Genomic DNA, 113,174 nt, shown 5'->3' on the forward strand with positions numbered 1-113,174 from the left:
GCTGCTGGGGGCGGTGGTCGACCTCACGATCGACGTGCACCAGCCGATCCGCACCGCCGCCGAAGTGCTCGAGAGTGGTACCGAGGCCGTCACCAGGGCCGGATCGATCAGTGCGATCGACCAGGCGCGCGAGAGCGGCGACGTGCTCGTCGACGTGCAGGGTCTGTCGAAGGTGTTCACGCTCGGCTCAGGGCGACGGGTCACGGCGGTCGACGACGTGTCGTTCCAGATCCGCCGCGGCGAGACCGTCGGGCTGGTGGGCGAGTCCGGGTCGGGCAAGTCGACCGTCTCGAAGGCCGTGCTCGCGCTCGGAGGGATCGACGCGGGAGCGGTGGTCTTCGACGGACATCGCCCGCACGAGATGCGCGGCGAGGAGCTGCGGCAGCTGCGGCGGCGGATGCAGATGGTGTTCCAGGACCCGTTCTCGGCGCTGAACCGGCGACAGACCGTGGCGCAGATCATCGAGGCGCCGCTGCTCGCGCACGGCATCGGCACCCGCGCCACGCGCGCCGAGAAGGTGCGTGAGGCGATGCACCGGGTGCGGTTGGACGAGGAGTTCACGCACCGGCTGCCCCGCTCGATGTCGGGTGGCCAGTGTCAACGCGTGTCGATCGCGCGCTCGCTCGTGCTCGAGCCGGAGTTCCTGGTGCTCGACGAGTCGGTCTCGGCCCTCGACGTCTCCATCCAGGCGCAGGTGCTCAATCTGCTGCGCGAGCTGCAGGCGGAGCTGGGGCTGACATACCTCTTCATCAGCCATGACCTGGCGGTCATCCGGTACATGTCGTCGACGGTCGCAGTGATGCAGCAGGGCCGGATCGTCGAGATCGGTGCCCGCGACGCCCTGTTCGCGAACCCGCAGCACGAGTACACGCGCGGATTGATGGCCGCGATCCCGGTCGCCGACCCTGTGCGGGAGCGTCGCCGGCGCGCCGAGGCGGCGGCGCTGTGGCAGGCCCAGGGTGTGGGCACGGGCGTGATCCCGGCTGTCGCGGGAAGGGAGGCATGATGACATCCACCGCGATCGGGGACCGCATCCGCATCCCCCGCACCCGTGCGCGCATCGGCATCGCCCGCCGCGACATCACCCCACCCGTCGGCATCCGTGCGAAGAACTGGGGTCCCGCCGACTGGGAGCGCTCCGAGGGGGCGCATCGCCCGTTCGAGCTGACCGCGCTCGCACTGATCTCGTCGGATGACCGCCCGCGCGTGCTGCTCGCGGTCGACGGCACCTGGTGGCGTCGCGTGGCCGACGAGCAGGCGGTGCGCGGGGCGATCCTCGCCGGCCTCGGGCTCGAGCCCGATCAGCTGATGCTCTCGCTCTCGCACACCCACGCCGGGGCTGTGCTGTGCGCGGCTGACGCGCACCTGCCGGGCGGAGAGCTCATCCCCGGTTACCTCGAGGCGCTCGCCGCCGCCGGCATCGCGGCCGGTCGCGAGGCCCTCGATACCGCGCGCCCCGGTCTGATCGAGTGGACCCACGGGCGCTGCACTCTGGCGGCCGACCGAGAGCTCGACGTCGACGGCCGTGCGCTCGTCGGCTACAACCCCTCAGGCGCGGCGGATGACACCGTGACGATCGGCCGCATCAGCCTCGACGGTGTCGTGCGCGCCACGCTCGTGAACTACGCCTGCCACCCCACGACTCTCGCCTGGCAGAACCGTGAGGTCTCGCCTGACTATGTCGGCGCGATGCGCGAGATCGTCGAGTCGGCGACCGGGGCACTGTGCCTGTTCGTGCAGGGAGCCTCGGGCGAGCTCGCGCCGCGCGAGCAGTACACCGGGGATGTCGGGGTCGTGGACCGCCACGGACGCTCGCTCGGGCATGCGGTGCTCGCGGCCCTCGACGCGCTGCCGACGCCCGGTGAGGAGCTGACGCTCGAGGGTGTCGTGGAGTCGGGTGCTCCGCTGGCGATCTGGACCGGGCAGCCGGTCGACGGGGGTGAGCATGCCGCAGCGTCGCTGTCAGACGTGGAGCTGCCGCTGCGCGCCCTGCCCACGATCGACGAGCTCGCCGAGGAGTGGAAGGACATCGATCCCCGCTCACGTGAAGAGCGGCTGGGGCGCGCCCGCAACCTGCGCGACGGGTACATCGACGGTCCGACGGTGCCGCATCCGGTCTGGGCCTGGCGGCTCGGCGATGCGATCATCCTCGGGCATCCGGGCGAGGCGTACTCGACGCTGCAGACGACGCTGCGCGCACGCTTCCCCGAGACCCCGATCGTCGTGATGAACCTCACGAACGGGCCGGGCTTCGTGTATCTGCCGACCCGGGATGCCTATGACCGTGGGGCGTATCAGGCCTGGCAGACGCCCCTCGCGCCCGGCGCGCTGGAGTTGCTGGTGGAGCACGCCACTGCGGTGGTCACGGATCTGCTGGCCTGACCTCGTGAACGACGGGGCGAATCCCCAGCGCACCCGCTAGTCTTGCTATAGCAAATCTCGACCACCCTGAGGAGAGCCATGAACGCCCCCGTCGCCATCATCACCGGAGGCTCCGCCGGCATCGGCTGGGAGGTCGGCCAGCGCCTCGCCGCCGACGGCTACCTCGTGGTCGCCGCCGACCGGGTGCCAGGCCTCACGGCGGGCGACAACCCGGCCGGCATCCTGTGGCGCGCGCTCGACGTGACCGATCACGCCGGCGTCGACCGGGTGTTCGGCGAGATCGAGGCGGAGCTCGGACCGATCGAGGTGCTCGTCAACAACGCAGGCATCCAGCGGCACCGCGGCATCGAGGACCTGAGCTGGGACGAATGGTCGGCCGTGGTCGACGTGAACCTGCACGGAGTGTTCTCGGCCCTGCAGGCGGCAGGGCGACGGATGCTGGAACGCGGCGAAGGCCGCATCGTGAACATCTCGTCGATCTCGGCGCGAGGCTCAGCGGGCCGCGCCCCCTACTCCACGACCAAGGCAGCCGTGATCGGTCTGACCTCGACCGCCGGGGCCGAGTGGGCATCGCGCGGAGTCAGGGTCAACGCCGTCGCCCCCGGATACATCGACACCGGCGTGTTCCGCCAGGGCGTCGAGCAGGGCACGCTGAGCCTCGACACGATCCTGTCGCGCATCCCGGCGAAGCGCCTGGGCGATGCGAGCGAGATCGCCGCGGCCGTCAGCTTCCTGGTATCCGACCAGTCCCGCTACATGAACGGCCAGACGCTCTATGTCGACGGCGGCTTCATGGTCGACTACGGCATCCCGCTGGCGAAGAAGCCCGAATGACCGAGATCGCCCGCATCCAGACGGCCACGGCCGTACTCCCGCTGCCCGCTCCGCTGCAGCTCGGGGCCATGACGGTCGCCCGTCGCGAGTACAGCGCGGTGCAGGCATCCGACGGCGACGGCACGACCGGGGTCGCGTACTGCCTCTCACGCGAAGCGCCGATGGCCGAGATCGTCGACCGCCTCGTCGCCACGCATGCGCTCGGTGCGGATGCCGACGACCCGGCCGCGACCTGGGAGCGGATGCTGCGCGGCAGCGCGATCGTCGGACGCGTCGGTCTGGTGCGCCGGGCGATCGGCCTGGTCGACATCGCCCTGTGGGACATCGCTGCCCGTCGCGCGGGCGTGCCCCTGTGGAAGCTGCTCGGCACGGGCGATGCGCCGCGGGACTCGATGCTCGTTGCGGCCTACCCTTCGCCCAGCCGCACTCCGCGCGAGGTCGCGGACGAGGTGCTCGCGCAGGCGGACGGCTGGTCGCAGGTGAAGATCTCGCGCGCGGCGGACCCGGCGTACATGCGCGAGCTGATCGGCCTGCTGAACTCCGAGCTTCCGGCAGACACGGGGCTCGTGGTCGATGTCGGTTTCGGATGGCCGGATGCCGACACCGCGCTCGCCGAGATCGCGCAGTGGGGCGACCCGCAGCTGGCATGGCTCGAGGATCCGCTGCTCCCCGAGGACGCGGCGGGTTGCGCGCGCATCCGTCGGGAGTCCGGGCTCGCCATCTCGGTCGGCGACGAGGTCACCGACCCCGCCGTACTGCGCGCCCTCGTCGAGCACGAGGCCGTCGATGTGCTGCGCCTCGACGTCGTGGCGATCGGAGGGGTCACCCCGGCGCGTGAGCTGATCGCCTGGGCGACCGACCGCGGCGTCCCGGTGTCGGGCCACGTCTATCCTGAGGTCACCGCGCACCTCGGCATCGGCGTCGAGACCTTCGCGCGGGGCGTGAACCCCTACGATCCGGCCCCGTCGTTCATCGTCGGTGGTCCGTCGTTCGATGGTCGCGTGCGACCGACGGATGCCGTGGGCCTCGGTTTCACGCTCGACCCCGCCGTCTTCGATTTCGAGAGGGACTGAGATGACAGAGTCCGCACGCAGCGTCGTCGTGACCGGCAGCGGCAAGGGCATCGGCCGCGCCGTCGCCGAGCGCCTGACCGCCGACGGCTGGATCGTCATCGGACTCGAGCGCTCGCCCGGCTCCGGAACCGTCGAAGACGGCATCGTGGCCGAGGTCGTGCTCGGCGACTCGGCCGATCGTGAGTCGCACGAGCGGGCCGCTGCGGCAGCGCAGGCCCGTGCGCCGCTCGCCGGCTGGGTCAACAACGCCGGCATCACCAAGCGCACCCCGTTGCACGAGCTCGACGAAGACCGCGTACGCGAGATCGTCGGCATCAACGGCTTCGGCTACCTCTGGGGATGCTCGGCCGCTGTGACGGCGTTCATCGACCAGGGCATTGCCGGGGCGATCGTGAACATCGGCTCGATCCACGGCCGCTCCAGCTCGATCGACCACGCCGCCTACGAGTTCACCAAGGGCGGCATCGACGCACTCGCCCGCAGCCTCGCCGTGACGTACGGCGGGCTCGGCATCCGCGCCAACACGGTCGCGCCGGGCGGGGTGCGCACCCCGCACCTGGAGGCGCAGATCGCCGCCTCCGCCGACCCGGTGGCCGCGGAGCGCGCGCTCGCCGAAGGGCCGCCGATGGGACGCATCGCCCGTGCCGAAGAGGTCGCCGCGGTCACCGCGTTCCTCCTCTCCGACGAAGCGCCGTATCTGACCGGCCAGTCGATCGCGGTCGACGGCGCGTGGACGGCATCATTCGGCGACGTCGCGGTCGATCCGGCGCTGCGGGCGCGGTTCGAGCGGGGCTGATCGGGCTCGCGCGTTCTGAAGGAGAAAACTCCGGATGAAGGCCGTTCTGCCCTGTGGGCTCCTTCATTCCGTGAGATCTCTTGCATTCCAGGAGGTCCTCTTCAGGGAGGTCATCGCTGGGTGGGAGGGTGGTGCACGAGCGCCCGAGTTCACCGCAGGTACGCGTCCACGAGCAGCGCACCACGGATGACGCGGAGCTCGTCGATGATGCGGGCGATGCTCTTCGCGCCCACGGACGACACTGTCAGGTCATGCGGACCCAGCGGTTCGAGCTTCCCGGTGCGGATCCGGATGACCTCCCACCCCGCGGCGCGCAGGGCGCGATCCTTGCGCAGATCCGTGTCCTGCCGCTTCCCGACGTGCTCGAGGCCGTGTCGGCCGATGGTGTCGTACTCGAGCGCGACTCGCAGCTCCGGGAACACGATGTCGGGCCAGACCTCCGTGTGTCGGAAGAACGGTCGCGAGACCTTGACGGCGTTCACGGCCGCGTCGAACTCGATCGCCGCCCCGAGCCCTGCACGCAGGCGGCCCTCTGCCGCGGAAGCGGGGCGCGGGGCGCACTCGCTCACGAACGCGGTGCCGGTCGGCAGGTGGGGGGTCTTCGCGCAGAGTGCCGGCGCCGGGCGACGGGGTGTGCGCGGAAGGGGCCGTGGTTCCCCGAGCACCACCGGTTGCGGACGGGCGAGCGCGGAGCATTCGGGGCACCAGGCGGAGCGGCGCCGCACCTGCGCCGGACGCTCGCGCTGCTCCGTCGGGGTGGCGGCGAAGCGGTGCCCAGCCGTGCACTCCCAGCAGAGGAGCACGTCGGCGGCGAGAGGGACCTGCGACAGGACGATGCCGTGGTTCAACTCCGGATGGTACTGCCGTACCAGCTCCGGATACGCCGCCCACCCGGCGCGGTAGGTGCCCACGTCATACGGAACCGCGCGACCGCGGGAGAACTGCCGTCGCGCCCACCACTGCTCCACCGGTTCCGGCACGCGCCGACCCTACCTGCCGTCACGGACACCGGTTCTCGACCGTCGACGCCGGTCGGGTGTCCCCGGTCCGTGCGACGATCCGCGTGTCGACGGGAGAACGGGATGCGTGGGGAAGCGACGGTGCTGCACGCCGACCTCGATGCGTTCTACGCCTCGGTCGAGCAGCGCGATGCGCCGGAGTTGCGCGGCCGCCCCGTCATCGTGGGTGGCGGGGTCGTGCTGGCGGCGAGCTACGAGGCGAAGGCGCGCGGGGTGCGCACGGCGATGGGCGGTCGGCAGGCGCGGGAGCTCTGCCCTGATGTCGTCGTCGTGCCGCCGCGCATGGACGCGTACTCGGCCGCCAGCAAAGACGTCTTCGCGATCTTCCGCGACACCACCCCGCTCGTGGAGGGGCTGTCGATCGACGAGGCGTTCCTCGAGGTCGGGGGTCTCCGACGGATCGCCGGGTCTCCCGAGCAGATCGCCGCACGGCTGCGCGAGCGCGTCCGGACCGAGGTGGGGCTCGCCATCTCGGTGGGAGTCGCGCGCACCAAGTTCCTCGCCAAGGTCGCTAGCGCCGTGAGCAAACCCGACGGCCTGTTGGTCGTGGAACCGACGCGCGAAGAGGAGTTCCTGCTCCCGCTTCCGGTGGAACGGCTGTGGGGTGTGGGGGCGGTGACGGCCGAGAAGCTGCACCGCTACGGCATCCGCACGGTCGGCGAGCTGGCCGAGCTGGAGGCCGCGACCGCCGAGCGGATGCTGGGCAAGGCGACGGGGGCCCACGTGCACGCGCTCGCGCGACTGCGGGATCCGCGGCCGGTCGACACCACCCGGCGACGCGGATCGATCGGGTCCCAGCGTGCCCTCGGCATCCGTCCCCGCTCCGCCGAGGAGCTCGACCTCATCCTCACGCAGATCGTCGACCGGCTGGCCAGGCGTCTCCGCGACGGCGACCGCGTCTGCCGTACCGTCGTGCTGCGGCTCCGTTTCGGTGACTACACGAAGGCCACCCGCTCTCGGTCGCTCCGGGCGCCGACCGACCGCACCGCCGTGCTGCTCACCGTGGCTCGCGCCCTGCTCGCCGCCGGGCAGACCGAGATCACGGCTCGCGGCATCACCCTGGTCGGCATCTCGCTGTCGCACCTCGACCGTGTCGAGAACGTGCAGCCCGAACTGCCGATCGACTGGGGCGACGACGCGCGCCTCGACACCGTGCTCGACACTCTGCGCGACCGCTACGGTGCGGCGTCCGTCTCGCGGGCGGCGCAGCTGGGCCGCGACGAGGGGTGGTCGTCGCCGACTCTGCCCGAGCACGAGTGACGCGCCTCGGTCGTGCCCGCCGAGCGTTTCGTGCCCGCTGAGCGTTTCGTGCCCGCTGAGGGGTCAAGACACGCCGCGGGACGGGGCGGCGGCGCGGCGTGTCTTGACCCCTCAGAGTGAGGGGCGCGAGGGGCGCGAGGGGCGCGAGGGGCGCGAGGGGCGCGAGCAGCGTGAGGGGCGCGGCGGACAGGCGGGTACGCGCGGCAAGGCGCGAGCCGCCGCGCCTCAGGCCTTGAGCATCGAGGCGCGCGCGATCAGGCCGTCGACCACGTCGAAGGTCGCGATGGTCTCGGTCGCGACGCCCGCGTTGATGACCTGCTCCTGTGCGACGACCCACCGGCTGCCGAACAGCACGCTCGTCTCGATCACGCACGAGAGTTCCGGGTTCTGCAGTCGTGGCTCGTAGAACTCCCGGATCGCCGCGGCCCCCACCACGGGCTCGGGGGCGACGCCGGTGATCACGGCATCCGCCGCATAGGTCGCGACGAACGCGTCGAGGTCGTGCGCGTTGAACGCATCGAGCTGCGCCTGCACGGTATCCAGGGCAGAACGGTCGAGAGCACTGTCAGTCAATGCGCACACCTCCGTTGACGTCGTAGGTCGCTCCGGTGATGAAACCTGCACGCGGTGAGGCCAGCGAGGCGATGATCCAGGCGACGTCTTCCGGCTGCCCGAACGCACCGAGCGGGATCGACGCGCTGAGCGTCTCGCGCTTCTCGCCCTGCAGCTGGTCGGTGATCGCGCTTGCGACGGGGCCGGGGGTCACGGCATTGACGCGGATGCCCTCGCTCGCGAGGTGTCGGGCGAAGCTCCGGGTGATCGCGAGCAGCGCGCCCTTGCTGGCCGCGTAGTGGATGCCGGTCTGCAGCGCTCCGACCTGACCGGCGATCGAGGCGATGTTCACCACGGACCGGTCGCCGTCTGCGGCGCGCAGCAGGGGCAGTGCCGCGCGCGTGAGGAAGAACGTGCCGCGGGCGTTCGTCTCGAGCACGAAGTCCCACTCCTCGAGGTCGATGTCCTCGTAGGGGGTGTACGGGCAGACGCCGCCGTTGTTGATGAGCACGTGCAGCGAACCCCAGGTCGCGGTGACCTCGTCGATCAGCGCGGCGGTCGACTCCGGTTCGCGCAGGTCGAGGCGTGAGACGTGTACCTCGGCGGCGCCGGCGGCCCGGCACTCCTCGGCGACGCGGGCGGCCTCGGCCTCGCGCCCGGCGTAGGTGATCCAGAGGGCGGCGCCCTCGCGGGCGAGTTCGAGGGCGGCGGCCGTTCCGATTCCGGAGCTGGCTCCCGTGAGCAGTACGCGACGAGCAGTCATGAGTAGATGCTATAGCAAATTGACGTGCAATGAGAAAGGGCGCCGATTAGGGTGGATGCCGTGAGTCCTGAGTCAGACAGACGCTAGATCGCGGGTTCGAGTCGCACGCCGTGCGCTCCCCGCATCTCGTCGACCCTTCTCGCTCGTCGCGCATCCCCCGGGTGCGTCGACGTCGTCCGTCTGGATGTCTCATGCCTCTTCTCATCTATGTCCTCGCCCTGGCGATCTTCGCCCAGGGCGCCAGCGAGTTCATGCTCGCCGGCCTGCTACTTCCGATCTCCGAGGAGTTCGGAGTCTCGCCGGGGAGCGCGGCCGCCGCGACCAGCGCCTTCGCGATCGGGATGGTGATCGGCGCCCCGGCGATGGCGCTGCTCGGTTCCCGCTGGCATCCTCGGTGCACACTCATCGCCTTCCTGCTGGTGTTCGTGCTCGCGCACATCGTCGGAGCGCTCGCCGCATCGTTCGCGATGCTGCTGGTCACTCGCGTCATGGCTGCCATCGCCTATGCCGGGTTCCTCGCCGTGTCGCTCTCGACGGTGCGCACGCTCGTGCCGCCGCAGGCGACGACCCGCGCCGTCGCCACCCTGCTCGCCGGCACCACCCTCGCCACGATCGTGGGAGTGCCGGCGGGGACCGCCCTCGCCGATGCCCTGGGGTGGCGCGCGACGTTCTGGGGTGTGGTGCTGCTCTGTGGTCCTGCGCTCGTCGCGCTGCTTCTCGACCGCTCGCCTCTGCGTGCCGGAGGGGTGGCACGCATCGAGCTGCGTGCCGAGCTCAGCGCGCTCGCCCGCAGGCGGGTGCTCGGGGCGATCGGGGTCGCTGTGGTGATCAATGCCGGCACGTTCGGGGTCTTCACGTTCCTCGGGTTGATCGGAGAATCCGCGGGCATCGCGGCCGCGCTCGTGCCGCTGCTTCTGGCCGCGTTCGGGGTCGGTGCTTTCCTCGGTGTCGCGGCGACGGGGCGCTGGGCCGCGACGCGTGAGCGGGTGTGGATCGTGGGTGGATCGCTCGCGCTGCTCCTCGCCTGGACGGCGCTGTGGATGCTGGTCGAATCGGCGGCTGCCGTGTTCGCCCTCTCGCTGGTCTGTGGGGCGCTGTCGTTCGCCGTCGGTTCCGCGGTGATCGGTCGTATCGTGCGCGAGGCTGCGGGAGCGCCGGTGTTGGGTGGAGCTTCTGCGACGGTCGCCCTGAATCTCGGCGCCTTCGTCGGCCCCTTGCTCGCAGGCGCCGCGCACGGGTCTGTCGGGTCGGCGGGCGTGCTCGCCGTCGCTGCGGTGCTCACGATCGTCGGCCTGGGTGCAAGCGTGTGGGCGTTGCCGTCCACACGAGACGGCGGCGGGCGGATGCGCGTCTGAATGCCCGGGTGGCCATGAAGTGCTAGATGCTATAGCATTCTGACTCATGGCCACCCCATTCATCCTCATCACGGACTGCGACCTCCCCGGTGACGCCGCCGAGCAGACGCTCCGCGCGGCGGGATTCCGCGCGGAACGCGCACCGGACACCTCCTTCGAGACCCTCGCGGCGCTCGGCGCCGAGGCTGAGGGGCTGATCGTGCAGTGGCACCGGATCGACGGCGAGCTGATGGATCGGATGCCGAACCTGAAGATGATCAGCCGTCTCGGCATCGGCTACGACATGGTCGACGTCGCGGCGGCGAGCGCGCGCGGCATCCCCGTCGCCAACACGCCCAGCTACTGCACCGAAGAGGTCGCCGCCCACACGATCGCGATGATCATGGCGCAGGCGCGCGGCCTTCCCGCCTACGACGGGGCGGTCCGCGCGGGGGAATGGAAGCCGGTCGCGGCTCGCCCGCTGGCCGTGCGTCCCTCGCGCACCACGGTCTCGGTGCTCGGCTTCGGGCGCATCGGCTCGTTGGTGGCCCGAGGCTGCCGTGCGCTCGGGTTCCGCGTGCTCGTGGCCGACCCGTACGCCCCGGCCGAGGCCGTCCGCGCGGCGGACTGCGAGTACGTCACGATCGAGCAGGCCATCGCGGCCGCGGACCTGCTGACGCTGCACGTCCCGCTCACCGATGCGACGAGGCACCTGATCGACGAGACCAGCATCGCGACGATGAAGCCCGGCGCCGTGATCGTGAACACGTGCCGCGGGCCACTGATCGACGAGGCCGCCCTCGTGAAGGCGCTGCGCAGCGGACACATCGGTGCGGCTGCTCTCGATGTCTACGAGGCCGAGCCCCTCGCCGCGAGCGCGGCGCTGCGCGATGCCCCGAACGTGCTGCTCTCCCCGCATGCGGCCTGGTACTCGCCGGAAGCGCTGGAGGATCTGCCCGTGCACGCCGCCGAGAACATCATCCGCTTCCGTGACGGCGAGTCCGTGCCGATCGTGAACCCGACCTACGCCGCCGCGCACTGACCGAAGGACGCCTCATGGAACTCATGCGACTGGGAGCCGTCGGAAACGAGCACCCGTTCGTCCGCGACGAGACGGGAACCGTCTACGACCTCGCGCCGATCACCCTCGACATCGACGGGGCGTTCCTGGCCGCTGACGGCATCGCCCGGGTGCGCGACGCGCTCGAGCGCGGGGCGCTGCCGTCCGCCGACGTCGACGGCCTGCGCATCGGCCCCCCGGTGGCACGTCCGACCGCCGTCATCTGCATCGGCCAGAACTACGCCGCCCACGCTGCAGAGTCGGGGTCGGAGCCGCCGGAGCATCCGGTGATCTTCTTCAAGCATCCGAACACCGTCGTCGGCGCGAACGACGTGGTGCTGCTCCCGCCCGGCGCCGAGAAGGTGGACTGGGAGGTCGAGCTCGCGATCGTGATCGGCAAGACCGCCCGGTACCTGTCGTCGCCGGAGGCCGCCGATGAGGTGATCGCCGGGTACACGATCTCGAACGACGTGTCGGAGCGTGCATATCAGCTCGAAGTGTCGGGCGGACAGTGGTCGAAGGGCAAGTGCTCCGAGACGTTCAACCCGCTCGGACCGGTGCTGGTTCCGGCGGACGGGGTCGATCCGCAGGCACTCCGGTTGCGATCGTTCGTGAACGGCGAGCCGCGGCAGGACTCCTCGACCGCCGACATGATCTTCCCGGTGCGGCAGATCGTCTACGAGCTCAGCCAGTATCTGGTGCTGGAGCCGGGCGACGTGATCAACACCGGAACGCCGCAGGGCGTCGCGCTGTCCGGACGCTTCCCGTATCTGCAGGACGGCGACGAGATGACGATCGAGATCGATGGTCTCGGGCGTCAGCACCAGCGCACCGAGCGGGTGCGGCTGGGCTGAACGCGATCGGCGCTGGCGGCGGCCTGTGCCCGGGGCACGGTTCCTTCGCTGGGTGTACCGTGCCTCGGGCAGAGGCCGCCGTCGCGTTCCTGGTCTCGAGTGACGGGCGTCAGCCGGCGAAGGGTGTGACCGGGATGCCGTGCACCCCAGGTCGCACCGAGAACACCGAGCCGGCCGGGGTGCCGTGGTCGGCCGGCAACCCCTGTGCGGATGTCGTGATGTAGATCGTGCCCAGGTCGTCGTCGCCGAACGTGCACGCGCTCACCTGTGGCACGGGCAGCTCGACGGTCGCGACGTGCACGCCGGCGGAGTCGTAGCCGTGCACGGCGCTGCCGCCCCAGAGCGCGACCCAGACGCTGCCGTCTGCGGCCACGGCGAGGCCGTCCGGCAGCCCCTGCTCCTCGGGGATCCGTGCGAACACGCGTCGACCCCGTAGTTCGCCCTCGGCCACGTCGAACACGTCGATGCGGTGCGAGAGGGTGTCGACATAGTACGCGCGCTGCCCGTCGGGAGAGTAGCCGACCCCGTTCGAGATGGTCGTGCGGGGCAGCACGGTCGTCACGGTGAGATCGGCGTCGATGCGCACCACGATTCCGGCATCCGGCGTCGCGTCGTACGCCATGGAGCCGGCGAGCAGGCGGCCGCGCGGATCGCAGCAACCGTCATTCATGCGTACGCGCGGGTCGTCGAGCAGGGGTGCCGCCGCGCGGAACTCGCCGTCGACCGCATCGGCGAGATGCAGTGTCCGCGCACCGACCGCCACCACGCCGCCGTTCGCGCGGGGGCGGGCGAAGGCCAGGTACTCGTCGTCGACGTGCTGTCGGGTCACTCCGTCGGCGCGCAGCGTCAGCAGATCGCCGGCATCTCCGTCGACCCAGCGCAGTCCACCCCAGCCGGTCGACCACACGGGGGCTTCGGCATGGTGCGCGACCGGGCCGGTGACGTTCTCCGGACTCATGCGCGACTCCGTGCGACGTAGACGGTGTTCGACGACATCCCGCCGGTGACGGCGTTCTCGAAGTCGACGACGTGCGCGGTGGCGTCATCGAACACGGCGTCCATCTCGACCATGAACTCCTGGTCGGGCGGATCGTCCGACCACAGCGCGAAGACCCCGCCGGTGGCGAGGTGGCGGTCGAGGGCGCGCAAACCCGCGGCGTCGTACAGGTCGGCGTGCGTCGCATCCAGTTGATGACGCGGCGAGTGGTCCACGTCGAGCAGGATGGCCGAGTATCCGTGGTGCCCTTCGGCGGGCGCGGAGCGCACCAGGGCGAAGAAGTCGTCCTCGACCAGGCTCGTGCGCGGGTCGTCGACGAGCTCCGCCGAGACGGGCAGCAGCTTGCGCTCATGCCAGCCGATCACCGCGCCGAGTCGGTCGACGACCGTCAGCGACGCCACCCGGTCGTCGCGCAGTGCGGCGACCGCGGTGTAGCCGAGCCCGAGGCCGCCGACCAGCACCGACAGGTGATCCCCGGAGACCGCGGCGAGCCCGAGGTTCGAAAGCTCCTCCTCGGCCACCGTGAACAGGCTCGACATCAGGTACTCGTCGCCGAGCTTGACCTCGTAGATCTCCTGCCCCACGGCCGGTTCCGTGCGCCGGCGCAGTGTGAGGTCGCCGATCGGGGTCGTCTGCCAGTCCAGTTCTTCGAACCGAGTGATCACTGCGGCATGCCTCCATCGTTCGCCCTCGGGGGCGGCGGCGCGGGAAGATCCCGCGGCTGTCATCGACCTGAGTGTCAGGCCTGTTCGTCGCGAAAGCCCTCCGTGGTGCGGGGGGCCTGTTCGTTGCGGAGGGGGAGCGGGATCCGCTCGGGCTCCGGCGCGCTGGATACGGGGTCAGCGGATGCCGGCGGCGTCGGCGGAGCGGTCGGGGCTGCGATCTCGCGGGCGACCTGTTTCTCGAGCACCGTGACGGCGTCGTCGCTCAGCAGGATCAGGCCGTCGAGCTCTTCCCGTACGCGCTTGTAGGCGACGTTGCGCTCGGACTGGGTGGCGGACTCGTCGATCGCGACCTTCAGCAGCTGCTGCGCGCGTTCGAGGCGCTTGCGCTCCGGTTCGGTGAAGGTCGAATCCCGCAGGCGACGAGCATCCTTCTCGGCGATCTCGAACGCCACCGCGTAGTCGCCGACGGCCTGCAGGTACTCGCCGACCTGCTGCTCGCTGACCTTGGCATCCGCGGATGCCGGGCGCAGCGCATCCGCCTTCTTCTTGGCGCGCAGGAATGCGGCGGTCAGTGGCTGGCGGCCGTCGCTCATGGCGGGGAACGCGATCAGCTTGGCGACGTCGAGCTCGTAGTCGAGCCAGTGCGCGGTGATCTCGTCATGCTCGGCGAACAGGCGCACGAGCAGATCGTTCGAGGGGACCGATGCCGTGGTGTCGACGAACGACGGGCCGCGGCGCTTCCCCTGCTGGGTGAGCGCGCGCGCCTCGATCTCGGCGGCCTTGAGCTGCGCCTTGATGCGCAGGGTCTCAAGGCGGCGCTCATGGCGGCGGCGTGCGCCGCGCTCCCACGCCTTCGCCGCACCGCCGGCCATCCCCATGATTGGGAAGATGAGCCACCAGTAGTTCCACCATTCCATGATGTGCTCAGCCTACTGCGGCGGTAGTCGGTCCCGAGGGGTGGTGCGACGGCATCCAGTCGGAGTTCTGCCGAACCTCGGATGCCTGATGCGGATGCTCTCCGAGATCTCGCAGATCTCCGAGGAGGGTCGACCGCATCGAGCGGCGGATCCCCCTTCCCAAATCACTGGTCATTGATATAGTCAACGCAATTGACTTGCACGTTGTTTCCGAGAGTTGGACGATGATGACCACATCCCGCACATCGATGACGGTGGACTGCGACGGCATCGAGATCGCGGCGGATGTCCGTGGGACGGGCTCCGCCGTGCTGCTGCTGCACGGATACCCCGAGACGAAGGCCATGTGGGGTGAGGTCGCCGAATCGCTCGCGGTCGACCACACCGTGATCACGGCGGACCTGCGCGGCTACGGTGACTCGGCGAAGCCGCGCGGTGAGCACTACGCCAAGCGCGAGATGGCCCACGACCAGGTGGTGCTGATGCGAGCCCTCGGGTTCGACCGGTTCGCCGTCATCGGACACGACCGTGGCGGTCGGGTGGGCCACCGGATGGCGCTGGACCATCCGGATGCCGTGACCGCCCTTGCCGTGCTCGACATCGTGCCGACCCTCCATATGTTCGAGAACGTCGATCGGGCGATGGCCACCTCGTACTTCCACTGGTTCTTCCTGGCGCGGACCGACGGGATGCCGGAGGCACTGATCACCGCCGACCGCGAGACCTGGCTGCGCAGCCGCTTCACCGGGCGCCGCCATGACGGTGATCGGCTGCCCGACGCGTATGACGAGTACCTGCGCTGCTTCGACGTCGACACGGTGCATGCCTCGGGTGCCGACTACCGCGCCGCCGCGACCGTCGACGTCGAGCACGACCGGGCAGACCGCTCCGCCGGCCGCACGATCGCGTGCCCGACGCTCGCGCTCTGGGGGGCGCACAGCTACGTCGGCCGCCACTTCGACGTGCTCGAGTCCTGGCGGCCGTACGCCCCGTCGGTGACCGGTCGCGCCATCGATGCCGACCACTATCTGGCCGAGGAGGCGCCGGACGCCACGGCCGCCGCGCTGCGGGAGTTCCTGGGTGCGACGGCGGTGGCCGCATGAGCGCGCGCGAGCAGGCGGTCGAGCGCCTCGACCGGCTGGTCTCGATCGAGACCCCGACCGGCGACGTCGAGGGGCTCGCAGCCGCGCAGCGACTCGTGTGCTCCTGGCTCGACCCGGTGCTGGGCGCGCAGGGTGTGCGCGAGACCGTCGACGGCGTCACCCACCTGCTGTGGGCGGGCGGCGAGACCCCCTCGGTGCTGCTGCTCGGTCACCTCGACACCGTGTTTCCGAAGGGCACGATCCAGGACCGGCCGTTCCGCCTCGACGGCGACCACGCGACCGGACCCGGTGTCTTCGACATGAAGGCCGGCATCGTGATCATGGCCGCGGCGCTCGCCAAGGTGGCGCGCCCCGGTGAGGTCGCCGTGCTGCTCACGAGCGACGAGGAGGTCGGGTCGCTGACCTCGCGCGCCCTCATCGAACGTGAGGCAACCCGTGCCGGCACCGTGCTGGTGCTGGAGCCGAGCCTCGACGGGGCACTGAAGATCGCGCGCCGCGGCGGCAGCATCTACCGCCTCGAGCTCACGGGGCGTGCGGCGCACGCCGGACTCGAACCGTGGAAGGGGCGCAGCGCGCTCACCGAGCTGGCCCACCACGTGCTCGCACTCCCCGCGCTCGCGGACGACGAACGTGGCACGACCGTGAGTCCGACCGTCGCGCGTGCAGGCACGGTGACGAACGTCATCCCCGAGCACGCCGAGGTGCGCGTCGATGTGCGCGCCTGGACTCTCGACGAGCTGGAACGGGTGGATGCCGAGATGCAGATGCTCACGGCGCACACCGAGGGTGTGAGCGTGGAGGTCATCGGCGGCATCAACCGTCCGCCCATGGAGGCCAGCTCCTCGGCGGAACTGCTGACCTGCGCGCGGCTCGTGTCGGAGCGACTCGGTCACCCCCGGGTGGAGGCGGTCTCGGCCGGTGGCGCCTCGGACGGCAACTTCACCGCCGCGGTCGGTGCGCGCACGCTCGACGGCCTGGGCCCCCGCGGCGCCGGTGCGCATGCCGACCTCGAGTGGGTGTCGGTGGACTCCCTGGTCGAGCGCATCGACCTGCTGGCCGGGATGCTCGACGAGCTCGCGCGCACGCGCTGAGCCCGCAGGACGGAGCACGGAGCCTGCGCGTCAGGCCCCGGGTGCGTGCCGCTCGATGCTCTCCAGCAGCAGGTCGAGGGCGGCCTCCCACGCGCGGGGGTCGCGCACGCCGGGGAGGCTCTCGCCCGCCCAGGCGATCGCGGGGAACTCTGCGGGGTCGAGCCGCCGGTAGTCCATCTGCCAGGTGAGTTCGTCGGCATCCTGCACGTCGGCGGGAAGCGCCGTGAGTGCGGCCTGGATGCTGGACGCCGAGCGGATGAGCTGGCCGAGCGCGCGGGCGTACAGCGCCGCCTGCGCGGGGTCGTAGCCGCCCCGGCGCAGCGCGCCGATGGAGAACTCCATCGATGAGAAGTCGGTCGGGCGGCGCAGCGCCATCTGCAGTGCGAACTCGGGGTAGCGCATGTAGTGGTCGTGGATCAGGTGCGCCTGCGTGCGCAGATCGGCGAGCCAGTCGTCGGTCGCCACCATGCCGCCGCTGTACGAGCGGGCACGGAGGGTGTCGATCAGGGCGAGCAGCAGTTCGTCCTTGTCTCGGAAGTGCCGGTAGATCGACGTCGGGTGGGCGCCGAGCTCTTCGCCGATCGACTGGAAGGTGAGGCGGTCGAGACCGTCCCGCCCGACGACACGGTCGGCGGCGGCGACGATGATGTCACGGCTGAGTGAGTCGCGTGCGCGCCGGGGGCGTGCGGTGCCTTTCGCGGATGCCGGTGCCTTCGACGATTCCGTGGCCTTCCGAGTCGCCATCGAGATACTCCGTTCGCTGTCGTCACCGGGTGTCGGCCACGCAGACATCACGGTACCCCACGGTCGTCACGCGTGCTGTCAGTCTCGTAGGCAATGCCGCATCCGCTCTCCCCGTGGATGTCAGCGCACCGGCGCAGGTGACGAAGGTGAGGGAGCCGTTGACCCCTAAAGGGGGACAACGCGTTTTCCGGCACCCCGGTGCCCTATATTTGCGATATATCAGAGGGTGGTCGTTCCGGGGAGGGAACATGATCGATCCGCGCAGCGATGCGGAGTTGCTGAGCGCGCTTCGGGCAGGCGATCGAGGGAGCTACGAGGCTCTGTGGCGCCGTCATGCGGATGCAGCGCGCCGCTACGCCTATCGACTCTTCCCCGCGCGTGCCGATGACCTCGTCTCGGAATCTTTTCTGGCGATCTATCAGCAGGTCACCACGACTGACAAGGGTCCGCAGTTCGCCTTCCGGTCCTACCTGAAGACGGTGATCCGCAATACAGCGATCGCGTGGAGGAAAGACGCGGAGCGGGTTCTGACCAGCGATGATGTCGATCAGGTCGAACTGCGCGACGGGCTCAGCGCCTTGGAGCAGCAGGCGAGTTCGGCGGATGTGCTCGCCGCCTTCCAGGCCCTTCCCGAACGGTGGCAGCGCGTGCTGTGGCTGGCGGAGGTCGATGAAGCAGACCGACCGGAGATCGCCAAGGAGCTCGGGATCAAACCCAACGCGGTGTCGGCTCTGCAACGTCGTGCGCGCACGGGGCTGAAGTTCCAGTGGTTGAGTCGACAGATCCCCGTCTCTCTGCGAGATGACACGACGCATGTGGCGCGCCTGATCCCTCAGTACCTGACCGAGCCGAACAACGCCGCCGTGGAGCGGGAAGTGGCAGACCACCTCTCGGACTGCGCGGAATGCAGCAATCTGCTGCAGTCGATGCGGGGTGGTGCGGCACGGCTGCAGGGCAGGACCCTCGCCGTGCTGCTGGGGGCCGCGGGACTCGGGACGCCGGCGGTCGCCTCATTGTCGTCCGGCACGGTCGCCGCCGCTGCGTTCGCCGGATTCTCCGGGTGGCTCCTCGCCGGGACCCTGGGGGCTGCCACGGTCGGTGGGATCATCGTGGCGGCGCTGATCGCCGGGCCGGTGCCCCTGTCGGCTGACACGGAGGCGCTGCCGGTGAGCACGGACGTCGTCGGCTCTCCGGCATCCGACCCCGATCCTGAGCGCACCACCGGCTCTGATCTGGTCGTCTCGCCTCCGGTCTCCCCTCCGGAGGAGCCGGTCATCGGACGGCGGGTCTTCGATCCGACCGTCCCCTCGGCGGGCCTCTCCGATGATCCCGATCAGTACTTCCCCACGGCTCCGAACCGCCCACAGCCGGCTGGCCCCGATACGCCAGGACCCGGCACGAACCCGGAGTCTCCGATGTCGCCGGGGGTCAGCACTCCCACGAACTCGTCTGGTTATCTCTCCCCTGTCATCGCGGGGCGCACGGAGCCGGGGCAGAGCGTCGTCGTCGCGGTCGACTCCGCGCGGTACACGCCGACGGTCGCGGACGACGGCAGCTGGAGCTTCGACACCCGCGCGCTGCAGCCGAACGCAGGAACCTACGCCTACGAGGTGTGGGCATATGACGCGACTTCGCAGTCGGCCGTCACCTCCGGCACCTTCACCGTGCTTCCGATCCAGGTGCAGGGCCTCGAGCAGCTCACCGGGTTCGAGGACATGCTGGTCGACGAGGCGCAGACCACCGGTGTGGTCATCGCGGTCACGGGGCCACCGAACGGCCGGGTGTTCATCACATCGATGGAGGGGCATTCCGCGACCATCGCCCTGGATCAGAACGGGTACACGCGCAAACGGCTCCTGATGGATGCGGCGGGCTGGTACCACTTCACCATGCGGGCACTCGACAGCGAGGGGTACTGGGGGCCGGGGTATGAGAAGGCCGTGGACGTGTACGACCCCGACGTCATCTTCGATCCCTGGGGTGGCGGTCCCGACAGCATGACGTTCGAGCTCGTCGACCCCTGATCCCGCGCGTCACGATTGCGGGGCGCCGCACTCCTTCTCGGTGGGATCGTGGAGTCCTCCCCGGCTCCACGATCTCGGCACTCATCCGGTGATCACGCGCGGTTCGTCGTGCGGCGATGGTTCCGCGTATCCGTCGGCCCAGGCGATCTGCGCCAGTTGGAGCTTCGAGCGGGCGGGGCGACCTGCCGATGTGAACTTGTCGCGCACACGATTCAGGTACTTCCGTGCCGTGTCATGGCGGATGCCCATGGCCTCGGCCGCTTGGCTGATGGTCATACCGTTCGCGTAGAGCGCGAGCACCCGCGCCTCCTGCGCGCTCAGACGGGTTCCCGCCGAGGCCGGGATGATGACGGCGTGCGCGGGGGGCGTCATGATCGTGCCTCCGGTCAAGACGATGGCGGCGGCGGCGACGAAGTCGTCTTCCGAGTCGGCGGTGGACACGAATCCCTCGGCGCCGGCGGCCGCGACACGACGGGCAGTCGTTCGCGTACCCGGTGACGTGAGAGCGAGAACGCGGATGCCGGCCTCGCGCAGAGCCGTGAGGGCGGACAGATCATTCGACGCGAGCGGATCGAAGGGGAGCGAGAGCACGAGCAGATGAGGCCATCGTGTTCTCTCGGTGTGACGCAGCCACGCCATGAACTCGCGGAGGGTGTGGCAGACCCCGACGACCTCCAGGCCAGAGATCCCCGACAGCAGCTGTTCGATGCGGGAGCGCTGCAGGACGAGCTCGTCGACGACCACGGCGCGACGTGCGCCGGCAGGCTCGTTCAGCATCGTGCAGCCCCGGAGGGCGGGGAAACCGTCTTCGCGTCGGCTGTCGTCGTGCGCCGATCAAGATCCATCACACAGAGAAGGTGTGCGTTCGTCGCAAAAAGTGACGCCGAGTTTGACCTCCTTTCGGGGACTGTCTCCCACGACGCCGGCGCCGCCGACATGTCGGGCCCCGCCCCTCCACAGAGAGGCGAGGCCCGACACGACTCATCAGTCGGCGTCGACGGTCTTCCGTCGCGCACGTCCGGCGAGCAGGATCATCGCGCCCACGGCGAGCATCACGCCAGCCGCGCCGACGGCGATGACGGGAAGGTCGCCGCCGGTCGTGGCCAGCTGTCCCTTCGGGCCCGGGGTCGCCGTCGGGGTCGTCGGCGTCACGGGCGCCTTCTCGATGGTGACGGTCTGGGCGGCGTCGTCGATGTCTTCGTGGACGGCGAGGGGTTCGCCGGTGGTGTCGGTTCCTTCGTGGAGGCGTTCGAAGGCGACGAGGGTGCCGCCGGCGTATCCGACCGGGACGGTGAAGGTGACGTCGACTGAGCCGTTGGCGGTTTCGGGGGTGAAGGTGGTGGATCCGGTGATGCCGGTGGCGGTGCCGTCGGCCTTGTCGTGGAGTTCGCCGGTGAGGGTGTACTGGGTGCCGGGGACCAGGTTCTGGTAGGCGACGGTGTCGATGACGGTGCCGCCGTTCCAGGGCAGGATCCGGTCGCCGTCGGCGGAGTCGACCAGCGACGTGCCGATCACGGGCGCCGGTACGGCTGTGGTGGTCCACTCGACGGTGGCCGCATCGGTCGTGGTCGCCGTGCTCGGCGCGACCAGGATGATCGTCTGCGCGTGGTCATCCGCCGTGGGCGTCGGGGAGTTGGTCGTCGGTACGGAGACGATCTTTCCCGTTGCGCTCGATCCCTCCGCTGCGACGGACACGGTCGCCGAGCCTGCGGCGGTCGTGCCGCGCAGGTCGAGGTACAGCGCCTGGCCGTCGACGACGGCGCTCGCGTCGATCGCGTCGCCGTCAGCATCCACCAACGACACCGTGGGATCGACCGTCACGCTGACGGTGGGCCGGTTGGTGTCCACGACGAACGGACCGACCAGAGAATCGGCGGTCTGCGGTGCGCTGGGGGCGTCGATGCTGGCAGTGACTGCGAAATCGGCCGGGGTCATCCCCGTGCTCGCGTTCGCACCGTTCACCAGGTGCCAGTAGGCGGCTTCCGAATCCGGAGTCTCCCACGCCCACGCCGCGTCGAAGTTGAGGTCGGTGTAGCGCCAGATCGCGTACTGGGTGGCCTCGATCGCGTCATTGCGGGAGATGCCGGGGGCACCCGCCGCAGCGCCGAACTCCTCGAGGGTCAGTGCAGGGTAGCTGTGGGCCAGCACCCAGAGCACCTTCCCTTGGATCACGGGATCGGTGAAGTAGTTGGCGCCGAGGTACTCATCGGCGGTGCCGACGGTACCCTCGACCCGCTCTCGGGCGGAGATGTCGTGTTCCACGCAATAGGCCCAGAAGTTGGGATCCCCGACGGCGGGGGTCTCCGACCAGATCGGGTACAGATGCGTTCCCGCGAGGCCCACTCCGTCGCCGATGTAGACCGAATCCCCGGCCTCGACCGCTGCTGAGGCTGCACCCGGGGCGATCAACGCGCCCAGCACGAGCGCGCTCGCACCCGCCCATCCTCCGAGCCGGCTCAGATACTTGTTCTGCTGCTTCACTGTGCACTCCCTGCGTTCACGCCCTGAGACCCTCCCGAGGAGGGTCGATCCGGGGCCATTCTCGATTGACGGACGCCGGAGACAGGGGGAGTGTTTCCGCGATCCTCTCTGAAGGAGTGCAGGGTCGACGAAAGGTGACGCCGAGCGGCTGCAACCGTGAAGATCGTCCAGGAGTCTTTCGACCGATGTCCGGTACCCGCCGGCTGAAGCGGCGGGTACCGGAGAACGCCGTGCCGTGTTCGGCTGGATCAGCGCAGCTTGACGTCGATCGTCTCGGTGAAGGGGTCGATGTCGATGTTGGTCGTGATCGAGTAGCCCGATCCCGACGGACCCGTGGGGCGGAACTGGATGCGGATGTTGGTGATGTCGCTTCCGGTGATCACGGCCGTGATCGATCCGTCCGGGTTGGTGGTGGTCACGATTCCGGTGGCGTTGACGACCTGCAGCGTCACGCCGGGTTCCGGAACGATCAGGACGCTGGTGCCGGAGGGCAGGAGAGCGAGGTTGCCGTCCGCGTCGCTGCCCTCCACCGTGAAGTTGGTGACGTTTCCGCTCACGACGCTGACCGTCGCACCGGTCGCCCAGAAGGTCGCGGCGGGCGTCGGGGTGGATGCTGCCGCGAGCGGGATGGCGACTGCCGCCGCGACGACGGGCACGGACCAGGCTGCGCCCTTGACGACGGTTCGACGTGAGACGCCAATGACTGGGTGGTTCTCCTGCATGTTCTTCTTCCGATCTGACTGAGTTGACCGCTTCGTGAGCGGCGGGTACAACGTTGCGACGACAAGGAGTCACGATGACGGTCAGAGTGACGCCGTGGCCGCGCACGACTTCGGAACGTGGGCCCCACGGCACCCTAGCCAGTGTTATAGTCAACGGCATTGGCGACGACGAGGAGAGAGCAAGGATGCTGTACACCCCGGAAGAATCCACGACCGAGACGCTCGATGAGCGGTTCGCGGCTCCGTACCTCCTGACCGTGCGCCCCGCCGCCGGCGCGGATGACCTCGCGCTCGTGGTCGAGAACCATCCCGCTGGCGCTCGCGGCCGGATCTGGCGTGCCCCGGATGCTCCGGGCGAACTGCTGCCGTTCGACGTGAGCATGGGCGCGATCGTCACGCCGGACGGGCGCTGGGTCGTCGACCTCGACGATGGCGGCGGGTCCGAGGTGGGCACGCTCGTGGCCATCTCGCTCGACGGATCAGAGCGCGTCGAGCTGACGCCGGGCCGTGAGCCCTACGTGCTGCGGGGGATCGACATCTCATTCGACGGGTCCGCACTCGTGGCCACGGTCGTCGACGAGGAGGGGTTCCACGTGCTCGTGATCCCCGCCGCGCCCTGGGGCGAGTCGAAGGTCGTCTACTCGAACCCGGTGGAGGCGTGGTTCGGCCGCAGTGCGCCCGACGCCTCGCTGGTGTCGATCGACACGACCGACCACAACCCCGGCATCCGGCGTCCGCTGATCACGGTGGTGGATGCCGCGAACGGCGACATCGTCGCGACCCTCGACGATCTCCCCGACGGTCCGGTCCGCGCCGTGCGCTTCTCGTCGGTCACCGGTGACGACCGGCTGCTCCTCAACACCGAGCGCAGCGGCTTCTCCCGACCGGCCATCTGGCACGTGCGCACCGGGGAGCGGGTGGACTTCGACCTGCCCGATCTGGCCGGAGAGGTCATCGCCCTCGACTGGCACGCGCCGACCGGCCGCATCCTCGCCCTGCATGTCGACGGCGGTATCCATTCGCTGATCGAGCTCGATGAGGCCGACGGTTCCGTGCGCACCGTGCTCGAAGGGGGCAGCTTCGCCGAGCCCGACGTCGCGAACCTGCATCCGTTCTACTGGACCTCGTACTACGCACCCTCCGGCGTCGTCCGTGCGCTGCGATCGAGCTGGGATGTACCGCTCTACGTCACGGAGGTCGCCGCCGACGGCACCGAGACCATGCTGATCGAGCCGGCGCGGGTGCCGGCAGGGCAGCCGCTGCGCTCGACCCTCGTCGCCAGCGCCGACGGAACCCTGGTGCAGCTGTGGTCGGGGCGCCCGGCCGGTCGTGAGCCCCTCGGCACGATCCTCGAGATCCACGGCGGGCCGATGCTCGTGACGGTCGACCACTACAACCCCTCCGCCCAGGCCTGGCTCGATGCCGGCTTCGCGTACGCCTCGCTCAACTACCGGGGCTCCGTGACGTTCGGTCGCGCATTCCGTGAGGGGTTCTGGAACGTCGGCGGCGACCGCGAGATCGAGGATGTCGCGGCCGCGATCGCATGGCTGCGCGAACAGGGTCTCGCCGACCCGGCATCCACCTTCATCACGGGTGCCTCGTACGGCGGGCACATGACCCTCTTGAGCGTCGGGCGTCTGCCGGAGCTCTTCGCCGGCGGGTTCGCGCACGTCGCGGTCGCCGACTGGTCGGTGACGATCGAGGCCATGAACCCCGCGGTGCGCACGGTCTGGAGCTCGTGGGTTCCGCCGGAGCTGGTCACGCGCTTCTCCGCCATCTCGTACCTCGACGATGTGACGGCATCCGTCTGGGTCAACCAGGGGTCGATAGACACCCGTACGCCCGTCATCGGCGTGCAGGGATATGTGGACCGTCTGCGCGCCAGGGGTGGCGATGCGGTGCTCGAGATCTTCGAGGGGGGACATGAGCCGACGGGGCTCGAAGGTGCCGTCCGCGACCAGCGTCGCATGCAGGAACTCGCGCTCCGTACGCTCGCCGGAGAGCGGTGGGACAGTGCAGGTCTCGCCTCTAGTCACGAACATTGACTAAAGTGCTTGCTATCTTTTCCGGTCAGCCCTAGAGTCAGACCACTACCCGCACCACAGCACCTCCTGCACTGTCCCTTCGTCGCACGCTCACTGGAGATCCGTCCATGTCGAAATCACTGCATCGCACTGTCGTACCCTCTTCCCGCCGCGCCCTCATCGCGGCGCTCACCGTCACCGCCCTGATCGGGTCGCTGGCCGCCTGCACCTCCTCGTCCACGACCCCCGAGCCCAGCGAGGTCGCCATCGTCGACGGCGGCGAGATCGTGATCGGCGCGGAGCAGGAGCCTGACTGCGCCGACTGGATCGCCACGTGCGGCGGTTCGATCTGGGGCACCTGGATCATGCAGATCCCGACCCTCCCCGGTGTCTTCCAGACTCGACAGGTCGACGACGAGTGGGTGCCCGTGCCCTCCGACCTCGTCACCGGTGAGCCGGAGGTCGTGGTCGCCGACGACGGTACCCAGACCATCACCTACGCGATCAACCCCGAGGCGGTCTGGTCCGACGGGGAACCGATCACCTCGGCCGACTTCGAGTACACCGCGCTGCAGATCCGCGACGGCGACGACATCTTCGACAAGACCGGGTATGACCGTATCTCCGCGATCGACGCCAGTGACCCCGCGACCGTGACGGTCACGCTGGACTCGCCTTACGCCGGATGGCGCACGCTGTTCAGCGTCTACGGCGTCATGCCCGCGCACCTGCTCGAAGGCCAGGACCGCGCGGCCATCATGGCCGACGGCTACGACTTCAGCGGCGGTCCGTGGAAGATCGAGAAGTGGACGCGCGGCACCTCGGTCACGCTCGTCCCCAACGAGAACTACTGGGGCGACAAGCCGCACCTCGACAAGGTCACCTTCCTGTTCCTGCCCGACACCACGGCGGCGTTCCAGGCGCTCAAGAGCGGCCAGGTCAGCGTGCTGTATCCGTCTCCTCAGCTCGACGCCCTCACTCAGATCGACGCCGGCCTCCCCGGCATCCAGTCGCAGGTCGACGCCCGCAGCGGCAACCTCGAGGCGATCTGGTTGAACAATGCCGCAGCCCCCTTCGACTCGGTCGCGGTGCGTCAGGCGCTCGCCTACTCGATCGACCGCGACGCCATCGTGAAGCGCCTCTTCGGCAGCCTCGGCATCGACAAGGCGCAGCAGAGCTTCAACTCCCCGATGGTCGCCCCGTTCGCCTCGGACGACTTCTCGCAGTACGCGCTCGACCTCGACAAGGTCGACGAGCTGATGGAGGGCGACGGTTGGAAGAAGAACTCGGATGACGTGTGGGCGAAGGGCGGCGAGACGGCGACGTTCTCGATCAAGACGCTGGCCGGCAACAAGCGCCGCGACCTCACGGTGCAGGTGCTGCAGTCGCAGCTGGCGGATGCCGGCTTCGAGATGACGATCGACCAGGTCACTCCGGCCGACCTGTTCGGCACCATCGCTCCGCAGGGCGACTTCCAGGCGGGCATCTGGGCGCTCGTCGACACGTTCCCGGACCCCACTCTCAGCTCGACGTTCTCGTCGGTCAACATCCCGAGCGAGGCGAACGGCTACTCCGGCATCAACTTCTACCGCACCGACATCCCGGGCCTCGACGACCTGCTCGGTCAGGTCGACAGCGAGATCGACACGGATGCCCGCATCCAGGTCTCGCACGAGGCCGACGCGCTGATCGCCGAGAACGTGCCCTCGCTCCCGCTCGACACCGTGCCGAACGTGCTGCTGTGGAGCGACAAGGTCGGCGGCCCGGAGATCAACCCCGTCGACGGTCCGTTCTGGAACCTCGCCGAGTGGGGTCTGGCCGGCTGAGGCCGACCGGGAACGACAGCCAGGACTGAGACGGGGCGACGACGTGATCACCTTCATCACCCGAAGAGTGCTGTATTCGGTGCCGGTGATCCTCGTCGCCTCGTTCATCCTGTTCTGGGCGGTGCGGTCGACCTTCGATCCGCTCGCGAAGCTCCGGCAGGCGCACGACCCCGCGGTCATCGCGCGGGAGATCGAACGGCTCGGGCTCGACCGCTCCATCCCCGAGCAGTACTTCCTCTGGCTCCGTTCGCTGGTCCTCGGCGACTGGGGGCTGAGCACGCGCACCGGCACCCCCGTACTGCCGCTGATCGGCGAGGCGCTGTGGCCGACGCTGCAGCTCGCGTTCTGGGGGCTGCTGGTCGCCGTGCTGATCGCGGGTGGCGTGAGCGTCTACTCGGCGGTGCGCCAGTACTCCTGGGGTGACAACCTGCTCACCGGCGCCTCGTACCTCGGCATCGCGATGCCGGCGTTCTGGTTCGGACTCATCCTGATCCAGACCTTCGCCGTGTGGCCGAAGGAGCAGTTCGGGCTCAGCGAACCGCCGCTGTTCTTCATCGGACTGCAGTCGCCGGGGCAGACCGGGGTGCTCGACTACATCCGTCATCTGATCCTGCCGGTGGCCGCGCTCATGATCGCGCTGGTCGCCTCGTGGAGCCGGTTCGGTCGCGCGGCGATGCTCGACGCGCTGTCGAGCGACTATGTGCGCACCGCGCGCGCGAAGGGGGTGCCGCGACGGCAGGTCATCTGGCGCCACGCGGTGCGCAACTCGCTCGCCCCGTTCGTCACGGTCGTGGCACTCGACGCCGCAATCCTGATCGGCGGTCTCGTGGTGACCGAGCAGATCTTCGCGATCCCCGGCATGGGGCGGCTGTTCCTGCAGTCCCTGGTCGCCGGCGACGTCTACGTGCTGTTGCCCTGGATGATCGTGGTCGCGGTGGCCGTCGTGATCTGCAACCTGATCGCCGACATCGCCTACGCGGTGCTCGACCCGAGAGTGAGGCTGTCATGAGTGGAGCAGGCATCGCCGGGCCCGAGGAGCTGCTCGCCGAGCAGGATCCGCAGAAGGCGCCCACCCGGCAGCTGTTGAAGGGGTTCCTGCATCATCGGCTCGCGGTGACGAGCCTGATCGTGCTCGTCATCCTGCTGATCGCGTGCTTCGGTGCGGCGTGGATCGCGCCCTACCCGCAGGGGCAGCAGGACCTGCTCACGGGCCCGACCCCGCCCTCGGGGGCGCACTGGCTCGGCACCGATGAGTTGGGCCGCGACTACCTGAGCGAGATCCTGTTCTCCGGACAGATCTCCCTCGCGATCGGCCTCGCGGTGGCACTGCTCGCCACCGTCGTCGGCACCGCGCTCGGTGCGATCGCCGGTTACGTGGGCGGTTGGATCGGCGAGCTGATCATGCGCATCACCGACCTGTTCCTCATCGTCCCCGCGATCGCGCTGCTGGCGGTGATCCTGCAGGGGCTCGGCCCCTCGCCGACTACGATCGTGCTGGCACTGACCGCGCTGGGGTGGACGTACATCGCCCGCGTCGTGCGCGCCCAGGTGCTGTCGCTGCGCGAGAAGGACTTCATTGACGCGGCACGCGGCATCGGCGCCTCGGGCCTGCGCATCCTGGTGTCGCACCTGCTGCCGAACCTCGCGGGTGTCATCGTCGTCGCGATGAGCCTCGCCGTGGCATCCTCGATCATCGCCGAGTCGACGCTCAGCTTCCTCGGCTTCGGGGTGCAGCCCCCGCAGACCAGCTGGGGCTCGATGCTCAGCCAGGCGGCCGGCTACGTGGGCACCCCGCAGGTCTACCTGCTCTACTTCCCCGGCCTGTTCATCCTCGTCACGGTGCTGTGCGTCAACTTCATCGGCGACGGATTGCGCGATGCGCTCGACCCCCAGGGGAAGAACCTGTGAATGCCGCGGAGAGTGTGGATGGCGGCGGCGTGCTCCTCGAGGTCGAGGACCTGTCGATCAGCTTCCCGACCGACGCGGGCCTGGCCAGAGCGGTCGAGGGCGTGTCGTTCGTGCTGCGCGAGGGCGAGACGGTCGGGATCGTCGGCGAGTCCGGCTCGGGAAAGTCCATGACCGCCATGGCGATCATGGGGCTGCTGCCGAAGAAGGCCGTTGTCACCGGGTCCATCCGGTTCCGCGGCACGGAGCTCGTCGGGCTGGCGGATGACAAGCTGCGCGAGATCCGCGGCAAGGACATCGCGGTCGTGTTCCAGGATGCCCTTACGGCGCTGAACCCGGTCATGCGGGTCGGGGAGCAGCTCGACGAGGCCGTGCGCGTGCACCGACCGGACACCACGTCGGCCGAACGGCGTGCCAGGGCGATCGAGTTGCTCGACGTCGTCGGCATCCCCTCGCCAGAGCTGCGGGTCGACCGCTACCCGCACGAGTTCTCCGGAGGCATGCGCCAGCGCGTCATGATCGCGATGAGCATCGCGAACGAGCCCGATCTGCTGATCGCCGACGAGCCCACCACCGCGCTCGATGTGACCGTGCAGGCCCAGGTGCTCGAAGTGCTGCGCGAGGTGCAGCGTCGCACCGGCACCACCGTGCTGCTCATCACGCACGACCTCGGCGTCGTCGCCGGCACCGCCGACCGCGTCATGGTGATGTACGCCGGGGGACTCGTCGAGACCGCCGACGTCGACCCCCTGTTCTACGAGACCGCGCATCCTTACACGGCGGGGCTGCTGGCTTCGCTGCCGCGGCTCGACCGCCGCTCCAGCCGCGAGGAACGGCTCTATCAGATCGCCGGTCAGCCCCCGGTGGCGACGGCCTGGCCCGCCGGATGCCGGTTCGCGCCGCGCTGTGCCCACGCGGTCGCGGGTCTCTGCGATGCCGCGACGCCCCCACCGGTCGCCGTCGGTGAAGGGCATACGGCCGCCTGCGTGCGGGTCGACGAGTGGCAGAAGGAGGCGGTCCTGTGAACCAGCCCGTGGTGGACCCGCCCGTGAAGAGCACGAGCCTGACCGTGACGAACCTGGTCAAGGAGTACCGCGTCGGCGGCGGCCTGTTCGGCCGCACGCGCGACATCGTGCAGGCGGTGTCGGAGGTGAGTCTGTCGATCGACGGCGGCCAGACCTTCGGGCTCGTCGGCGAGTCCGGATGCGGCAAGTCCTCGCTCGGGCGCAGCGTCGCGCGCCTGCAGTCCAGCGACGGCGGATCGATCCTGCTCGGCGATGACGACATCACGCGCGTCGAGGGCGGCGGCCTGCGGGCGCTGCGCCGTCGCGTGCAGTTCGTGTTCCAGGATCCCTACGCCTCGCTGAACCCGCGCAAGTCCGTGCGGGCGACCCTCACCGAACCGCTCGTGATCCATGGCTTGCACCGCGGTCAGCATGAGCGCAGGGTCGAGGAGCTGCTGGCGCAGGTCGGGTTGAACCCCGCGCACGCCGACCGGTTCCCGCACGAGTTCTCGGGCGGGCAGCGGCAGCGGCTCGGCATCGCCAGGGCGCTCGCGGTGGAGCCGGAGGTCATCGTGCTCGACGAGCCGGTCAGCGCCCTCGACGTGAGCGTGCAGGCCGGTGTGCTGAACCTGCTCGACGACCTGCAGCGCGACCTCGGGCTCACGTACCTGTTCATCGCGCACGACCTGTCGGTGGTGCGGCACCTCAGCGACCGGGTCGGGGTCATGTACCTCGGACGGCTGGTGGAGGAGGGGCCGGTCGACGAACTCTACGAGCGGCCGCTGCATCCGTACACGCAGGCGCTGCTGTCGGCGATCCCGGTACCTGACCCGCGCACCGAGCGGGCGCGCGAGCGCATCGTGCTCACCGGAGACGTGCCGAGCCCGGTCTCTCCCCCGAGCGGATGCCGCTTCCGCACGCGCTGCTGGAAGGCCACCGAGATCTGCGCCGAGGTCGTTCCCGAGCTCGCCGACCACGGCGACACGCACCGGGTCGCCTGCCACCATCCGTCCGAGCGCGACGTGCTCTGACGCCACCGTCCTCTGCTCCCACCTGCTCTCATCGCGACCGGCGTGAGCGGGAATCTGCCACCGGAAGGACCCACACATGACGACCATCCACCGCATCGCCGTGATCGCCGGAGACGGCATCGGCACCGAGGTGATGCCCGAGGGGCTGCGCGTGCTGCGGGCCGCGGCCGCCCGCTTCGACATCACGCTCGAATTCGAGGAGTTCGACTTCGCGAGCGCGGCCTACTGGCAGCAGCACGGGCAGATGCTGCCGGATGACTGGTTCGAGACCCTGCGCGGGTTCGATGCGATCTTCTTCGGCGCCGTCGGCTGGCCGGATGTCGTCCCTGACCATGTGAGCCTGTGGGGGAGCCTGATCCAGTTCCGCCGGGCGTTCGACCAGTACGTGAACCTGCGGCCGGTGCGACTCATGCCCGGTGTGGTCTCCCCGCTGGCGGGTCGTGAGCCTGGCGACATCGACTTCTACGTCGTGCGTGAGAACACCGAGGGCGAGTACTCGTCGATCGGCGGGCGCATGTTCGAGGGCACCGACAGGGAGTTCGTGCTGCAGGAGACCGTGATGACCCGCACCGGTGTGGACCGCGTACTGCGCTACGCGTACGACCTGGCGCAGAAGCGCGAGGCGAAGCACCTGACCTCGGCGACCAAGAGCAACGGCATCTCGATCTCGATGCCCTACTGGGACGAGCGCGTGGCCGCGGTCGGCGCGGACTACCCCGACGTGCGGCAGGACCAGTTCCACATCGACATCCTCACCGCGAACTTCGTGCTGCATCCGGACTGGTTCGACGTCGTGGTGGCGAGCAACCTGTTCGGTGACATCCTGTCGGACCTCGGCCCCGCCTGCACCGGCACGATCGGCATCGCCCCGAGCGCGAACATCAACCCCGAGGGTGTCTTCCCCAGCCTGTTCGAGCCCGTGCACGGCTCGGCCCCCGACATCGCGGGCAAGGGCATCGCGAATCCGATCGGCCAGATCTGGTGCGGCGCCATGATGCTCGAGCACCTCGGATACCCGGATGCCGGCGCCGCCGTGCTCTCCGCGATCGAAGAGGTGCTCGCCCGCGGGGCCGACGCCGCCCCCTTCACCCCCGACCTCGGCGGTACGGCCACCACGGTCGAGCTCGGCGCGGCGATCGCGGAGGTGGTCGCCGGGGGTGAGGAGCCGCCGCTCAGCCCGTGGTCAGGTCCTGCGCGAGCATCACGATGATGCCGCTGGGGCCGCGCAGATACGTGAGCTTGTACACGTCCTGGTAGTTCGCGACGTCGCGGAGCGGGTGGCATCCGTGTCTCGCGGCGATCGCCAGGGACTCGTCGATGTCATCCACCGAGAAGGCGACGCGGTGCATCCCGATCTCGTTCGGCAGCGTCGGCTCGGTCTCGATCGCGTCCGGGTGGATGTACTCGAACAGCTCTATCTGGCCGTGCCCGTCCGGCGTCTGCAACACCGCGATCCTGGCGTGATTGCCGTCGAGTCCGACCGCGGTCGAAGCCCACTCCCCGCTGACTTCGTCGCGCCCGAGCACCGTGAGCCCGAGGTCGGTGAAGAAGGCGATGGTGGCTTCCAGGTCGCGCACGGCGATGCCGACGTTCTCGAGTCTGATGGGCATGGGACGGATGCTACTCGCGAGCACGTCCTGTGCACAGCTAGCGTCCGAGCTTCTCCGCACACGCGACGCAGTACTCCGCGAACGGGCGCACGGCCAAGCGCGCCGCCGGGATCGGCCGCCCGCAGTTCGCGCAGATGCCGTAGGTGCCGGCGTCCATCCGGGCGAGCGCGTCGTCGACCTGCTGGAGTTCGGATGCTGCGGCCTCGGCGAGCCCGGTCAGGCGCGACCACTCCGACGAGAGCGTGACGCCCTCGGGGTCGTGTTCGTCGTCGTCGTTCGAGCCCGCGCGGTCATGCGTGAGTTCGTCCAACATGGCCGAGGTGGAGTCCACGCGCGCCGCGGCCTGCGCACGGAGGTCCGTGAGGAGGGCGCGAAGGTCGGTGGTCATCCGCCCACTTTAGGCCGGCGGAAAGGTCTCAGCCGAGCAGCAGCGTGAGGACGGTCGCGCCGCCGCCACCGAGGATCAGGGCGATGATGACCGTCCAGGCGACGATGCGGATGCGGCGGTTGCGGCGCTCGCCGAGATCGCCGTAGTCCTCTTCGTTCGGGTTCTGGCGGCTGACGTCGCTCATGCGCTGACCGGCTCGGTGACGGTCGGACCGAAGTACGACGGGAGGGTGGCGGCCGAACGCTCGCGAAGTTCAGCGGCCGAGACCGTGAAGACGCCCTGCACTTCGAGCTGCGGTTCGCTGTCGGTCACGCCGATGCGCGCCACCGGGTAGCCGCGGCCTTCGCAGAGTCCGCGGAACTTCACGTCGTCCTCACGGGGAACCGTGACGATCACGCGACCGGTCGACTCGGAGAACAGAGCGGATGCCGTGTCGACCCCGTCGCGCTCGATGAGCTCGTTCAGCCACACGCGGGCGCCGACGCCGAAGCGCGTGACACCCTCGGCGAGGGCCTGGCCGAGGCCGCCCTCGGAGACGTCGTGCGCCGAGGAGATGAGCCACTCGTCGCGGGCCGCCGCGAGCAGGCCGGCGAGGCGCTTCTCTCCGGCGAGGTCGACCTTGGGGGGCAGACCGCCGAGGTGGTCGTGCACGACATCGGCCCAGGCCGAACCCGAGAGCTCGGTCGAGGTGGTGCCGAGCAGGTAGATGTTCTGACCGATGTCCTGCCACCCGGAGGGGATGCGGCGCGACACGTCATCGATGATGCCGAGCACGCCGACCAGCGGCGTCGGGTGGATCGGCACGTCGCCGGTCTGGTTGTAGAACGAGACGTTGCCGCCGGTGACCGGAGTGCCCAGTTCGTAGCATCCGTCGGCGAGGCCGTCGACCGTCTGGCCGAACTGCCACATGACCTCGGGGTTCTCGGGAGAGCCGAAGTTCAGGCAGTCCGTGATCGCCGTGGGGGTCGCTCCGGTGACGGCGACGTTGCGGTACGCCTCGGCCAGCGCGAGCTGCGCACCCGCGTACGGGTCGAGCTGGCAGTAGCGGCCGTTCGCGTCGGTCGAGATCGCGAAGCCCAGGCCGGACTCCTCGTCGACGCGGATCATGCCGGCGTCGTCGGGGAAGCTCAGGGCCGTGTTGCCGAGCACGAAGTAGTCGTACTGGTTCGTGATCCAGCTGGTGTCGGCGAGGTTCGGCGAGGCGACCAGGGCGAGGAACTGCTCGCGCAGCGTCTCGGGGTCGTTGGAGCGGGGGAGGTTCTCGGCGGCATCCGCCTGCAGCGCGTCGATCCACGTCGGGTACGCGACCGGACGGTCGTAGACCGGGCCGTCGACCGCGACGGTCGAGGGGTCGACGTCGACGATGCGCTCGCCCTGCCAGTCGATGATGAGGCGGCCGTCTCCGGTGACCTCACCGAGCACCGAGGTCTCGACGTCCCACTTCTCGACGACCGCGAGGAACGCGTCGAGCTTCTCGGGAGCGACGATCGCCATCATGCGCTCCTGCGACTCCGACATGAGGATCTCCTCTGCCGTGAGCGTGGGGTCGCGCAGCAGCACGTTGTCGAGCGAGACCTTCATGCCGCTGTTGCCGTTGGCCGCGAGCTCGCTCGTGGCGCAGGAGATGCCGGCGGCACCGAGGTCCTGGATTGCCTCGACGAGTTCGTCGCGGTAGAGCTCGAGGCAGCACTCGATGAGCACCTTCTCGGCGAAGGGGTCGCCCACCTGCACCGCGGGGCGCTTGGTGGGGCCGCCGTCGGCGAACGTGTCGGATGCCAGGATGCTGGCGCCGCCGATGCCGTCGCCACCCGTGCGGGCACCGAACAGCACGACCTTGTTGCCGACGCCGGTCGCGTTGGCGAGCTTGAGGTCTTCGTGGCGGAGCACGCCGACCGCCAGCGCGTTCACGAGCGGGTTCGCCTGGTAGACGGAGTCGAACACGGTCTCGCCGCCGATGTTCGGCAGGCCGAGGCAGTTGCCGTAGAAGCTGATGCCGCTGGTCACGCCGTGCACGACGCGGGCGGTGTCGGGGTGGTCGATCGCACCGAAGCGCAGGGCGTCCATGACCGCGACCGGGCGGGCGCCCATCGAGATGATGTCGCGGACGATGCCGCCGACGCCGGTCGCCGCACCCTGGAAGGGCTCGATGAACGAGGGGTGGTTGTGCGACTCGGCCTTGAAGGTGACGGCCCAGCCCTCGCCGACGTCGATGACGCCCGCGTTCTGGCCCATGCCCACCATGAGGCGTTCCTTCATCTCGTCGCTGACCTTCTGGCCGAAGCGACGCAGGTAGTTCTTGCTGCTCTTGTACGAGCAGTGCTCACTCCACATGACGGAGTACATCGCCAGCTCGCCCGAGGTGGGGCGGCGGCCGAGGATCTCCTTGATGCGCTCGTACTCGTCGGGCTTGAGTCCGAGGGCCGCGTACGGCTGCTCCTTCTCGGGCGTCGCGATCGCGTTCTCGACAGAGTCGGGGACGTGCTTGTGGGAAGGTGCAGGGGCGGTGGTCACGCGCACTCCAAAGGAAGGGGCCGGCGGGGCAGCTCCAGTCTACCGGCGTGGGGTCCCGGCGGATTTCAGCGTCGAGTGCGCGGACGGAAGGGCGTCCGCGCGCGCGAAAGGTCGGCACCGAATCGTTGTGTGCCGTTCGTGTCGCCTTCGGCGGGAGCCTCCTATGGTGGCGATATGCGCCTTCGTACTCTCGCCTGTCTCGGTGTCGTCACGGTCCTTCTGGTGACCGGATGCGCCCCGGAAGCGGAAGTCGCCCCGAGCCCCTCGGCCTCGGCACCCACGCCGTCGCCGAGCCCCACACCCACTGAAGAGCCGATCGTCGCCCCGACAGCCGCGTTCGACGTGACCTGCGACGACGTGAATGCAACGGTCTCCGGTCTGCTGGGCGAAGCGGTGGGCGGCGAGAAGGACACTCTGGGCCTGACATCCTCGCCGAACTGGTATCCGGGACCCGCTCAGTACATGATGCAGCGGGCGGGTGGCATCGCGTGCTCGGCAGGCGACCTGGACGCCTTCGATCCCAACTCGTACCCTGATGCCTACTGGGAGATCGCGATCGTTCCGGATGCGCAGACGATCATCGATGGTGCGCTGAAGCGGGGAGCGGGCGGCAACGCCGACATGGCGCTCAGTTGCGGTGACGGGCGCTGCATCATCAACCTCCGAGACGAAGACGTGCTGCTGACGGGATCGATGACGTCCCCCGGTCTGATGCAGGACGATCAAGATCGAGTGCGTGCCGCGTTCGAAGAACTCCTGGCATCGGCCGCCGGCACGCTCCGAGACTTCGAGTACGGTCCGAGTGGGATCGCCGCCGTGTCGTGCGAGACGCTGCTCACGGCGGAAGAAGTCGCCGCGCAGCTGGGCGCGCACGTCGAGATCGTGGACTTCTCGCGACTGGGTGGGTGGGGTATCCCTGCCGAGGTCTACTACGTGAATGATGGCGGACGGCTGTGCATGTATGCCGAGGGGCAGGACGTCTACAACGACGCCACCCTGATCTCGCTCACAACACTTCCTTCCGGCGCGTGGGCATTCGACAAGCTCGACGGGGGGAACCCGGTCTCCGTCGCTGGCGCGGATGCCGCGTTCAGCGGCGTCGACTACACCGGCCGGGCCGTGCTCGATGTACGTGTGGGCCTCGACTGGCTCCGGTTCAGCACCGCGGAGAGCGCGGTCGCTCCGTCGCTCGCGCCCGTCGCGGAGATGGCGATCGAGCATCTGACCCGAGGGCGTCCCGCTCCGCAGTGAGTGCGGGTGCTCACCCCCGAGGCGAGAGGTCGCGAACAGTCGTATTCCCGGGGCGTAGGCGACCATTCGCGCTACTCCCCTGAAGTCATGAAGAAGAGTCGGGCGAGGGCTCGGACGCGGCGGCGATTCGCTCTGCGAGTGATCTGGCAGCTTCGTGCAGCGCGGCAGGTCCCACGATCGTGAAGGCCGCGTCGAAGCGCGCGACCGTGGCGAGTACGCCGGTCCACGACCACGAGCCCACCGTGATGCGACACGAGCCGTCGTCGATCGCCTCGAGCGTGCCGTCGCCGATCCAGGGGGCGACCTCGCGGACGGGCAGCGCGATCACGAACTCGCCGGTGCACGGCCAGCGGTCCTCGGTCGTCGACCCCTTCGCCCGCGCCGCCAGGTACGTCTGCGCATCCGCCGCCGGCAGCGGTCTGGGCGTGAACGACGGGCCGGTCGGGATGCGCGGATGCACGCGGTCGAGCCGGAACGTGCGCCAGTCGTCGGCATCCAGGTCCCAGGCGAGCAGGTACCAGCGTCCCTCACGCGCGACCACGGCGTGCGGCTCGGTGCGACGGGCGGGCCGATCGTCCGACCTCGGGTCCGACACAGAGTCGTAGTCGAACCGCAGCACGAGCCGGTCGCGCACGGCGGCGCTCGCCGCCTCCAGTACGGCCGGATCGACCCTGATCGTGTTCTCGGCGCCCGTGAAGCGGATGCCGTCGACGCGGTGCCGCAGCCGCGAGGGCATCACCTGCCGCACGGTCGCGAGCGCGCGGGCTGCGGCTTCATCGATGTCGATGCCGCTCGACCGCACGCTCTGCAGGGCGACCGCGATCGCGACGGCTTGGTCGTCGTCGAACAGCAGCGGGGGCAGCTCTGATCCGGCCGCGAGACGGTACCCGCCGTCCGGTCCCTTGACCGCGCCGATGCGGTAGCCGAGCGCGCGCAGCCGATCGACGTCGCGACGCACGGTGCGCGGACTCACCTCCAGCCGCTCGGCTAGCACGGGCCCCGGCCAGTCCCGCGGCGTCTGCAGCAGTGAGAGCAGCGCCAGCATCCGTGAAGAGCTTCCGGTCATGTCATCCATTGTGCGTCGAGAAGAGGACTGAAACTGACCTCTTCTGATGTGATCGTTGGTCTCGACGGCGGCTCCGAGTCGCGGAACGCCGCAGAGAACCCACGAAGAGAAGGACAGCTCATGACCCTCACGACCACCACTCACCTGAACTTCCGCGGCGTCGCCCGGCAGGCGCTCGACTTCTACCGGTCCGTGTTCGGCGGCGAGGTCACGGCCGCGACCTACGCCGACGTCGGCATGCCCGACGGCGTGCCCGGTGCCGACAAGATCGTGTTCGGCCAGCTGCAGACCGACGACGGCATCCGTCTGATGGCCTATGACATCCCTGGGCAGGACGATGCGGATGCCGCAGCCACCGCCGGATCCACACACCGCGAGAACGGTGCCACGATCACGGATCGCACGTTCTTCCAGTCCCTGCGGGGTGATTCGCTCGCGCAGATCAGCGGGTATTGGGATGCGCTCGCCGACGGTGCCGTGATCGTTGAACCGCTCGCGGCGTCGGCCTGGTCGCCGGGCTTCGGCATGCTGACGGACCGCTTCGGGGTGACCTGGGTGCTCGACGTGCAGGCCGGCTGAGTCCGTGCGCGCGGTGCTTCCGTCGGCCGATGCTCCCGTCGGCCAGATGCATGTTTATCGGCCAATTCCGCTCAGTCTGGCCGATAAACGTGCATCTGGCCGCGCGAAGCGCACGCAGACTCCGCACCGCATGGCCGATAAACGTGCATCTGGCCGCGCGAAGCGCGCGCAGAATCCGCACCGCATGGCCGATAAACATGCATCTGGCCGCGCAATCCGCACGCAGACTCCGCACCGCGCGCGCCGGCGCCGCGGCTCACGCAGTGGCGGGGGCCGCGACGGTGGTCGCGCGCCTCACGCGCATGAGCGACTCTGCCGAGAGGGCGACCTGCGCGGCCGTCGGGCGCTCCAAGGGGTCCAGGCGCGTCATGCGTTCGAGCAGGTCGCGCCACTCGTCGTGGATGCGGTCCGGGATGACCGGAGGGTTCATGACGCGCGCGGTCGCCGCGCCACGGCCGGTTCCGTTCGCGGGATACGCCAAAGACCCGGTGAGTGCCTCGAGGGCGACCAGGCCGAGGCCGAAGACGTCGCCGGCCGTGCCGGGCTCGGCGTCGCGCAGCAGCTCCGGCGCCATATAGGCGAAGGTGCCGAGCACGATGCCGGGCGACGTCATCCGCGGGCTGCCGATCTCACAGGCGATGCCGAAGTCCGCGAGCTTCGCCGTCCACGGGCCGCCGAGCGGGTTGCGGGCGAGCATGATGTTCGACGGCTTCACGTCGCGGTGGATGATCCCCGCCGCATGCACGACGGCCAGCCCCTCGGCGAGGTCCCTGGTGAAACGGGCGACCTGGCGTGCGCGCATCGGACCGCTCGTGAGCCGACGCGCGAGAGTCGGGCCGTCGACGAACTCCATCACCAGGTAACGAGGGCGCCCGGGGATCAGCTGCGCGTCGTACAGCGTCACGAGTGACCGATGGTCGACAGCGGCCAGCAACGCCTTCTCGGTGTGGGCACGGTCGGCGGATGCCGCGGCGCGATCATCTTCGTGGATCATCTTGATCGCGACCGGGCGCTCCATGCGGGTGTCCGTCGCGCGGTAGACGGTCGACATCCCCCCGCGCCCGACGCGCTCTTCGAGCAGGTAGCGGTCGTCGAGCAGCGCGGTCGCCGGCGAGACGACGTCGAGCGTCATCGCGGGGTCCTCGCGGCGGCATTCTGGTGGGGCATATTCCGAAACTAGGTCGCATGCGCCGACGCGTCTGCTCCCTTGACTCCACTGCGCAGTCGTGAGAGGTGTTTCGGCGCAGTGCGCGACCACTCCCCCTCGCACCACCTTCACCTCACACGCGCAGGAACGTCACCTCGCGTTATCCGCCGACACGAGACGTGCGTCGTGCGAAGGGCATCCGTAGATTGGTCGAGTCCCGCTGTGAAGGAGCCGTCCCATGACCCAGATCCAGACCACGACCTGTCGGTCCTGTCCCGGCGCTGCCTGAGTCCTGCCATGGCCGAGTCCTTCCTGTCCCATCCCTTCGACGCCCGTTCGAGGGTGCAGCTCGATCGCCCGCACAGCCGCAAGTGGAGCCTGCATCCGGGCACGATCGGCGCCTGGGTCGCGGAGATGGACTTCGGGGTCGCTCCGGTGATCGCCGAGGCCCTGGGCCGCGCTGTCGCCGACGAGAACCTCGGTTACCTGTCGCCCCCGGTCGCGGCGGAGCTCAGCGAGGCGACATCCGATTGGATGCGTGACGAGTACGGGTGGGCGGTCGACCCTGAGCGTGTGCATCATGTCGCGGATGTCATGGCCGCACTGGGTGTGGCCGTGCGGGAGTACTCGCCCTCCGGATCGGCCGTGATCGTGCCCACCCCGGCCTACATGCCGTTCCTGACATATCTGCCGTCGATCGGGCATCCGGTAATCGAGGTCCCGGGCGTCGCGGTCGACGGGCGCTGGCAGCACGACCTGGAACGCATCGATGAGGCCTTCGCCGCCGGGGCGCGGACGCTCGTGCTGTGCAACCCGCACAACCCCACCGGCACGGTCGCCGGTCGGGAGGAGCTCGAGGCGATCGCCGAGATAGTGGAGCGGCACGGCGGACGGGTGTTCGCCGACGAGATCCACGCGCCGCTGCGCTTCGACCGGGCACCGTTCATCCCTTATGCCTCCATTTCGGATGCCGCGGCCGGCCACACCGTCACGGGGACCAGCGCCTCGAAGGCCTGGAACATCGCGGGGCTCAAGACCGCGCAGTTGATCACGTCGAACGATGCCGACCAGGAGCTGTATCGAGAGTTCGGCTTCGCGGTGCACCACGGTGCGTCGACGCTCGGAGTCGTGGCATCGACCGCCGCGTACCGGCACGGAAAGCCCTGGCTCGACGAGGTGATCGGGTACCTCGACGGGTCGCGCCGGCAGCTGGCGTCGCTCGTGGAGCAGCACCTGCCCGGTGCCCTGTATCGCATTCCCGAAGCGACATACATCGGCTGGATCGACGTCAGCGCACTCGGCATCGACGGGCCTCCGGCGGAGTTCTTCCGCGAGCAGGCCGACGTCGTGCTCACCGAGGGCCGGTTACTCGGCCACGGATACAAGGACTACGTGCGCATCGTGTTCGCGACTCCGCGGCCGATCCTGGAAGAGGCCTTCGTCGCCATGGGCGATGCTGTGCGAAGGCGCGGGTAGCGCTCACCTCGCGGACATGAGAGAAGCGCACGCCCGGGGGGAGGACGTGCGCTTCCTATCCCCAGATGGGGATGACGACGGATGCCGTGTTCGGGTCACGGCATCCGTCGGGCTTTACGGGGCGTCGATGCCGCGACGGCGACGCATCGCGACGAACGCGCCACCGAGCGACAGCAGCACCATGCCGATGAGGATGCCGCCGATCGGCAGGTCACCACCCGTGGAGCTGAGCTGGTCGTCTCCCGGAGCCGTGACCCCGCCCGTGCCAGGTGTGCCGCCGTCACCGGGGACAGCCGCCGCGACGACGGCCGCAGTGGCCGCGCTCGTGGCGGAGCCCGTGCGGAATCCGGTCAGTGATCCGGTCACGGTGACCGAGATGCGTGCACCGAGCGCGCTCGCGGGGATCGTGAACGTGGTGGCGGGGTCTGCGGCACGAGCCGTGCTCACGACGGGTTCGCCGTCGATCGCCCACTCGTAGCTGAGCTCCGTGCCCTCGGGCCACCCCTCGGAGCTCGCGGTCAGTGTCTGCCCGACGACGGCCTTGCCGGTGATGGTCGGAGCCGTGGTCGGCGCGAGCACCTGCATGACGTTGGCCTCGGCGACGCAGCTGTCGCACGTGCCGCCGAGGGTGGCGACGCGGGCGGTGACCGGGAACGCGCCGCCGGGGGCGTCGTCGGTCACGGTCGCGCTGAAGGTGAGCTCGGCCGTGGCTTCCGGAGCCGTGCCGACCGGAACGTTCCAGGTCAGGGTGGTGCCGTCGAGCGTTGCCCCGGTCGGGACGGCGTCGAGCGTGGCGCGGGTCAGCAGCTCGCTCAGGTCGATCGTGACGACCGACGACGCCAGTGCCACGCGGCCGGTGTTGGTGGCCGTTGCCGTGTACGTCACGGTGTCGCCGACCGCGAGCGGGTCGGCTCCGGCATCCGTCAGAGCGAGCGAGAGCTTGTCGGGCCAGGCGGGCTTGCCGGGCTCGAGGATCCAGTCGTTCCACAGGGCGGTGATGTCGCGGCCGGAGATCTCTTCGGCGAGGGCCTTGAGGTCGGCGGCGGTGCGACTCTGGCCGGCGAAGCGGGTCTGCCATTCCTTGATCAGCGTGAAGAAGGCGTCGTCACCGATGGAGATCTTCAGCGCTTCCCAGAACTGCGCGCTGCGGGTGTAGGTCTGATAGCCGTAGAGGTCTTCCGAGGCGGTCTGCGCGCCGGGAGGGGTGTTCCAGTTCGCGCTGCTCGAGGCCGTGCGGTTCCAGGAGGAGTAGTAGGTCTGCTCGGTGCTCGCGCCGCTGCCGAAGCCGGCCGCGCTGCTGTAGTGCGTCGGGCCCCAGGTGGCCATGCCTTCGCCGATCCAGATGTCGGTCCACGTGGTGGGGGCGATGTTGTCGCCGTACCACTGGTGCACGAGCTCGTGGATGAGCGTGCTGCCGTTGACCGAACTGGCGCTCGGGAAGAAGGATCGGTCCTGCGTCTCGAGTGCGTAGTTCACGCCGCTGGGCACGCTGTCGACGATCACGCCGGTGCTGTTGCCCGGGTAGGGGCCGTAGATCGACTCGAGGTTGCGGGTGATGGTCTCGAGCTGAGTGACCCGGTTGCGGATCGTGGTCTTGTTACCGTCGCTGAGGCCGGAGTCCATGAACGACCACGAGGGGATGCTGCGGCCATCCGTCAGCGTGATCGAACCCTCGATCACGTCGAAGCGGCCGATCGCGATGACCACGAGCTCGGAGGCCATCTGCTTGTCCTGACGCCACACCCAGGTCGTGCGGTCACCGGAGACGGTCTTCGACTGCAGCTCGCCGTTGCTGGCGACGGCCGCGTCACCGGTGACCTCGGAAGCGTTCGCGAGCACTGAGGGCGCGTCGACCGAGATCGTGTAGGTCGCCTTGTCGCCCGGGGTGTTGTTGTGCGGGAAGCCGGCCATCATGCCGATCGGCTGTCCGAGCAGGATCGCTCCGTCGTTCGTGCCGTTCCAGCCCTCGTAGCTGCCGTCGGTGTCGACGTGGCGCACGGGGGTTCCGCTGTACGTGACCGCCACCGTGAACTCGCCCTCGACCGCGGTGGCCGGGGTGACGATGAGCTTGTACTTCACCGCATCCGCATCGATGTCGCGCTCCCACGTGGCGGGGGTGCCGTTGACGGTGACCGCCGAGATGGTCATGCCCTCGAAGTCGAGCGAGAAGCTGCGCAGCGGCTCGAGTGCCCGTGCGGTCATGGTGGTGGTGGCCGTCGTGATGTCGCCGGTGATGAGGCCGTCGGCGACGCCGGTCGGGCTCCAGGCGAGAGAAACGTCGTAGTTCAGGGCGTCGTAGCCGCCGTTGCCGACGTTCGGGAACATTGCGTCGCCGGAGGTGCGGGGGCCATCGATCGGGCCGTCGGCTGCGGCGGCGGGGACGGAGGTGACGAGCAGGGAACCGGCGAGCAGCGCGGTGACCGGGAGGGTCGCGAGCATTCGCCGACGGGCGGGGGAGGTCAGTCGGAGCATGGGTGCTTTCGGGTTGGCATGGCGAGGGCGACCGATCACGTCGTCGTGGTGCGGGGTGGGCTTGTGGCCCTGAGGGATACGTATGAAACGTATGGAACGTATGTTTCGGCAATATATCGTGTCGCTCACGGTTGGGTTGCGGCGAGACTTTCTGTCCGCGGACCGGGGGAATTGTTCGACTCTGTCCAGCTAAGGTCGCGCTGCGCCATGGTTCGAGGCCCCGAGCCGGACTTGGCCGCGAGGAGTCACGACACGCCGCGTCGAGGCGTGTGGGGTCGGCGCGTCTTGACCCCTCACGCGCAGGCCGGGGGGTGTGCGACGGCCGAGGGATGGGGGAGTTCTGGGGGTGAGGCTATCGCCCGGTGGTACCGGTCTCGTTCTGATGGGTGCCGTCGGCCGGATAGCGCCCTGACAGATCCATGAGGACTTGCCGCCAGTAAGGTTCGCCGCGGAATGCGGGTTCGTCACGGCGGACAGCGGCAGATGCGAGCACGCTCGTGGTGGCGCAGACGATTCCGAAGATGGGTCCCGCCCAGTCGGCGGTCGGGCCCAGCGCGATGGCTCCGATGAAGGCTGCCGCGACGACGAGAAGAGGGGCGAGGGTCAGTATCCAGCGATGCGGCCCGGTGGCTCGCGCTCCGAACATCAGACCCGCGCTCACAGCGAGGAGCACTGCGACGGTGTTGATCAGCATGCATCCTCTTCTTGTTGACGCGGAAAGGAAGTGATCGACGTCTTCCGAGTAACTAAAGCACGCGGACGAGGGCACAGTCCTGGGGGATCTGCGCGGATCCTGGCGTGCGCGTTCGTGGACGCCGTCGTTCAGATCATGCGGCCACGCACCTATCCCGCCCCGCGCCTGAGCGCTACTGTGCAGGGATGGATGCGACTCAGGATGCTGCGCAGGAGCGCGCCGAGGATGCTCGATTCGACGCTGTCGTCGAGGAGGCGGAGCTGCGCGAGCGACAGCGGATGCTCGCCCGGAGGTTCTCGTGGGGTATCGCGTGGGTCGTGCCGCTTGTCGCGCTGATCGTCGGCATCTGGCTCACGAGCGCCGGGACGATCGAACAGCTCAACGACCTGGGCGATGACACATTCGAGGCCACGTATCTCGTGGTCTGGCCCGCGGGGCTCGTACTTCTCGGCGTCGGGGTGCTCGGCGTGGTCGCGGCGGCCATCGCCACAGCAGTGCTCACGACCGACCGCTGAGCATCCGTCTTTAGACGCGAAACGCCCCCGCCGTTCGGGTCGGCGGGGGCGTTGACTTTGCGGGGTGATCTACTGCACCGACCATCCGCCGTCGGAGGCGAGGATGGCGCCGTTGATGTTCACTGCATCGTCCGACAGCAGGAACGTGATCGACGCGGCGAGGTGCTCCGCGGTCGCGACGGTCGGGATCGCCTGCTGGAACGGAGCCAGTCGGCCCGAGCCGTACTCAGACATGTTCGGGGGCATCGGGATGCCGGTGGCCACGCCGCCGGGGGCGACGGAGTTCACGCGGATGCCCTTCGGCCCATACATGAACGCCGCGGACTTCGTGACGCCGATGATGCCGTGCTTGCTGGCGGTGTAGGCGTTGCCCGAGGAGTTGCCGCGCAGGCCCGCTTCGCTCGAGACGTTAAGGATCGAGCCGCGGCCGGCTGCCTCCATGATCGGAAGCACGGCGCGCATGAGCTTGAACGGGGCGGTGAGGTTGATCGCGATGACGCGGTCCCAGACGGCATCCGTCGTCTCGCCTGCGGGGGAGAAGTCGTCGTTGATGCCGGCGACGTTGGCGAGGCCGTCGATGCGGTCGCCGGCGGCGGCGAGCACGGCGTCGATCGCGTCCTGCTGGGTGAGGTCGCCGGGGACCGTGACGATGTCGGCATCCGGCAGCTCCGCCTTGAGGGCGTCGAGCTTCTCGGCGGCGATGTCGCTGGCGATCACGCGTCCGCCTTCGCGGGCGATGCGGGATGCCGTGGCCTTGCCGATGCCGGATGCCGCCCCCGTGACGATGACGGTCTTGCCGGAGAAGCGTCCGGCGGTGGGCTTCTCGGTCCAGCCGGAGGTCTCGTCATCCGCGGGGATCTCGCCGCCGTTGGCTGCGCGCACGAGGTCGTCGACGATGGACTGCGGCATCGCGCCCTGGCTCATCGCGACGAGCTGCTGCAGCGGGAGGCCCAGCACCGGGGTGAGCAGTTCGGGGTCGGCGCCCGTCTTCTCGAAGAGGCTGCGGATGAGCGGACCGCCCGTGGGGTCGTTCAGCCAGTCGCCGATGGTGGAGTGAGCGGTGAGGGCCATTTGTTCTCCTTGTTCGAGTTTCGCAACGGTGCGTCTACTTATGTTTCAGTGTACGCCTGAGTACGCTCGGAGGGTGCCTCGTCCTCGCAGTGAAAAAGCGCGCCAGTCCGTTCTGGACGCGATGCGCGCTGCCCTGTCGGCCGGTGGCTACGAGGCCGTGACGATCGAGGGACTCGCGGAAGCTGTGGCCTTGTTTCACAGCCTTGCTAGACGCTGAAGGGTCTTCCGATAGATGGCGATGAAATCGTCCACAGGGCGATCATCGGTGCCGTAGAACGCGGCGGAGTCGACACCGTACTCGTCGGAAAGATGGAGCTCGCGGCGCATGTCCTTTATTCGACCCCGCGAAACCTGTCTCCCGTCGCCGCCGTATGGCAGCCAGGCGCGCCGCCGCTCGACTTTTGTACGCTTCCCGATCAAGCGTGGAACATCGATCTCAACGGTCCGATCGACGATTGCTCGGCCCCCTCGATTGCTCGATATTGAGACGGTGCAGCCGAGTGCATGGAGTCGGCGCCGCAACGTGGCGAAGGTGATGACGCGTTCGCCACTCTCGGTCCGTCTGGAGTTCTGGGAAATCCATTGGGACATGAGTAGGACTTCCACGTCATGACGATCTGCGTCGAACCGTTCGGCGCCAAGGCGATGAGATGCAACGCGAAGGATCCATTTGAAGACATCCTCCTGGGAGGACACCAAAGACATCCCGTTCTCGTCCAGCGAGACAAGCATGGAGACGAGGGCGGTTCGCTTGTTGCCGTTGTGGAAGGGATGGTTATGCACGAGAGAGTGGGTGATTGCTGCGCACGCCATCTCGACTGTGGGGTATTTTCTCTCGCCGAAGACAGCCGTATGCGGGCGTGTCGCTGCGCTCTCAAGAAGGTCATGGCTTCGGACGCCTGCGGGCGCTATGGGATCGCTGCTTCCAGCGAAATCCGCAGCGATTTGGAAGTGAATCGCTTCCACTTCGTCCGATGAGAGATGCCGAATGGTGTCCCGCGCGAGTCCAACGGGGCGCCACTCGAACGGTTGTAGCTCCACGCGAGGAGGATCCGCTTTTACCTTCCTCTCGTCGCGTGCTGTGCGTGAGCGTTCGCTACGCTCGATCTTTCTCAACGCACCCTTGGGGAGTTTTCGCGCGCCGTCGGGGATCGCAACTCCGACCTGCGCCGCCCAGGCCCGAAACTCCGTCGGCGTCAAGCCGAGTAAGTCGATCCAGTAGGAGATCAACAATCGGCGTCTTACGGGCGTGATACCGACCGCGTCACGTGCCCGATCATGGTCTCCTGGTCGTATCAACGAAGTAGGAGTCGTCGGGTACTCGATTCCGACTTCCCAGATCAACAACAGGACGTCGTCAACTTCAAGCTCGGCCTCTCTGGCGAGCGAAGCTGCTGTCATCTCCCTAGCCACTTTTGGCTCCTCTCTGAGCCCTAACCGCGGTCTGTGCGGTGAACTGGAGTTAGCTAACCACGAGCAGATAGCACGGGGTGGACTCTGTGGCGATCCGAAGGGGGGCTCTTCGACGGGTGGGTGGCCGGCGGGCCCTGTTGAACGTGAGTACGCTCGGAAGGTGCCTCGTCCTCGCAGCGAAAGAGCGCGCCAGTCCGTTCTGGAGGCGATGCGCGCCGCCCTGACCGCCGGAGGCTACGAGGCCGTGACGATCGAGGGGCTCGCGGAGTCCGCCGGGGTGTCGAAGCAGACGATCTACCGGTGGTGGGGGTCGAAGGCGGCGATCCTGGGGGAGGCGCTCGTCGAGGGTTCGGTGCCGGGGGCGGATGTCGCCGTGCCGATGACTTCGGATCTAGCGGCTGACCTGCGGGCGTGGTTCTCTGTGATGTCTGCGGGACTGGCGCGGCCCGAGGGTGTGGCGCTGGCGCGGGCGCTCATCGAGGTGACCGCCGCCGATCCCGCGTTGGGGCTCGTGCTGAACGAGCGGCTGGCCGCGCCGATTCGCGAGTGGGTGACGGAGCGGGTCGTGCGCGGACGTGTGGCCGGTGACGTGCGGGCGGACGTGGATGCTGCCGCGATCGCGGATCAATTCATCGCGATGGCGAGCTATGCCGCGCTGATCGGGCAGCCGTTGAGTGCCGAGCGGGTCGAGGAGACGGTGGTGCGGTTGTTGCGGGGGATTGGGGCGTAGTCGATCGCGAAGGTTCGGCCCGACCTCTGGGAGCATGGCTCCATGAGCGACAGCGAATGGCTAGCGAAGCGCGGGATTATGATGACCGACGAACGGATCAGTGCCTACGGTGGATTCTCCGTCCCGGTTGAGTTCTTGGAGGATGCGGCCGCGCGAATCAATCGACAGGGCCTGCCGATGCACTTGGCGCACGATCTCGCGAGGCCTCTCCGCGTGCGCAACGTGAGAGCTTATGTCCACGCTGAAGAAGGTGCGAATCAACTTTGGTGCGACCTAGAAGTTCATCGGGACGATGTTCGTTGGTTCGAAACGCTTCCCGGCATGTCCGTCACGATGACGTTCCCGATCGAGCGTGATGTCAGGTTGCGACGTGCTGCCCGGGGCGGTGTGACTATCAGCGCCGACCACGCCTGGTTTGATGATGACTCTCTTGTCGCAGCTGAATCTGCTTTGACCGTGGATGAGCGATGCGATGAGACGATTTCGATCAAGCGCGCCTACCAGTTTGGACTCGTCCCGGACCCGCAGATCTATGTCGACGTGGCCTATGCGGTTCTCCTATCTATCGGGGCGAATGTTGTCTGGGACGGCGTGAAAGTGCTTTGGCGCCGCCGCCGGACACCCGAAGGGTCGTCAGCTGAGGTGCCCACGACGGTGAACTGGACGATCTCTACGCGTGAGCACTCCGTGACCGCGGTCATCAAGACCAGCGACGAGGCGACTGCTTCGAAGGCGATCGAATCCCTTGAACACGCAACTGCAGCTATTTTCGGTGCTGACGAAAAACAGGCAGAAGGCGTGTACGAGGGGAGCTCGAAGACAGTGATCGCGTGGGACGCTGATAGTTCTACCTGGACGCCACCACGCTGAGCGCGGGAGAGTCAGAGCGCTATGAGCGGGCTAGAGTCCAGGCCGCTATGTCAGGAGTCACCCTCCCCGACTAGCTCCAAGAGATCGTCGGTCGTCAGCTGCTGCTCGGCGTCTGCGTGTCCATGGGAGAGCTGCACACCTTCGGAGTCGAGCAGGGCAGCCGGGTCACGGTGGTCATCACCGTCATTCCACCTGAAGTCGTTCGCGACTCTCCCGTCCCAAGTGAGCACGCGGTATGGGTTCTCACAGTCTCGACAGGTCATGAGATGACGAGCCAGTGCTTGCGCTCCCGTGCCGACTGCTTCGGCAAGCGTGTTGTAACTCGTCCATCGCCCCGCGGGGAATGCGGCGAGGATCGAATGGGTCATTGACCAGTCGAACCGGCGCGAGTCATCGAACTTTCGTCGATACTCATCGATCTCGGACTCCGAGAGTGACGGACGCGCCCAAATCCCGACGGCTTGTTGGGCCAAGCGCTCCGCGCGCCGCTCAATCCCTGTGGCGTCCCAAGTGTCCAATTGTCCGAGACCGTGGTTCAGACGAAGGGGACTCTCGCGGAAACCACCTTCCATGTCTCGCTTCTCGCCGAAGGGCCGATCGGAGTACTCCGGGTTGTAACCAGTGAGGGTCAGGTTGCCCAACGTGTGAAGGTACCGGTCGTGGATGGTCTCCCAATCTGTACCCAGGGCTTCCTGCCATGCATGGTTGGCGTTCTGCGGCATGATGTGTTCGATCGTGTACTCGGCCGTCGATACCTCTTCCTTCCGCCCATGGTTCTCCATGGTGCGGAAGAAGTAGCCGCGCCGCTTCAGGTGATACATGTCCGTCGACTTGAGAGCCTCCTTGAACTCCTCATCGCTGGGGAATCGGCGGTAGTCCGGAAGCGTGAGCAGGCGTCCGCGCACGCTTCCGACGTAGTCCTGCTGGTCGATTGCTGCGGCCAAGGTCGCGAAAGTCTTGTTGAGGCTGTTGGTCGGAATCCGGCACACAGCTCGGCGGAACAGATAGGCGATGATCGTGTCCAGGAGCTCCGCGAACTCAGCACTCGACAGGTGGCCGTCCGCGTAGTCGGCATAGAGTCGCAGTTGGAACGGGTACGTGACCGTTGCCAGTTGGTCGAGCTCGCGGAAGCGCTTGGCCAGCAACGGGTCGAGCTCGTTATCGAGCGCCATGGCAGCGAACCAGCTTGCGTTGCGGCTCAGCTCCACGACTAGTTCGTCGCGGGTCATCCCGTGCTCTGCCTGTCCGGCAGCGTAGTCCTTGAAGGCGTCATAGATCTCGTCGAGCCGAGGGATGCTCAGCGTCTTCACCGTCAGGAAGTGGCGAACGAACTCGTCGAATCGGGGCTCGTTCGTTCCCTGGAACTCCTTCTCCATCGGGAACCAGTAGTCCTCATACAGACGTTCCTGCCGGGCTGGCGGAAGGTCCATGAGTACGAAGTTTCGGATCAAGTCAGCCTCGGAGAGTCGTTTGCCGGTCGCGTTCATCGACTCGAAGACGAGCTGCGGGTCGTCAGTGCCGCGGGTGAGTTTCACATCCACGACGACGAGCTTCGAGAGCCCGCGGCAGACATCGATGACCGTCTCCGCGTCTGCGCGGCTTAGCTGGTCGATGAAGAACGCGTGGTTCTCGATGATCCTCGAGTCCGACGCCGGCAGCGGTGCATTACTGACGACAGCCTTCAGTGCTTCCTTGTCTCGCTTCGAGAGCATCAGCTTGAAGAAGTCATCGCCCGACTCATAAGGGTTCGTCAGATACAGGCCACGGATCTTCTGTGGAGCGAAACCGGCGACAGGCTCGCGCTCGTCGTCAGGTAGTTCGTCGAGGTGTGCCGCGAGAGCAGCGAGAAGCAGCGTCACCGTCGTCACGCGCTGCTGGCCGTCGATGATCAGGTCAGGTTCCCGAGAAGTCGTAGTCCCCTGATCTTTCTCGATGTAGACGATCGAGCCCGTGAAATGGTTGCTCAGCCCATTGCGCGCTCCTGCGCGAACGATGTCAGTCCACAATTGCGCGCATTCCGCGATGCCCCATGAGTAGACACGCTGATAGATCGGTACGACGAACCGCTCACTCTTCTTCAGCAGCTCCAACAGATTGGCATCAACAGCCTTCAAAGCGTCCTCCGGTTGCGTGTCTAGCGACGCCTCGATGCGGCGAAGTGCAGTTCATCCCGAGAGTATCGCCGCGTTGCCTTTTCCATCGGCTAACGCTCCACCAGTTACCCGTTCTTGGCAACCGTCCGCCCATCCGCAAACCGCGCCTGCGCCCGATCCTGACGCCGTGGGACCTCGACGAGCTCCGTCGCCTTCGCCAAACCCATCGGCTTCGTCGATGCGTACACGCTCTCGGCGGTGTCGATGAGGAAGGTCTCGTGCCAGATGCCGACTGCTCCCGGAGCCTTGCGCGCCATCTTGTTGAAGCGGGTCCAGGCAGGACGGTGCTCCTGCGACGGGTTGGATGCGTAGGCGTAGAGCTTGTCGATCGATGACCAGTACTGCACCACGTAGGGTCCGCCGGCGCCGAAGAGCAGGCGGAAGCCGAGCATGCCCGAGTCTGTGTCGATGGAGAGCTCGCGCAGCATCCGCGGCATGGCGAGGAAGGGCGGCAACCAGAGGTCGGGGCGCCACCAGCGGTTGATCTGCATCCCGATGTGGAACACGACGAGTTCGCCTTCGTGGCGGTGGGTCATGCGGCCCGGGATGATCTTCGACATGATGACTCCTCTTGATTGGATAGCGTCACTATCCATAATGGATAGCGCTACTATCGAAGTCAAGAGGTGGCCATGAGAATTTCCGAACTGTCCGCGCAGACGGGCGTGACCGTGCCGACGATCAAGTACTACCTGCGCGAGGCTCTGCTGCCCGAGGGTGAGCGCAGCGCGCCGACTCAGGCCGCGTACGGCGAGAAGCACGTCGAGCGGCTGCGGGTGATCCGCGCGCTGCTCGACGCGGGCGTGAGCATCGCCGAGACGCGGCGGGTGTTGGCGGCGCTGGATGACCCGCCGGAGAACCCGCACGATTTGCTCGGAACGGCGCATGCGGCGATCACTCCCCCGGTGGATGAGGAGTTGGATCTGACCGGCGCTGAGCGGCTCGTCGAGGGGCTCGGGTGGAAGTCCGGGATGTGCGATGAGGCAGTGCTCCACGCGGTCGCCCGGGCGTTGCAAGGGCTGGAGCGAGCCGGATTCACCGTGCCGCATGCGGCGATGGCGGAGTACCTTGCCAGTGCGCGGCGGATCGCGGATGCCGAGCTCGCCGGGGTGCCGGACGAGTCCGCGGAGGCTGCGGTGCGGTACGTGGTGCTGGGGTCGGTGCTGGTGGAGCCGTTGTTGTTGGCGCTGCGGCGGGTGGCGCAGCAGGTGAGTTCGGGGGAGAGGTTTGGCGAGAGGCCGGATCGGCTTCGGTGATCTGGCCGCTGCGCTCTATGCCCGTCTGGTGAAAACTGCCGTCGCGCGGATGCTGCGCAGGGTTCGACGATGGCGTCGAGATCCGCTTCAGGGAGAGGGGGCTGGGGCCCGACGGCTTCGCAGAAGACCTCATCGACGAGCTCGAAATCATCAATCGCGGATCCTACCCTGGCGCAGCGCGAGCGACCATTGTGCCTACGAGGTTCGCGAGCCGACCCTGGGCAGCGAAGACAGCCGCATGGTGTGGGTGTCGCATCATCGAAGCGACGGTGCGCGTCGACTCATTGAGCGCGCTGCGGTCTGAACGTCGCGAGAATGTGAATCGCGTCGACGTCAGAGAGTGGGCGCGCCTCCAGCTGGAACTGTGGGCAGCCAAAGGTGCAGGCGCCAAGGAGTTCGAAGGCATTCTGGCCATGCCATTCAAGGCGAGTGTCGAGGGCTGGATGCTCCACAGGCCCTAGCTTTCAGACCCGAGGTGCCGGCGGCGACCCGCCGTCCGCGCTAGAGGGCGGTGGCGCGGTGTCTACACTCGGTGTCGCCGGCTCACCGTAGGGTAGGCCGTAGCGGGAGATGTGTAACGTCGCACGCATTGGGCCCCGCGTATAGGGGTAGTGAATGCCAGTTCTTACTGAGACGGGACGACAGATGACGAGTGCGCCGAACGAGCGCCATCGCGGGCAAATCAAGTCCCGTGAGCGCGTGCGAGACCTCGCAGAGGTATACACGCACCAACGCGAGGTCAACGCGATGCTCGACCTCGTCCCGGACATGTTCCCGACGGACGAGAATCCCGGAAACACCGACCGGAAGTTCCTCGAACCGGCATGCGGATCGGGCAACTTCCTCGAGGAGATTCTGCAGCGCAAGCTCGCTTTCGTCACCACTGAGCGCTACGGGATGGGGCAGCGATACGAGCACCGTATTCTTCGCGCCCTCGCTAGCGTCTACGCCGTCGACATCAACGACGAGAACGTCGAGGAATCGCGGGACCGCCTGCGCGCGGTCATCAATTCTCACATCGACAACGACATGAACACCAAGGCTGTTTCGTCCGAGTTCTCCGATGCCGTCGACGTCATCCTTACGACCAACATCGTGCTGGGCGACACGATGACCAAGCGGGCAGACATCACCTTCGTCGACTACAAGGCGGGAAAGGGTGGCACCTTCACTCGTGAGTGGTCACCCCTCGATTCGCACAACGAAGGTCTGTTCGCCATGTTCGCCCCGGTCGATGAGATGCCTGTCCACTATCGTGACCTCCTCGCCAACCCTGGGCCCACGACTACGAAGGCGGCCACTCGATGAGCATGACTGCCGCGTCCCGGAGGCACATCCCGGACATCCTCGACTGCCTCGCGCAACTCTCGAACGACGAGGTTCCCACTCCTCCGAAGTTTGCAAACCAGATGCTCGACCTCCTCCCTGGCGAGGCATGGAGTGACCCGAACCTGAAGTGGCTGGACCCGTTCGTGAAGTCGGGAGTGTTTCTGCGTGAGGTCGCCACCCGGCTCCTCTCAGGCCTCACCGAATGGGAACCGGACTTCGAGAAGCGACGCGATCACATCTTCCGCAACATGCTCTACGGCACCTCGATCACTGAGATGACCGGACTACTTGCGCGACGCAGCCTCTACTACTCGCGCGATGCGTCCGGCGAGATGTCAGTCATCAAGTTCGCGAGTCCCGACGGCAACGTGCCGTTCGTGCCGGCGAAGCACACATTCAAGAAAGCGCGTTGCGTCATCTGCGGTGCGCCTGAAGACCTTGAGCGCGGCGACTCACGCGAGAACCACGCGTACTCATTCATCCACGGGGCCTACCCCATCGAGGAGCTGAAAGACATGAAGTTTGACGTCATTGTCGGAAATCCCCCGTTCCAAATCGACGACGGCGGGCACAACGCGAGTGCGACGCCGATCTACCAACACTTCGTCGAAGCAGCCATCGACATGGGTCCGCGCTATGTGCTCATGATTACCCCGTCGCGCTGGTTCGGCGGCGGCAAGGGTCTCGACAAGTATCGCGAACGCATGCTCAACGACCGGCACATGCAGCACCTGGTCGACTACCCCAAGCTGTACGACGGTTTCCCCGGGGTCAAGATTCGTGGAGGCGTCTCGTACTTCCTCTGGAACCGGGACTACGAGGGCCCCTGCAACATTCAGACCATGTGGGACGGAAAACCAGTGGGTGAGCCCGTCGCGCGGTACCTCAACGCGTATGACGTACTTGTCCGACGTAATGAAGCTGTGTCCATCCTCGAGAAGGTTCGCGCGAAGGGCGAGCCCACGCTGAACAATCGCGTCTCGAGCGCGAAGCCCTTTGGTCTCCGCACGTTCTTTCACGGGGCGCCGAAGCCGGACGGACTCTCGAACCCTGTGAAGCTCTACGGGTCGCAGCGAGTGTCGTGGGTCGAACGTGCAGACATTCCTCAGAACGACGCGTGGGTCGACGACTGGAAGGTGCTCATGACCGCCGTTCAGGGCACCAGCGCCGCGGTGGAGACCATGTTCCTGGGAAAGCCCATCGTCGCGGCGCCCGGTAGTGCTTCGACCGAGACCTACCTGGTCACCGGGCGATTCGATGGATTTGCCGAGGCCGAGTGGTTCGCAGGCTATCTTCGCACACGGTTCGCCCGGTTTCTCGTTTCCCTGCGCAAGTCAACGCAGCACGCGACACGCGATGTCTACTCGTTCATCCCGGACCTGCCGATGGATCGGCAGTGGACAGACGATAAGCTCTACGAGCGGTACGGACTCACCGATGAGGAAGTCGCGTTTATCGAATCTCAAGTCAAGGAGATGCCGTCGAACGCGCAGGTGGTGGACGAGTGAGCGTCAACCCAAACGACCCAACCGTTCCGAAACGCGTTTACGCAGTCACTGCCGACGGCGGGCGCGACGTCAAGTGGACCCGCGATGTGAACGGCACCATCATCACGGGAACTGGGCGCATCAAGGTCGGCGACACAACCCTCGGTGAGGGCAAGCAGCGAGTCAAGCAGTGGGCCGGAACCATGTTCCCCGGGCTCGCCGGCGTGGACATCCTGCTCGATGAACTCGCGGACAAGCCCGACGGAACCTACTTCCGCGACCTTCAAGTCCACAAGGTCCTCACGGACGCGGGCGTTCGTCGTGACCAGGAATGGTTCGAGTGCACCATCGACGAGGTGCGCGCGGCCATCGTCGCTGTCCGTCAGGGGCGGTCGTATGACGTGAAGCGCGTGCTGGACTTCGGTCTCCGCCCGGAGCAGCAGGATGCGGTGGACATCACGGCCGGCTATTTCCGTGAGCACGCCGCCGAAAGCGGCGCGTCCCACTTCCTGTGGAACGCGAAGATGCGGTTCGGGAAGACTTTCACGACCTACAAGCTCGCCGCCGACATGGACTGGTCACGAGTGCTCGTGCTCACCTACAAGCCGGCTGTGCAGTCGGCGTGGAAAGATGACCTCGCCTCCCATGTCGACTTCGTCGACTGGGAGTTCATCGACCGGAGCGTTGACAGCGACGATGCTGACAACATCGCTTCGGGCACAGACCCGTTCGTGTGGTTCGCGTCTTTTCAGGACCTCAAGGGAAAGACGACTGACGGGCGCATCAAGAAGCACAACGAGACGATTCATCTCGTGGACTGGGATGCCATCGTCATCGACGAGTACCACTTCGGCGCGTGGCGGCAGACAGCGCGCGACCTCTACGACCCGACCGAGAAAGCGCTGGCCGAAGAGGAAGCGCCCGAGGACGACATCGTCGAGCATGACTTCGGTCTGAAAGCCAAGCACTATCTGTACCTCTCAGGTACACCATTTCGCGCCATCACCAACGGCGAGTTCACCGAAGACCAGGTCTTCAACTGGACGTACATCGACGAGCAGCGGGAGAAGGAGGGGTGGGACAACCCTGAGCTGGAGAACCCCTACCTGGACCTGCCGCGGATGGAGATGTACACCTATCGGATGGGTGCTGCCGCAGAAGCGTGGGCGGACGACGGCGAGTTCAATGGCTTCTCCCTGAACGAGTACTTCCGCGCTGGCAAGGCTGATGGCGGCGGCAAGAACGATTACGAGTTCAAAGACAAGGACCGGGTACTCGAGTTCCTTGAGATGCTCCGCGGCAAACTGTCCGACCAGCAGAAGACCCACATCATCGCCGGGCAGAAGCCGCCCTTCCCGTATGAGTCCGCCCGATTCTCCGCCGGCATCCGCCACACCGTCTGGTACATGGACGATGTCGCTGCCTGCTACGCGATGAAGGACCTCCTGGAGACGTCTCCGTACTTCAAGGACTACGTCATCCACGTCGCCGCGGGCACTCGTGCCGGCCAGGGAGCCAAGGCGAAGAAGCCCGTCGAAGATGCCATAGCGAAAGCGGAGCGCGACGGCAAGGCCGGTTCCATCACCCTCTCGTGCGGGAAACTCATGACCGGTGTGACAATCAAGCAGTGGTCCGCCATCTTCATGCTCCGAAGCCTCAAGAGTCCCGAGTCGTACTTCCAGGCTGCGTTCCGCGTGCAGTCCCCGTGGGTCGTCACTCGCGCGGGCGAGCCGCGCGAGGTCGTGAAGCCGACCTGCTACGTCTTCGAGTTCGACCCGAATCGGGCGCTCAGCCTGCTCGCTGAGTACGGCACGAAACTCGCCAACAGCGAGAAAGACGTGCCAGAGAAGGTGCTCGGCGAGCTCATCAACTACCTCCCGATTTTCGCGTTCGACGGCGCCCGGATGGACCCACTCGACGCGACCGAGGTACTCAACTGGGCATCCGCTGGCATCGGAGCGACCGCACTGGCGCAGCGCTGGAACTCGCCGCTTCTGGTCGATGTCAACGACACGACACTGCAGAAGCTCCTCGACAGCCCTGACCTCCTCGCGTCGCTGGAGCAGATCGAGGACTTCCGCAACCTGGCCACGGATGTCAGCAAGGTCATTACCGCCAACAAGAAGCTCAAGGCCACTAAGCGAGAGAAGGGCGAGAAGGGACAGCCGCTCGACGACGACGATAAGAAGGTGGCGAAGGAGAACGCGAACAAGCGCAAGGAGATTCGCGAGAAGCTGCAAAAGTTCATCGCCCGCGTCCCGGTCTTCATGTATTTGACGGACCATCGCGAAAGCGCGCTCGTGGACGTCATCACGTCCCTCGACCCGGTGTTGTTCGAGCGGGTCACCGGCCTCACAATCGCTGACTTCGAGATGCTCGCCAACATCGGGGTGTTCAACGCCCAGCACATGAACTTCGCCATCCACCAGTTCCGCCAGTTCGAAAACGCCAGCCTCCGCTATGCCGACGAAGACCCAACGCCGGCACTGCCGGGGCGTATCGGCGTTTGGGACACTGTCGTTGATTCGGTGGGCGAGAGCTCGCCATGACGCCGGATGAGTACGCGGGACATCCGCTGTGGGCCGATGGACCGTGTCGAAGAACTGCTCCCGCCGATTGACGAACTCGGAGACATCGAGGCCTCACGTCGACTGGACGAGGTGCGAGAACTGTTCGGGCTGACCAAAGAATTCCGTGACACCGCGGAACGGCTCGTTCGCCACGCCCTGCCCCACGCTTCGCGGCTCTTGCTCGAGTGCATGTCGGTGATGTCGCCGACGAGCCGGGATCGGAACGGTGTCGCGAGGCCGACCGACTCGCGGACGCTACCCCTGGTCGTCAGGTACGGAGTTCTGGAACTCCGTACGCACGTCCATCAGCCTTCGGCCGCCCGGCGACTGCCCAGAAGTACCAGCCGTTCGTTGAGAGTTTTCGCGGCGCTCGTCCAGCTGCCGAGGGGGATGCATAGCGCTTGCCGTCTAGCTGGATCGATCCATCGGGGTTCAGCCTCGATTCTTTGCCTCTGAAGTCGCGGTGGGTCGCCACAAGCTTGTCTCCCGCGGAGACGAGGCCAGCGCCGATGAGATGCTTCAGTTCGACCCAGTCGCCTACTTTGGTCTGCGGGTCGACGACCTTTCCATGATGGCCCGCAGGCACGGGCCAGACCTGAAGTACGGCTTCGATCAACGCGACGGTCCGCTCATCGATGAGCTCTTCGTCCCACTCCTGCCCCTCGGTCCGCTTGGCCACGCGCCCCGTCAGCGTGATCGTGTTGTGGTCCTGCAACGCAGATCGCTTCGCGCGCCATGGACCGTTCGCCACCTTGGAGTTGAGTGACGTGGTCAGCAGCGTCAAGTTGCTCAGACGATGGACGTGCGCCTGGCGTACGTCTGCCTCTTCGGGACTCTCGACGGGCCAGTTCTCCTTCCAGCTTCGAGGAAGAAGATGCTCGATCGGATAGCCCTTGCGCTCGATCTGAGGCTGTCCCGTCTCCGCGCGAAAGTGGTCTTCAACGGCCTCAAGAACCATACGCAGCCGGCCGCGTGGGTACCGTGAGTACGCAGCCTCGGTCGCCAGAGTCTGCCTGAGTTCCTCGTCGCCGGGCCAGTAGGTGCTGGTGACATTGAGCCGGCGAAGTGGCTCGCCACTCGCGCAGGTAGATCGCTGGCGGACGCCATCGAGTTTCCCGCGATCACGTCCGCCACGATGCGGACGAGATCGCTACCCGTGAGTCGAAGAAGCTGGCGGCGCACGACCCAGTTCTCGGCGGCCTGGATGATGTCGCTGATGGCCGTGGGGGCGATGTCTTTATGGCCAGATCAGGAGCGGTTTGAGCACCTCCACCCAGCCGGCCTGCATCCGGTAGACCGCCATCTCGACGGGACTGAGGCTTCCACCAGGCCGATTGCTGCGGGAAGGAGACCGGCCGTCTTCCGGCCTGTATCCAGTTCGACGTATGACTTGAAGCGGTTGAATGTCGACTGCGGACTCACCTCCTCGCCAGTTCGCGCAACGAGCCACTGATTGAGGAACAGAGAACTGCGGCTGACGAAGTTTCGTCCAACGCTGACGTCCTTCGTCCAGAACTTCGTCTCGAACGGCCAGTCGTCGCGGTACGCCTTCGCCGTGTCACTGCCCTCGGACTCGAGGCACTGGAAAACGAAGTTGCGCACGAGATCCGCGGCAGTGAGCGGGGTTCCGCGAGCGTTCAGCGTTTCAAAGATCTTCTGAGAGTTCTCTGATGCTTCTAGTTCGATCGAGACCAGCTGGAGGCCCTCGTGCAGAACGCTGGTGAGCTCCTTAGCCTTCGCAATGTAATCCTCGGAGGTCGTATCGCCGAGCCACTGCTCGACAACGGTCGAGAAGTAGGCGTGTGCTGCCACGATCTGCGAGTCTGCGGTGCTCAGATCCGCATGATCGAGGGCGGTTCGGCGGACATCACTTCGTTGAACGCGTCGCGGTCCTTGTTGAGATGTCGGAGCTTGAGGGGGTTTTCACCGTCCTCGATGAAATCGTCGGCGTTGTGTGTCAGACGCTCAAGTCGTCCCGAGAGCTTCGTTTGACCTGTTTCCGCCAAAAGGGCGCAGGCGGCATCGGCGAGGAGCTGCAATGTCGTCAGGCGCTGCTGGCCATCGATGACGCTCCACGTCGTGAGCTTCTTGCTCTGGGCTTCGTGTGCGTGGATCACGACCGCACCCAGGAAGTGTGTCGCGTTCATATAGGCTCGGCGATCCGAAGCTCGGTGACGCGACGGATATCGTTCCAGAGTGGCTCCCATTACTCGTCTTCCTTCCAACGTAAGGACGCTGAGACAGTGGAATCACTAAGTTCTGGGGCAAGTTGAACAGCTGCAGCGGTGTCCGCTTGAAAGTCTCCATGTAGCTGATTGTTCCGTGTCGTGCGGATCGATTCTCCAGAGGCGCGCCTCGTGGTCGGCCAGCTACCCGGCCCACATGAAGATCAGGTGCGTGAATGTCGTGATCAGCGCGAAGATCGCCGCGTCGAGCGCGAGGAACTTGCCGAGATAGTCATAGCTGGCCTTCGTCGCCAGTCGCACAGCTGCTTCGTGGTCCCGGCGGGCCCTTTCTTGCCGCGACCATTCGTTGTCTTCAGGTGTCTTCTCCTCGGAGGGCGTCTTCTCCGGCCAATCCCCATCGCGATGGCTGGCGATCCGGAAGAAGCTGGCGAATAGAGCGAGCAGACCGGCGCCGAAGCCCAGCCACAGCAGAAGCTCATCCTGAGTGCGCGGGCGGGAGGACCCGATGGTGAGAACCCCCACGATCATCATTGAGATGACACCGATCAAGAGGCGGTGGTCATAGACGAATCGACCGAAAGACCATTCGCCGTCGCTGGGAGCACTCCCACAGCGCAGGCTACTCGACCGTCAACCCTTCACGGACGCAGCCGTCGTCGCGATATCGCAGCAGAGCGTCCGCAGGCGCGAGAGCTCTGCCATCCGTCGCGGGTTTCCCTGCAGGTTCAACAGTGGTCCGTGGCGTCGGATGAGAGCGACCTCCGTGTCGTGGATCCCGGTAGCAAGGGGAATCCACGACACCTCCAGATTCGTGTTGATCCACGCGATGATCGCCCGTTCGTCGGCGGGATGAAAGGTGTAATTTCGCGAGTTGCGTTTGCCGATGAGCGATCCGGTCTCCGGGCGGTAGCCGAGCATCGCGCCGAGGCTGCGGAAGAAGGTTCCGTGCCCGCGAGCGCGCAGCTCCTGGTTGAGGAATCTGGTGCGCAAGCTGGTCTTCGCCTCGCCGATGTAGATGAGCCGGTCGTTCCGGCGGGCTGCTTCGGACCGGAATGGCTCCGGAAGGTGGCCGAACTCCCGAACGCGGATCGCATAGAGGCCCGGCGCGTCTGGAACGAGCGCATCGACTCCCCCCGCGCCTCGAAAGCCCGCTTCGTTGAGCAGGGGTAGGTTGACCGGGGTCAAGTTCGGGACAGCATCCACGGGCATAGCTTGCTCGACCGCCGCCGTCGCGCAGGGAGCGTGAGCCCCAAGGGTGACGAGCCGGATGCGACCATCGTCCGTCGTGAAGAGACCCGGGTACTTGCGCGCCCGTGCGCTGATTTGGGACGCGGCAAGTGGCGCGCGATCGGCGCGCAGATACAAGTCGCGCGTATTGATGTGTTCGGCGATCTCCCCCGGTGTCAGCGGCTCGTCGCTGGTGCTGAGCACCTGTTCCATCGCGAGATGAAGGGTCATGAGGTGATCTTCCCATCCCCGCAAGCGGTGGCGAGACGAAAGCCGGCGTCACACCGGTCAGCTCGGAACGTCACCCAGCTCCGGCGTCTCGCAGTCGCAGAGCCGCACCATCGCCCGTGACATGGCTTCCGCCCGTGGCTGAGGTGTGTCGAGGACGTTCTACTCAAACCCACCCGTCAACCGCCCGCGCATCCGCGAACTGCTCTCATTCATCCCGACGATCTCCACCGTCTTACCGAGAGCGGCATATTTCGTCTCGATCGCATCCAACGCGGCGACGGTCGACGCATCCCACACATGCGACCCCGACAGATCGATGACCACCCGCGACGGATCGTCCGAGTAAGAGAACAACGTCGTCAGGTCGTTGCTCGACGCGAAGAACAGCTCCCCGTCGACCACATAGCGCGCAACAGAACCAGAGACAGTCCGCGACACCGTCACGAAGTGCGCCACTCGCCGCACGAACAGCACCGACGCGACCAGCACCCCACCGACGACCCCGACCGCCAGGTTGTGCGTGATCAGCACCAGCACGACAGTCGCGACCATCACGAAGGTCTCGCTCTTCGGCATCCGCTTCAACGTCGACGGACGGATGCTGTGCCAGTCGAACGCCCCAATCGCGACCATGATCATCACGGCCACCAGCGCGGCCATGGGGATCGTCCCGACGAAGTCGCCGAACACGACCACCAGCAGGAACAGGAACAGGCCGGCGCAGAAGGTCGAGATGCGGGTCCGCGCGCCCGAGGCCTTCACGTTGATCATGGTCTGACCGATCACGGCGCAGCCACCCATGCCGCCGAAGATGCCCGACAGCACGTTCGACACTCCCTGCGCCCACGCCTCTCGGCTCTTGCGCGAGTGGGTGTCTGTGATCTCATCGACGAGCTTCGCGGTGAGCAGCGACTCCAGCAGCCCGACGACGGCGACTCCGAGCGCGAACGGAGCGATGATCGTGAACGTCTCCCACGTGAACGGCACATCCGGCAAGAAGAGAGAGGGCAGGCTGCGCGGCAGCTCGCCCTGATCGCCGACGGTCGGCACGGTGATCGCGAACGTCAGCACGACGCCCGTCACGATCACGACCGACACCAGCGGCGCAGGAACGATCTTGGTGATCTTCGGCATCACGATCATCACGAGAATCCCCAGCGCCACCAGCGGATACACCAGCCACGGCACATCGATCAGCTGCGGGAACTGCGAGCTGAACACGAAGATCGCCAGCGCGTTCACGAACCCGACCATGACGCTGCGGGGGATGAACCGCATCAGCTTCGCGACGCCGACGACTCCGAGGATCACCTGGAAGATGCCAGCGAGGATGACGGTCGCGATGAAGTAGTCGAGCCCGTACATCGGCGCGACCGGGGCGATCACGAGCGCGACGGCTCCGGTCGCCGCGGTCACCATCGCCGGACGTCCGCCGAGGAACGCGATCGACACCGCCATGATGAACGACGAGAACAGCCCCACCTTCGGGTCGACGCCCGCGATCACCGAGAACGCGATCGCCTCGGGGATCAGTGCGAGCCCGACGACGAGTCCGGCCAGCACCTCGCGCGTCAGCATCCGCGGGTTCTTCAGTGCCGTCAGCACAGAGGGATTCGCCCGATAGCGGGCACGATCATCGACCGTCGTCACAGACATGGATGCTCCAGGGGAAGGCGCCTCGAGAATGAGGCAGACGTTCCAGCGTAGAGCGGATGCCGGCGGGGTCTCGCCCCGGCCGATACCGCGAAGACGACGGGCGGAGGCGTACATGACCGCGGAGGGCTCGCTCCGATCTGTGAAGAGATTTTGCACGTGAGATCAACGTGTAAAAATTAGACGCAATTCTTTACACATTATGTTCACGTGCAACTATCCTTGGCAGATGAGTTGGGATCCGGAAGCGCCGTACAACCAGTTGCCGCTGTTGCCTCCGCGCGCAGACTACGAGACCAAGCCCATTCTCAAGGCGGCGATCCGCGCTCGCAGTGCGCTCGCCGCTATGGACGAGGCGACGAAGCGTATGCCGAACCCCATGGTTCTCGTGAACTCGCTCTCGTTGCTGGAAGCGCAGGCGAGCTCCGAGATCGAGAACATCGTCACGACGACCGATGAGCTGTTCCGTTTCGCCCAGGAAGCCTCGGATGCCGCCAGCGCTGACACCAAGGAGACGCTGCGATACCGTGCCGCACTGTTCAGCGGGATGGCAGCGATCGCGGATCGACCGATCTCGATCAACACCGCGATCGACGTATGCACGAACATTCACCGGCGGGACATGGGGGTTCGCCGCCTGCCCGGAACCTATATCGGTAGCGAGAAGACCCGCAGGGCGATCTACACTCCGCCCGTGGGTGAGAGCGTCATCCTCGAGAAGCTCGGCAACTGGGTGGAGTTCGTGCACACCGACGCGGACATCGATCCGCTTGTCGTGATGGCGATCTCGCACTATCAGTTCGAGGCGATCCACCCGTTCGCGGACGGCAACGGTCGAACAGGGCGCATTTTGAATGTGCTCCAGCTCGTCGAGGCCGAGCTTCTTCGTGAACCCATCCTCTACCTCTCGCGCTACATCATCCAGAACAAGGATGAGTACTACCGGTTGCTCCTTGCTGTGACGGCAACCGAATCGTGGGAGGAATGGATCCTCTTCATCCTCCGTGGAATCGAGGAGACGGCGGCGCGGACCTTACTCAAGATCGATCGCATCCAAGAGCTCCAGAAGGAGATGCGAGTCGAGATCAAACAGCTCACCACTGCCGGGAGCAACTCAGATCTGATCGATGTGCTCTTCGAGCATCCTTATGCGCGGATCAGTAACGTCATCGAACGCTGTGGCGTCTCGCGACCGACAGCGACGATGTGGTTGAACGCCTTGACCGACGCCGGCAATCTGGTCGACCTCAAGGTCGGTCGGGAACGCCTCTTCATCAATCAGCGCTTCATGCGAATTCTGTCGACGGATGATCGGCTTCCTGCGGACCGTCGGGAGCAGACCCTGTTCTGAAGGCGGCGGGGGTTCAGGCGCCTGACTGGTAGCCGAGCGCTCGCTCGCGTCAGCCCTTCGTCTTGCGCCGGGCCGCGGATCGTGGGGGATTCGCGCGCAGGTGTCCGCTGACCTGTGTCATGACCCGCGCCAACACCTCGACATCGTCCTCGGCCAGCGACTCGAACAGCAGGCTTCTGACGGCCTCGATGTGTCCGGGGAAGACCTTCGCGAGCACCTCGCGTCCCTCTGCGGTGATCGAGACGATCGTGCTCCGCTCATCCTCCGGCGAGGGCGCCCTCGTGACGAGCCCGCGTTCCTCGAGCGATTGCGCCTGGTAGGTCAGCCCGCTGCGGCTGTAGACGACGCCGTCCGCAAGATCGGTCATCCGTTGCCGGCCACCGGAGGTACTCCGCCTCGAAGACATCCCGCAGCCCACTCCCGCGGCGGGTCAGGTGCGGATCAGAGTGGTGGCATCCGCGTTCAGCGCCGCCGACAACGGAATGCGGGCGGGCTTTCTGCCGATCCCCGTGGTGCTCCCGCACATCCCCGGCTACGACGTCTCGGGGACCATCGACGCGATCGGCGATGGTGTCGACGGTTTCGCGGTCGGCGACGCCGCGGTCGGCTTCCTGCCCATGGCGGAGGATGGCGGAGCCGCCGAGTACGTCATCGCCCCGGCGGACGCCGTGGTCGCGGCCCCGACCAGCGTTCCCCTCGCCGACGCGGCGGCACTTCCCTCCGTGGCTCTGACCGCCCGGCAGGCGCTCTTCGACGACGGCGGCCTCGAAGCGGGCCAGCGGGTGCTCATCGTCGGCGCCGGTGGGGTCGTCGGAAAGTACGCGATCGCCCTCGCGAAGCGGGCGGGCGCCCACGTCATCGCGACGGCCAGCCCGCGCAGCGCAGGTGACGTGCGCGCGGCAGGCGCCGACGAGATCATCCACCACACGACGACACCCGTGCTGGATGCCGTGTCAGAACCCGTGGACCTGCTCCTCAACCTCGCCCCGATCGAACCGGAGGAGTTCACCGCGCTGGTCGCCCTCGTCCGCGACGGCGAGGTCGTCGTGAGTACCACCGCCTGGATGCCCGCACCTGACGACGCCGACCGGGGCGTGCGATCTGTGGTGGTGTTCGTGCGCAGCGACGCGGAGCGGCTGCGTGAACTCGTCGCGCTCGTCGACAGCGGCGAGCTGCACCTCGAGGTCACGCGGCGCATCCCGCTCGCGGAGCTGCCCGCCCTCCACGCCGAGGCTGCTGCAGGGCCGATCTCGGGCAAGGTCATCGTCATCCCGTGATGCGGGGATCGGGGACGCGGAGGCCGGCTCGCGTGGAAGGGGCTGGCCTCCACCGGCGGGGAGACCGGCCGCCCCGCCGAACCTCCCCGCTACCCTTTCCCCATGCCCTCATCGCTCGACTGGAAGGCGCTCGACGCCCACCTTCTCGCCGTTCTCCTCGGCGCGGTGCGCGCGCATCATGACGAGCATCCGGAGCATCGCATCTACGCCGCAGCGTTCCACAACTTCTATGCGGAGACGGGCGGAGTGATCGCCTGGCCGTCGCTTGCGATCGCCACCGAGGAAGACCTGCAGGCGCTCGCCGCGGGTTCGAGTTTCAGCGAAGACGACCTGCGGTGGAGTCCGGCCGATTGGACCACGCAGCTCGATCCTTCGAACGCGGATGACGCATGGGCGGCCGAGGTGGAGCGCGCTGCCGGCCGTCGCGACGACCTGCACTGGAACGCCCAGTACGACCGCTTCCTGCGCGCGTTCGCGCGAGCGGCGAAGAAGGCGCGCCCTCTCCTCGTCGCAGAGAACGCTGTGGAGAAGGACTTCATCGCCGTCGCGATGGACGAAGCCTGGGACCTTGTGCCGCTGAGCCTCACTCCCACGCAGGTGCGGCGACACTTCCCTGAGCTCGACGAAGAAGCGCAGGAGCTCGCGCGGCTGGATTCCTTGCCTGCGGCGCAGCGCGCGGAGGAGCTCGCCGACATCCTCGACGCCGACACCTGCGGCCCTGTCTCAGCGGAGGTGGCGATGGGGCTCCTCACCGGGCTCGGAGCGGATGCTGTCGGCGTCGCCGTTGCGCGGATCGCACGCTCCCGCGACCGGTGGAGGTACGCGAAGCTCCTGGCCGACCTGGGCGTGCCGTCGCCCGAGGCGATCGATGCTCTGGTCGACGTTCTTCGCGGAACGCGTCTCTCGGAACCCGATCGCGCGTGGGCGGGCGCTGCGCTCGCGCGGCTCGGGCGCCTCGATCTCGTGCTGGTGGATCGCGAGCGCGTCCCGCGGGCAGTGCTGCGCCGGGCGCTCGCGGCGCCGTACACGTCATTCCGCGACCACGCGGCGATCCATCCTCCGCTTGACTACGCCCCGCTCGAGAGGGCACTGTCTGCCGACCTCGCCCTCGCGGACGAGATGCTCGACGAGCTGTCGCCCGGCAGCGGATACTGCACCCTCGAACCCGACGAGGTCGACACGGCGCGCGATGCGCTGACCTCGCCCTTCGAGGTGGTCCGCCGGCACGCGGCGTTCATCCTCGACGACGCCGGACATTGAACGGCACCCCTTCCGCCCCGACAGCACCTGCGCCATGATGAGACGACCGACCTCCAAGGAGACCGTCTTGTCACTCGCGCAGACCCCGCCGCAGCCCACAGCTGTCGCCGGACTTGCCGGCGTCGCAGTGATCGCGAGGATCCGACGGGTGCTGATCGTCGCGGTGATCGCGGCCATGATCTACCCGACCTTGATGGTCGCCAGCGTCTGGCACTGCCCTGGTGGCGTGGACGGAAACGGCGGCTTCATCGATGCGTCCGGCCGACCGGTGGACGAGGCTCTTCCGTGCGTCCAGTTGACGCTCGGCCCCAGCCCGCTGGTCTATTTCGGCATCACGTTGATCGTCCTGCTCGCTATCGGCCGCGTGTTGCGGGCGCGCGACGAACCCACTGCCCTGCGCACCCTGGACCGCGCAGCCATCGGCGTCGCCGGGCTCGTGGTCGTCGCTGTCATCGTCTCGGTGGTGTGGTTCCGGATGATCCCGCTCGAGGGCTTCTCCTCAGAATCCTGGTCCGTGTTCAGCCCGTTCCCCTTCGGCGTCATCAGCGTCGAGGTCACACCGATGACCGAGTCCTCTTAGCGCGAGCCCGAGAACAGCCCGCGCCAGAAGCCACGTTCCGACGCCGCTGCCGCCCGTTCGGCCTCCCACGCTTCACGCGTCGCAGAGTGCCGGCGGGCGACGCGGTGCAGGTGCCTGTCGGTGAGCGAGATCTCGATGCGGCGCAGCATCCGGCGGGGATAGATGCGGATGGGGCCCCAGAGCGCGAGCGTATGCGCGGCGGTGACCGCGAGGATCAGCCATCCGATGGGGGCAGATCGGGTGTTCGAGAAGATGAACGCGCCGGCGAAGGCGATGCTGGTGAACCATCCCAAGACTGCGCCGGTGATTCCGAGCCAGGCCCTGATCTGCGTCGATTCCGACTTGTCGGCGGTGCTCAACCACGCGAATGAGAGGATCACCGACCCGTAGCTCGTGACGATCGAGAGGAAGATCCATTCGCCGGTGAAGGCGACGCTCGAGTCCCAGATCCACGAGGCGAGTAGCGAGCTGAGCACCGATTGCACGATGGCCGGCACGAGGAACAGGATGATGACGAACGGCCAGATCGGCCCGCGCGCATCATCTCTCCATCGTTGCCCGAGCGCATCCGCCGCCCAGGATGAGCGCATCCGCAGATCCTTCTCTGCATCTCGGAACCGTTCTTCCGTCGAGATCTCGGCCGGGGGCGCGAGACGCTCGGCGAGCACGAAGGTCACGAACCCGAGCAGCACTGCGAAGAGCACGGTTGCGAGGCTCTCCGGCGCGACGGCGATGATCACGACGGCGAAACTGAGGATGAATGCCAGTGCGACGCGCACCGCCCAGGCGATCAGGCGCGCGGCCTCTTCGCCCTCGCTGTCGTCGCGTGCGATGCGCAGACCGCTCAGCACGCTGACCAGAGAGGTGAAGATCAGCAGCTCCGGGGCATACATCGGCTTCACGAAGCGTCCCAAGAACTCCCATGCGTCGGATGCCGGGATGCTCACAGGAGACAGGCTCGCGATGGAGACGAACAGGATGACCGCCAGGTTCCCCAGGAGGGCGAGGAAGAACCAGGTCAGGCTGCGGCGGAAGAGCGAGGGTGTGGCGCTGGTGGACATACTTGTGGAGTACCAGGGTGCTCCGACATCCTGGCCCGTTTTCCCCGCTGCGCCCGTGGGAATCCCCTAGGGCAAGGGGCCATCTACCGCCCCGCGCGCACCCGTAGTCCGAACGCGATCCCCGCGAGCGCGATCACCACGACGCCGTATCCGATGCACACGGCCTTGAGCCCGACGACGCCCACGAGCGCTCCCGCGATCACGGCCGGAACGCCGAAGGCCAGGTACGCGAGCAGATAGATGACGGCGAAGGTGTCCGCGCGCTGGGTGGCCGGGATGCGGGGTGCGAGCGAGCCGACCACTCCCGAGAAGGCGGTGCCGAACCCCATACCGGTGACGGCAGCGGCGACGAGGTAGAACGGTAGCGATCCCACGCTCAGCGCGATGAGCGACAGCAGTGTGCCGACCGCCAGGGCCGAGGTGCCGAACAGCACCATCGAACGGGCGGGGATCTTCCGCAGCACGAACGCGGTGATGGCGCCGACTCCGGCGAGCAGCACGACGCCGAGTCCCTGCCAGATGTGGGCCGTGCCGCCGAGCTCGCCGCGCACGATGTTGGCGCCGAGCGACAGGAACAGTCCGCCGGTGGCCCAGCCCGCGATCACGGCGGGGGCTCCGCGCCAGAAGTCCGCGCGGATCTCCTGCGGGATCGACAGGCGGAAGCTCAGCGATGCCCACACCCCGGGCTTGCGCGGTGCGGTCTCGGGGATGAGGAAGAAGAGTGCCGCGAGCACGACGTACGCGGAACTCAGCGGCGCGAACACGTCGAGCAGTGCCTCGCCGCTGACGTCGAGCAGCACAGCCGAGGCCAGGGCGCCGAGCGCGAGTCCGATGCCGGGACTCAGCGCATTCCACAGTGCCGCGACTCCGGGACGTCCGCCGGGCGCGAAGTCGAGCACCGTCGCCGAGAGCGCCGAGATCAGCAGACCGCTCGCGATGCCCTGCAGGATGCGGGCGAGGAACAGCACGGCGACGGCATCCGCGTGCCAGAACAGGAACATGCTCCCCGCCAGCAGCAGGAATCCGACGATCGCGACCGGGCGACGGCCGATGTGGTCCGAGAGCGAACCGGCGGTGAGGAGGGTGAGCAGCAGCGCCACGGCGTAGACCGCGAACACGGCGCTGATGACGATCGCGTCGAACCCGATGTCCTGCGCGAGCACCGGATAGAACGGCGACGGCGCACTCGCCCCGACCATCATCAGGATCTGCGCCACGATCGCCAGCACGAACCCGAATCTCCGCCGCTGGCCCCCTCGCTGGGTCCCTGAGCCTGTCGAAGGGCCCTGATCCGCAGTGGGTCCCTGATCCGCGGTGGGTCCCTGATCCTGTCGAAGGGTCGCGGATGCCGTCGGCACGACGATCGGTGCGGTACTGGTCATGGGGCTCCTCATAAGGTTCGAGAATCATCGAACTATCGGAGCGTACTCGCCATCCGTCAATTGTTCAACTATTATCGAACCATGCCTGGCGATCTTCCGCATCCGGAGCGCTCCGAGATCCAGCTGACAGACGTGCTCTTCGCGCTCAGCGACCCCGAGCGCCTCGCCATCACGCGCCAGCTCGCCGACGGCCCGCTCGACATGGCCGCCTGCCACGCCACCGACCCGAACCTTCCCAAGTCGACCAAGTCGCACTTCATGAAGGTGCTGCGCGAGGCCGGAGTCATCCGTAATGAGCCCAATGGCCGCCGACGGATGCTGACGCTCCGCCGTGACGACCTCGATGCGCTGTTCCCGGGACTGCTGGAGTCGGTGCTCCGGAACTAGCTGCCCCAACCAAGCTCCAACCAGACTTGACGTCACTGCACCGGCCCCCGGGCTCCCGCCGCGGCATGCTGAAGTATCGGAATACATTCGAACAAAGCTACGAATAAGGTCCTTCTCCGCGGTAAAATCGAGCATGCCCAAACTCCACGCTCTGCACGACGCGGTCCTCCGCCTCGATGCCGCGTGGGCGGATGCCGATGGCACGCTCGACCTGACGCGGAATCAGCTCATCGGGGTCCACGAGGCGATCGGTGCGCTGCAGCGCCAGTTGGATGCCGTGCACGCCGAGGTGGCTGCGGGCATCGCGCGGGAGTCTCGTCCTGAACTCGGCACCGATGGCCTGGCCAAGCAGCGGGGGTACCGTTCGCCGGCCACACTCATCGCCGCGACCGTGGGAATCTCAACCGGCGACGCCGCACGACTGGTTGCGGTGGGCGAGGCGACGGCTCCGCGCAGCGACCTTCTGGGCGCACGCCTGCCCGCCAGGTATCCCGCCGTGCGCGCGGCGCTCGAGTCGGGGATGATCGGCGTCCAGGCTGCCGCCTTGATCGTCGCGCTCCTCGATCGATGCCGCGTCGCGGCCGGCGCGGAGCGCATCGCAGTGGGGGAGCGGATGCTGGCAGAAGCCGCCCCCGGCCTTTCGCTCGACGACCTTCGCAAGCTCATCGTGCGAGCGGAAGCGTGGCTCGATCCGGATGGTGTCGAACCGCGCGGCGAGGAGCAGCGCAGCGCCCGTTCGCTCAGGATGTTCGAGCGCAACGGCATGCTGCACCTCGACGCGAAGCTCGATGTCGAGACCGCCGCTCCGATCGTCGCTGCCATCCGCGGATACGTCACTGCGGCATTCGCGGCACGCGCAGAAGCTCCTGATCCCGAATCGCCGGATGCTGATCGCCGCACGGTCGCCATGATCCAGGCTGATGGCCTTGCTGTCTTCTGCGCCCACGCGCTCGGCTGCAAGGCCGAGCGACTCCCGCTGGCCGGTGCGACGGTCATCGTCCGCATCGGCCTCGATGAACTGCAGTCCGGAGCGGGTTCCGCGGCGATCGACGGCATCGACCAGCCCATCAGCGTCGCGGCGGCCCGCCGGATGGCGGCCGGAGGTGGCGTGATCCCCTGTGTGCTCGGCGGTGAGAGCGAGATCCTCGACTGGGGCCGTGAGAAGCGGCTCTTCACCAGGGGGCAACGGCGCGCGCTCGTCGAACGCGACGGGGGATGTGCGATGTGCGGGCTGCCGCCTGAGATGACCAAAGCGCATCACATTCGATGGTGGAAGCGAGATCACGGACCGACAGATCTTTCGAACGGCGTTCTGCTCTGCGAGACGTGTCACCATCGCATCCATGACAACGGCTGGGAGATCCGCATCGACGGTGCAGGTGTCGCCGCGAGGGTCTGGTTCGTGCCGCCCCGGTACGTCGATCCCGCGCGAACGCCACGGCTGGGCGGTCGCGCCCGCTTCGACATCGCCGCGTGACCGCGTGGCGCATGGCCGTGTGACCGCGTCGCTTCGAGAGGCAGTCGGAGTGCTCCGCTCTACGTGGAAGGGGGCGGTGACTCAATTCAGAGGCCCTGTGTCAGCCTCCACAGCGGCCCACGATCCAGGGGGTCGTAGCCCGGGTCCGCCAGCAGCTTTCGCAAGTGAGGATATGCGATGTCGGGTGCCCTTCTGAGCTCCGCCTGGTACGCCTCAAGTTCGTTCTGTCGTCGAATGTCGCGAGACCAGAACTCCCACGTGTGGTCCGTCACCCGCCCCAGGGCGCGCAGGCCGAGCTGATCCTCCGACAGGGCGAGGTAGTCGCGGACCAATGGACGGTCAGATCGAGTCGCTCTGTTTCGGAGCGCGAAGCTCCGCGACCTGCGATCCATCAGCTCCCAGTACCGAACCAGGTACAGGGCTTCAAGCTCACGATGCATCTGTCGGTTCACATGACGGATCTGCACGGCGCCCAGGATGATCGCTACGAGAGCGGCTGCTGACACCACCGCTGTGAGCGCTTCGGCCCAGTTGGGCAGCGAAGAGCTGATCACATCCATGGCTGTGTCCGGTTCACCAAGGCGCATGGCCGACAAGGTTCCTCGCCTGATCGCGCATCGTCGCATCAGCATCGATCGCGAGGCGCTCGACGAGGTTGCGATAGTCACGGGCGGCCTGCTTGTTGAAGCTCTCGGGGGTGTTGGCCGAGTGCACGACCTTGCCTCGCGCGTCGATGAGCGCTTCGAGCTCTTTACGGTCGTCGCGGGTGGTCTTCTTCAGGAAGGACACACCCACGGCCGAGTACAAGAGTTCGATCTGTTTCGTTCCGGCGGTGTTCATGCCGAACTGGTCACCATTCGGATCACCCTTGGCGAGGGCGACGACGCGAGCCTTCCAGATCTCGCGCCACCCGGGATGCACTGTCAGCTCCCACGCCGACGATGACACCGATTCAATCGCTGACCGAGCACTCGCCGGCACCCGTCCCGGATCGATGTTGTCCGCGAGGAAGGCGCTCACTTCCACGGCGGCATCCTCGACGTATGCCTCCCATGCCGCGTATGTCAGGGCGACTGATGCGACGAACATCGATGCCTCCTTGCTCGTCGGGCGCCCCCTTCCCGTCTTCGTGCCCTCGATGAGTCGATCGGCATGGACCAGGGAAGTGGAGAACGCGGTCAAGGAGTTACTCACGGATCGAGACTATCTGCCCTCGCATCCGCTGATGAGTGCTCTCGCGCAACCCCCTTGTTCCCCCCGCTGCTCGCGCGGCACCATCGACCCATGACAAAGTTCCTCATCTCATTCCCGAGTGCAGCCATGCAGGTCGACGAAGAGGACTTCCCGACCGTCGTCGCCGAGTCCCACGCCGTGATCGCCGAGGCCAAAGAGGCCGGCGTCTACGTGTTCGGCGGGGGGATCGCAGAAGAGATCGACCCCGTGCTGGTGGCGGTCGACGGCACCGTCCAGAAGACGACCTACCCGGGCAGCGAACTCACGGGCGGTTTCACGGTGCTCGAACTCCCGACCCGTGAGGATGCCGTCGAGTGGGCGCACAAGATCGCGGCGGCGTGCCGGTGCGCGCAAGAACTCCGCGAGTTCGCATTCGACCCGGACAGCTGAGCCGAGTCTTCGGCTACGAGGCGATCCGATCCCGGCCAGCAGCGAGATCGCCAGCGCTGCCGGCGGCATCCGCCCCGATCTCGGCCCAGAGGGCATCCAGCGAGATCTCGAGCACTCCGGCGATGGCCGCGATCGTCGAGAATGCGGGAGTCGCGACCCGACCAGACTCGATCTTGCGCAGGGTCTCCGGCGAGACGCCGGCATCGAGCGCGACACTCAGCATCGACCGCTCGCCGCGCGCACGTCGCAGCAGAGCGCCCAGGCGCTCACCGCGTTCGAGCTCGGCGGGGGTGAGCGGCATCCGGACCATCATGATGCCCATACTAATACCGGGATAGTATTACCGGGATAGTTTTCGGCACCCACGGAGAGACCCCCATGATCGAGATCCTGACCCCTGCTGAGCTGGACCGCGCCCGCGATACGGGGGCGCTCGTCGGCACCATCCTGCAGACGATGAAGGAGCGCGCCACCGTCGGCGTGAACCTGCTCGACATCGACAAGTGGACCAAGCAGATGATCGAGGATGCCGGTGCCGTCTCCTGCTACGTCGACTATGCGCCCTCGTTCGGCCGGGGCCCCTTCGGCCACTACATCTGCACGGCCGTGAATGACGCGGTGCTGCACGGGCTTCCCCACGACTACGTGCTCCGCGACGGCGACCTGCTCACGCTCGACCTCGCCGTCACGCTCCGCGGCATCTCCGCCGACGCAGCGATCAGCTTCGTGGTCGGGGAGACCCAGGCTCCCGAGGATCTCGCGATGATCGACGCGACGCAGCGCGCGCTCGCCGCGGGCATCGCCGCCGCCCGCCCCAAAGCCCGCATCGGCGACATCTCCCGCGCGATCGGAGCCGTGCTTCGCCAGGCCGGCTACCCGATCAACCTCGAGTTCGGCGGGCACGGCATCGGTTCGACCATGCACCAGGACCCGCACATCGCGAACGACGGACGCCCGGGCCGCGGCTATATCCTGCGCCCCGGTCTGCTGCTCGCGATCGAGCCGTGGGTCATGGCCGACACCGACGAGCTCGTGACGGATGACGATGGCTGGACCCTCCGCAGCGCGACCGGCGCCCGCACCGCGCACACCGAGCACACGATCGCGATCACCGAGAAGGGTGCAGAGATCCTGACCCTGCCGCGCGACTGACCGCCCCGGAACTACTTGCGCCGCGCGCGCCAGCGCCGCATCGCGCGACCGGCTGAGTCCTTCAGCTGTCCGCCGGGCCACTCGCGCCGCAGCTCGACGTCTCCGTCATCCGTGGCGACGAGCTCGCAGGTGCGGCCGGCCAGGAACGGCGAACGGCCGGCGCGGGCGAGCGTCTCAGGGTCGGCCTGCACGGGAACGTCGAAGGTCCAGCCTGCGCGCCGCACCTTCGCGGTGAGGCGCGCGCTGCGCAGAGCATCCGTCGGCCCGAACGTCTTGAGCGGGTCGATCGTCACGACGACGGCGCCCAGATCGGGCTGCCCCTGGCTGACCAGCTTCCGCTCGCTCGCGCCCTCATCTCCCGACACGATGTCGGACAGGACGATGTCGATGCGATCGTTGCCCAGTTCGCGACTGGCGACGAGCGCGTCGGCAGGCAGGTCAGCGAGCCAGGGCGCCGATACCAGCCGCTCCGCCCCCGCATCCGAGGTGAAGACCAGGGCATCGCGACCCTCGTGCGTGATCGTGACCCGGAGCGTGAGGTGGAGTCCGCCGCCGCGCGACCAGGTCGCCGATGTCACCGTGGCCCGGCACTCCATGTCGGTCTCGAACCTCGCGTAGCGCACGAGGTCCTCCCACCGACCTGCGCGGAGCAGGGCCGAGCGGATGCGGTGCGGGAACGCGAGTCCGCCGTCGACTCCCGGCCCGAACCTCTTCTGCACCAGGGGCGCCACGACGCGCAGCAGACGCTCGCGGTACGCCGCGGGATACTTCACCATGCGGCGTCCGGCGAGCCGCTTCAGGATCTTCCCGCGATACCAGTGCCGCAGCAGCCGGTCGCGCAGCCGGCCGGGTTCGGTGTGCGCTTCGACGAGGTCGAGCACAGCCTCCAGGTGCGGGAAGTACGACTCCGGGTCGATGCGCGACGAGCTGGCGCTCCCCGGGTGCTTGACCCACGCGTAGCAGGGCTCGCTCGCGAGGATCGAGATCGTGTCGGCCGCGAAGTACGCCTCCATCACGAAGAGGTGGTCTTCCAGTCGCACCTTCCCGTCGGGGAAGCGGATGTTGTTCGCGCGCAGGAACGACGTACGGAACAGCTTGTGCGGGGTGAGCATCTCCAGCAGCGGGTCCTTGCCCAGCGTCGCGTTCGGGATGTCGCGGCGGAAGATCCGCGTGGGCAGATCGCGCCCGATCCCCACCTCGCGGCCGACGACGACGTCCGAGCCATGCAGGTCGGCGTAGTCGCACAGCTTCTCGAGCGCGCCGTCGAACAGCCAGTCGTCCTGATCCACGAACTGCACGTAGGTGCCGCGGGCGGCCTCGACCCCGCGGTTGCGCGGTGTTCCCGGCCATCCGGAGTGCGGCAGGTCCAGCACGCGCACGTTCGGCCGGGTGCGCGCGACCTCCGTCAGCCGCGCGTGCGTCTCCTGGCCGGAACCGTCGTCGCACAGCAGTACTTCGAACGCGCCGGCGGGCAGAGTCTGCCGATCGAACGAGGCGATCAGGTCGTCGAATGTGGGGCCGGGGCGGAAGACCGGAACCACCACACTCACTCGGATGGACGCGGGCGGCTCTTGACGATCAGACTCTGGGGACACCATAGGGAGTCAAACATGACTTCCTGTGCACAGCACGGGGGTTGCCTTTTCGGCGCGCCCGTGCATGGTGCGGCGCGGCGGCTGCAGCAGGGTCTCTACGCGAGCACGAGGCCGATCTCGAACGATCGTCTCCACGGCAGCGTCAGCTCCGCGATCTGCACACCGTCGGCGGGCAGCATCGCCTCCAGGAGCGACGAGAGCTCATCGCGGATCGCCGCCTCAGCCTTCGCGACCAGGGCGTCGTCTGCCATCGGATAGATGTCGGGGAACAGTGCGGCCCCGGAATCGGTGCGCACGACCGCCTGGTAGGCGAAATCGTCGAGCAGCCGGGTCAACAGGGCGATGCGCGCCGCGCGGGCGTCGAACGTCTCTGCGGCGCGACCCACCACGGCGGCAGCGGCGACGGCGACCACGCTGCCGAGCGTGTTCCCCGCGGTGTTCCATCCGCCGAACGCCTCCAGCCGACCGAGCAGGTCCGCCTCGGCGAGGGCGCGAACCAGGGCCTCGTCCGCGCCGTTCGGGTAGCGCACATCGGCGAGGGCGACATGCTCCCCGGCGTCCAGACGTGCCTGCACGAGGGCGACCGTGCCGGCCACGGCATCCGCATCGACGGCGTCGGGCCGTCCACGGAACATGTCGTGACGGTCGGGGTCGGGGGCGTGCAGCACGAGGGTCACGTCTCCGCCCTCGTCGACCTCCACGGCTCCGGCGGCGCGGATCTGTCGGCTGGCGGATGCGGCGAGCGACATGTTCTCGTATGGGGGGATCCGCGTCATGCCGTTGGCATCTGCGCATGCGACCGAGAACGACGCCGTCACGCCGGCGTGCGCAGCCAGGGCACGTGCGACCAGCGCCGCACCGACCTCATCGGCGCCCGGGTACATGAGCACGCTCCGGCCGGAGGGGAGCATGCGCATCCAGTGGCGCAGCCACACCTGTTCGGCGCTGCCGGCGGCGAAGGGCGCCGTGTCGTCGGCGGTGATGGCGAGGAAGTCGAGGGTCGAGTCCTCGACGAGCGCAAGAGTGGAGAGGTTCGCGATGTGATTGCGCAGGCGTCGGGTCGAGTAGTCGGATACGACGTCGGCCGGCACCGGGGTCAGGTTCGCGAGCGGCAGTACCTCGGTTTCGTCGAGCAGTCGATGGGCATCGCCGCCCAGGGCGTGGATCTCCTTGCCGTGCGTCGTCCAGTAGGCGGGCTCCTCCGCGGCCGAGTACGAGTTGCTCGCCCGCGTGACGAGGGAGACCGCCGAGATCGGCAGGTCGGGCCGGCGTCGGCGGACCTCGCGCAGCACGTCGAGGCGTTCCAGGACGGTGCGCGTCGTGTCGTCGCTCGTGCGGCTGGCGATGAGTCCGCCGTAGAGCAGCATGTCGACGGAGACGACCAGGTGCACGGTCGCCGGGTCGGCGGCGCGTTCGAGCAGCCACTCGCCGAGGGCTGCGGCATCGCCCGCCGTGCGGTACGAGGGGAGGATCTCGGCCGGGGGGACATCGAGCGTCACTCCCGCCACGGCGGCGACGTCGCCGGGAAGCCGGACGTTCACCGGCCGATCGTCGAGCGGCAGCAGGGCGATGCGGGGGCGGGGGGACGGGTCGGACACGAGAGGACTGCCTTTCACGAGGGGCGGGAGATGGAGACGAGATACGAGTACCGGTCGCCGCGATACACCGATTCGGCGTACTCGATCGGTCGGCTGCGCGCGTCGTAGGTCGTGCGCTTGACCAGGAAGGCGGGCGAGAACGGCGGCGTCTGCAGCGCTTCCGCCTGCTCCTCGTCGAGCACGACCGCGTGGATCTCCTGATCGGCGCGCACCGCGGCGACACCGAAGCGGGTGCGCAGGTCCTCGTAGAGCGAGTCGCCCACGATGCCGTCTTCGAGACCGGGCACGGTGTCGGCGGCGATCGAGCAGACCTCGAGGCAGATCGGGATGTCATCTGCCGTGCGCACGCGACGGATGCGGACGACGGGCGATTGCGGACTGAGGTTGAGCGCGTAGCCGGCGGTCTGCCCTGCCGCGGCGGTGCCGACGTCGACCGAGAGCGACCCTGGCCGCATGTTGCGGGTGTGCATGTCCTCGGAGAACGAGGTCAGCTCGAAGGTCTTGCTGATGCGCGACGCGCTGACGAAGGTGCCGGCGCCCTGCAGGCGGTAGACGATGCCGTCGCGTTCCAGCTCGTCGAGCGCGCGGCGGACCGTCTGGCGGTTCACCTCGAGCGATTCGGCCAGGTCCCGCTCGGTCGGCAGCTTCTCATGGGGCGCGAGTCCCTGCTGGATGACCTCTTCCAGATGCCGACGCACGCGTTCGTGTTTCGTCAGGCCGTCGATCGCCGTCATGGCATCCCCCTCATTTGGACTAACCCAATCTTGACGACAGCCGCTGGATGTGTCAATGTCTGTTCTCAGCGGTTCCGAATTGGTCTATTCCAATCCTTTCAGGTCAATGTTGAGCGGAGAACACCCCATGCACATGAAGCAGCACATGCGCCGGCGCGCACTGGTCGCCGGTGCCCTGACCACAGCGACGGTCGTCGCCCTGACCGGATGCGGCGCGGGCGGCGGCGATTCCGCTGGTCCGACCGAGATCACGTTCTCGTATCTGTGGGGCGGAGAGGAGGCGAAGGTCCTCGAGGAGATCATCGCCGACTTCAACGGCAGCCAGGACGAGATCGTCGTCAAGGGCGTCTCCAGCCCCGACACCCAGAAGCAGCTGACCTCCATGTCCTCGTCGAACGGCTCTTTCGACATCTCCGACAACTTCGGCAACACTGTCGGCGCCTGGGCATCGAAGGGCATCTTGGCGCCGCTCGACGACGCGATCGCGGCGGAGGGCATCGATGTCGATGACTTCGTCCCCAGCGCCATGGAGCAGATGACGTACGACGGCAAGATCTACTCGCTGCCGATCGCGATCCACAGCTTCCAACTCCTCTACAACACCCAGCTCCTGGAGGAGGCCGGTGTCACCCCGCCGACCACCATGGACGAGCTCGCTCAGGCGATCCAGAAGCTGACCAAGGTCGATGACTCCGGCAAGATCACTCAGCTCGGTCTCGGCTCCGCCAACGACAGCACCACGCTGACCACCCTCGGCTATGCCTTCGGCGGCACCTGGGATGGCGAGGACGGCCCGACCCCCGCGGATGCGGGGAACCTCGAGGCTCTGCAGTGGTACCAGGACAACGTGATCGAGCCGGTCGGTGCCGAAGCCATGGCGACCTTCGTGTCCGGTCAGGGCGAGTACCTCTCGGCGCAGGACCCGTTCTTCAGCGGCAAGGTCGCGATGATCATCGACGGTGAATGGCGTTCGGCCAGCGCCGCGAAGATCGCTCCGGACTTCGAGTGGGGCGTCACCGCGATCCCGGCGGCATCCGCCGACCTGGAGAACAGCACGCAGGTCACCGCCAGCACTCTGTTCATCCCCGCGAACTCGAAGCACAAGGAGGAGGCGGCGACGTTCCTCGCCTACCTGGTCAGCGAGAAGCCGATGGAGAAGTTCGCCGTGGCCCTCGGCAACCTCGCCGGGCGCACCTCGCTGTCCGACAGCGCAGCCTTCGCCGACCTGCAGGACTTCGACGTCTGGGCCGCGGCCGCATCGTCGCCGAACGCGAAGTCGCTGTCGAGCCTCCCCTACAGCGCCGAGTACGCGACCGACCTCGCAACCGCCTTCGACGAGGTCGTGCGCCTGACGGCGACCCCCGAAGAGGCGATCGCGACGGTCGAGGAGCGCATGGCCAACTACTCGACGAAGTGATCGGGACTCCGTGACCTCTGCATCTGCACTCCGGGTCCGGCGGGAGAATACTCCTGCCGGGCCCGGCGGTCGCGCCCGGCGTCGACGCAGCCGCCGCTCCACGCTGATCGGCCTCGCTTTCGCGTCACCGTTCATCGTCGGCTTCCTCTTCCTGTTCGCGTACCCGATCGCCGCCTCGGCGTATTACAGCTTCACGGACTTCAATCTGTTCCAGTCGCCGGAATGGGTGGGGCTGGCCAACTACGTGCAGATGTTCAACGATGGCGTCTTCTGGAAGTCGCTCGCCAACACCGCTGTGCTCACGATCTTCGGCGTCCCGCTCGCGATCGGCATCGCCCTCGCCGGCGCGCACCTGCTGAACACGCCGGTGCGCGGTCAGCCGCTGTACCGCGCGCTCGTCTACCTGCCCTCGATCGTTCCCGTGGTCGTCGGCGGCTACCTGTGGCGCTGGCTCCTCAACGCCCAGTACGGGTTCGTGAACCACTTCCTGTCGTGGTTCGGCATCGAGGGCCCGGCGTGGCTTCAGCAGCCGGAGTGGACGAAGCCCGCCATCATCCTGATGTCGTTGTGGACGGTCGGCGGCACCATGATCATCTATCTCGCTGCTCTCCAGGAAGTGCCCCAGGAGCTCTACGAGGCTGCCGAGCTCGACGGCGCCGGCGTCTGGCGCCGCTTCACGAACGTCACCTGGCCCACGGTCTCGCCGGTCACGCTGTTCCAGGTGATCGTGAGCATCATCGGGTTCCTGCAGATCTTCACGCAGCCCTACATCCTTTCGCAGGAGCGGTTGAACCAGGCGGGGTCGGGGCCGGGGCAGTCGATGCTGTCGTACGCGATGTACCTCTACCAGAACGCCTTCGTGTTCTTGAAGATGGGGTACGCCTCCGCCATGGCCTGGACCCTGTTCATCGTCACACTGATCGTGAGCCTGATCGTGCTCGCGACCTCGAAGAAGTGGGTGCACGATGGCGCACGCTGACACCATCTCGACGACCCGGATCCCCCGGCGCCCCCGACGCACCACGCGGCGCATCCGCCAGCAGATCTCGGTGGCGCTGCTCGCTCTCGTCTTCCTGTTCCCCCTGCTGGTGATGCTCTCGACCGCGTTCAAGACGCCCGACGACGTGTTCTCCTCGCCGCCGACCCTGCTGCCCAGCGAGTGGACGTTGGACAACTTCGCCGAGGCGTTCGCGCAGATCCCGGTCTGGCGTTATCTGGGCAACACGCTCTTCGTCTCGGGCATGAGCATCCTGGGCACGGTCATCTCGTGCCCGCTGGTCGCCTACGCGCTCGCGAAGGTGCGGTGGCGCGGATCCCGCCCTCTGCTGATCCTGGTTCTCGCCACCATGATGCTGCCGCCGCAGGTGACGCTCATCCCGCTGTTCCTGGTGTGGAACGGGCTGGAGGCGACGAACACGTATCTTCCGCTGATCGTTCCGGCGTTCCTCGGCACGCCGTTCTTCATCTTCATGATCCGTCAGTTCCTCCTCGCTGTCCCCGACGAGCTGATCGAGGCGGCGCGCCTGGACGGGGCATCCGAGTTCCGCACCTACGCGACGATCGTGCTGCCGCTCGCGCGTCCGGCGATCGTGACCGCGGCGATCTTCCAGTTCGTCTGGGCGTGGACCGACTTCCTCAATCCCCTCATCTATCTGAACGACCAGTCGACCTACACGTTGTCGATCGGTCTGTACGCCTTCTTCGGTGAGAACGACGTGGCCTGGGGGCCGCTGATGGCCGCATGCGTGATGTTCACGCTGCCGGCTGTGGTGATCTTCCTGATCGGCCAGAGATTCTTCATCGGCGGGGCCAGCGCAGGAGCACTCAAATGACCGACGACCCCCTCGACCTCATCGCCGGTCGCCTCATCGCATCGGTGCAGGCGGCGGCGGGAAGCCCCGTGCGCGACACGGCGGTGATCGCCGCCCTTGGGCAGTCGGCGCTGCGCGGAGGCGCGAGCGGACTGCGCCTCAACGGTCCGGATGACATCCGGCACGTGCGTGCGCTCACCCGGGCGCCCATCATCGGACTGCACAAGGTGCACAACGGCACTCGCAACGTGATCACGCCGCGGGTGGAACTCGCCATCGGTCTCGCGGATGCCGGCGCCGACGTGATCGCGGTGGATGCGACGGTCGAACAGCTCGGCGACCGGTTCGAACTGCTGCGCGAGATCGTCGCGGCGACAGGGCGACCGGTCATGGCTGATGTCTCCACCCTGGAGGAGGGACTGCGGGCGTGGGAGTCCGGCGCGGCGATCGTGGGCACGACCCTGTCGGGCTACACACCGCAGTCGCGCGGCAGAGACGGTGAGGCTCCCGACATCCGTCTGGTGGAGGAGCTCGTCGCGGCGGGAATCCCCACGATCGCCGAGGGGCGCTATCAGGCACCGGAGCAGGTGCGTCAGGCGTTCGACTGCGGGGCATTCGCGGTCGTCGTCGGCGGCGCCATCACCGATCCGATCGCGATCACCCGACGCTTCGTGGCCGCGACCCCGGCGATGCGGGGCGCGTCATGATCATCGGCGTCGATATCGGCGGTACGAAGACCGCCGTGGCAGGTTTCGCCCGCGATGACGTCGGGCTGCGGCGCATCACACCGGTGCACACGATCCCCACGCCGGCACGCGAAGGGGGTGAGGCGATCGTGCACGCCGTGTCGGATGCCGTACGGGCGGTGTGCGGGGCCACCCCGCTCGAGGCGCTCGGCATCGGCACGGCCGGAGTCGTCGGACCTGCGGGAGCGATCACGTCGGCCACCGACGCGATCCACGGCTGGATCGGGTTCCCCGTGCGCGATGCGTTCATGCACGCACTGGGAGTGCCGGTGTCCGTGGCCAACGACGTGCACGCGGCGGCGGTCGCGGAGAGCGCCGTCGGTGCCGGAGCGGACGCGGACTCCGTGCTCCTGGTCGCGGTGGGGACGGGGATCGGCGGCGCCGTCGTGCTGCACGGCGCGCTGCGGCGAGGAGTCACCGGCACTGCAGGGTCGATCGGTCACACCGAGATCGCGCTGCCGGCGCGGCTGGCTGCGCGGCGCTGCCCGTGCGGAGCCTCCGGGCATGTGGAGGCCGTGGCCTCGGGGCCGGCGCTCGAGCAGACGTACGCCGAGGAGAGCGGTGTGCGCCTGTCGCTGCGCGAGGTGGACGCGGCGGCGAGGGCGGGCGACGCGATCGCTCATCGGGTCATCACCGAGGGAGCGCAGTATCTGGGACGAGCGCTCGCCAGCGTGAACGCCGTGCTCGACGTCGAAGCGATCGTGGTCGGCGGAGGAGTCGCCGAGATCGGTGAGTCGTACCTGGCGGAGGTCGTGTCGGCCTACCGTGCGGCGGCGATGCCAGGACCGGCGCAGGCCAGGATCGTTCCTGCAGGCCTCGGCATCGACGCGGGACTCACGGGTGCCGCGATGCTGGCCGCGGGCTGAGCGTTCCGCCCCGGTTGCGGGTGAAGACTCCCACCCCACCCACAGGGTTAACGATATATCGTTGAGTATCGCTACCCAGCTACGGGAGGTCACCATGAACAACGCATTCCCCTCGAACCCGTTCGGCGGACCCGGCTTCGGAGCCGGCGCCGGCGGTCCGGCATCCGCTCTGTTCGAAGCAATGGATCAGCTCCGCAAGTCGTTCGACCCGCGCCCGGGCGGCGGCTCTCGCATGGCGCGCGGCGACGTGCGCTCCGCCGTGCTCTCGCTCCTCGCCGAGAAGCCCATGCACGGCTACCAGATCATCAACGAGATCTCCGAGCGCAGCGGCGGATCATGGAAGCCCAGCGCGGGCTCCGTGTATCCGACTCTGCAGCTGCTCGCCGATGAAGGCCTGATCGAGGCCGAAGAGCAGAACGGTCGCAAGACCTACTCGCTCACCGAAGCAGGCCGCGATGTCGCCGCCGAGTCGGCCGACACCCCGGCTCCGTGGGAGTCGTCCGGTCACCGTGCCGGCGAGTCACGAGACAGCGCCCGCTTCAACGCACTGCCCAAGGCGGGCGTCGACCTCGCGGCCGCCGCGGCCCAGGTCGGTCGCAGCGGAAGCCCGGAGCAGGTGCAGGCGACCATCGAGGTGCTCGACGAGGCTCGCCGTAGGCTGTACTCGATCCTCGCCCAGGACTGATCGCGCAGTGCGGCATCCGGTGAGGAGCGGCGAGAGGATGACGCGATGACGGATGCCGCGGCGCAGGGCGCCCACCGTGCCCGCTACCGCCGCATCCTGTCGTTCGCGGCGCGGGAATTCGTCAAGATCTGGTGGTTCGAGCTGGTCCTCCCCCGATTCGGGATGAGTTCGATCGCGGAGCGCACGCGCGGTCCGCGCATGCAGAAGTTCGCACGTCGCTTCCACGCGCTCGCGATCGAGCTCGGCGGGCTCATGATCAAGGTCGGACAGTTCATGTCGTCGCGACTCGACGTGCTGCCGCCCGAGATCACCGCCGAGCTCGAAGGGCTGCAGGACGAGGTGCCCGCGGTGCCGTTCGCCGATATCCGCGTGGTCGCCGAGGCCGAACTGGGCATCCCGCTCACGCGCGCCTACTCCTGGTTCGACGAGAACCCGGTGGCCGCGGCATCCCTCGGCCAGGTGCACCGCGCCCGACTCTCGGAGCTCGACGCCGCCGACACCGGGCTCGAGAACGTCGTGGTGAAGGTGCAGCGGCCGGGCATCGACGGGATCGTCGCCGTCGACCTGGCTGCGCTCCGCCGCGTCGCCCGGTGGCTGACCCGCGTCCGGCTGGTCGCCGACCGTGTCGACGCCCCCGCGCTCGTCGAGGAGTTCGCCGAGACCAGCCAGGAGGAGATCGACTACCTGCACGAGGCGGCGAGTGCCGAGCGGTTCCGTGAGAACTTCGCCGACGACCCGCGCGTCGACACCCCCGAGATCGTATGGGAGCGCTCGACCCGCAGGGTGCTCACGCTGTCGGATGTCACCGCGATCAAGATCAACGACACCGAAGCGCTCCGTGCTGCCGGCATCGACCCCGCGAAGGTCGCCGAGGTGTTCGCCGAGGTCATGTTCGACCAGGTGTTCACGCACAGCTTCGTGCACGCCGACCCGCACCCCGGCAACATCTTCGTGACGCCCGGCCCTTCGACGGGCTCAGGGACCCAGGAGGGTTCAGGGACCCAGGCCCAGGACTGGCGGCTGACGTTCATCGACTTCGGCATGATGGCCGAGGTGCCGGACAGTCTGCGCGACGGTCTGCGTACCCTGCTCATCGCTGTTGCCGGGCGCGACAGCCGCGGGCTCGTCGCAGCCGCGCAGGAGATCGGCGTGCTGCTCCCATCCGCCGACACCGCCGAGCTCGAGCGCGCCCTCACCGCGCTCTTCGCCCGCTTCGGCGGCATGGGCTTCGCGGAGTTGAGCAAGGTCGATCCTCGCGAGTTCCGCGACTTCGCCGACGAGTTCGGCGACATGGTGCGCTCGCTCCCGCTGCAGCTGCCCGAGAACATGCTGCTGCTCATCCGCGCGGTCTCGTTGACCTCAGGCATGTGCAGCGGGCTCGACCCCTCGTTCAACGTGTGGGATGCCGCCGAGCCCTACGCCGGACGACTGCTGCGCGACGAGACCGGCAACGTGGTGCAGGCCTTCGCGTCGAACGCGATGGAGACCGCTGGCATCACGATGCGGCTCCCGAAGCGGATAGACGACGTCATCTCACGCATCGACGACGGCACGGTGTCGTTCGACACCTCGCGACTGGAGCGCCGGCTCGACCGACTCGAAGGCATCGCGCGCCGCATCGCGTCCGGCGTGCTGTTCGCCGCGATGCTGGTGGGCGGTGCGCTGCTGGTCACGCCGCTGCCCCCGCTGGGCATCACGCTGATCTGCGTCTCGGCCCTGCCGCTGCTCCACTCCGTGTTCGCGGGTGTCGGTCGGCGCGGGCGCTGACCCCGCCGCCGCGAAAACCCAGACCATTCGGCATCCGGGCGGCGCGCCACATGGCGCCGCGCCGCCCGCAGGTCGAAGCCTCTGGGTTTTCGACCCCGCAAGCCGCTAGTCTCGCGTGCGATCGACGCGATCGGCGCCCTCCGCGGCGGCCGTGATGCGGGCCGCCATCCCGGCGAAGATGAACCCGTGGAACGGCAGCACGGCGAGCCAGTACAGGCGTCCGCTCAGGCCCTGCGGGAAGAACACCGCGCGCTGCTCGTACCGCGCACCGTCGCCCTCCGCGATCGCGCGCAGCTCGAGCCACGCCGCCCCCGGCACCTTCATCTCGGCGCGCAGTCGCAGCAGGCCCGCCTGCTCGTCGCCGGAGCCCGGTTGCGACGCCGCCTCCACCCGCCAGAAGTCGATCGCATCGCCCACGCGCGCGGCGGTGCGGCTGCGGCGGCCCCGGCGCAGTCCGACGCCGCCGACCAGCCGGTCCATCCAGCCGCGCACGGCCCACAGGAACGGCGAGGAGTACCAGCCGTTCTCGCCGCCGATGCCGACGATCACCCGCCACAGATCGTCGACGGATGCCGAGGTCTGCAGCGAGCGTGCGTCGGTGAAGGCCGTCCGGCCGGCCCAGTCGGGGTCGCTCGGCAGCGGGTCGCTGGGGGCGCCCGAGACCTCGGAATCCTGCCAGCTGGTCTCGATCGTGTCGGCATTCACGCGCCCGAGCGCCAGGGCGACGGCTGTGCGATAGGGGGTCAGCCCGCCGGAGGGCTGCGGGATCAGCTCGTCGACCACGTGGTCCTTCACGACGCACTCGTTCTGCAGCGAGGCGACGAGCGGGCGGGCGATCGATCGCGGCACCGGCGTCACGAGATTCACCCAGTGCGAGGCGAGACCGGGAGTGAGCACCGGCAGTGCGGCGATCGCCCGCTGGGGAAGCCCTGCCTCGACCGCATAGCCGTTCATCATCTGTCCGTAGCGCAGCACGTCGGGGCCGCCGATGTCGACGGCGCGGTTCACGTCGGGGTCCACCCTCGCCGCGCCGAGCAGATAGTGCAGCACGTCGCGCACGGCGATCGGCTGGATGCGGTTGCGCACCCACTTCGGCGCCGGCATGTACGGCAGCACGTCGGTCAGATGCCGGATCATCTCGAACGACGCCGAGCCGGAGCCGATCACGACGCCCGCCTGCAGCACGAGCGTCGGCACACCGGAGTGCAGGAACGTCTCGCCGACCTGCACGCGCGAGCGCAGATGCGGCGACAGCTTCGCGTCTTCCGGATGCAGTCCGCCGAGGTACACGATGCGGTGCACCCCCGCGCGCTTCGCGGCCTCGGCGACCGTGGACGCCGCGCGGTCGTCGCTCTCCTCGAACCCCTTGCCCGCGGTCATCGAGTGGATCAGGTAGTAGACCACGTCGACGTCTTCCATGGCCTTCGCCACGGCATCCGCGTCGTCTGCCGACCCCTCGACGATCTCGCAGTCCGGACCCCAAGGGAAGGATGCCGCGCGCGCCCCATCGCGGGCGAGCACCCGCACCCGGTACCCGGCGTTGAGGAGTCGTGGGGTGAGCCTGCCGCCGATGTAGCCGGTGGCGCCGAGGACGAGGGCGCGCGGGGCACTGCCGTCGTCGCGCGGGACGGCGCGCAGCTCTTCTTCGCGGCCGGTGGGCTGGGTGAGCTCGGTCATGTCTCGAGAGTAGGCGCGGGGGAGGGCCGGCGATACGGGGTTGCGCCGGTCTTCGCGGGCCATTAGGAGTGTTCGCGGTCGGCGACGCAGCCTCAGATCGAGTCCGCGCTCGGGCTCGACTACGCAACTTCTGCGGCCTGATGCACGTTTCGCGGCCGCATCCGCACGATCGGGCCGCAGAAGGTGCATGAGGCCGCAAGACTGCACCCCGTCTGCGCGCCTGAACTGCGGGCCGGACCGCTGGATCAGGGCTGGTCCTGGCCGGAGGCCTCCTGGATCGCCGAGCTCATACCCGCGAGGAAGCGGATGACGACCGCGCGGTCATGGTCGGAGAGGCTGTCGACATAGGACAGCATCCGTCGGTGCATGGCACCGAGCGTGGCCTGCACCTCTTCATCGCTGCTGTCCGTGGGCACGACGACTCCGGCGCGACGGTCGGTGGGATGCAGCTCTCGGCGCGCATGGCCGCCCCTCTCGAGCCGGTCGATCAGCGTGGTCGTCGACGCGGTGGAGATGTCGAGAACACGCGAGAGGTCGATCGGCCGCACGATCCGTCCGGCCCGTTGCTCGTGCAGCAGGAACCGCAGCGCCATCAGGTCGGTCTCGTTCATGCCCATCGTCGCGCGGGTGCGAGCCCGCATCGCGGTCTCCGCCGCGCGATATCGGCGCAGCATGTTCAGTACATCGACCGTCTGGGCGGATTCGCCTTCCGGATACCAGTAGCCGGAACGTGAGAACTCGTCCGGCTGCGGCGTCGTCATCGTTCGTCCCGCTCGCGCATGTCGCTGGTCCCGACTCGAAATGGTGCCCTCGATGCCCCCCGGCGAATATCCATTGTCGCACCGGCAGGACGCTGTGTCAGATGTCTGCCGAAGTCCGCGGAATCGACATCGCGAATGTGACTAGATAATCTAGATACTAGATTTACGCGATATATCACGCGAGGAAAGACCATCAGACACCCGGATGACGACAGGCGCCTGTTCCCGCACGCCGTCATCGGGTTGCGGCGCGCGGGAAGGCGCTCGTCGCGGCACAGTGCAGGAGGCGTGCAAGTCGCGCCCGTGGGAAGGCGAGGACTGCAGCATGCTGCGTGCTCGCGTCCTGTGTTGCGCGGGGTACCCGGGGGACGTCGGATGAGCAAGGGACATCCGACATCCTGCGTTTCACCCGATTGAAGGAACCCGGTTGCGCAGCTGGGGCTTCGCAACCGGGTTCCCGGTGTCACAGGGCGGTGTAGCCGCCGTCGACCAGGTGGTAGCTGCCGGTGATGAAGCTGGCGGCGTCGCTGGCGAGGAAGGCGATCAGGTTCGCGACCTCATCGGCCTGGCCCAGGCGTCCGATCGGGTGCTTGCTCACGAGGAAGTCCTTCGCCTCGTCGCCCATGTTGGCGAGCAGTGGGGTGTCGATGAAGCCGGGGCCCACCGAGTTCACGCGCACGCCCTGTGCCGAGTACTCCAGCGCTGCGATTTGGTCATGCCAACCACGCCGTGCTTCGCCGTGACGTAGGCGGGGGAGTTCGCGAAGCCGACGCTGCCGAGGATCGAGGCGATGTTCACGACCGAGCCGCCGCCGTTCGCGAGGATCGAGAGGATCTGCGCCTTCATGTTGCGGAACACCGCGTTGAGGTTGATCGCGATCACCTTGTCCCAGGCGTCGTCCTCGTACTCGGCGGTGGGAGCGGATGCGCCTCCGATGCCGGCGTTGTTGACGCCGATGCGCAAGGGGGCGAGGGTGTTGGCGAGCTCGACGGACGACGCGATCCAGGCGGCGTCGGTCGCGTCGCCCACGGACGCCTCCGCGGTGCCGCCGGCGGCGCGGATCTCCTCGACGACCGCGTTCGCGTGCTCGGCGTTCAGGTCGTTCACGACCACGGCTGCGCCGTTCTTCGCCAGCAGGAGGGCGGTCGAGCGTCCGATTCCGCTGCCTGCTCCCGTCACGATCGCCGAGCGGTCTGAGACGTCGTACTGAGCCACGAGTGACTCCACTTCCGGGCGGTCACGGTGCCGGGAGATCTTCTCGGACGGTCCGTCCTTCCCTCCACCCTACGCCCGGGGGTGGATTCGCGTGAATGGATGCCGGCATCCGTCTCGGGAATCGGTCCGCGTGCGATCTGCTCTCCCGGTGAGGCCGGGGCCAGCTCGCACCGTCACGGCGGAACCGACCCCGGCGAACGGTGATCGTCAGCGTGCGCCGGCCCCGGCCGCCGCCGAGGTGGCGGAGTGTGCGGAGTCGGCGGCGGAAGCGGACGAGAGTTTCCATCGAGTGCCGGCGGCGGCTCTCGGCAACGATGCGATCGTGTCGGTGCTGGACCAGTTCGGCCCGGTCGTGCGCCGTGCGGAGCGGATGAGATTCGCCGCTGACGGGCAAGCGTCGCTCGAGCGTCACGAGCGGCTCATCGCACTCCTGGCGAGTGGGGACGTCGAAGGGGCGGCAGGGGTGGCTTTCGAGACGTGGCACACCCTGTCTGTCGACGACGAACCGTCGCCCGAACGGGGATGAGTCGAGCGCTGAGCGCGCCGCCTCCGGCTACGGGGAGCGTTGACGACCCACGTCGTACAAGATGGCGCAACCGACAGAGGGGGAGGCCGTGACGCGTCAGATACTGGCGGTTCGCAAAGACAGCGATGGCAACATCACTCATCTCAAAGGCGCGGCGTGGGAGAGCGCGATCGAACGCGTGATCGGTGACATCGAAGCCGGCCGCTATCGGTACACCGTTCGTGTCGGCGGACACGACGCAGATGTGTTCGTGCCCCCGGATACGCCGCATTGGAAGAAGCGCCTGCGGACGATCGCCGACACGACGTCGAAGAACATTCTCGACGCACTCCCGCCGTTCTAGCTGTACTGACCCTCGACCGTTGTTGATTCGGTCGATGTCATTGTCGCCTTGGGGGAGCTCCCCCTCTTGAAGCGAGTCCCGCGTTGACGCCTGCAGGGGACACTAGAATTCGGTGGCATTCGTGGGAGTTGAACTTGGGCGATGGCTGTTGGCTCTCACGTCGGAGCCTCCACCCCTGTGCGTCTGGGGAGAGCGCCGGACTGCATGCGGTCGCGCGTGTGCACGGGGTGGAGGCCGTCTAAGTGACCAACTTGGGCGTCGATCAAACCTGATAGAACTCGTAATACCACTGTGGGTTCGCGCCAGGGGCCTGCCCAGTGGCAGTCCTTTGACAACTTGGCGTCGGTTCAATCGTCCCGACGGAGCGACTCGTCGTTGCGCTCGACGTCCATCTTGAATCCCTGTATTCTCCATGTGCATGCCAGGGCGATCAGTAATACCTCTACACGCAGCCCGGGACATCGAAGGTGACACTGCTGATGGCGATGAAATGCCAGCCGACCATTCCGTCGTAATTCGAATATTGCATGGTGCTCCCCGAGGGGAATGTCGCAAACGTGAAGGTATCCGAGACGTACCCACTACCGGGCGTCGCTTCCTGGCTGCCGGAACGGTGGTAGGGGTCGGCGAGAGTCCCCGTCCCACTGCCCGTTGTAGCGGCACCGGGACTGCCGGTAAACGCGATGCTGGTGGGTGCGAGGCTGAAGCCGACGGCGTCCCAGTAGGCTCCCCGCCCGTTGCCGCCGTAGGGGTCTCCACCAGGAGGGATGACGCCTACGTATGAGGTGATGTCAAAGATCTCCATCGAGAAATTCGCTGGGTTAATCACTTCGCCATCTTTCGTGATGACGAAGGTGAGCGTCTGCAGGTCGGAGCCGATCGCTGCAGTACCGCTTGGCTCTGGGTCGACGGCGGCCCGCTGGTTGAGGACGATCGCGCCGCCCGTCGGCGGGAGGAAGCCCCCGAACGTGTAGTCCTGGCTCCCATCGGGAGCCACATTGCCTGCCCAGCCGTTGCCAGAAGTGGTGAGGTTGAACGACGTATAGGGGAGCCCATCTAGGCCGCCTGACTGGCCCACGGTCGTCGTAGTTGACGCCGCCGACGAGATCGTGACGACATATGTCGAACCGTCGGGCCCCTGCGTCGACAGGGATACCGACTGAGGTTCAGGGGCGGTCGTCTGGTCGCCGGGCATGATCGGGAATGTCACCGGACTGCAGGGCGGAGCGCTTGCGGCAGCCATGGGGACGGCAGTCGCCGCAGCGATCACTGGGATGCTCCACGCGGCGCCCTTGACGACTAGCCGACGGCTTATGCCGTTGTCGCGGGGGGCTTCGGGCGATTCGTGATCGTCTCGATCGTCGCGCATTTCTGGCTGCAACACGTTCAACTCCTGGCGGTCCTGTTCTGGGCAGTCGAGGCCTGAGCGATCCTGGAGAGTTGCTGAGCCGCCGCAGCCGCCTACGATGCGGCGTGCCGCCATCTCTGTCGAATCGAGGTGCCTCACACCTTGTGCTACCCATTTGCCCGGTTCTGCGACCAGAGCGAAAGTCATCCGAGCAATCTGGACACTTTCACTGCCTTCTCCGGTCAATAAACCGCAAGTGCCGTCATGCTTTGGCCCAAGCCGTGTCATAACTATGATGACTCTGCCCCCTGATCCCCGCGCCCCGGCACCTTCACCTCACCTGCAGGGTGAGTTGGAGCGGCCGCTGGGTGCCGCTGTGCCTCCGTATCCAGGTTCCGCTGTGCCCCCGCATCCATGAATCACACATCCGCGACCGAACGCGCCCAGCGGCCGAGTAGTGCCCGCCCGTCATTGCTCACCCTGGGATGGGTTGGCGGCGAGACGATAGCTCAGAGCGGCGTTGATATGACACGCGGGGGCGTCTGGACCGTTGCGCGCGCATGGTCCACCGCGGGGACTCTGAGGGCGGCCGCACTGTCTCGGGGGACCACCCGAGTGTTGCTTGGTGTGGACGGACGGGCTGACGTCACCGTCAACGATGAAGCGATGGTCATTGCGCCTGGTGCACTTTTGATAGTTCCTGAAGGCGCGACCGTAACGACAACGAACACCGGCGTGTGGGCGCGTTGTGAATGGCAGCTAAATGCGCCGTTGCTGCGTCACGGGCAACTCGCCAATCACGCGGGGAAGCCGCTGCGGATGTCTACCGCAGACTTCTCTCTTCTGGCCGCGATGACGAGCGTGATCAGTACGGAGTCGACGTTTGCCACCGCATGGGGGGGCGGACTTCTGGTGGACTCGCTAGCTGCTGCGATCGCCACAGCAGTGTTCACATCTACCTGGACTAGTTTGAATCTATCTGAGGCCCAGGCAGACACCATTCACAATGCGATTCAGGTTATTTATAAACGACACGCCGACGCGTCTTTCACGGTTGCGGGCCTTGCTGCAGAGATATCCATCTCAAAGCACTATCTGCATCGATTGTTCGCTAGCGTAGGTGTCACTCCGCGCCAGATCCTCGAAGCGCGAAGAGTGTCCACCGCAGTGGCCATGTTGAAGATCTCACCTAACCACAGCGTCGATGTCATGTCCGCGGTGGCGCAAAAGTCGGGCTTTGCTACGGTGCGGACGATGCAGGCGGCCATCAGGCGGCAGCAGGATATGAAAGGACCCTCACTTCGGTAGGTGGCGGTATCTTTAAACCTTGCAGTCTTCGATGGCGTCGGAACTGGTCTCAGTAGTCCACGAGATCTGGTGCCGAGGGGAAATGGCTCAGAGCAGGTGTGTCCCACCTTCGCGTAGGGCAAAGATTGGTGCGCGCCGACGCGCAAGATGCGTGTGAGGGGAGAGATAGCATCGGTTCGATGGTTCATGCATTGGCTTTAGCCCTACCCCTCGCCTTGGCGGCCGTTCTCACGGCCGGCGCGATTGGCAAGATACGCGCTCCGGACAATGTGACCGGATGGGCCGCCCTCGGTGTGCCCCAGCTATTTCGTCATACATGGCTGATCAGGCTGCATCCCTGGCTGGAACTCATCCTTGCCGGGGCCCTTGTGGCACTCGGCGGGATACTCGGAACAATAGCTGCCAGCGCCGCGGCAGTGCTGATGGCGGCCTACCTCATAATCGTGGTAGCGGCTTTTCGTACTTCTCCAGAAGCCTCGTGCGCATGCTTCGGAACCTCCCGTCGAATCACGCGGGTCACTATCGTACGAAACGCGTGGCTCACTGGCCTGGCTGTCGTGACGACCCTGGTGATCTCGGCGGGGTCGCTGTGGGGTGGCGCCCTCGCGGCGGCGGTCACCAACTGGGAATCGAGTATGGCGCTCATCGTTGTCGCCGTCACCGCTGCTCTCGCCCTGTGGCATGGAGCGCTCGAATCGCCCGCAATATATCAGTCGGAACCTGTGCATGGCACTCTCATTGGCGAGGGGCCCAATGGTGAAGAGTATGTTCGAGTGCGGACGCCAGCTGTGCCCATCACGCTCGGTGACGGAACCACCACGCACTTGCGTGACCTTGCATACCGACGGCCGCAGTTGCTTCTTGCCGTGGCCGAGACCTGTAACGCATGTCAGCCCGTCGTCGGACGGCTCGAGATCTGGCGGCACCGTGTGCCGGAAGTAGACATTCGCCTGCTCGTCACTGTGCGGCCGAACAAGAGTCGACTCACCAGCACGCAGCCACCGCTCACCGTGCATGATCCCCACGGCTACGTGCGGGCGTCCATATCTGAATGGTCAACCCCTTCTGCGGTACTCCTCGGCGTCGACGGCATGCTCGCCGGCGGCCCCGTCTCTGGGCACCCTGCGATTGAGGGGTTCATCGAAGAGATCAGAACGTCACTCGACGAAGCAGCCATCGAAGATGCATGACGGGGTTTCGCTCAATCGGCGCGAGATCATGCGAGCTGCCGCCGGGGCACCCGCAAGGCTGCGCCCATAAACACCACGTCGCTCCTGGATCCCGGCCTCTTCCCGAGGGTCGACCTCCCCGACGTCGATTAGTTGTGTTGCCGAGGCAGTCTCGACACCGATCTCCTCTTGACACCGCCCCCGCCGAGGCATAACGTACAACCAAATGGTTGCACAAAGAGAACTCAGCGAAGCGGAGGTCGACCGTGTGTTCCACGCACTGGCCACGTCGACCCGGCGCGACATCCTGCGTCGGACGATCGAGCGGGAGCAGTCCGTCTCGACCCTCGCCGCCGAGTACGAAATGTCGTTCGCCGCGGTGCAGAAGCACGTCGCCGTGCTCGAGGCCGCGAACCTCATCGTCAAGCGCGCCGAGGGACGCGAGCGGCTGGTCCGCGCGAATCCCGAGATGATCGCCCGCGCCAAGGCGCTCCTCGCCCGCTACGAAGAGCTGTGGCGGTCGCGCATCGCCCGACTCGACGACCTGCTGGCCGAGCCCGCCCCGCGCTCAGGGGGCCGCTCCGACGACAACGACAACACCGACAACACACGAACAGAAGAAGGAGACTGACATGCCTGTCACCGACCTCACGACCGACGTCGAGAACCTGACCATGACGGTCGTCGCCGACCTGGCGGCCCCCGTCGAGAGGGTCTGGGCCGTGTACACCGATCCGCAGCAGCTCGAGCGGTTCTGGGGCCCTCCGGGGTGGCCGGCCACGTTCGGCACCTGGGACCACACGGTCGGCGGCCGCGCGATCTACACGATGAACGGACCGCGCGGTGAACGTGCATCCGGTTCGTGGGAGTTCCTTGCGATCGAGGCGCCGAACCGCTTCGAGGTGATCGACTCGTTCGTCGACGACGACGGCAAGCCGATCGAGGGACTCCCGTCCATGCGGATGACGTTCACATTCGAGCCGTCCGCCGAGGGCACGCGCATGGTCAACACCAGCTACTTCGAATCGGTCGAGGCGCTGGAGCAGGTCGTCGCGATGGGTGCCGTCGAAGGAACCAAGCTCGCGATGGGTCAGCTGGACGCCGTGCTGCAGGACCTCCGCGACTACGCGCAGGGCAAGGGCACCACGGTCGAGCTGCTCGACGACACGCACGTGCGCATCACCCGACTCGTCGAGGGTTCGCGCGAACTGGTGTGGCGTGCGTTCAACGAAGCGGACCTGGTCAAGCAGTGGATGCTCGGACCCGACGGGTGGGAGATGACGGAGTGCGTGATCGCCACGGTGCCGGGTGAGACGTATCGCAACTCCTGGGCTCCGGTCGGTGACACCGAGGGTGAGCCATTCGGCTTCGAGGGCGAGGTGCTGATCTTCGACGAGCCCCGCCGTGCGGTGACCACCGAGCGGATGCAGGGCCAGCCGACGGAGACGCTCAACGACATGAGCCTCTACGAGGAAGACGGCGCCACCCTCATCACGGTGCTCATCGAGTACCCCGACAAGGAGACGCGCGACATGATCCTCGCCACCGGCATGGCCGACGGCATGGAAGCCTCGTATGCGCGGCTCGAGACCGGTCTGCTCAAGGTCTGACCGTTCACAACTCCTCAGAAACCGGCCGATTCCGTGGTGGATCGGCCGGTTTCTGCGGTGCGGCTGCCGTGCGGGGCCGGTGCGCCGTCGGTTCTTGAGGAGTTGTGAACGGCCTCGGCGAGATAAAGTGGCGGGACGATGAGGATCACGCGCCGCACTCTGCTTCTGGGAGCCGGCGCCGGCGCGATGTCGGTGCTGCTCGCCTCGTGCACCCCGGAGCCGAACCCCGCCCCGACGCCCACGCCCACCCGCACGCGCGAACCGCAGCCGAACGGCGACGTCCCGGTTCCGGCGGACAGTGTGCGCAGCTCCTGGACCACCGATCCCTTCGCGCGCGGTGCCGCGAGCTTCACCCCGGTCGGCGCGCTCGCCGGTGCCCGTGCGGCGCTGGCGGCATCGGTCGACGACCGCCTCTTCTTCGCCGGTGAGGCCACAGACGACGACGCCCCCGGCACCATGCGCGGCGCGATCAGCTCGGGTGAGCGCGTGGTCGACGAGATCCGCGAGCGGGCGCAGCGCGGGGAACGGATCGCCGTGATCGGTGCCGGTCTCGCCGGTGCCACCGCTGCCGCGGGGCTGGTGGATGCCGGCATGGAGGTCACCGTCTTCGAAGCACGCGACCGCGTCGGCGGCCGAGTGCACTCCCGCTCCGACGACTCCTGGCCGATGCCGGTGCAGCTCGGTGCCTGGCTGTTCGCCGCGGATGACGCCGACTTGATCGACCGGCTGAGCGCGCGTGACATCGGCATCGTCGACCTCGCCGGCGCGCAGTGGTTCTCGCCGGAGGGCGAAGTCGATCCCGTCAGTGCCGAACCGCTGCAGGCCGCGATCGACGCCGCGCAGGCCGCGCCCGAAGACTCCACGATCGCGGAAGCGCTGACCGAGGCGGGCGGCGACCCCGCCGAACCCGCGACCGCGGCACTGCTCGCCTTCCTCGCCACGCATGCCGGTGCGGATGCGGATCAGCTGTCGAGCTGGTTCCCGCCGGTGCTCGTCGAGGGCGATCAGATGGCGGCGCGCGACACCCTCGTGCCGTTCGTCGAGCAGGCGCTCGACGGTCTGCGAGTGGGACTCTCCTCGCCGGTCTCCGGTCTCGCCTATGACGACAGTGGCGTGAGCGTGCGCCTCGGCACCGGTGAGGCGTCGTCGTTCGACCGCGTCGTCGTGACGGTGCCGTTGGGTGTGCTGCAGCAGCAGGGCATCGAGTTCGATCCGCCGCTCCCCTTCGCCAACCGTGGCGCGATCACGGCGCTCGGGATGGGCGCGATCGAGACGATCTGGATGCGATTCGATGAGCCGTTCGGAGAGTCGGATGCTGCGCTCTGGCACACCGTGGGCGGCGACGCGATGATCCGCACCTGGGTGAACCTGCGGCCGGCGACGGGTGAGAACGTGCTGGTCGGCATCGTCGGAGGGACAGCCGCCGAAGACTTCGCGGCCCTCGACGACGATGCCGCGCTCGATGCCGCGCTGGCTTCGCTCACCGTCTACGCCTAAGCGCATCCGGCGACGTCGCGAACCCCGGGCGGAGAGCCCGACCTGGTGTCGTCAGCGATAGTCCGGGGTGCGCCGGCGCCGGCGGGCCTGCGTGCCGGCGCCGATTGCGAACGTGAGCAGCGCTGCCGTCCAGCAGATCACGAAGGAGATGAGGATGAGGGCGGCGACCCCCATCTCGCGGTCATAGGCCGAGACATCGTCTCGGTGCGCTTGGACCTGGCCGTACAGGAGCCACACGACGGTGAGCCCTGGGCCGGCGACCATGAGTCCGGTCACCCAGCGGCTCACTGCCCGGGAGATCGAGCCCCGGCGGGCGCCGGCCGCTGCAGCCTTGGATGTGCCGATCACCACCAGCGCGCCAATCGTGATCAGGGCCGCGAGCACGATGAACATGTCCATGGTTCGGAAGTCTATGCGCGACGCTGCGCCTGACTAACGCCGGGCGGTCGCACCGGACAGGGCATGCTCCCTGACGGGGGCATCCTCCGGCGCCGGCAGAGGCTCGTCGCTCCGCAGCCGCTTCGGCACCGGCATCCGGCTGATCAGCACGAGCACCGTCGCGACCACCGCGAAGACCGCGAGGGCGATGCCGGATGAGGCGAGAAACTCGGCCGGTCCGCTCACCTGTCGCGGATCGAGGAAGTAGTACGGGTACCAGCCGATCAGGGGACCGCGGATCATCGTGAACGCGCCCCACACCAGCGGGTAGACGAGCGTCGCCGGGATCACGCGCCACGGCACGGAGCGGTGCCCCGGAGAGAGTGCCCAGGCGATCGCGGTGCACGCGGGGAGCCAGAAGTGGAGCACCTGATCGGACCACGGCACGTCGATGCGGATGCCGCGGATGCCGGCTTGCCAGACCAGCAGCGCGAACACGAGTCCGGCGGTGATCGTCCAGGTCAGCACCATCGCGAGCGCGACCGTGAGCCAGCGCGGATCGCGGTCGCGTTGCAGCGCGATGACGCCGGCGATGGACAGCAGCACCACGAACGCGATGTTCGACTGGTTCGTGAGATAGGCGAAGAAGTTCTGGCTGGCGATCGTGTACGAGGCCAGCCCCCAGGCGAGCCGGTGGATGAGAGCGACGAGGCACAGGGCGGCCGTGCTCAGCCGCAGCAGGCCGAAGACGGTACGCGCCGTCACCGCTGCGTCGCCTCCGCCCATTCCATCAATCGAGTCTACGGATGCGGGATGGGTGGCTCGGTCATGCGCCGCGCGTCACCGTCGAGAGCTGCGCGTCGACCAGAGCGCGAGCCCGATCAGCACGGGCTGGAAGAACAGCCGCGCGAAGCGCTTCATATCGGTGTCGAGCCCGAAACCGTCGCGGTGGTGCATCCACTGGGCAAGGTTGCCGGGGAACACGGCCAGGAAGAACAGCGCCGCGACGACTCCCGTGAGGCGACGGCGACGGCGCGCGAGCAGCAATGCCGACCCGAGGGCGATCTCGACGGCACCGGATGCCACGACCGTCACGTCGGGATCGAGCGGAAGCGATTCCGGCACCTGAGCCTGGAACTCGTCCCTGGCGAACGTGAGGTGCGAGACGCCGGCGAAGACGAGGGAGGATCCCAGGAAGACGCGGCCGATCGTGCGTGCGACGGAAGACATGGTGCGAGTGTACGCGCGGGTCAGATCAGGCGGCGGAGTGCCTGCTCGAGAGACACGCCCTGTGCCTCGGCCCGGTCTCGCAGTCGTGCGTGCTCCTCTCCCGAGAGCGAGAGCTGCAGTGCGATCGGTTCGGCCGTGGGGGCATCGAGCCCGTCGAGCAGATCCGATGCCTCGGCCCAGAGCGGTGCGGCGGACGCCGGGGGAGCGGATGCGACGGGGGTGGATGCGGCGGGGGTCGGGGGCTCCGGTGCCTCGGGGCTCTCCGACGCCGGGGCGGATGCGGTCGCGCCACCGCCCCGCGTGAACCCTGGCCCGCGGCGGGGCTCCTGCTTCTGCTGGTAGGCCTTGGCCGCGGCGTTGGCGCGCTCGTCTGCGGCCTCGTTCAGCTCATCGCCCGCGTGGCCCTTGACCCACGAGAACTCGACGTTCCGACCACGCATGGCTTCGTCGATGCCCTCGAGCAGGTCGCGGTTGAGCACGGGGCCGCCGTCGGACTTGCGCCAGCCGCGGCGCTTCCAGCCCGGCATCCACTTGGTCACGGAGTCGATCACGTAGCGGCTGTCGCACCAGATGTGCAGCTTCTCATCGGAGCCGGCCGTCGCCTTCAGCAGCTCGAGCACCGCCTGCAGCTCGCCCTGGTTGTTGGTGCCGTGCGGCGATCCGCCGGCGCCCCAGTTGTCGTCGTCGATGTACCAGGCCCAGCCGTTCGGGCCGGGGTTGCCCAGGGCGGAGCCGTCTGCGGCGGCGGTGATCGTCATCCCTCAACCGTAGCCGCGGGCGACGACGTGGCTCGACGGTGGAGGTGGGGTGAGGAGCGGCTCAGGCGTCGGGGTCGTCGCCCGGCTCGCGGTTCTCGATCGAGACGGCGGCAGGTGCCGGGGGAGCGACCGGGAACACGATGGAACTCACCGAGGCTCCCAGCCCGAGGCTCATCGGGTCGACGGAGGGGACAGCGTCGAGCACGTCAGCTCCCTCGCGTTCGAGGGGTTCGGACGGAAGCCCGGCCCACTGGTTCTCTTCTTCTTCGGGGCGGTGCTGGAACAATCCCATGCCTCCCATTGTGACTCTGCTCGCGGTGCGCGCGAGCGGATTCACACCGGATTGACTGGATGCCGCGTCAGCCCACCCTGCGGAAGGTGAAGTAGCCCACGACCTGGCTGCGGGTGGGAATCAGTCGGCCGAAGGCGACGCTTCGCGCACGGCCTGGACCAGAGCCAACCAGGGGCCGGCGAGTGCCGAGTCGGGGAGTTCGCGCTCGTGACGCTCGACGGGCGTGCGCACGCGGATGCTCCAGACGAAGCGGTCGGCGCCGGTGGAGGCATCCGGATTCTCGTCCCACGGGCATCTCTCGATCAGGGCGATCCACTCCGACGCGTGGGAGGGCTCTGCTTCCACCCGCCAGCGACGGCTGATACCCGCGATACCGCCGGAGCGCACCACCGCGATGACGACGTCGGCGTCAGTCGACTCGTCGATCGGCCTGTTGACCGGCACCGGGGGCTCGCTCATGCTCATAGACTCCCACGGTGGTCCACGCGCGTCGAGCCGCGGCGCCGGTGGCCTCGTCGATCGCGCCGGCTGCGGCGACGGTGGCATCCGCGAATTCCGTGAAGGTCGCCGTGGTCGACAGTCCGCCGGTCAGCGCCCGATACCAGGCCGTGCCGGCGCGCTCCCAGGCGTTGCCGCCGAGCTCGGTCGCGAACAGTGCGAACGCCCGATTGGGGATGCCGGAGTTGATGTGCACCCCGCCGTTGTCTTCTGTCGTGCGCACGAAGCCGCTCATGTGGTCAGGCTGCGGGTCTGTGCCGAGCTCGTCATCGTCGTAGGCGGTTCCGGGCGCGATCATGGAGCGCAAGGCCGCGCCTTCGACGGCATCCGTGAAGATCTCGGCCCCGATCAGCCAGGTCGCCTCTGCGGCCGTCTGTCCGAGGAGGTACTGCTCGGTGAGCGCGCCGAACACGTCGGCGATCGACTCGTTCAGTGCGCCGGGCTGACCCTGGTACTCGAGGTTCGCGGTGTGCTGCACGACGCCGTGCGCGAGCTCGTGGCCGATGACGGTGGTCGACGCGGTGAAGTGCTGGAACACCTCGCCGTCGCCGTCGCCGAAGACCATGCGCTCGCCGTCCCAGAACGCGTTGTCGTAGTCGACGCCGTAGTGCACAGTGGCGTCGAGCGGCGCACCCGCATCGTCGAGCGAGTTGCGGCCGAAGGCGGAGAGCAGCAGTTCGAAGGTGGCGCCGAGTCCGTCGAAGGCCTGGTTCGCCGCGGTGTCTTCTACCGGGCCGTCATCTTCCGTGCGCACGACGAGCCCCGGCAGCGCCTGGGTGTTGCCGGCGTCGCTGATCGTGCGGTTCGGCGCATCCGACAGCTGGGCGACGAGGTCGCCGTTCTCATCGATCGACAGGTCGATGCGCGCCCGGAACGGCGGACGCCCCGCGGTCAGCGTCTGTCGCGCGGCGGCAGCGGCCTTGGGGAAGCGGCCCGACTCGGCCAGGCGGGCGAGCAGATAGGAGGGGACGACGCCATGACGCTCGAAGGATGTGCTGCTCATGAAGCGACCCTACGCCGGGGTGCCGACGTTGGGGATCCGCGCAGCCGCCATCGCGCCCAGACTTGAGATTGAGAATCGTTATCAATAAGGTGAGAGTCCTATGGACGCCCACCGCCCCCGCCGCGCCCCCGCCCGATCTGCCGCACTTGTCGTCGTGCTGCTCACCCTCACCGCCTGCGGCACTTCCAGCCCGGACGTCGAGACCCCGGCCGCCCCCACCACAGCCGCCCACGGGATCGACGGCGGAGGTGCCGCCGAGGTCGCCGCACCTGCCCGCGCCCTGGTCCTCGTCGGTGAGGACGGAGGGTCCACGCTCGTCGATCTCGAGACCGAGGAACGCACGACTCTCACCGAGCCCCGTGACGACCTCGCGAGCATCCAGGGCGACGGCCGTCTGCTCTACCTCGCACACAGCGCCGGCGACCGCACCTCCGTCGACGTCATCGACACCGCCCGCTGGACAGTGCCGCACGGCGACCACTCCCACTCCTTCCGCGGTGGACCTCGACTGCTCGGCACCCTCGACGGCGACGGCATCCCCCGCATCACCGCCGGCGAGCAGCGCGCCGTGCTCCAGTTCGACGGCGAGCTCCTCACCCTCGCCCATGACGCACTCGGCGACGGGCTCGACGCCGCGCCCCGAATCGGCGCCGCGGCGACCGGTCCCGTCGTCCCCTTCGCGGGGCACCTGCTCGTACCGAACGGCGGTGGGATCCACGTCGCCGACGACGACGGCATCGCGGTGCCAGGCGACGGCATCCCGTGCACCGACCCCACGGATGTCGACATCACCCGCGTCGGCGCCGTCTTTTCGTGCGCCGAGGGTGCCGTGCTGTTCACCCGCGCGGTCGGTGGGGCAGTCGCCGGCGAGAGCATCCCGTACCCGGCAGGCGGCGTACCGGCCGCGCAGCTGAGCGGACGCACCGACCGCCCCGACCTGGCCGGAGTCGCCGGGAACGGCGCCTGGCTGCTCGACGTGCGGCAGCGCACCTGGACGCTCCTCCCCTCCGAGGTGCCGCTGGTCCGCGCCGCCGCGATCGGTGATGACGACGGTCGCACGATCGCGCTCGATGCCGAGGGGCGCGTGCGCATCCTCGCCCCCGACGGCACGCTGCTCGCGCGCACCGACCCCCTGGTCGCGGCATCCCTCGCCGATGCGGCATCCCGTGATCGTGTGCAGCTGATCGTCGACGGGCAGTACGCCTACGTCTCCGATCCGGTCGCCGGAGTCGTGCACGAACTCGATCACCTCGACGACCTCCGCGCGACCCGCATCTTCACCGACCTCGACCCCTGGTTCGTGCAGCTGGTCGGCTGACCCATCCTTCGACGGCGCCGTCCGTCGCGCGCATCCGCGCACCCCTGAGAAAGAGAGAGAAACCATGCCCAGACCTGCCCGCACCCGCCTCGCGATCGGTGCGCTCGGCGCGCTCGCCGCCGTGACGCTCGCCGGATGCGCGACCTCCGCGCCCGCCGCCGAAACAGCCGAGCCCACCACCTCCGACCACTCCCACGAGGGCGACACCCGCATCGCCGTGACCTATGACGGCGGCATCCTGGTGCTCGACGGCGAGACCCTCGACACGGTCGACCAGGTCGAGCTCGGAGGCTTCCTGCGCGTCAACAGCGCCGGCGACCACGACGGCCACGTCTTCGTCACGGCGGATGACGGCTTCCACCTGCTCGACACCGGCCTCGCCTCCGACACGGTGGAGTTCACCGGCGAGGTGTTCGACGCCGTCGCGCCCGGTCATGTGACGCCGCACGCCGGCCGCACCGCACTGTTCGACGACGGCACCGGAGACGTGCGCGTGTTCGACACCGATGCGGTCGGCACCGGAACCCTGCCCGAGTTCGACACCATCACCTCGGAGGCGGCACACCACGGCGTCGCGATCGAGCTCTCGGACGGCACCACCCTCTCGACGATCGGCACGGAGGAGTCGCGCAGCGGTGTGCGTCTGCTCGCGGCCGACGGCACCGAGGTCACCCGCAATGAACAGTGCCCCAGCGTGCACGGAGAGGGAGCGCTCAAGGGTGAAGTCGTGATGTTCGGCTGCCAGGACGGCGTGCTGCTCTTCGATGACGGTGCCTTCACCAAGCTCGAGGCGCCGGATGAGTTCGGCCGCACGGGCAATGCCTACGTCACCGACACCAGCGCGATCGCGGCGGCCGACTACAACGCCGACCCTGATGCCGAGGGCTACCTGCTCTCGCAGCTCGCGCTGGTCGACACCGACGCGCAGACGCTCTCCGTCGTCGACCTGCCCGAGGGTGTGGAGTACACCTGGCGCGGCGTCGGCCGCAGCGGCCACGACGACATCATCGTGCTCGGTGCGGACGGCAGCCTGAACGTGCTCGACGAGACCGGTGCCGTGCAGGAGTCCTGGACCGTGATCGACCCGTGGCAGAGCCCCACGGAGTGGCAGCAGCCGCACCCCGGCCTGCGCGTGGTCGGTGACATCGCCTACGTCACGGAGCCTGCGGCGAACCGCATCCTGGCGATCGATCTGCACAGCGGAGAAGTGTCCGCCGAAGCCACGCTGGACGTGGTGCCGAACGAGTTCGTGGTGGTGGGTGCCGCCGGCCACTGACCCCGCGTCCCGTCGCCGGTGTCGAGTGCACCGGATGCTGCCGAGTGCACGGCTTCTTCTCGTGAGGAAGCCGTGCACTCGGTCGTTCGTCGTGCACTCGGCGAGTGTGGCGTCGTGCACTCGGCGAGTCTGGCCGCGGACGTCACGAGATCGGCCGGCTCGGCAGGGTTCGCGGAGGGTGACATTGCTCCACCTTGGCAGTATCTTTGTTTGACCACCGAAACAAGATGAGTCGAGGACAGCGTGACACCGGCGGCACACACCTCACATTCCGCGGGCGAGCTCTTCCGGCTCGTGCGCGCCGGACGGGCGCAGTCGCGGGCCGATCTGGCTCGGCTTACCGGCCTCTCCGCCTCGACGGTCGCTCTGCGCATCGAAGAGCTCATCTCGCACGGGTACGTGGAGGAGACGGGGCAGGGCGAGTCGCGCGGCGGACGCCGCCCACGGGTGCTCGCGGTCAAGGCCGGGGGCAGCATCGTCGCCGGGGTCGACCTCGGCGAACGGCATGCCACCATCGCGCTGCTCGACCGGCGGGGTGAGATCGTGGCCTCGACCATCGAGCAGGTCTCGCTCCTCGACGGGGTGGAGAGCGTCGTCAGCGAGGTCTGGGAAGGCGCTCAGCGCCTCGCGGAAGAAGCGGGTGGCCTCCGGATCGAGGGCATCGCTATGAGCCTTCCCGGCCCCGTCGACTCCCGCACATCGCGGCTGCTCGCGCCGATGCGCATGCCCGGCTGGAACGGCGTCGACGTCGGCGAGGTGCTCGGCTCGGTCACCTCGCTGCCGTACCTGATCGACAACGACGCCAACGCCATGGCGGTCGGGGAGTTCCTCGAGCGGGGCGGCGGCACCGAGCAGCTGGTCTTCGTCAAGGCCGGCAGCGGCATCGGCTGCGGAATCATCCTCGACGGCGCGGTCTACCGCGGTTTCCGTGGCGTCGCGGGCGACATCAGTCACGTCGCGCTGCACAACGCGCCCCCGGTGATCTGCTCGTGCGGACGGATCGGATGCCTCGACGTCGTCGCCAGTGGCGCAGCCATCGTCGATGCGCTCAAGGAGGCGGGGGAACCGGTCGAGACGCTCGACGACGTGCTGGCTCTGGCGCAGAACGCCCACCCCAAGTCGACGGCCCTCCTGCGCGAGGCCGGCGCGCGGACGGGCGAGGTGCTCGCGACCATCATCAACTTCTTCAACCCGCAGACCCTGGCGCTCGGCGGGCGACTGGCCGCGGCGGACGCCTTCGTCGCCGGGGTGCGTCAGGCGCTGTTCACGCTGTGCCTTCCGATGTCGACCGATTCGCTCGAGATCGATGTGAGCAGGGCGGGTGCCTTGGCCGGAGCCCGGGGCGTCGGATGGGAGCTCCTGGAGAGCATCCTGGATCCTGCGCGGATCGACGCGGAACTGCGCGTCGCTTAAAACTACGATTTCGGCGGAAGTCTTCAATCTGACGAAGGAAGCGGCTGGGTTTGCTTCGATTCGGCGTCTAAGCTCTTGGCATGGCCGAAACCACTGCGCGTCCCCGTATCGCCATCGCCGGCATGGCGATCGAGTCCAGCACGTTCTCTCCGCACCGCGCAGGCGAACGCGACTTCCAGCGCGTCGAGGGTGACGAGCTCACGGGCCGCTACGACGCCATCCGCAACGGTGAGCTGACCGATCGGGCGGAGTGGCTCCCCGTCTACTACGCGCGCTCGATCCCCGGCGGAGCCGTGCTCCCCGAGGTCTACGAGAGCATCAAGACGCGCATCTGCGACGGTCTGGCCGCGCTCGTCGCCGACGGCTCGACGCTCGACGGCCTCTTCTTCGACATCCACGGCGCCATGAGCGTGGTGGGCCTCGATGATGCCGAGGGCGACCTGATCACCGCGATCCGCGACGTCATCGGCCCCGACGTGATGGTCTCGGCGTCGATGGACCTGCACGGCAACGTCTCGCGCACCCTCATCGAGAACGTCGATCTCATCACCTGTTACCGGCTCGCTCCCCATGAGGACACCTGGGAGACGCGCGACCGCGCGATGCGCAACCTCGTCGAGGCGCTCGAGAGCGGTACCGCCCCGCATCGCGCCTGGGTGCGGGTGCCGATCCTCCTGCCGGGGGAGAAGACCAGCACGCGCGTCGAGCCGGCGAAGAGCCTGTACGCCCGCATCCCCGAGATCGAGGCCCGTCCGGGAGTGACGGATGCCGCGATCTGGATCGGCTACGCCTGGGCGGACGAGCCCCGCTGCCACGCCACCGTGGTGGTCACGGGCGTCGACGAGGCGGCGACCACGGCGGCGGCCGAGGAGCTGGGGCAGGCGTTCTGGGCTGTGCGCGACGACTTCGAGTTCGTGGGCCCTCCCGGCACGCTCGACGAGGCCGTCGTCGCCGGTCTCGCCGCGACCGACACCCCGTACTTCATCAGCGACTCGGGTGACAACCCGGGCGCCGGCGGCACGGGAGACGTCACCTGGACTCTCGCGCAGCTGCTGCAGAAGCCCGAACTCACCGCGGATGACGCCCCGGTGACGCTGTGCGCATCGGTGTTCGACAAGGGCGCACTCGATGTGCTCCGCGGCCACCGGATCGGCGACCGGGTGTCGCTCGAGGTCGGTGCGCGCATCGACAGCGGACCGCACGGACCCGTGCGCGTCGACGCGGTGCTGCACAGCCTGCACGAGGGTGATGTCGACGCGGGCGGAGTGGCCGTGCTGCGCAAGGGCGGCCTGCACATCATCGTCACGGAGTTCCGCAAGGCGTACCACGCGATCACGGACTTCACCTCGATCGGCCTCGACCCGGCATCCGCCCAGATCGTGGTCACCAAGATCGGCTACCTCGAGCCCGAGCTGTACGCCGCCATGCGCGGCTGGACGCTGGCGCTCACCCCCGGTGGCGTCGATCAGGATCTCGAGCGACTCGGGCACCACCGCATCCTGCGCCCGATGCATCCCTTCGACGCCTTCGAAGCGGCGCCGGATCTGTCTGCGGAGATCGTTCGATAGACAGCGCGAGAGCAGCCCGTTTGTCCGAAATCGCACCAAGTTAGTTACATAACTGTAACGCAACTGGCTATTTCGGGATACTTGCTTCGGGCATGATTCAAAGTACGTCGCCCGCTGGACGAACTCGCGTCCCTCAGTGCGGCATCGGAACAAGGAGGTTACATTGCGTACTCAGACGCTGCGTCGCCGAATGCTCGCCCCCCTGGGCGCACTCGCCGTCGCGACGCTCGCCCTCACCGCGTGTGGGGCCGGAGGAAGCGGAAACGAATCCGCTGGCGAGAAGGACTCGGTCAGCTTCGCGCTCCAGGTCGGCACAGGGCCGAACTGGATCCTGCCGATCTCCTCGCCGGACAAGATGGCCACGCACAACAGCGCCATCAAGGCGACCATGTGGCCGCGCCTGTTCGAATACAACGGCGTCGACGGTGAGATGGGCTGGGACGAGAAGGCATCCGCCGCCAAGTCCTACGAGTTCTCCGAAGACCTCAAGACGATCACCATCACGCTGAACGATCTCGACTGGTCCGACGGCGAACCCGTCACCTCTCGCGACGTCGAGTTCTGGTACAACCTGGTGCGCTTCAACAGCGAGAAGACCGGCGGGTACTCCGCGGGGCTCATGCCCGACAACGTCACCGAGTTCACGACCATCGATGACAAGACGTTCTCGCTGACGATGGACAAGGTCTACAACGAGGAGTTCCTCCTCGGCAACCAGCTCAGCCTGATCTACCCGATGCCGCAGCACGTCTGGGACAAGACCAGCGCGGACGGCGAGATCGGCGACCTGGACCGCGACGCCGACGGCGCCACCCAGGTGCTCGACTACCTGTTCTCCGAAGCCGAGGACATGAAGACCTACGCGACCAACGACCTGTGGAAGACCGTCGCCGGCCCCTACACGGTCAAGAGCTGGTCGGACTCGGGTCTGGTGGAGCTCACCGCGAACGAGAAGTACACCGGTGACGACAAGCCGAGCATCCCGAACGTCAAGTTCCTGCCGTTCACCTCGGCTGACGCCGAGATGAACGTCGTGCGCTCCGGCGAGGTCGACTACGGCTACGTGACCAGCTCGCAGCTGACGAACGAGCAGCAGTTCACCGACCTCGGATACAGCATCGAGCCGTGGGCAGGCTGGTCGATCACCTACATGCCCTACAACTTCGCCAACCCGGAGAAGGGTGCGTTCTACAAGCAGCTCTACGTGCGCCAGGCTCTGCAGCACGCCGTCGACCAGGAGACCATCTCCGAGGTCGTCTGGCACGGCGCGGCGACCCCCGACTACGGGCCCATCCCGCAGACGGCGGACTCGAGCGGCCTCTCCGACGTGCAGAAGAACAACCCGTACCCCTTCGACCTGAAGGCGGCCGAGAAGCTCTTCACCGACAACGGCTGGGAGAAGGATGCCGACGGCAACCTCTCCTGCGTCGACGCCGGAACGGATGCCGGCCAGTGCGGCGAGGGCATCGCGGCGGGTGAGAAGGCGGAGATCGTCGTCACCACGCAGAACGGCTCGCAGGAGACCGACAACATGATGGCGGAGATCCAGTCGTCGCTCGGCAAGATCGGCGTCACCATGACGATCGACTCCAAGCCGCTCGACACGGTCCTCACGCAGGCACAGGAGTGCAAGACCGGCAGCGCGTGCACGTGGGAGCTCGTCTTCTTCGGCACCGCGGGCAGCTGGTACTTCCCGCCCTACGCCACGGGTGAGCGCGTCTTCGCGAAGGACACCAAGTGGAACGCCGGTCAGTACGACAACCCCGAGGCGGAGGAGCTCGTCCAGGCGATGGCCTTCTCGACCGACCCCGAGATCGCCAAGAAGTACTCCGAGTTCCTCGCCACCGACCTCCCGGTCATGTGGATGCCGAACCCGGTGTACCAGGTGTCGGTCGTGCGCGACGGACTCGACATCGCCCACCAGGACCCGGGTGCGTCGTTCCTGCCGCAGCGCTGGTCCTGGACCGACTGACGAGTCCCGCAGCAAGCGATACTCCCGGACCGAGTGACAAGAGACGGATGACATGAGCGTGGTGGACGCAGCGCAGAGCGCGCAGAAGAAGGAGAGGGCCGGCGGCGGCCGATTCTGGTGGTACCTGCTGAGGCGGGTCGGCCAGGGCGGCATCGTCATCCTCATCGTGACGCTGATCGTGTTCGCGTTGCTCCACCTCGCCATGCCGAACGGTCCCGCCGCCGGCATCCTCGGGATGCAGGCCTCACAGGAGCAGATCGACGCCTTCAATCGTGAGAACGGCTTCGATCTGCCCCTGTGGCAGCAGTACTTCAACTTCCTGGGACAGCTCCTCCAGGGCGACCTCGGCGACTCGTTCAAACTGAACCGCCCGGTCGCCGACGCGATCGGCCAGCGCCTACCGAAGACGCTGATCCTCGCGCTCATCTCGATGCTGATCGCCCTCATCATCGCGATCCCGATGGGCATCTTCCAGGCCGTGCGTCGGGGCAAGGCCGCCGACTACATCCTCACCACGTGGAACTTCATCGTCTACTCCACACCGTCCTTCTTCCTCGGTCTCATCCTCGTGATCGTGTTCGCGCAGTGGCTCCGACTCGTGCCCGCCCAGGCGCCGCAGGGCGAGACCGTCGGCGACGTGCTGGCGAACCCGGCAGGACTCGTGCTGCCGGTCGCCACCGCAGCCCTCGGCATCATCGCGACGTTCTCGCGCTACATGCGCTCCGCGACCATCGACAACCTCTCTGAGGACTACGTCCGCACCGCCAGGGCCAAGGGCACATCGGTCTCGGTCGTGATCACCCGTCATGTCGTGCGCAACTCCCTGACGCCCGTCATCGCGATGCTCGGCTACTACCTGCCCGTGATGTTCGGCGGCATGATCGTCGTCGAATCCCTCTTCAACTACCCCGGCATGGGGCTGCTGTTCTGGACGTCGGCGCAGACCTCCGACTACCCCGTCCTGCTCGGCTGCATCCTGGTCATCGCGCTCGCGACCGTCATCGGCTCGCTCCTCGCCGACATCATCCAGGCTCTGCTCGACCCGCGCACCCGTGAGGAGCTCTCGTGAGCACGACGACCATCCTGACCCGGACGCTGACCCCGCGTCAGCGCGGCATGCGCCGATTCCTGCAGAACAAGCTCGCGGTGTTCGGCATCGTCACGATCGCCCTGTTCCTGCTGTTCTGCTTCGTCGGACCGCTGATCCATCCGACGGACCAGATCCACACCGACCTGCGCAACACGATGCTCCCGCCCGGCAGCCCAGGACACCCGCTCGGCACCGATGACATCGGCTACGACGTGCTCGGCCGCCTCATGATGGGCGGACAGATCTCGATCCTCATCGGCCTGGCGGCCGGCATCCTCGCCACCGTCATCGGCACGCTGTGGGGAGCGATCGCCGGCTACGTCGGCGGCGCCGTCGACACCGTGATGATGCGCGTCGTGGATGCGGGCATCGCGATCCCCGCGACCTTCCTGCTGCTCATCCTCTCGGCGATCCTGCGCCCGAGCGTGCCGCTCATGATCTGCGTGATCGGACTAGTGTCCTGGCTCGTGCCCGCGCGTCTCGTGCGAGCCGAATCGATCTCGCTCAAGTCGCGCGAGTACGTGCTGGCGCTGCGGGCGATGGGCGGAACCCATTCGCGCGCCGTGCTCAAGCACATCGTCCCGAACACGGTCGGCACGATCGTCGTGAACGCGACCTTCCAGGTGGCAGACGCGATCCTGCTCGTCGCCTACATCTCCTTCCTCGGCATGGGCCTGCAGAAGCCGGCCACCGACTGGGGAGCCATGCTCACGAGCGGCATCACCTACACCTACGCCGGCGCCTGGTGGCTCATCTTCCCCGCAGGATTCTGCATCGTGCTCACGGTGTGCGCGTTCAACAGCATCGGCGACGGCCTCCGCGACTTCTTCGACGTGAAGGGACGTGCCGCATGAGCGACGCGCTGCTCTCCATCACCGACCTCACCGTCACGTTCCGCACTGAGGACGGCCCGGTCGAGGCCGTCAAGGGCATCGATCTGGAGGTGCGCGCCGGAGAGGTGCTCGCCCTCGTCGGAGAATCCGGATCGGGCAAGTCGGTCACCGCGATGGCCGTGCTCAAGCTGCTGCCGCGATCGGCGACCGTCACCGGCTCCATCCGTCTCGGCGGCCGCGAGATCCTCCCGCTGGGCGAGCCCGAGATGAACGCGATCCGCGGTGCGGAGATCTCGATGGTGTTCCAGGAGCCCATGACGGCTCTGAACCCCAGCATGCACATCGGCGACCAGATCACGGAGGCGATCCTCAACCACGGCGGCGTCGCGAAGGCGGAAGCCTGGAACCGTGCGGTCGCGCTGCTGCAGCGCGTGGGCATCCCCGAGCCCGAGCGGCGCGCGAAGAGCTACCCGCACGAGCTGTCCGGTGGTCAGCGTCAGCGCGTGGTCATCGCGATCGCCCTCGCCTGCGAGCCGCAGCTGATCATCGCCGACGAGCCGACCACCGCGCTCGACGTGACCGTGCAGGCCGAGATCCTCGACCTCATCCGTCGCCTCGCCGCCGACACGGGCACGGCCTTCCTGCTCGTGACCCACAACATGGGCGTCGTCGCCGACATCGCCGACCGCGTCGCCGTCATGTTCCGCGGCACCATGGTCGAGATCGGCAGCACCCGTGAGGTGCTCACGGCCCCGCGTGAGGACTACACGAAGAAGCTGCTCAGCGCCGTCCCCTCCCTGCCCGACATCGCGACGGTCGTCGAGCGCGTCGAGCCGGAATCCGTGCCTGATGCGGTGCTCGACATGGTCGGTGCGAGCGTCACCTACCGCCGCGGAGGGCGCTCGTTCCTCGCACTCGACGGCGTCGACCTGCGCATCGCCCCCGGTGAGATCCTCGGTCTGGTCGGAGAGTCGGGGTCGGGCAAGTCGACCCTGGGTCGTGCCGCGCTCGGACTCCTGCCCCTCTCGGCCGGGAGCATGACGCTCTTCGGTGAGCAGGTCGGTCGCGGCGGCGTCGGTCGCCGGCGCGAACGCGAGCTGCGCGGACGCGTCGGCGCGATCTTCCAAGATCCTGGTTCGAGCCTCGACCCGCGGATGACGGTGGGCGAGGCGATCTCCGAGCCGATGCTCGTGCAGCGCCGGAAGCTGCCGACCACGGCGGCGCAGCGCCGTGCCCGCGTCGCCGAGCTCCTCGACGCGGTCGAGCTGCCGACGACGTACGCCAACCGCTATCCGCACGAGCTCTCCGGAGGACAGCGTCAGCGCATCGGACTCGCGCGGGCCATCGCCCTGGAGCCCGAGCTGATCATCGCCGACGAGCCCACCTCTGCGCTGGACGTGTCGGTGCAGGCCGCGGTGCTCGAGGTGCTGCGCTCGCTGCAGGAGAAGATGCACTTCGCCTGCCTCTTCATCAGCCACGACCTCGCGGTGGTGCATCAGATCTCCGACCGCGTGGCCGTGATGCTGAAGGGCGAGATCGTCGAGACCGGATCGGCCGACGATGTGCTCCTCGCGCCGCAGCATCCGTACAGCCGGCGCCTGCTGGCATCCGTGCCCGTCCCGGACCCGGACAAGCAGGCGCTGCGACGGGAGGCCCGTGCGGCCGCCCGGGTGATCGCTCCGTGACGGCGCTCGCTTCCGACGCGCACACAGGCAGGGGCAGGACGGGCGACCATGACACCGCGGTCGTGCTGGGGCTCGACGTCGGCGGATCCAGCGTCAAACATCTTCTCGCCCGCGCCGACGCATCGATGGCGCAGCCGCCGACCCCGCTCGCCCGCGGCAGGAACGCGACGCCCACGTCTTCTCCGGCCGAAGCCCTCGCGGCCATCGCGCGGACGGTCAGGGGTGACCGCGCCCTGGCGCGCCTCGTGCTCTCGATCCCCGGCATCGTGGACGAGGAGAACGGTGTCGTCATCCGCTCGGCCAACATCCCCGCGCTCGACGGCGCCCCGCTCGGACGCCAGCTCGAGTCCGCGCTCGGAGTGCCGGTCGACGTGATCAACGACGGGCACGCGGCGGCGGTCGCCGAGGCCTCGTGGGGTGCCGGCGCGGGCATCGACGACGTCTTCGTGCTCGCCCTCGGCACCGGGATCGCCGGCGCGCACGTGGTCGACGGACGAGTCGTCACGGGTGCCCACGGATCCGCCGGAGAACTCGGCCACATCACGATCGACCCGGTGGGCAGCGAGTGCTCGTGCGGGCGCCGCGGCTGCCTCGAGACCATCATCGGAGCCCCCGCGCTGCGAGACGCGTGGGCGGAGGCCGGTGGCAGAGGCGGGCCCGAGGCGCTGTTCGACGCGTTCGCGGCGGGGGATGGCGCGGCGACCGCGATCGTGCGCCGGGCCTCCTCGGCACTGGCCGAAGCACTCCTCACCCTCTGCGCGGTCGTCGACCCCGGCGGCATCGTGATCGGCGGCGGGCTCGCCCAGGCGCCGCATCATCTCGTGACGCTCGCCGAGCGCTACGTGCGGGAGCGGGCGACGTTCCATCGTGTTCCGCCCATCGTCCCGGCCACCCTCGGCGGATGGGCGGGCGCCAACGGCACCGTGCTCACCGCACTCCGCCGCCAGCACGCCGCGGGCTAGCATCCGCTTCGGCGCGCGCCGGGCCCGAGTGCACGGGAACTCGTCGAGTGCACGACCTTCCCGCGCACGGATGCCGTGCACTCGGCAGCAGCCCGTGCACTCGTCGCCGTGTGCGCGCGGGGTCTCTCAGGAACGGATGCCGTGGACTCGCGTAAAATCAGGACAATGACCGACGTGCCCCTGCCCTCCGAAGAGCCCCTGGGCGCCGGCATCGACCCCGACGATCTCGCCACGACCCTGCGCGTGCTCTCCGAGCTGCACAAGATCGACAACGAGCACCCCGACTTCGTGGCCGTGCGCCACGCGACCGCCGCCATGTTCAAGGCCGT

At 67.7% G+C, this 113,174-nt stretch carries 106 protein-coding genes and 2 pseudogenes (2 of these 108 only partly in view); 61 read left to right on the forward strand and 47 right to left on the reverse strand.

The features are described 5' to 3' along the window. From MRBLWO12_RS16700 to MRBLWO12_RS16720, 5 genes are all read left to right on the forward strand, one after another. A protein-coding gene (locus MRBLWO12_RS16700; RefSeq protein WP_363557485.1) for an ABC transporter ATP-binding protein crosses the window boundary here: on the forward strand, positions 1-1,006 show its 3' portion. It extends 749 nt beyond the left edge of the window; the window shows 1,006 of its 1,755 coding nt (coding positions 750-1,755); its start codon lies beyond the left edge, outside the window; it ends in the stop codon at positions 1,004-1,006. Further along, entirely contained in the window at positions 1,003-2,382 is a 1,380-nt protein-coding gene (locus MRBLWO12_RS16705) for a hypothetical protein (RefSeq protein WP_363557487.1), read from the forward strand. Before MRBLWO12_RS16700 ends, MRBLWO12_RS16705 begins: the two co-directional genes overlap by 4 nt. 78 nt (positions 2,383-2,460) lie before the next feature. Then, positions 2,461-3,216, forward strand: a complete 756-nt coding sequence (locus MRBLWO12_RS16710) for an SDR family NAD(P)-dependent oxidoreductase (RefSeq protein ID WP_363557489.1) — start codon at positions 2,461-2,463, stop codon at positions 3,214-3,216. Further along, positions 3,213-4,289: an enolase C-terminal domain-like protein gene (locus tag MRBLWO12_RS16715; protein ID WP_363557491.1), complete on the forward strand. Its 1,077-nt coding sequence runs from the start codon at positions 3,213-3,215 to the stop codon at positions 4,287-4,289. Before MRBLWO12_RS16710 ends, MRBLWO12_RS16715 begins: the two co-directional genes overlap by 4 nt. A 1-nt stretch (position 4,290) precedes the next feature. Beyond that, positions 4,291-5,085: an SDR family NAD(P)-dependent oxidoreductase gene (locus MRBLWO12_RS16720; RefSeq protein ID WP_363557493.1), complete on the forward strand. Its 795-nt coding sequence runs from the start codon at positions 4,291-4,293 to the stop codon at positions 5,083-5,085. 149 nt (positions 5,086-5,234) lie between these two features. Here MRBLWO12_RS16720 and MRBLWO12_RS16725 read toward each other — a convergent pair whose 3' ends face one another. Next, positions 5,235-6,065 carry a zinc-ribbon domain-containing protein gene (locus MRBLWO12_RS16725; protein WP_363557495.1) on the reverse strand — a complete coding sequence of 277 codons (831 nt, stop codon included), beginning with the start codon at positions 6,063-6,065 and terminating at the stop codon, positions 5,235-5,237. Positions 6,066-6,167: 102 nt separating this feature from the next. Between MRBLWO12_RS16725 and dinB the strand changes: the two genes are divergently transcribed. After that, positions 6,168-7,364 carry a DNA polymerase IV gene (gene dinB / locus MRBLWO12_RS16730; protein WP_363557497.1) on the forward strand — a complete coding sequence of 399 codons (1,197 nt, stop codon included), beginning with the start codon at positions 6,168-6,170 and terminating at the stop codon, positions 7,362-7,364. A gap of 225 nt (positions 7,365-7,589) precedes the next feature. On the opposite strand, the gene MRBLWO12_RS16735 is transcribed toward dinB, so the two are convergent. Together MRBLWO12_RS16735 and MRBLWO12_RS16740 are read right to left on the reverse strand one after the other, a co-directional pair. Next, a complete protein-coding gene (locus MRBLWO12_RS16735; RefSeq protein ID WP_363557499.1) occupies positions 7,590-7,937 on the reverse strand; it encodes a nuclear transport factor 2 family protein in 348 nt (115 codons plus the stop codon). Further along, a complete protein-coding gene (locus MRBLWO12_RS16740) occupies positions 7,930-8,679 on the reverse strand; it encodes an SDR family NAD(P)-dependent oxidoreductase (protein ID WP_363557501.1) in 750 nt (249 codons plus the stop codon). The genes MRBLWO12_RS16735 and MRBLWO12_RS16740 overlap by 8 nt, the downstream gene beginning before the upstream one ends. Before the next feature lie 191 nt (positions 8,680-8,870). On the opposite strand from MRBLWO12_RS16740, the gene MRBLWO12_RS16745 reads away from it, so the two are divergent. From MRBLWO12_RS16745 to MRBLWO12_RS16755, 3 genes are read left to right on the forward strand one after another with little or no spacing between them, the layout of a single operon-like run. Then, the gene (locus MRBLWO12_RS16745) at positions 8,871-10,034 is read left to right on the forward strand and encodes an MFS transporter (RefSeq protein ID WP_363557503.1); all 1,164 of its coding nucleotides are present in this window, start codon (positions 8,871-8,873) and stop codon (positions 10,032-10,034) included. Positions 10,035-10,080: 46 nt separating this feature from the next. After that, on the forward strand, positions 10,081-11,055 hold the full coding sequence (locus tag MRBLWO12_RS16750) for a C-terminal binding protein (RefSeq protein WP_363557505.1): 975 nt from the start codon (positions 10,081-10,083) through the stop codon (positions 11,053-11,055). A gap of 14 nt (positions 11,056-11,069) precedes the next feature. Next, a complete protein-coding gene (locus MRBLWO12_RS16755) occupies positions 11,070-11,927 on the forward strand; it encodes a fumarylacetoacetate hydrolase family protein (RefSeq protein WP_363557507.1) in 858 nt (285 codons plus the stop codon). 109 nt (positions 11,928-12,036) lie between these two features. Here the strand turns inward: MRBLWO12_RS16755 and MRBLWO12_RS16760 are convergent, their stop codons facing one another. From MRBLWO12_RS16760 to MRBLWO12_RS16770, 3 genes are all read right to left on the reverse strand, one after another. Beyond that, a complete protein-coding gene (locus MRBLWO12_RS16760; RefSeq protein ID WP_363557509.1) occupies positions 12,037-12,885 on the reverse strand; it encodes an SMP-30/gluconolactonase/LRE family protein in 849 nt (282 codons plus the stop codon). Further along, positions 12,882-13,589, reverse strand: a complete 708-nt coding sequence (locus MRBLWO12_RS16765; protein WP_363558628.1) for a spermidine synthase — start codon at positions 13,587-13,589, stop codon at positions 12,882-12,884. Before MRBLWO12_RS16765 ends, MRBLWO12_RS16760 begins: the two co-directional genes overlap by 4 nt. A gap of 74 nt (positions 13,590-13,663) precedes the next feature. Then, a complete protein-coding gene (locus MRBLWO12_RS16770) occupies positions 13,664-14,506 on the reverse strand; it encodes a hypothetical protein (protein ID WP_363557511.1) in 843 nt (280 codons plus the stop codon). A 224-nt stretch (positions 14,507-14,730) separates the two neighbouring features. On the opposite strand from MRBLWO12_RS16770, the gene MRBLWO12_RS16775 reads away from it, so the two are divergent. Continuing rightward, the gene (locus MRBLWO12_RS16775; protein WP_363557513.1) at positions 14,731-15,609 is read left to right on the forward strand and encodes an alpha/beta fold hydrolase; all 879 of its coding nucleotides are present in this window, start codon (positions 14,731-14,733) and stop codon (positions 15,607-15,609) included. After that, positions 15,606-16,700: a M20 family metallopeptidase gene (locus MRBLWO12_RS16780; protein ID WP_363557515.1), complete on the forward strand. Its 1,095-nt coding sequence runs from the start codon at positions 15,606-15,608 to the stop codon at positions 16,698-16,700. The genes MRBLWO12_RS16775 and MRBLWO12_RS16780 overlap by 4 nt, the downstream gene beginning before the upstream one ends. 30 nt (positions 16,701-16,730) lie before the next feature. On the opposite strand, the gene MRBLWO12_RS16785 is transcribed toward MRBLWO12_RS16780, so the two are convergent. Next, positions 16,731-17,444 (reverse strand): TetR/AcrR family transcriptional regulator, encoded by a 714-nt coding sequence (locus tag MRBLWO12_RS16785; protein ID WP_363557517.1) that lies wholly within the window; start codon positions 17,442-17,444, stop codon positions 16,731-16,733. A 248-nt stretch (positions 17,445-17,692) separates the two neighbouring features. Between MRBLWO12_RS16785 and MRBLWO12_RS16790 the strand changes: the two genes are divergently transcribed. Then, complete coding sequence (locus MRBLWO12_RS16790; RefSeq protein ID WP_363557519.1) at positions 17,693-19,468, forward strand: sigma-70 family RNA polymerase sigma factor; 1,776 nt, start codon at positions 17,693-17,695, stop codon at positions 19,466-19,468. An 81-nt stretch (positions 19,469-19,549) separates the two neighbouring features. Here MRBLWO12_RS16790 and MRBLWO12_RS16795 read toward each other — a convergent pair whose 3' ends face one another. From MRBLWO12_RS16795 to MRBLWO12_RS16805, 3 genes are all read right to left on the reverse strand, one after another. Then, positions 19,550-20,245, reverse strand: a complete 696-nt coding sequence (locus MRBLWO12_RS16795) for a helix-turn-helix domain-containing protein (protein WP_363557521.1) — start codon at positions 20,243-20,245, stop codon at positions 19,550-19,552. Between the two features lie 207 nt (positions 20,246-20,452). Continuing rightward, positions 20,453-21,949: a VaFE repeat-containing surface-anchored protein gene (locus MRBLWO12_RS16800; protein ID WP_363557523.1), complete on the reverse strand. Its 1,497-nt coding sequence runs from the start codon at positions 21,947-21,949 to the stop codon at positions 20,453-20,455. Positions 21,950-22,197: 248 nt separating this feature from the next. After that, entirely contained in the window at positions 22,198-22,671 is a 474-nt protein-coding gene (locus MRBLWO12_RS16805; RefSeq protein ID WP_363557525.1) for a hypothetical protein, read from the reverse strand. A gap of 185 nt (positions 22,672-22,856) precedes the next feature. Between MRBLWO12_RS16805 and MRBLWO12_RS16810 the strand changes: the two genes are divergently transcribed. The 7 genes from MRBLWO12_RS16810 (at position 22,857) to MRBLWO12_RS16840 (ending at position 31,671) form a co-directional block, all read left to right on the forward strand. Continuing rightward, a complete protein-coding gene (locus MRBLWO12_RS16810; RefSeq protein ID WP_363557527.1) occupies positions 22,857-24,716 on the forward strand; it encodes an alpha/beta hydrolase family protein in 1,860 nt (619 codons plus the stop codon). Between the two features lie 107 nt (positions 24,717-24,823). Beyond that, entirely contained in the window at positions 24,824-26,521 is a 1,698-nt protein-coding gene (locus MRBLWO12_RS16815; RefSeq protein WP_363557529.1) for an ABC transporter substrate-binding protein, read from the forward strand. A gap of 43 nt (positions 26,522-26,564) precedes the next feature. Continuing rightward, positions 26,565-27,530, forward strand: coding sequence for an ABC transporter permease (locus MRBLWO12_RS16820; protein WP_363557531.1), 966 nt, complete (start codon positions 26,565-26,567; stop codon positions 27,528-27,530). Next, entirely contained in the window at positions 27,527-28,429 is a 903-nt protein-coding gene (locus tag MRBLWO12_RS16825; RefSeq protein WP_363557533.1) for an ABC transporter permease, read from the forward strand. Before MRBLWO12_RS16820 ends, MRBLWO12_RS16825 begins: the two co-directional genes overlap by 4 nt. Beyond that, positions 28,426-29,451 (forward strand): ABC transporter ATP-binding protein, encoded by a 1,026-nt coding sequence (locus MRBLWO12_RS16830; RefSeq protein ID WP_363557535.1) that lies wholly within the window; start codon positions 28,426-28,428, stop codon positions 29,449-29,451. The genes MRBLWO12_RS16825 and MRBLWO12_RS16830 overlap by 4 nt, the downstream gene beginning before the upstream one ends. Next, positions 29,448-30,461 carry an ABC transporter ATP-binding protein gene (locus MRBLWO12_RS16835; protein ID WP_363557537.1) on the forward strand — a complete coding sequence of 338 codons (1,014 nt, stop codon included), beginning with the start codon at positions 29,448-29,450 and terminating at the stop codon, positions 30,459-30,461. The genes MRBLWO12_RS16830 and MRBLWO12_RS16835 overlap by 4 nt, the downstream gene beginning before the upstream one ends. A gap of 76 nt (positions 30,462-30,537) precedes the next feature. Continuing rightward, positions 30,538-31,671, forward strand: a complete 1,134-nt coding sequence (locus tag MRBLWO12_RS16840) for a tartrate dehydrogenase (protein ID WP_363557539.1) — start codon at positions 30,538-30,540, stop codon at positions 31,669-31,671. On the opposite strand, the gene MRBLWO12_RS16845 is transcribed toward MRBLWO12_RS16840, so the two are convergent. Genes MRBLWO12_RS16845 through purL form a run of 4 tightly spaced genes read right to left on the reverse strand, consistent with a single transcriptional unit; the run spans position 31,634 to position 34,970 of the window. Further along, positions 31,634-32,071 carry a VOC family protein gene (locus MRBLWO12_RS16845; RefSeq protein ID WP_363557541.1) on the reverse strand — a complete coding sequence of 146 codons (438 nt, stop codon included), beginning with the start codon at positions 32,069-32,071 and terminating at the stop codon, positions 31,634-31,636. The two genes, MRBLWO12_RS16840 and MRBLWO12_RS16845, sit on opposite strands and share 38 nt — an antisense overlap. A 37-nt stretch (positions 32,072-32,108) precedes the next feature. Then, positions 32,109-32,459: a TraR/DksA family transcriptional regulator gene (locus MRBLWO12_RS16850; RefSeq protein WP_363557543.1), complete on the reverse strand. Its 351-nt coding sequence runs from the start codon at positions 32,457-32,459 to the stop codon at positions 32,109-32,111. Positions 32,460-32,487: 28 nt separating this feature from the next. Continuing rightward, on the reverse strand, positions 32,488-32,643 hold the full coding sequence (locus MRBLWO12_RS16855; RefSeq protein ID WP_363557545.1) for a hypothetical protein: 156 nt from the start codon (positions 32,641-32,643) through the stop codon (positions 32,488-32,490). Next, positions 32,640-34,970, reverse strand: a complete 2,331-nt coding sequence (gene purL, locus MRBLWO12_RS16860; protein WP_363557547.1) for a phosphoribosylformylglycinamidine synthase subunit PurL — start codon at positions 34,968-34,970, stop codon at positions 32,640-32,642. Before purL ends, MRBLWO12_RS16855 begins: the two co-directional genes overlap by 4 nt. Positions 34,971-35,144: 174 nt before the next feature. On the opposite strand from purL, the gene MRBLWO12_RS16865 reads away from it, so the two are divergent. Continuing rightward, positions 35,145-36,221 (forward strand): hypothetical protein, encoded by a 1,077-nt coding sequence (locus MRBLWO12_RS16865; protein WP_363557549.1) that lies wholly within the window; start codon positions 35,145-35,147, stop codon positions 36,219-36,221. An 85-nt stretch (positions 36,222-36,306) separates the two neighbouring features. Here the strand turns inward: MRBLWO12_RS16865 and MRBLWO12_RS16870 are convergent, their stop codons facing one another. Next, positions 36,307-37,287 (reverse strand): helix-turn-helix transcriptional regulator, encoded by a 981-nt coding sequence (locus MRBLWO12_RS16870; RefSeq protein WP_363557551.1) that lies wholly within the window; start codon positions 37,285-37,287, stop codon positions 36,307-36,309. Between the two features lie 120 nt (positions 37,288-37,407). On the opposite strand from MRBLWO12_RS16870, the gene MRBLWO12_RS16875 reads away from it, so the two are divergent. Then, positions 37,408-37,866, forward strand: a complete 459-nt coding sequence (locus MRBLWO12_RS16875; protein WP_363557553.1) for a VOC family protein — start codon at positions 37,408-37,410, stop codon at positions 37,864-37,866. A 256-nt stretch (positions 37,867-38,122) separates the two neighbouring features. Here MRBLWO12_RS16875 and MRBLWO12_RS16880 read toward each other — a convergent pair whose 3' ends face one another. Then, on the reverse strand, positions 38,123-38,998 hold the full coding sequence (locus MRBLWO12_RS16880) for a serine/threonine-protein kinase (protein WP_363557555.1): 876 nt from the start codon (positions 38,996-38,998) through the stop codon (positions 38,123-38,125). A 312-nt stretch (positions 38,999-39,310) separates the two neighbouring features. Here MRBLWO12_RS16880 and MRBLWO12_RS16885 point away from each other — a divergent pair, with 312 nt between their 5' ends. Beyond that, complete coding sequence (locus tag MRBLWO12_RS16885; RefSeq protein ID WP_363557557.1) at positions 39,311-40,489, forward strand: MalY/PatB family protein; 1,179 nt, start codon at positions 39,311-39,313, stop codon at positions 40,487-40,489. A gap of 114 nt (positions 40,490-40,603) precedes the next feature. Here MRBLWO12_RS16885 and MRBLWO12_RS16890 read toward each other — a convergent pair whose 3' ends face one another. After that, the gene (locus MRBLWO12_RS16890) at positions 40,604-42,961 is read right to left on the reverse strand and encodes a M1 family metallopeptidase (protein WP_363557559.1); all 2,358 of its coding nucleotides are present in this window, start codon (positions 42,959-42,961) and stop codon (positions 40,604-40,606) included. A gap of 352 nt (positions 42,962-43,313) precedes the next feature. Then, the gene (locus MRBLWO12_RS16895) at positions 43,314-43,655 is read right to left on the reverse strand and encodes a hypothetical protein (protein ID WP_363557561.1); all 342 of its coding nucleotides are present in this window, start codon (positions 43,653-43,655) and stop codon (positions 43,314-43,316) included. A gap of 185 nt (positions 43,656-43,840) precedes the next feature. Between MRBLWO12_RS16895 and MRBLWO12_RS16900 the strand changes: the two genes are divergently transcribed. Then, positions 43,841-44,170, forward strand: coding sequence for a hypothetical protein (locus MRBLWO12_RS16900; protein ID WP_363557563.1), 330 nt, complete (start codon positions 43,841-43,843; stop codon positions 44,168-44,170). Positions 44,171-44,239: 69 nt separating this feature from the next. Here MRBLWO12_RS16900 and MRBLWO12_RS16905 read toward each other — a convergent pair whose 3' ends face one another. Together MRBLWO12_RS16905 and MRBLWO12_RS16910 are read right to left on the reverse strand one after the other, a co-directional pair. After that, a complete protein-coding gene (locus MRBLWO12_RS16905) occupies positions 44,240-45,241 on the reverse strand; it encodes an SDR family NAD(P)-dependent oxidoreductase (RefSeq protein WP_363557565.1) in 1,002 nt (333 codons plus the stop codon). A gap of 195 nt (positions 45,242-45,436) precedes the next feature. Next, a complete protein-coding gene (locus MRBLWO12_RS16910; protein WP_363557567.1) occupies positions 45,437-46,654 on the reverse strand; it encodes a type II toxin-antitoxin system death-on-curing family toxin in 1,218 nt (405 codons plus the stop codon). Between the two features lie 160 nt (positions 46,655-46,814). Here MRBLWO12_RS16910 and MRBLWO12_RS16915 point away from each other — a divergent pair, with 160 nt between their 5' ends. Both MRBLWO12_RS16915 and MRBLWO12_RS16920 read left to right on the forward strand, forming a co-directional pair. Beyond that, positions 46,815-47,384, forward strand: a complete 570-nt coding sequence (locus tag MRBLWO12_RS16915) for a TetR/AcrR family transcriptional regulator (RefSeq protein ID WP_363557569.1) — start codon at positions 46,815-46,817, stop codon at positions 47,382-47,384. Positions 47,385-47,426: 42 nt separating this feature from the next. Beyond that, complete coding sequence (locus MRBLWO12_RS16920) at positions 47,427-48,254, forward strand: hypothetical protein (protein WP_363557571.1); 828 nt, start codon at positions 47,427-47,429, stop codon at positions 48,252-48,254. Between the two features lie 50 nt (positions 48,255-48,304). Here the strand turns inward: MRBLWO12_RS16920 and MRBLWO12_RS16925 are convergent, their stop codons facing one another. Both MRBLWO12_RS16925 and MRBLWO12_RS16930 read right to left on the reverse strand, forming a co-directional pair. Continuing rightward, complete coding sequence (locus tag MRBLWO12_RS16925; protein ID WP_363557573.1) at positions 48,305-50,368, reverse strand: DUF262 domain-containing protein; 2,064 nt, start codon at positions 50,366-50,368, stop codon at positions 48,305-48,307. A gap of 104 nt (positions 50,369-50,472) precedes the next feature. Further along, positions 50,473-50,967 carry a DUF4188 domain-containing protein gene (locus MRBLWO12_RS16930; protein WP_363557575.1) on the reverse strand — a complete coding sequence of 165 codons (495 nt, stop codon included), beginning with the start codon at positions 50,965-50,967 and terminating at the stop codon, positions 50,473-50,475. Positions 50,968-51,039: 72 nt separating this feature from the next. Here MRBLWO12_RS16930 and MRBLWO12_RS16935 point away from each other — a divergent pair, with 72 nt between their 5' ends. From MRBLWO12_RS16935 to MRBLWO12_RS16950, 4 genes are all read left to right on the forward strand, one after another. Continuing rightward, positions 51,040-51,663 (forward strand): MerR family transcriptional regulator, encoded by a 624-nt coding sequence (locus MRBLWO12_RS16935; RefSeq protein ID WP_363557577.1) that lies wholly within the window; start codon positions 51,040-51,042, stop codon positions 51,661-51,663. A 699-nt stretch (positions 51,664-52,362) separates the two neighbouring features. Continuing rightward, positions 52,363-52,971, forward strand: coding sequence for a hypothetical protein (locus tag MRBLWO12_RS16940; protein ID WP_363557579.1), 609 nt, complete (start codon positions 52,363-52,365; stop codon positions 52,969-52,971). Next, positions 52,968-54,500, forward strand: a complete 1,533-nt coding sequence (locus MRBLWO12_RS16945) for an Eco57I restriction-modification methylase domain-containing protein (RefSeq protein ID WP_363557581.1) — start codon at positions 52,968-52,970, stop codon at positions 54,498-54,500. Before MRBLWO12_RS16940 ends, MRBLWO12_RS16945 begins: the two co-directional genes overlap by 4 nt. Continuing rightward, a complete protein-coding gene (locus MRBLWO12_RS16950; protein WP_363557583.1) occupies positions 54,497-57,028 on the forward strand; it encodes a GIY-YIG nuclease family protein in 2,532 nt (843 codons plus the stop codon). The genes MRBLWO12_RS16945 and MRBLWO12_RS16950 overlap by 4 nt, the downstream gene beginning before the upstream one ends. 289 nt (positions 57,029-57,317) lie before the next feature. Here the strand turns inward: MRBLWO12_RS16950 and MRBLWO12_RS16955 are convergent, their stop codons facing one another. From MRBLWO12_RS16955 to MRBLWO12_RS16975, 5 genes and pseudogenes are all read right to left on the reverse strand, one after another. Next, a complete protein-coding gene (locus MRBLWO12_RS16955) occupies positions 57,318-58,055 on the reverse strand; it encodes a GmrSD restriction endonuclease domain-containing protein (RefSeq protein ID WP_363558630.1) in 738 nt (245 codons plus the stop codon). Positions 58,056-58,297: 242 nt separating this feature from the next. Beyond that, a pseudogene (locus MRBLWO12_RS16960) lies at positions 58,298-59,256 on the reverse strand (DUF262 domain-containing protein). Positions 59,257-59,418: 162 nt separating this feature from the next. Further along, positions 59,419-59,784 (reverse strand): hypothetical protein, encoded by a 366-nt coding sequence (locus MRBLWO12_RS16965; protein WP_363557585.1) that lies wholly within the window; start codon positions 59,782-59,784, stop codon positions 59,419-59,421. An 81-nt stretch (positions 59,785-59,865) separates the two neighbouring features. After that, entirely contained in the window at positions 59,866-60,675 is an 810-nt protein-coding gene (locus MRBLWO12_RS16970; RefSeq protein WP_363557587.1) for a GIY-YIG nuclease family protein, read from the reverse strand. Positions 60,676-60,852: 177 nt separating this feature from the next. Continuing rightward, positions 60,853-62,349 (reverse strand): SulP family inorganic anion transporter, encoded by a 1,497-nt coding sequence (locus MRBLWO12_RS16975; protein ID WP_363557589.1) that lies wholly within the window; start codon positions 62,347-62,349, stop codon positions 60,853-60,855. Between the two features lie 226 nt (positions 62,350-62,575). Here MRBLWO12_RS16975 and MRBLWO12_RS16980 point away from each other — a divergent pair, with 226 nt between their 5' ends. Continuing rightward, the gene (locus MRBLWO12_RS16980; RefSeq protein WP_363557591.1) at positions 62,576-63,697 is read left to right on the forward strand and encodes a Fic family protein; all 1,122 of its coding nucleotides are present in this window, start codon (positions 62,576-62,578) and stop codon (positions 63,695-63,697) included. Positions 63,698-63,746: 49 nt separating this feature from the next. Here MRBLWO12_RS16980 and MRBLWO12_RS16985 read toward each other — a convergent pair whose 3' ends face one another. Continuing rightward, positions 63,747-64,064 carry a MarR family winged helix-turn-helix transcriptional regulator gene (locus tag MRBLWO12_RS16985; RefSeq protein WP_363557593.1) on the reverse strand — a complete coding sequence of 106 codons (318 nt, stop codon included), beginning with the start codon at positions 64,062-64,064 and terminating at the stop codon, positions 63,747-63,749. On the opposite strand from MRBLWO12_RS16985, the gene MRBLWO12_RS16990 reads away from it, so the two are divergent. The 3 genes from MRBLWO12_RS16990 to MRBLWO12_RS17000 all read left to right on the forward strand — a co-directional run bounded on the left by MRBLWO12_RS16990 (position 64,063) and on the right by MRBLWO12_RS17000 (position 66,814). Further along, positions 64,063-64,974, forward strand: coding sequence for an NADP-dependent oxidoreductase (locus MRBLWO12_RS16990; RefSeq protein ID WP_363558632.1), 912 nt, complete (start codon positions 64,063-64,065; stop codon positions 64,972-64,974). The genes MRBLWO12_RS16985 and MRBLWO12_RS16990 overlap by 2 nt on opposite strands. A gap of 102 nt (positions 64,975-65,076) precedes the next feature. Next, positions 65,077-66,234 (forward strand): DUF4303 domain-containing protein, encoded by a 1,158-nt coding sequence (locus tag MRBLWO12_RS16995; protein ID WP_363557595.1) that lies wholly within the window; start codon positions 65,077-65,079, stop codon positions 66,232-66,234. A gap of 67 nt (positions 66,235-66,301) precedes the next feature. Further along, positions 66,302-66,814, forward strand: a complete 513-nt coding sequence (locus MRBLWO12_RS17000) for a hypothetical protein (protein ID WP_363557597.1) — start codon at positions 66,302-66,304, stop codon at positions 66,812-66,814. Here the strand turns inward: MRBLWO12_RS17000 and MRBLWO12_RS17005 are convergent. Together MRBLWO12_RS17005 and MRBLWO12_RS17010 are read right to left on the reverse strand one after the other, a co-directional pair. Next, complete coding sequence (locus MRBLWO12_RS17005; protein WP_363557599.1) at positions 66,811-67,875, reverse strand: hypothetical protein; 1,065 nt, start codon at positions 67,873-67,875, stop codon at positions 66,811-66,813. The genes MRBLWO12_RS17000 and MRBLWO12_RS17005 overlap by 4 nt on opposite strands. 83 nt (positions 67,876-67,958) lie before the next feature. Continuing rightward, positions 67,959-69,257 (reverse strand): MFS transporter, encoded by a 1,299-nt coding sequence (locus MRBLWO12_RS17010; protein ID WP_363557601.1) that lies wholly within the window; start codon positions 69,255-69,257, stop codon positions 67,959-67,961. Positions 69,258-69,338: 81 nt separating this feature from the next. On the opposite strand from MRBLWO12_RS17010, the gene MRBLWO12_RS17015 reads away from it, so the two are divergent. Next, positions 69,339-69,644: an ArsR/SmtB family transcription factor gene (locus tag MRBLWO12_RS17015; protein ID WP_363557603.1), complete on the forward strand. Its 306-nt coding sequence runs from the start codon at positions 69,339-69,341 to the stop codon at positions 69,642-69,644. Between the two features lie 133 nt (positions 69,645-69,777). Beyond that, a complete protein-coding gene (locus MRBLWO12_RS17020; protein WP_363557605.1) occupies positions 69,778-71,121 on the forward strand; it encodes a DUF222 domain-containing protein in 1,344 nt (447 codons plus the stop codon). 86 nt (positions 71,122-71,207) lie between these two features. On the opposite strand, the gene MRBLWO12_RS17025 is transcribed toward MRBLWO12_RS17020, so the two are convergent. Both MRBLWO12_RS17025 and MRBLWO12_RS17030 read right to left on the reverse strand, forming a co-directional pair. Further along, on the reverse strand, positions 71,208-71,681 hold the full coding sequence (locus MRBLWO12_RS17025; protein ID WP_363557607.1) for a hypothetical protein: 474 nt from the start codon (positions 71,679-71,681) through the stop codon (positions 71,208-71,210). Positions 71,682-71,694: 13 nt separating this feature from the next. Then, positions 71,695-72,315 (reverse strand): hypothetical protein, encoded by a 621-nt coding sequence (locus MRBLWO12_RS17030; protein WP_363557609.1) that lies wholly within the window; start codon positions 72,313-72,315, stop codon positions 71,695-71,697. A 90-nt stretch (positions 72,316-72,405) separates the two neighbouring features. On the opposite strand from MRBLWO12_RS17030, the gene MRBLWO12_RS17035 reads away from it, so the two are divergent. Continuing rightward, complete coding sequence (locus tag MRBLWO12_RS17035; protein ID WP_363557611.1) at positions 72,406-72,744, forward strand: YciI family protein; 339 nt, start codon at positions 72,406-72,408, stop codon at positions 72,742-72,744. A gap of 13 nt (positions 72,745-72,757) precedes the next feature. Here MRBLWO12_RS17035 and MRBLWO12_RS17040 read toward each other — a convergent pair whose 3' ends face one another. Then, the gene (locus MRBLWO12_RS17040) at positions 72,758-73,054 is read right to left on the reverse strand and encodes a helix-turn-helix domain-containing protein (protein WP_363558634.1); all 297 of its coding nucleotides are present in this window, start codon (positions 73,052-73,054) and stop codon (positions 72,758-72,760) included. A 68-nt stretch (positions 73,055-73,122) separates the two neighbouring features. Here MRBLWO12_RS17040 and map point away from each other — a divergent pair, with 68 nt between their 5' ends. Next, complete coding sequence (map, locus tag MRBLWO12_RS17045) at positions 73,123-73,896, forward strand: type I methionyl aminopeptidase (RefSeq protein ID WP_363557613.1); 774 nt, start codon at positions 73,123-73,125, stop codon at positions 73,894-73,896. Positions 73,897-73,907: 11 nt separating this feature from the next. On the opposite strand, the gene MRBLWO12_RS17050 is transcribed toward map, so the two are convergent. From MRBLWO12_RS17050 to MRBLWO12_RS17060, 3 genes are all read right to left on the reverse strand, one after another. Beyond that, entirely contained in the window at positions 73,908-75,437 is a 1,530-nt protein-coding gene (locus tag MRBLWO12_RS17050) for a glycosyltransferase family 2 protein (RefSeq protein WP_363557615.1), read from the reverse strand. Between the two features lie 149 nt (positions 75,438-75,586). After that, entirely contained in the window at positions 75,587-77,089 is a 1,503-nt protein-coding gene (locus MRBLWO12_RS17055; protein WP_363557617.1) for a DUF4127 family protein, read from the reverse strand. A gap of 14 nt (positions 77,090-77,103) precedes the next feature. Next, positions 77,104-77,823, reverse strand: a complete 720-nt coding sequence (locus tag MRBLWO12_RS17060; protein WP_363557619.1) for a GntR family transcriptional regulator — start codon at positions 77,821-77,823, stop codon at positions 77,104-77,106. 127 nt (positions 77,824-77,950) lie between these two features. On the opposite strand from MRBLWO12_RS17060, the gene MRBLWO12_RS17065 reads away from it, so the two are divergent. From MRBLWO12_RS17065 to MRBLWO12_RS17095, 7 genes are all read left to right on the forward strand, one after another. After that, positions 77,951-79,240 (forward strand): ABC transporter substrate-binding protein, encoded by a 1,290-nt coding sequence (locus tag MRBLWO12_RS17065; RefSeq protein WP_363557621.1) that lies wholly within the window; start codon positions 77,951-77,953, stop codon positions 79,238-79,240. A gap of 10 nt (positions 79,241-79,250) precedes the next feature. Then, complete coding sequence (locus MRBLWO12_RS17070; RefSeq protein WP_363557623.1) at positions 79,251-80,219, forward strand: carbohydrate ABC transporter permease; 969 nt, start codon at positions 79,251-79,253, stop codon at positions 80,217-80,219. Then, complete coding sequence (locus tag MRBLWO12_RS17075; RefSeq protein ID WP_363557625.1) at positions 80,206-81,072, forward strand: carbohydrate ABC transporter permease; 867 nt, start codon at positions 80,206-80,208, stop codon at positions 81,070-81,072. Before MRBLWO12_RS17070 ends, MRBLWO12_RS17075 begins: the two co-directional genes overlap by 14 nt. Continuing rightward, positions 81,069-81,758 (forward strand): N-acetylmannosamine-6-phosphate 2-epimerase, encoded by a 690-nt coding sequence (locus tag MRBLWO12_RS17080; RefSeq protein ID WP_363557627.1) that lies wholly within the window; start codon positions 81,069-81,071, stop codon positions 81,756-81,758. Before MRBLWO12_RS17075 ends, MRBLWO12_RS17080 begins: the two co-directional genes overlap by 4 nt. Further along, entirely contained in the window at positions 81,755-82,663 is a 909-nt protein-coding gene (locus MRBLWO12_RS17085) for an ROK family protein (RefSeq protein WP_363557629.1), read from the forward strand. The genes MRBLWO12_RS17080 and MRBLWO12_RS17085 overlap by 4 nt, the downstream gene beginning before the upstream one ends. A gap of 94 nt (positions 82,664-82,757) precedes the next feature. After that, positions 82,758-83,348 (forward strand): PadR family transcriptional regulator, encoded by a 591-nt coding sequence (locus MRBLWO12_RS17090; RefSeq protein WP_363558636.1) that lies wholly within the window; start codon positions 82,758-82,760, stop codon positions 83,346-83,348. Between the two features lie 45 nt (positions 83,349-83,393). Beyond that, complete coding sequence (locus MRBLWO12_RS17095; RefSeq protein ID WP_363557631.1) at positions 83,394-85,115, forward strand: AarF/UbiB family protein; 1,722 nt, start codon at positions 83,394-83,396, stop codon at positions 85,113-85,115. Between the two features lie 105 nt (positions 85,116-85,220). On the opposite strand, the gene MRBLWO12_RS17100 is transcribed toward MRBLWO12_RS17095, so the two are convergent. From MRBLWO12_RS17100 to MRBLWO12_RS17110, 3 genes and pseudogenes are all read right to left on the reverse strand, one after another. Further along, complete coding sequence (locus tag MRBLWO12_RS17100; protein ID WP_363557633.1) at positions 85,221-86,792, reverse strand: SDR family oxidoreductase; 1,572 nt, start codon at positions 86,790-86,792, stop codon at positions 85,221-85,223. 245 nt (positions 86,793-87,037) lie between these two features. Beyond that, a complete protein-coding gene (locus MRBLWO12_RS17105) occupies positions 87,038-87,553 on the reverse strand; it encodes a MarR family winged helix-turn-helix transcriptional regulator (protein WP_363557635.1) in 516 nt (171 codons plus the stop codon). Positions 87,554-88,016: 463 nt separating this feature from the next. Further along, a pseudogene (locus MRBLWO12_RS17110) lies at positions 88,017-88,768 on the reverse strand (SDR family NAD(P)-dependent oxidoreductase). Positions 88,769-88,916: 148 nt separating this feature from the next. Between MRBLWO12_RS17110 and MRBLWO12_RS17115 the strand changes: the two are divergent. Both MRBLWO12_RS17115 and MRBLWO12_RS17120 read left to right on the forward strand, forming a co-directional pair. Continuing rightward, complete coding sequence (locus MRBLWO12_RS17115; protein WP_363557637.1) at positions 88,917-89,294, forward strand: FCD domain-containing protein; 378 nt, start codon at positions 88,917-88,919, stop codon at positions 89,292-89,294. Between the two features lie 88 nt (positions 89,295-89,382). Next, complete coding sequence (locus tag MRBLWO12_RS17120; protein ID WP_363557639.1) at positions 89,383-89,637, forward strand: DUF3892 domain-containing protein; 255 nt, start codon at positions 89,383-89,385, stop codon at positions 89,635-89,637. 442 nt (positions 89,638-90,079) lie between these two features. On the opposite strand, the gene MRBLWO12_RS17125 is transcribed toward MRBLWO12_RS17120, so the two are convergent. After that, complete coding sequence (locus MRBLWO12_RS17125) at positions 90,080-91,192, reverse strand: hypothetical protein (protein WP_363557641.1); 1,113 nt, start codon at positions 91,190-91,192, stop codon at positions 90,080-90,082. Between the two features lie 459 nt (positions 91,193-91,651). Between MRBLWO12_RS17125 and MRBLWO12_RS17130 the strand changes: the two genes are divergently transcribed. From MRBLWO12_RS17130 to MRBLWO12_RS17150, 5 genes are all read left to right on the forward strand, one after another. Then, complete coding sequence (locus MRBLWO12_RS17130) at positions 91,652-92,293, forward strand: helix-turn-helix domain-containing protein (RefSeq protein ID WP_363557643.1); 642 nt, start codon at positions 91,652-91,654, stop codon at positions 92,291-92,293. Between the two features lie 179 nt (positions 92,294-92,472). Then, positions 92,473-93,483, forward strand: a complete 1,011-nt coding sequence (locus MRBLWO12_RS17135; protein ID WP_363557645.1) for a MauE/DoxX family redox-associated membrane protein — start codon at positions 92,473-92,475, stop codon at positions 93,481-93,483. 205 nt (positions 93,484-93,688) lie between these two features. After that, positions 93,689-94,093, forward strand: coding sequence for an ArsR/SmtB family transcription factor (locus MRBLWO12_RS17140; RefSeq protein ID WP_363557647.1), 405 nt, complete (start codon positions 93,689-93,691; stop codon positions 94,091-94,093). Between the two features lies 1 nt (position 94,094). After that, positions 94,095-95,072 (forward strand): SRPBCC family protein, encoded by a 978-nt coding sequence (locus MRBLWO12_RS17145; protein ID WP_363557649.1) that lies wholly within the window; start codon positions 94,095-94,097, stop codon positions 95,070-95,072. A 138-nt stretch (positions 95,073-95,210) separates the two neighbouring features. Then, entirely contained in the window at positions 95,211-96,569 is a 1,359-nt protein-coding gene (locus tag MRBLWO12_RS17150; RefSeq protein WP_363557651.1) for a flavin monoamine oxidase family protein, read from the forward strand. A gap of 51 nt (positions 96,570-96,620) precedes the next feature. On the opposite strand, the gene MRBLWO12_RS17155 is transcribed toward MRBLWO12_RS17150, so the two are convergent. The 7 genes from MRBLWO12_RS17155 to MRBLWO12_RS17185 form a co-directional block, all read right to left on the reverse strand. Further along, entirely contained in the window at positions 96,621-96,968 is a 348-nt protein-coding gene (locus tag MRBLWO12_RS17155) for a hypothetical protein (RefSeq protein ID WP_363557653.1), read from the reverse strand. Between the two features lie 33 nt (positions 96,969-97,001). Next, on the reverse strand, positions 97,002-97,712 hold the full coding sequence (locus MRBLWO12_RS17160; RefSeq protein ID WP_363557655.1) for a Pr6Pr family membrane protein: 711 nt from the start codon (positions 97,710-97,712) through the stop codon (positions 97,002-97,004). Positions 97,713-97,787: 75 nt separating this feature from the next. Further along, positions 97,788-98,177: a DoxX family protein gene (locus tag MRBLWO12_RS17165; RefSeq protein WP_363557657.1), complete on the reverse strand. Its 390-nt coding sequence runs from the start codon at positions 98,175-98,177 to the stop codon at positions 97,788-97,790. A gap of 20 nt (positions 98,178-98,197) precedes the next feature. After that, positions 98,198-98,935 carry a ribonuclease H family protein gene (locus MRBLWO12_RS17170; RefSeq protein WP_363557659.1) on the reverse strand — a complete coding sequence of 246 codons (738 nt, stop codon included), beginning with the start codon at positions 98,933-98,935 and terminating at the stop codon, positions 98,198-98,200. A 61-nt stretch (positions 98,936-98,996) separates the two neighbouring features. Then, complete coding sequence (locus tag MRBLWO12_RS17175) at positions 98,997-99,227, reverse strand: hypothetical protein (protein ID WP_363557661.1); 231 nt, start codon at positions 99,225-99,227, stop codon at positions 98,997-98,999. Between the two features lie 120 nt (positions 99,228-99,347). Beyond that, a complete protein-coding gene (locus MRBLWO12_RS17180; RefSeq protein ID WP_363557663.1) occupies positions 99,348-99,686 on the reverse strand; it encodes a protealysin inhibitor emfourin in 339 nt (112 codons plus the stop codon). Then, positions 99,637-100,728, reverse strand: a complete 1,092-nt coding sequence (locus MRBLWO12_RS17185) for a M4 family metallopeptidase (RefSeq protein WP_363557665.1) — start codon at positions 100,726-100,728, stop codon at positions 99,637-99,639. Before MRBLWO12_RS17185 ends, MRBLWO12_RS17180 begins: the two co-directional genes overlap by 50 nt. Before the next feature lie 100 nt (positions 100,729-100,828). On the opposite strand from MRBLWO12_RS17185, the gene MRBLWO12_RS17190 reads away from it, so the two are divergent. From MRBLWO12_RS17190 to MRBLWO12_RS17235, 10 genes are all read left to right on the forward strand, one after another. Then, entirely contained in the window at positions 100,829-102,046 is a 1,218-nt protein-coding gene (locus tag MRBLWO12_RS17190) for a hypothetical protein (RefSeq protein WP_363557667.1), read from the forward strand. 64 nt (positions 102,047-102,110) lie between these two features. Further along, the gene (locus MRBLWO12_RS17195) at positions 102,111-103,322 is read left to right on the forward strand and encodes a hypothetical protein (RefSeq protein ID WP_363557668.1); all 1,212 of its coding nucleotides are present in this window, start codon (positions 102,111-102,113) and stop codon (positions 103,320-103,322) included. A 243-nt stretch (positions 103,323-103,565) separates the two neighbouring features. Then, positions 103,566-104,735, forward strand: coding sequence for an ROK family transcriptional regulator (locus tag MRBLWO12_RS17200; RefSeq protein ID WP_363557670.1), 1,170 nt, complete (start codon positions 103,566-103,568; stop codon positions 104,733-104,735). A gap of 80 nt (positions 104,736-104,815) precedes the next feature. After that, a complete protein-coding gene (locus MRBLWO12_RS17205) occupies positions 104,816-106,303 on the forward strand; it encodes a M81 family metallopeptidase (RefSeq protein ID WP_363557672.1) in 1,488 nt (495 codons plus the stop codon). 163 nt (positions 106,304-106,466) lie between these two features. Next, positions 106,467-108,275 (forward strand): peptide ABC transporter substrate-binding protein, encoded by a 1,809-nt coding sequence (locus MRBLWO12_RS17210; protein WP_363557674.1) that lies wholly within the window; start codon positions 106,467-106,469, stop codon positions 108,273-108,275. Between the two features lie 52 nt (positions 108,276-108,327). Next, complete coding sequence (locus MRBLWO12_RS17215; RefSeq protein ID WP_363557676.1) at positions 108,328-109,344, forward strand: ABC transporter permease; 1,017 nt, start codon at positions 108,328-108,330, stop codon at positions 109,342-109,344. Next, on the forward strand, positions 109,341-110,219 hold the full coding sequence (locus MRBLWO12_RS17220; RefSeq protein ID WP_363557678.1) for an ABC transporter permease: 879 nt from the start codon (positions 109,341-109,343) through the stop codon (positions 110,217-110,219). The genes MRBLWO12_RS17215 and MRBLWO12_RS17220 overlap by 4 nt, the downstream gene beginning before the upstream one ends. Further along, complete coding sequence (locus MRBLWO12_RS17225) at positions 110,216-111,883, forward strand: ABC transporter ATP-binding protein (protein WP_363557680.1); 1,668 nt, start codon at positions 110,216-110,218, stop codon at positions 111,881-111,883. The genes MRBLWO12_RS17220 and MRBLWO12_RS17225 overlap by 4 nt, the downstream gene beginning before the upstream one ends. After that, positions 111,880-112,845 (forward strand): ROK family protein, encoded by a 966-nt coding sequence (locus MRBLWO12_RS17230; protein ID WP_363557682.1) that lies wholly within the window; start codon positions 111,880-111,882, stop codon positions 112,843-112,845. Before MRBLWO12_RS17225 ends, MRBLWO12_RS17230 begins: the two co-directional genes overlap by 4 nt. A gap of 165 nt (positions 112,846-113,010) precedes the next feature. Further along, positions 113,011-113,174 carry the 5' end (the start) of an SDR family NAD(P)-dependent oxidoreductase gene (locus MRBLWO12_RS17235; RefSeq protein WP_363557684.1) on the forward strand. 1,357 nt of this gene lie beyond the right edge of the window, so 164 of the gene's 1,521 nt are visible here — the first part of the coding sequence; it begins with the start codon at positions 113,011-113,013; its stop codon lies beyond the right edge, outside the window.

The sequence above is a fragment of the Microbacterium sp. LWO12-1.2 genome (genome assembly GCF_040675875.1).
GTDB lineage: Bacteria > Actinomycetota > Actinomycetes > Actinomycetales > Microbacteriaceae > Microbacterium.

Bases quoted from the DNA above. Each gene is read 5' to 3' on its own strand.
- MRBLWO12_RS16705 (WP_363557487.1), top strand. From the start codon at position 1,003: ATGATGACATCCACCGCGATCGGGGACCGCATCCGCATCCCCCGCACC.
- MRBLWO12_RS16710 (WP_363557489.1), top strand. From the start codon at position 2,461: ATGAACGCCCCCGTCGCCATCATCACCGGAGGCTCCGCCGGCATCGGC.
- MRBLWO12_RS16715 (WP_363557491.1), top strand. From the start codon at position 3,213: ATGACCGAGATCGCCCGCATCCAGACGGCCACGGCCGTACTCCCGCTG.
- MRBLWO12_RS16720 (WP_363557493.1), top strand. From the start codon at position 4,291: ATGACAGAGTCCGCACGCAGCGTCGTCGTGACCGGCAGCGGCAAGGGC.
- dinB (WP_363557497.1), top strand. From the start codon at position 6,168: ATGCGTGGGGAAGCGACGGTGCTGCACGCCGACCTCGATGCGTTCTAC.
- MRBLWO12_RS16740 (WP_363557501.1), bottom strand. From the start codon at position 8,679: ATGACTGCTCGTCGCGTACTGCTCACGGGAGCCAGCTCCGGAATCGGA.
- MRBLWO12_RS16745 (WP_363557503.1), top strand. From the start codon at position 8,871: ATGCCTCTTCTCATCTATGTCCTCGCCCTGGCGATCTTCGCCCAGGGC.
- MRBLWO12_RS16750 (WP_363557505.1), top strand. From the start codon at position 10,081: ATGGCCACCCCATTCATCCTCATCACGGACTGCGACCTCCCCGGTGAC.
- MRBLWO12_RS16755 (WP_363557507.1), top strand. From the start codon at position 11,070: ATGGAACTCATGCGACTGGGAGCCGTCGGAAACGAGCACCCGTTCGTC.
- MRBLWO12_RS16760 (WP_363557509.1), bottom strand. From the start codon at position 12,885: ATGAGTCCGGAGAACGTCACCGGCCCGGTCGCGCACCATGCCGAAGCC.
- MRBLWO12_RS16770 (WP_363557511.1), bottom strand. From the start codon at position 14,506: ATGGAATGGTGGAACTACTGGTGGCTCATCTTCCCAATCATGGGGATG.
- MRBLWO12_RS16775 (WP_363557513.1), top strand. From the start codon at position 14,731: ATGATGACCACATCCCGCACATCGATGACGGTGGACTGCGACGGCATC.
- MRBLWO12_RS16780 (WP_363557515.1), top strand. From the start codon at position 15,606: ATGAGCGCGCGCGAGCAGGCGGTCGAGCGCCTCGACCGGCTGGTCTCG.
- MRBLWO12_RS16785 (WP_363557517.1), bottom strand. From the start codon at position 17,444: ATGGCGACTCGGAAGGCCACGGAATCGTCGAAGGCACCGGCATCCGCG.
- MRBLWO12_RS16790 (WP_363557519.1), top strand. From the start codon at position 17,693: ATGATCGATCCGCGCAGCGATGCGGAGTTGCTGAGCGCGCTTCGGGCA.
- MRBLWO12_RS16795 (WP_363557521.1), bottom strand. From the start codon at position 20,245: ATGCTGAACGAGCCTGCCGGCGCACGTCGCGCCGTGGTCGTCGACGAG.
- MRBLWO12_RS16805 (WP_363557525.1), bottom strand. From the start codon at position 22,671: ATGCAGGAGAACCACCCAGTCATTGGCGTCTCACGTCGAACCGTCGTC.
- MRBLWO12_RS16810 (WP_363557527.1), top strand. From the start codon at position 22,857: ATGCTGTACACCCCGGAAGAATCCACGACCGAGACGCTCGATGAGCGG.
- MRBLWO12_RS16815 (WP_363557529.1), top strand. From the start codon at position 24,824: ATGTCGAAATCACTGCATCGCACTGTCGTACCCTCTTCCCGCCGCGCC.
- MRBLWO12_RS16825 (WP_363557533.1), top strand. From the start codon at position 27,527: ATGAGTGGAGCAGGCATCGCCGGGCCCGAGGAGCTGCTCGCCGAGCAG.
- MRBLWO12_RS16840 (WP_363557539.1), top strand. From the start codon at position 30,538: ATGACGACCATCCACCGCATCGCCGTGATCGCCGGAGACGGCATCGGC.
- MRBLWO12_RS16845 (WP_363557541.1), bottom strand. From the start codon at position 32,071: ATGCCCATCAGACTCGAGAACGTCGGCATCGCCGTGCGCGACCTGGAA.
- MRBLWO12_RS16850 (WP_363557543.1), bottom strand. From the start codon at position 32,459: ATGACCACCGACCTTCGCGCCCTCCTCACGGACCTCCGTGCGCAGGCC.
- MRBLWO12_RS16855 (WP_363557545.1), bottom strand. From the start codon at position 32,643: ATGAGCGACGTCAGCCGCCAGAACCCGAACGAAGAGGACTACGGCGAT.
- MRBLWO12_RS16865 (WP_363557549.1), top strand. From the start codon at position 35,145: ATGCGCCTTCGTACTCTCGCCTGTCTCGGTGTCGTCACGGTCCTTCTG.
- MRBLWO12_RS16870 (WP_363557551.1), bottom strand. From the start codon at position 37,287: ATGACCGGAAGCTCTTCACGGATGCTGGCGCTGCTCTCACTGCTGCAG.
- MRBLWO12_RS16875 (WP_363557553.1), top strand. From the start codon at position 37,408: ATGACCCTCACGACCACCACTCACCTGAACTTCCGCGGCGTCGCCCGG.
- MRBLWO12_RS16880 (WP_363557555.1), bottom strand. From the start codon at position 38,998: ATGACGCTCGACGTCGTCTCGCCGGCGACCGCGCTGCTCGACGACCGC.
- MRBLWO12_RS16885 (WP_363557557.1), top strand. From the start codon at position 39,311: ATGGCCGAGTCCTTCCTGTCCCATCCCTTCGACGCCCGTTCGAGGGTG.
- MRBLWO12_RS16890 (WP_363557559.1), bottom strand. From the start codon at position 42,961: ATGCTCCGACTGACCTCCCCCGCCCGTCGGCGAATGCTCGCGACCCTC.
- MRBLWO12_RS16895 (WP_363557561.1), bottom strand. From the start codon at position 43,655: ATGCTGATCAACACCGTCGCAGTGCTCCTCGCTGTGAGCGCGGGTCTG.
- MRBLWO12_RS16900 (WP_363557563.1), top strand. From the start codon at position 43,841: ATGGATGCGACTCAGGATGCTGCGCAGGAGCGCGCCGAGGATGCTCGA.
- MRBLWO12_RS16905 (WP_363557565.1), bottom strand. From the start codon at position 45,241: ATGGCCCTCACCGCTCACTCCACCATCGGCGACTGGCTGAACGACCCC.
- MRBLWO12_RS16920 (WP_363557571.1), top strand. From the start codon at position 47,427: ATGAGCGACAGCGAATGGCTAGCGAAGCGCGGGATTATGATGACCGAC.
- MRBLWO12_RS16930 (WP_363557575.1), bottom strand. From the start codon at position 50,967: ATGTCGAAGATCATCCCGGGCCGCATGACCCACCGCCACGAAGGCGAA.
- MRBLWO12_RS16935 (WP_363557577.1), top strand. From the start codon at position 51,040: ATGAGAATTTCCGAACTGTCCGCGCAGACGGGCGTGACCGTGCCGACG.
- MRBLWO12_RS16945 (WP_363557581.1), top strand. From the start codon at position 52,968: ATGAGCATGACTGCCGCGTCCCGGAGGCACATCCCGGACATCCTCGAC.
- MRBLWO12_RS16970 (WP_363557587.1), bottom strand. From the start codon at position 60,675: ATGGAACAGGTGCTCAGCACCAGCGACGAGCCGCTGACACCGGGGGAG.
- MRBLWO12_RS16975 (WP_363557589.1), bottom strand. From the start codon at position 62,349: ATGTCTGTGACGACGGTCGATGATCGTGCCCGCTATCGGGCGAATCCC.
- MRBLWO12_RS16980 (WP_363557591.1), top strand. From the start codon at position 62,576: ATGAGTTGGGATCCGGAAGCGCCGTACAACCAGTTGCCGCTGTTGCCT.
- MRBLWO12_RS16985 (WP_363557593.1), bottom strand. From the start codon at position 64,064: ATGACCGATCTTGCGGACGGCGTCGTCTACAGCCGCAGCGGGCTGACC.
- MRBLWO12_RS16995 (WP_363557595.1), top strand. From the start codon at position 65,077: ATGCCCTCATCGCTCGACTGGAAGGCGCTCGACGCCCACCTTCTCGCC.
- MRBLWO12_RS17005 (WP_363557599.1), bottom strand. From the start codon at position 67,875: ATGTCCACCAGCGCCACACCCTCGCTCTTCCGCCGCAGCCTGACCTGG.
- MRBLWO12_RS17010 (WP_363557601.1), bottom strand. From the start codon at position 69,257: ATGACCAGTACCGCACCGATCGTCGTGCCGACGGCATCCGCGACCCTT.
- MRBLWO12_RS17015 (WP_363557603.1), top strand. From the start codon at position 69,339: ATGCCTGGCGATCTTCCGCATCCGGAGCGCTCCGAGATCCAGCTGACA.
- MRBLWO12_RS17020 (WP_363557605.1), top strand. From the start codon at position 69,778: ATGCCCAAACTCCACGCTCTGCACGACGCGGTCCTCCGCCTCGATGCC.
- MRBLWO12_RS17025 (WP_363557607.1), bottom strand. From the start codon at position 71,681: ATGGATGTGATCAGCTCTTCGCTGCCCAACTGGGCCGAAGCGCTCACA.
- MRBLWO12_RS17035 (WP_363557611.1), top strand. From the start codon at position 72,406: ATGACAAAGTTCCTCATCTCATTCCCGAGTGCAGCCATGCAGGTCGAC.
- MRBLWO12_RS17040 (WP_363558634.1), bottom strand. From the start codon at position 73,054: ATGGTCCGGATGCCGCTCACCCCCGCCGAGCTCGAACGCGGTGAGCGC.
- map (WP_363557613.1), top strand. From the start codon at position 73,123: ATGATCGAGATCCTGACCCCTGCTGAGCTGGACCGCGCCCGCGATACG.
- MRBLWO12_RS17060 (WP_363557619.1), bottom strand. From the start codon at position 77,823: ATGACGGCGATCGACGGCCTGACGAAACACGAACGCGTGCGTCGGCAT.
- MRBLWO12_RS17065 (WP_363557621.1), top strand. From the start codon at position 77,951: ATGCACATGAAGCAGCACATGCGCCGGCGCGCACTGGTCGCCGGTGCC.
- MRBLWO12_RS17075 (WP_363557625.1), top strand. From the start codon at position 80,206: ATGGCGCACGCTGACACCATCTCGACGACCCGGATCCCCCGGCGCCCC.
- MRBLWO12_RS17080 (WP_363557627.1), top strand. From the start codon at position 81,069: ATGACCGACGACCCCCTCGACCTCATCGCCGGTCGCCTCATCGCATCG.
- MRBLWO12_RS17085 (WP_363557629.1), top strand. From the start codon at position 81,755: ATGATCATCGGCGTCGATATCGGCGGTACGAAGACCGCCGTGGCAGGT.
- MRBLWO12_RS17090 (WP_363558636.1), top strand. From the start codon at position 82,758: ATGAACAACGCATTCCCCTCGAACCCGTTCGGCGGACCCGGCTTCGGA.
- MRBLWO12_RS17095 (WP_363557631.1), top strand. From the start codon at position 83,394: ATGACGGATGCCGCGGCGCAGGGCGCCCACCGTGCCCGCTACCGCCGC.
- MRBLWO12_RS17100 (WP_363557633.1), bottom strand. From the start codon at position 86,792: ATGACCGAGCTCACCCAGCCCACCGGCCGCGAAGAAGAGCTGCGCGCC.
- MRBLWO12_RS17105 (WP_363557635.1), bottom strand. From the start codon at position 87,553: ATGACGACGCCGCAGCCGGACGAGTTCTCACGTTCCGGCTACTGGTAT.
- MRBLWO12_RS17125 (WP_363557641.1), bottom strand. From the start codon at position 91,192: ATGACTTTCGCTCTGGTCGCAGAACCGGGCAAATGGGTAGCACAAGGT.
- MRBLWO12_RS17130 (WP_363557643.1), top strand. From the start codon at position 91,652: ATGGTCATTGCGCCTGGTGCACTTTTGATAGTTCCTGAAGGCGCGACC.
- MRBLWO12_RS17135 (WP_363557645.1), top strand. From the start codon at position 92,473: ATGGTTCATGCATTGGCTTTAGCCCTACCCCTCGCCTTGGCGGCCGTT.
- MRBLWO12_RS17140 (WP_363557647.1), top strand. From the start codon at position 93,689: ATGGTTGCACAAAGAGAACTCAGCGAAGCGGAGGTCGACCGTGTGTTC.
- MRBLWO12_RS17145 (WP_363557649.1), top strand. From the start codon at position 94,095: ATGCCTGTCACCGACCTCACGACCGACGTCGAGAACCTGACCATGACG.
- MRBLWO12_RS17150 (WP_363557651.1), top strand. From the start codon at position 95,211: ATGAGGATCACGCGCCGCACTCTGCTTCTGGGAGCCGGCGCCGGCGCG.
- MRBLWO12_RS17155 (WP_363557653.1), bottom strand. From the start codon at position 96,968: ATGGACATGTTCATCGTGCTCGCGGCCCTGATCACGATTGGCGCGCTG.
- MRBLWO12_RS17165 (WP_363557657.1), bottom strand. From the start codon at position 98,177: ATGTCTTCCGTCGCACGCACGATCGGCCGCGTCTTCCTGGGATCCTCC.
- MRBLWO12_RS17170 (WP_363557659.1), bottom strand. From the start codon at position 98,935: ATGACGATCACCGCCGCCGCAGACGGCTCCGCCCTGGGCAACCCCGGC.
- MRBLWO12_RS17175 (WP_363557661.1), bottom strand. From the start codon at position 99,227: ATGGGATTGTTCCAGCACCGCCCCGAAGAAGAAGAGAACCAGTGGGCC.
- MRBLWO12_RS17180 (WP_363557663.1), bottom strand. From the start codon at position 99,686: ATGAGCGAGCCCCCGGTGCCGGTCAACAGGCCGATCGACGAGTCGACT.
- MRBLWO12_RS17185 (WP_363557665.1), bottom strand. From the start codon at position 100,728: ATGAGCAGCACATCCTTCGAGCGTCATGGCGTCGTCCCCTCCTATCTG.
- MRBLWO12_RS17190 (WP_363557667.1), top strand. From the start codon at position 100,829: ATGGACGCCCACCGCCCCCGCCGCGCCCCCGCCCGATCTGCCGCACTT.
- MRBLWO12_RS17195 (WP_363557668.1), top strand. From the start codon at position 102,111: ATGCCCAGACCTGCCCGCACCCGCCTCGCGATCGGTGCGCTCGGCGCG.
- MRBLWO12_RS17205 (WP_363557672.1), top strand. From the start codon at position 104,816: ATGGCCGAAACCACTGCGCGTCCCCGTATCGCCATCGCCGGCATGGCG.
- MRBLWO12_RS17215 (WP_363557676.1), top strand. From the start codon at position 108,328: ATGAGCGTGGTGGACGCAGCGCAGAGCGCGCAGAAGAAGGAGAGGGCC.
- MRBLWO12_RS17225 (WP_363557680.1), top strand. From the start codon at position 110,216: ATGAGCGACGCGCTGCTCTCCATCACCGACCTCACCGTCACGTTCCGC.